Source organism: Pseudomonas sp. AC252, assembly GCF_979258105.1.
This window is the reverse complement of the sequence record NZ_OZ409837.1, coordinates 5593001-5708343: the sequence shown is the minus strand read 5'-3', so window position 1 is coordinate 5708343 and position 115343 is coordinate 5593001. Positions and strand designations below refer to the sequence as shown.

General features: G+C 60.5%; 94 protein-coding genes and 3 pseudogenes (1 of these 97 cut by a window edge). 38 read left to right on the top strand and 59 right to left on the bottom strand.

Translation table 11 applies throughout. The annotated features are described in order from the left end of the window. Both ACZZZ4_RS25875 and xthA read right to left on the bottom strand, forming a co-directional pair. Window positions 1–1025, bottom strand: partial view of a substrate-binding domain-containing protein gene (locus ACZZZ4_RS25875; RefSeq protein WP_463549138.1) — the 5' portion only. 310 nt of this gene lie to the left of the window's left edge; 1025 of the gene's 1335 nt are visible here — the first part of the coding sequence; the start codon lies at window positions 1023–1025; the stop codon falls past the left edge of the window. A 204-nt stretch (window positions 1026–1229) separates the two neighbouring features. Further along, window positions 1230–2042, bottom strand: a complete 813-nt coding sequence (gene xthA, locus ACZZZ4_RS25870; protein ID WP_463549137.1) for an exodeoxyribonuclease III — start codon at window positions 2040–2042, stop codon at window positions 1230–1232. A gap of 324 nt (window positions 2043–2366) precedes the next feature. Between xthA and ACZZZ4_RS25865 the strand changes: the two genes are divergently transcribed. From ACZZZ4_RS25865 to ACZZZ4_RS25855, 3 genes are all read left to right on the top strand, one after another. Beyond that, window positions 2367–3017: a GNAT family N-acetyltransferase gene (locus ACZZZ4_RS25865; RefSeq protein WP_129999574.1), complete on the top strand. Its 651-nt coding sequence runs from the start codon at window positions 2367–2369 to the stop codon at window positions 3015–3017. A gap of 66 nt (window positions 3018–3083) precedes the next feature. Continuing rightward, window positions 3084–4811 carry an autotransporter assembly complex protein TamA gene (locus ACZZZ4_RS25860; protein WP_310406444.1) on the top strand — a complete coding sequence of 576 codons (1728 nt, stop codon included), beginning with the start codon at window positions 3084–3086 and terminating at the stop codon, window positions 4809–4811. Then, on the top strand, window positions 4808–8482 hold the full coding sequence (locus ACZZZ4_RS25855; protein ID WP_463549136.1) for a translocation/assembly module TamB domain-containing protein: 3675 nt from the start codon (window positions 4808–4810) through the stop codon (window positions 8480–8482). The genes ACZZZ4_RS25860 and ACZZZ4_RS25855 overlap by 4 nt, the downstream gene beginning before the upstream one ends. A gap of 166 nt (window positions 8483–8648) precedes the next feature. Here the strand turns inward: ACZZZ4_RS25855 and ACZZZ4_RS25850 are convergent, their stop codons facing one another. The 8 genes from ACZZZ4_RS25850 to ACZZZ4_RS25815 all read right to left on the bottom strand — a co-directional run bounded on the left by ACZZZ4_RS25850 (window position 8649) and on the right by ACZZZ4_RS25815 (window position 21671). Then, a complete protein-coding gene (locus tag ACZZZ4_RS25850) occupies window positions 8649–11144 on the bottom strand; it encodes a fimbria/pilus outer membrane usher protein (protein WP_463549135.1) in 2496 nt (831 codons plus the stop codon). Window positions 11145–11229: 85 nt separating this feature from the next. Further along, the gene (locus tag ACZZZ4_RS25845) at window positions 11230–11976 is read right to left on the bottom strand and encodes a fimbrial biogenesis chaperone (RefSeq protein WP_129999571.1); all 747 of its coding nucleotides are present in this window, start codon (window positions 11974–11976) and stop codon (window positions 11230–11232) included. A gap of 74 nt (window positions 11977–12050) precedes the next feature. Further along, window positions 12051–12635 (bottom strand): fimbrial protein, encoded by a 585-nt coding sequence (locus ACZZZ4_RS25840; RefSeq protein ID WP_129999570.1) that lies wholly within the window; start codon window positions 12633–12635, stop codon window positions 12051–12053. Window positions 12636–12740: 105 nt separating this feature from the next. Further along, on the bottom strand, window positions 12741–13388 hold the full coding sequence (locus ACZZZ4_RS25835; protein ID WP_463549134.1) for a response regulator: 648 nt from the start codon (window positions 13386–13388) through the stop codon (window positions 12741–12743). Window positions 13389–13410: 22 nt separating this feature from the next. Further along, entirely contained in the window at window positions 13411–16572 is a 3162-nt protein-coding gene (locus ACZZZ4_RS25830; RefSeq protein ID WP_463549133.1) for a hybrid sensor histidine kinase/response regulator, read from the bottom strand. 87 nt (window positions 16573–16659) lie between these two features. Beyond that, window positions 16660–17847, bottom strand: a complete 1188-nt coding sequence (pvrR, locus tag ACZZZ4_RS25825) for a response regulator cyclic di-GMP phosphodiesterase PvrR (protein WP_463549132.1) — start codon at window positions 17845–17847, stop codon at window positions 16660–16662. Continuing rightward, the gene (locus ACZZZ4_RS25820; RefSeq protein ID WP_463549131.1) at window positions 17834–20647 is read right to left on the bottom strand and encodes an ATP-binding protein; all 2814 of its coding nucleotides are present in this window, start codon (window positions 20645–20647) and stop codon (window positions 17834–17836) included. Before ACZZZ4_RS25820 ends, pvrR begins: the two co-directional genes overlap by 14 nt. A 55-nt stretch (window positions 20648–20702) precedes the next feature. Further along, window positions 20703–21671: a fimbrial protein gene (locus ACZZZ4_RS25815; RefSeq protein ID WP_332769731.1), complete on the bottom strand. Its 969-nt coding sequence runs from the start codon at window positions 21669–21671 to the stop codon at window positions 20703–20705. 766 nt (window positions 21672–22437) lie between these two features. Here ACZZZ4_RS25815 and ACZZZ4_RS25810 point away from each other — a divergent pair. From ACZZZ4_RS25810 to ACZZZ4_RS25795, 4 genes are all read left to right on the top strand, one after another. Further along, window positions 22438–22920 (top strand): MarR family winged helix-turn-helix transcriptional regulator, encoded by a 483-nt coding sequence (locus ACZZZ4_RS25810; protein WP_415762065.1) that lies wholly within the window; start codon window positions 22438–22440, stop codon window positions 22918–22920. Then, window positions 22910–24379: an efflux transporter outer membrane subunit gene (locus tag ACZZZ4_RS25805; protein ID WP_463549130.1), complete on the top strand. Its 1470-nt coding sequence runs from the start codon at window positions 22910–22912 to the stop codon at window positions 24377–24379. Before ACZZZ4_RS25810 ends, ACZZZ4_RS25805 begins: the two co-directional genes overlap by 11 nt. A gap of 15 nt (window positions 24380–24394) precedes the next feature. Beyond that, window positions 24395–25597 carry an HlyD family secretion protein gene (locus ACZZZ4_RS25800; RefSeq protein WP_463549129.1) on the top strand — a complete coding sequence of 401 codons (1203 nt, stop codon included), beginning with the start codon at window positions 24395–24397 and terminating at the stop codon, window positions 25595–25597. A gap of 166 nt (window positions 25598–25763) precedes the next feature. After that, window positions 25764–27293: a DHA2 family efflux MFS transporter permease subunit gene (locus ACZZZ4_RS25795; RefSeq protein ID WP_039763332.1), complete on the top strand. Its 1530-nt coding sequence runs from the start codon at window positions 25764–25766 to the stop codon at window positions 27291–27293. 120 nt (window positions 27294–27413) lie between these two features. Here the strand turns inward: ACZZZ4_RS25795 and lpxH are convergent, their stop codons facing one another. Both lpxH and ACZZZ4_RS25785 read right to left on the bottom strand, forming a co-directional pair. Continuing rightward, the gene (gene lpxH, locus ACZZZ4_RS25790; protein WP_039763330.1) at window positions 27414–28166 is read right to left on the bottom strand and encodes a UDP-2,3-diacylglucosamine diphosphatase; all 753 of its coding nucleotides are present in this window, start codon (window positions 28164–28166) and stop codon (window positions 27414–27416) included. Beyond that, window positions 28163–28669 carry a peptidylprolyl isomerase gene (locus tag ACZZZ4_RS25785; protein ID WP_076567676.1) on the bottom strand — a complete coding sequence of 169 codons (507 nt, stop codon included), beginning with the start codon at window positions 28667–28669 and terminating at the stop codon, window positions 28163–28165. Before ACZZZ4_RS25785 ends, lpxH begins: the two co-directional genes overlap by 4 nt. Window positions 28670–28920: 251 nt before the next feature. Between ACZZZ4_RS25785 and ACZZZ4_RS25780 the strand changes: the two are divergent. Beyond that, window positions 28921–30619: pseudogene (locus ACZZZ4_RS25780) on the top strand (glutamine--tRNA ligase/YqeY domain fusion protein). 18 nt (window positions 30620–30637) lie between these two features. Further along, entirely contained in the window at window positions 30638–32020 is a 1383-nt protein-coding gene (gene cysS, locus ACZZZ4_RS25775) for a cysteine--tRNA ligase (RefSeq protein WP_463549128.1), read from the top strand. Between the two features lie 122 nt (window positions 32021–32142). Here cysS and ACZZZ4_RS25770 read toward each other — a convergent pair whose 3' ends face one another. Next, the gene (locus tag ACZZZ4_RS25770; protein WP_463549127.1) at window positions 32143–33978 is read right to left on the bottom strand and encodes a sigma-54-dependent Fis family transcriptional regulator; all 1836 of its coding nucleotides are present in this window, start codon (window positions 33976–33978) and stop codon (window positions 32143–32145) included. A gap of 386 nt (window positions 33979–34364) precedes the next feature. Between ACZZZ4_RS25770 and ACZZZ4_RS25765 the strand changes: the two genes are divergently transcribed. Genes ACZZZ4_RS25765 through ACZZZ4_RS25740 form a run of 6 tightly spaced genes read left to right on the top strand, consistent with a single transcriptional unit; the run spans window position 34365 to window position 40317 of the window. Next, a complete protein-coding gene (locus tag ACZZZ4_RS25765) occupies window positions 34365–35459 on the top strand; it encodes an ABC transporter ATP-binding protein (protein ID WP_016775291.1) in 1095 nt (364 codons plus the stop codon). Beyond that, window positions 35459–36571, top strand: coding sequence for an ABC transporter ATP-binding protein (locus ACZZZ4_RS25760; RefSeq protein WP_016775290.1), 1113 nt, complete (start codon window positions 35459–35461; stop codon window positions 36569–36571). Before ACZZZ4_RS25765 ends, ACZZZ4_RS25760 begins: the two co-directional genes overlap by 1 nt. Continuing rightward, a complete protein-coding gene (locus ACZZZ4_RS25755; protein ID WP_007912484.1) occupies window positions 36568–37434 on the top strand; it encodes a carbohydrate ABC transporter permease in 867 nt (288 codons plus the stop codon). The genes ACZZZ4_RS25760 and ACZZZ4_RS25755 overlap by 4 nt, the downstream gene beginning before the upstream one ends. A gap of 9 nt (window positions 37435–37443) precedes the next feature. Beyond that, window positions 37444–38244, top strand: a complete 801-nt coding sequence (locus ACZZZ4_RS25750) for a carbohydrate ABC transporter permease (RefSeq protein WP_003192012.1) — start codon at window positions 37444–37446, stop codon at window positions 38242–38244. 10 nt (window positions 38245–38254) lie between these two features. After that, entirely contained in the window at window positions 38255–38527 is a 273-nt protein-coding gene (locus ACZZZ4_RS25745; RefSeq protein ID WP_038861868.1) for a DUF2160 domain-containing protein, read from the top strand. A gap of 47 nt (window positions 38528–38574) precedes the next feature. Continuing rightward, complete coding sequence (locus ACZZZ4_RS25740; RefSeq protein ID WP_463549126.1) at window positions 38575–40317, top strand: ABC transporter substrate-binding protein; 1743 nt, start codon at window positions 38575–38577, stop codon at window positions 40315–40317. Between the two features lie 202 nt (window positions 40318–40519). Here ACZZZ4_RS25740 and ACZZZ4_RS25735 read toward each other — a convergent pair whose 3' ends face one another. The 24 genes and pseudogenes from ACZZZ4_RS25735 to ACZZZ4_RS25620 form a co-directional block, all read right to left on the bottom strand. Next, entirely contained in the window at window positions 40520–40897 is a 378-nt protein-coding gene (locus ACZZZ4_RS25735; RefSeq protein WP_463549125.1) for a type II toxin-antitoxin system VapC family toxin, read from the bottom strand. Then, the gene (locus ACZZZ4_RS25730; RefSeq protein ID WP_463549124.1) at window positions 40894–41325 is read right to left on the bottom strand and encodes a type II toxin-antitoxin system Phd/YefM family antitoxin; all 432 of its coding nucleotides are present in this window, start codon (window positions 41323–41325) and stop codon (window positions 40894–40896) included. Before ACZZZ4_RS25730 ends, ACZZZ4_RS25735 begins: the two co-directional genes overlap by 4 nt. A gap of 441 nt (window positions 41326–41766) precedes the next feature. Continuing rightward, window positions 41767–43230 (bottom strand): NADH-quinone oxidoreductase subunit NuoN, encoded by a 1464-nt coding sequence (nuoN, locus tag ACZZZ4_RS25725; RefSeq protein ID WP_024013420.1) that lies wholly within the window; start codon window positions 43228–43230, stop codon window positions 41767–41769. A gap of 7 nt (window positions 43231–43237) precedes the next feature. Beyond that, a complete protein-coding gene (nuoM, locus tag ACZZZ4_RS25720; RefSeq protein WP_016775285.1) occupies window positions 43238–44770 on the bottom strand; it encodes an NADH-quinone oxidoreductase subunit M in 1533 nt (510 codons plus the stop codon). A 39-nt stretch (window positions 44771–44809) separates the two neighbouring features. Then, window positions 44810–46663 carry an NADH-quinone oxidoreductase subunit L gene (gene nuoL / locus ACZZZ4_RS25715; protein WP_463549123.1) on the bottom strand — a complete coding sequence of 618 codons (1854 nt, stop codon included), beginning with the start codon at window positions 46661–46663 and terminating at the stop codon, window positions 44810–44812. After that, window positions 46660–46968 carry an NADH-quinone oxidoreductase subunit NuoK gene (gene nuoK / locus ACZZZ4_RS25710; protein WP_003180046.1) on the bottom strand — a complete coding sequence of 103 codons (309 nt, stop codon included), beginning with the start codon at window positions 46966–46968 and terminating at the stop codon, window positions 46660–46662. The genes nuoL and nuoK overlap by 4 nt, the downstream gene beginning before the upstream one ends. Window positions 46969–46971: 3 nt before the next feature. Continuing rightward, window positions 46972–47472 carry an NADH-quinone oxidoreductase subunit J gene (nuoJ, locus tag ACZZZ4_RS25705; protein ID WP_007951462.1) on the bottom strand — a complete coding sequence of 167 codons (501 nt, stop codon included), beginning with the start codon at window positions 47470–47472 and terminating at the stop codon, window positions 46972–46974. 9 nt (window positions 47473–47481) lie between these two features. Beyond that, the gene (gene nuoI, locus ACZZZ4_RS25700; RefSeq protein ID WP_016775283.1) at window positions 47482–48030 is read right to left on the bottom strand and encodes an NADH-quinone oxidoreductase subunit NuoI; all 549 of its coding nucleotides are present in this window, start codon (window positions 48028–48030) and stop codon (window positions 47482–47484) included. Window positions 48031–48041: 11 nt separating this feature from the next. Then, window positions 48042–49049 (bottom strand): NADH-quinone oxidoreductase subunit NuoH, encoded by a 1008-nt coding sequence (gene nuoH, locus ACZZZ4_RS25695; RefSeq protein ID WP_016775282.1) that lies wholly within the window; start codon window positions 49047–49049, stop codon window positions 48042–48044. Further along, window positions 49046–51760: an NADH-quinone oxidoreductase subunit NuoG gene (nuoG, locus tag ACZZZ4_RS25690; RefSeq protein WP_463549122.1), complete on the bottom strand. Its 2715-nt coding sequence runs from the start codon at window positions 51758–51760 to the stop codon at window positions 49046–49048. Before nuoG ends, nuoH begins: the two co-directional genes overlap by 4 nt. Window positions 51761–51896: 136 nt before the next feature. Next, window positions 51897–53252, bottom strand: a complete 1356-nt coding sequence (nuoF, locus tag ACZZZ4_RS25685; protein ID WP_129999551.1) for an NADH-quinone oxidoreductase subunit NuoF — start codon at window positions 53250–53252, stop codon at window positions 51897–51899. Further along, window positions 53249–53746: an NADH-quinone oxidoreductase subunit NuoE gene (nuoE, locus tag ACZZZ4_RS25680; protein WP_003223804.1), complete on the bottom strand. Its 498-nt coding sequence runs from the start codon at window positions 53744–53746 to the stop codon at window positions 53249–53251. Before nuoE ends, nuoF begins: the two co-directional genes overlap by 4 nt. Before the next feature lie 2 nt (window positions 53747–53748). Beyond that, window positions 53749–55533 carry an NADH-quinone oxidoreductase subunit C/D gene (gene nuoC, locus ACZZZ4_RS25675; RefSeq protein ID WP_016775279.1) on the bottom strand — a complete coding sequence of 595 codons (1785 nt, stop codon included), beginning with the start codon at window positions 55531–55533 and terminating at the stop codon, window positions 53749–53751. A 69-nt stretch (window positions 55534–55602) separates the two neighbouring features. After that, complete coding sequence (locus ACZZZ4_RS25670; RefSeq protein ID WP_016775278.1) at window positions 55603–56277, bottom strand: NuoB/complex I 20 kDa subunit family protein; 675 nt, start codon at window positions 56275–56277, stop codon at window positions 55603–55605. A gap of 10 nt (window positions 56278–56287) precedes the next feature. After that, on the bottom strand, window positions 56288–56701 hold the full coding sequence (locus ACZZZ4_RS25665; RefSeq protein WP_003223812.1) for an NADH-quinone oxidoreductase subunit A: 414 nt from the start codon (window positions 56699–56701) through the stop codon (window positions 56288–56290). 644 nt (window positions 56702–57345) lie between these two features. Then, window positions 57346–58671 carry an isocitrate lyase gene (gene aceA / locus ACZZZ4_RS25660; RefSeq protein WP_016775277.1) on the bottom strand — a complete coding sequence of 442 codons (1326 nt, stop codon included), beginning with the start codon at window positions 58669–58671 and terminating at the stop codon, window positions 57346–57348. A 474-nt stretch (window positions 58672–59145) separates the two neighbouring features. Then, entirely contained in the window at window positions 59146–59907 is a 762-nt protein-coding gene (locus ACZZZ4_RS25655; RefSeq protein WP_463549121.1) for a secretin N-terminal domain-containing protein, read from the bottom strand. Window positions 59908–60143: 236 nt separating this feature from the next. After that, on the bottom strand, window positions 60144–60569 hold the full coding sequence (locus ACZZZ4_RS25650) for a GNAT family N-acetyltransferase (RefSeq protein WP_463549120.1): 426 nt from the start codon (window positions 60567–60569) through the stop codon (window positions 60144–60146). Beyond that, the gene (locus tag ACZZZ4_RS25645; protein ID WP_016775274.1) at window positions 60562–61731 is read right to left on the bottom strand and encodes a ribosomal protein uL16 3-hydroxylase; all 1170 of its coding nucleotides are present in this window, start codon (window positions 61729–61731) and stop codon (window positions 60562–60564) included. The genes ACZZZ4_RS25650 and ACZZZ4_RS25645 overlap by 8 nt, the downstream gene beginning before the upstream one ends. Window positions 61732–61816: 85 nt before the next feature. After that, window positions 61817–63187 carry an adenylosuccinate lyase gene (gene purB / locus ACZZZ4_RS25640; protein ID WP_016987412.1) on the bottom strand — a complete coding sequence of 457 codons (1371 nt, stop codon included), beginning with the start codon at window positions 63185–63187 and terminating at the stop codon, window positions 61817–61819. A 126-nt stretch (window positions 63188–63313) separates the two neighbouring features. Continuing rightward, a complete protein-coding gene (gene hflD / locus ACZZZ4_RS25635) occupies window positions 63314–63937 on the bottom strand; it encodes a high frequency lysogenization protein HflD (RefSeq protein ID WP_039763308.1) in 624 nt (207 codons plus the stop codon). Further along, window positions 63934–65057: pseudogene (gene mnmA, locus ACZZZ4_RS25630) on the bottom strand (tRNA 2-thiouridine(34) synthase MnmA). Before mnmA ends, hflD begins: the two are co-directional and overlap by 4 nt. A gap of 59 nt (window positions 65058–65116) precedes the next feature. Beyond that, complete coding sequence (locus tag ACZZZ4_RS25625; RefSeq protein WP_039763306.1) at window positions 65117–65563, bottom strand: NUDIX hydrolase; 447 nt, start codon at window positions 65561–65563, stop codon at window positions 65117–65119. A gap of 203 nt (window positions 65564–65766) precedes the next feature. After that, window positions 65767–67992: an NADP-dependent isocitrate dehydrogenase gene (locus ACZZZ4_RS25620; protein WP_071172899.1), complete on the bottom strand. Its 2226-nt coding sequence runs from the start codon at window positions 67990–67992 to the stop codon at window positions 65767–65769. A 481-nt stretch (window positions 67993–68473) separates the two neighbouring features. Between ACZZZ4_RS25620 and icd the strand changes: the two genes are divergently transcribed. Continuing rightward, complete coding sequence (gene icd, locus ACZZZ4_RS25615) at window positions 68474–69730, top strand: NADP-dependent isocitrate dehydrogenase (RefSeq protein WP_039763304.1); 1257 nt, start codon at window positions 68474–68476, stop codon at window positions 69728–69730. Between the two features lie 74 nt (window positions 69731–69804). Here the strand turns inward: icd and cspD are convergent, their stop codons facing one another. After that, window positions 69805–70092 (bottom strand): cold shock domain-containing protein CspD, encoded by a 288-nt coding sequence (gene cspD, locus ACZZZ4_RS25610; protein ID WP_080769441.1) that lies wholly within the window; start codon window positions 70090–70092, stop codon window positions 69805–69807. A gap of 224 nt (window positions 70093–70316) precedes the next feature. Here cspD and clpS point away from each other — a divergent pair, with 224 nt between their 5' ends. Together clpS and clpA are read left to right on the top strand one after the other, a co-directional pair. After that, window positions 70317–70700 carry an ATP-dependent Clp protease adapter ClpS gene (gene clpS, locus ACZZZ4_RS25605; protein WP_011334948.1) on the top strand — a complete coding sequence of 128 codons (384 nt, stop codon included), beginning with the start codon at window positions 70317–70319 and terminating at the stop codon, window positions 70698–70700. A 30-nt stretch (window positions 70701–70730) separates the two neighbouring features. Then, window positions 70731–73001 (top strand): ATP-dependent Clp protease ATP-binding subunit ClpA, encoded by a 2271-nt coding sequence (gene clpA / locus ACZZZ4_RS25600; protein ID WP_039763303.1) that lies wholly within the window; start codon window positions 70731–70733, stop codon window positions 72999–73001. A gap of 632 nt (window positions 73002–73633) precedes the next feature. Here the strand turns inward: clpA and infA are convergent. The 3 genes from infA to aat all read right to left on the bottom strand — a co-directional run bounded on the left by infA (window position 73634) and on the right by aat (window position 75411). After that, window positions 73634–73852, bottom strand: coding sequence for a translation initiation factor IF-1 (infA, locus tag ACZZZ4_RS25595; protein WP_002553999.1), 219 nt, complete (start codon window positions 73850–73852; stop codon window positions 73634–73636). A gap of 112 nt (window positions 73853–73964) precedes the next feature. Further along, window positions 73965–74672 (bottom strand): arginyltransferase, encoded by a 708-nt coding sequence (locus ACZZZ4_RS25590; RefSeq protein ID WP_039763302.1) that lies wholly within the window; start codon window positions 74670–74672, stop codon window positions 73965–73967. A 58-nt stretch (window positions 74673–74730) separates the two neighbouring features. Then, entirely contained in the window at window positions 74731–75411 is a 681-nt protein-coding gene (gene aat, locus ACZZZ4_RS25585; RefSeq protein ID WP_463549119.1) for a leucyl/phenylalanyl-tRNA--protein transferase, read from the bottom strand. Between the two features lie 522 nt (window positions 75412–75933). Here aat and ftsK point away from each other — a divergent pair. The 6 genes and pseudogenes from ftsK to cysG all read left to right on the top strand — a co-directional run bounded on the left by ftsK (window position 75934) and on the right by cysG (window position 83595). Beyond that, complete coding sequence (ftsK, locus tag ACZZZ4_RS25580) at window positions 75934–78342, top strand: DNA translocase FtsK (protein WP_463549118.1); 2409 nt, start codon at window positions 75934–75936, stop codon at window positions 78340–78342. A 65-nt stretch (window positions 78343–78407) separates the two neighbouring features. After that, the gene (gene lolA / locus ACZZZ4_RS25575) at window positions 78408–79028 is read left to right on the top strand and encodes an outer membrane lipoprotein periplasmic chaperone LolA (protein WP_042609224.1); all 621 of its coding nucleotides are present in this window, start codon (window positions 78408–78410) and stop codon (window positions 79026–79028) included. Between the two features lie 181 nt (window positions 79029–79209). Then, window positions 79210–80532, top strand: a complete 1323-nt coding sequence (locus tag ACZZZ4_RS25570; protein ID WP_039763297.1) for a replication-associated recombination protein A — start codon at window positions 79210–79212, stop codon at window positions 80530–80532. Then, window positions 80532–80906, top strand: coding sequence for a fluoride efflux transporter CrcB (crcB, locus tag ACZZZ4_RS25565; RefSeq protein WP_016775261.1), 375 nt, complete (start codon window positions 80532–80534; stop codon window positions 80904–80906). The genes ACZZZ4_RS25570 and crcB overlap by 1 nt, the downstream gene beginning before the upstream one ends. Before the next feature lie 15 nt (window positions 80907–80921). Continuing rightward, on the top strand, window positions 80922–82202 hold the full coding sequence (gene serS / locus ACZZZ4_RS25560) for a serine--tRNA ligase (protein WP_039763296.1): 1281 nt from the start codon (window positions 80922–80924) through the stop codon (window positions 82200–82202). After that, a pseudogene (gene cysG, locus ACZZZ4_RS25555) lies at window positions 82203–83595 on the top strand (siroheme synthase CysG). A gap of 43 nt (window positions 83596–83638) precedes the next feature. Here cysG and ACZZZ4_RS25550 read toward each other — a convergent pair. Next, window positions 83639–83833 (bottom strand): hypothetical protein, encoded by a 195-nt coding sequence (locus tag ACZZZ4_RS25550; RefSeq protein WP_192553272.1) that lies wholly within the window; start codon window positions 83831–83833, stop codon window positions 83639–83641. A gap of 108 nt (window positions 83834–83941) precedes the next feature. On the opposite strand from ACZZZ4_RS25550, the gene thpR reads away from it, so the two are divergent. After that, on the top strand, window positions 83942–84481 hold the full coding sequence (gene thpR, locus ACZZZ4_RS25545) for an RNA 2',3'-cyclic phosphodiesterase (RefSeq protein WP_415762087.1): 540 nt from the start codon (window positions 83942–83944) through the stop codon (window positions 84479–84481). A gap of 277 nt (window positions 84482–84758) precedes the next feature. Here thpR and ACZZZ4_RS25540 read toward each other — a convergent pair whose 3' ends face one another. The 5 genes from ACZZZ4_RS25540 to ACZZZ4_RS25520 all read right to left on the bottom strand — a co-directional run bounded on the left by ACZZZ4_RS25540 (window position 84759) and on the right by ACZZZ4_RS25520 (window position 90101). Beyond that, window positions 84759–85856, bottom strand: a complete 1098-nt coding sequence (locus ACZZZ4_RS25540) for a polyamine ABC transporter substrate-binding protein (RefSeq protein ID WP_024013335.1) — start codon at window positions 85854–85856, stop codon at window positions 84759–84761. Between the two features lie 195 nt (window positions 85857–86051). Continuing rightward, on the bottom strand, window positions 86052–86924 hold the full coding sequence (locus ACZZZ4_RS25535) for an ABC transporter permease subunit (protein WP_071172836.1): 873 nt from the start codon (window positions 86922–86924) through the stop codon (window positions 86052–86054). Next, window positions 86921–87835 carry an ABC transporter permease subunit gene (locus ACZZZ4_RS25530; RefSeq protein WP_039763290.1) on the bottom strand — a complete coding sequence of 305 codons (915 nt, stop codon included), beginning with the start codon at window positions 87833–87835 and terminating at the stop codon, window positions 86921–86923. Before ACZZZ4_RS25530 ends, ACZZZ4_RS25535 begins: the two co-directional genes overlap by 4 nt. Then, complete coding sequence (gene potA, locus ACZZZ4_RS25525; RefSeq protein ID WP_463549117.1) at window positions 87832–88974, bottom strand: polyamine ABC transporter ATP-binding protein; 1143 nt, start codon at window positions 88972–88974, stop codon at window positions 87832–87834. Before potA ends, ACZZZ4_RS25530 begins: the two co-directional genes overlap by 4 nt. A gap of 365 nt (window positions 88975–89339) precedes the next feature. After that, window positions 89340–90101, bottom strand: a complete 762-nt coding sequence (locus ACZZZ4_RS25520; RefSeq protein WP_463549116.1) for a gamma-glutamyl-gamma-aminobutyrate hydrolase family protein — start codon at window positions 90099–90101, stop codon at window positions 89340–89342. Between the two features lie 282 nt (window positions 90102–90383). Between ACZZZ4_RS25520 and ACZZZ4_RS25515 the strand changes: the two genes are divergently transcribed. The 6 genes from ACZZZ4_RS25515 (at window position 90384) to ACZZZ4_RS25490 (ending at window position 96622) form a co-directional block, all read left to right on the top strand. Continuing rightward, the gene (locus ACZZZ4_RS25515; protein ID WP_007918694.1) at window positions 90384–91760 is read left to right on the top strand and encodes a glutamine synthetase family protein; all 1377 of its coding nucleotides are present in this window, start codon (window positions 90384–90386) and stop codon (window positions 91758–91760) included. A 186-nt stretch (window positions 91761–91946) separates the two neighbouring features. Further along, a complete protein-coding gene (locus tag ACZZZ4_RS25510; RefSeq protein WP_463549115.1) occupies window positions 91947–93437 on the top strand; it encodes an aldehyde dehydrogenase in 1491 nt (496 codons plus the stop codon). Between the two features lie 49 nt (window positions 93438–93486). Then, window positions 93487–94770: an NAD(P)/FAD-dependent oxidoreductase gene (locus ACZZZ4_RS25505; RefSeq protein WP_463538413.1), complete on the top strand. Its 1284-nt coding sequence runs from the start codon at window positions 93487–93489 to the stop codon at window positions 94768–94770. A 343-nt stretch (window positions 94771–95113) separates the two neighbouring features. After that, window positions 95114–95662 carry a cupin domain-containing protein gene (locus tag ACZZZ4_RS25500; protein ID WP_011333561.1) on the top strand — a complete coding sequence of 183 codons (549 nt, stop codon included), beginning with the start codon at window positions 95114–95116 and terminating at the stop codon, window positions 95660–95662. Window positions 95663–95858: 196 nt separating this feature from the next. Continuing rightward, window positions 95859–96143, top strand: coding sequence for a hypothetical protein (locus tag ACZZZ4_RS25495; RefSeq protein WP_463549114.1), 285 nt, complete (start codon window positions 95859–95861; stop codon window positions 96141–96143). Between the two features lie 194 nt (window positions 96144–96337). Then, entirely contained in the window at window positions 96338–96622 is a 285-nt protein-coding gene (locus tag ACZZZ4_RS25490; RefSeq protein ID WP_463549113.1) for a hypothetical protein, read from the top strand. A gap of 70 nt (window positions 96623–96692) precedes the next feature. Here the strand turns inward: ACZZZ4_RS25490 and ACZZZ4_RS25485 are convergent, their stop codons facing one another. Then, window positions 96693–97124: a hypothetical protein gene (locus ACZZZ4_RS25485; protein ID WP_039763280.1), complete on the bottom strand. Its 432-nt coding sequence runs from the start codon at window positions 97122–97124 to the stop codon at window positions 96693–96695. A 165-nt stretch (window positions 97125–97289) separates the two neighbouring features. Between ACZZZ4_RS25485 and ACZZZ4_RS25480 the strand changes: the two genes are divergently transcribed. The 3 genes from ACZZZ4_RS25480 (at window position 97290) to ACZZZ4_RS25470 (ending at window position 99329) form a co-directional block, all read left to right on the top strand. Next, window positions 97290–97679, top strand: coding sequence for a hypothetical protein (locus tag ACZZZ4_RS25480; protein WP_039763279.1), 390 nt, complete (start codon window positions 97290–97292; stop codon window positions 97677–97679). A gap of 16 nt (window positions 97680–97695) precedes the next feature. Beyond that, window positions 97696–98118, top strand: a complete 423-nt coding sequence (locus ACZZZ4_RS25475) for an HD domain-containing protein (RefSeq protein ID WP_463549112.1) — start codon at window positions 97696–97698, stop codon at window positions 98116–98118. Between the two features lie 146 nt (window positions 98119–98264). Next, complete coding sequence (locus ACZZZ4_RS25470) at window positions 98265–99329, top strand: AbrB family transcriptional regulator (RefSeq protein WP_463549111.1); 1065 nt, start codon at window positions 98265–98267, stop codon at window positions 99327–99329. On the opposite strand, the gene ACZZZ4_RS25465 is transcribed toward ACZZZ4_RS25470, so the two are convergent. Then, window positions 99321–100097: an NAD(P)H-dependent oxidoreductase gene (locus tag ACZZZ4_RS25465; RefSeq protein WP_039763274.1), complete on the bottom strand. Its 777-nt coding sequence runs from the start codon at window positions 100095–100097 to the stop codon at window positions 99321–99323. The genes ACZZZ4_RS25470 and ACZZZ4_RS25465 overlap by 9 nt on opposite strands. Before the next feature lie 85 nt (window positions 100098–100182). Between ACZZZ4_RS25465 and ACZZZ4_RS25460 the strand changes: the two genes are divergently transcribed. Next, complete coding sequence (locus ACZZZ4_RS25460; protein WP_463549110.1) at window positions 100183–101076, top strand: LysR family transcriptional regulator; 894 nt, start codon at window positions 100183–100185, stop codon at window positions 101074–101076. 7 nt (window positions 101077–101083) lie between these two features. On the opposite strand, the gene ACZZZ4_RS25455 is transcribed toward ACZZZ4_RS25460, so the two are convergent. Further along, window positions 101084–101248: a hypothetical protein gene (locus tag ACZZZ4_RS25455; RefSeq protein WP_165368427.1), complete on the bottom strand. Its 165-nt coding sequence runs from the start codon at window positions 101246–101248 to the stop codon at window positions 101084–101086. An 83-nt stretch (window positions 101249–101331) separates the two neighbouring features. Here ACZZZ4_RS25455 and ACZZZ4_RS25450 point away from each other — a divergent pair, with 83 nt between their 5' ends. Then, window positions 101332–102117, top strand: coding sequence for a DeoR/GlpR family DNA-binding transcription regulator (locus ACZZZ4_RS25450; protein WP_310406383.1), 786 nt, complete (start codon window positions 101332–101334; stop codon window positions 102115–102117). A gap of 128 nt (window positions 102118–102245) precedes the next feature. Here the strand turns inward: ACZZZ4_RS25450 and ACZZZ4_RS25445 are convergent, their stop codons facing one another. The 5 genes from ACZZZ4_RS25445 to ACZZZ4_RS25425 form a co-directional block, all read right to left on the bottom strand. Beyond that, window positions 102246–103529 (bottom strand): NAD(P)/FAD-dependent oxidoreductase, encoded by a 1284-nt coding sequence (locus ACZZZ4_RS25445; RefSeq protein WP_463549109.1) that lies wholly within the window; start codon window positions 103527–103529, stop codon window positions 102246–102248. A gap of 148 nt (window positions 103530–103677) precedes the next feature. Then, window positions 103678–105042: a glutamine synthetase family protein gene (locus ACZZZ4_RS25440; RefSeq protein ID WP_463549108.1), complete on the bottom strand. Its 1365-nt coding sequence runs from the start codon at window positions 105040–105042 to the stop codon at window positions 103678–103680. Window positions 105043–105639: 597 nt separating this feature from the next. Further along, the gene (locus tag ACZZZ4_RS25435) at window positions 105640–106539 is read right to left on the bottom strand and encodes a bestrophin family protein (RefSeq protein WP_129999528.1); all 900 of its coding nucleotides are present in this window, start codon (window positions 106537–106539) and stop codon (window positions 105640–105642) included. A 25-nt stretch (window positions 106540–106564) separates the two neighbouring features. Continuing rightward, window positions 106565–107563, bottom strand: coding sequence for a GTP 3',8-cyclase MoaA (gene moaA / locus ACZZZ4_RS25430; RefSeq protein ID WP_039763267.1), 999 nt, complete (start codon window positions 107561–107563; stop codon window positions 106565–106567). A 119-nt stretch (window positions 107564–107682) separates the two neighbouring features. Continuing rightward, a complete protein-coding gene (locus ACZZZ4_RS25425) occupies window positions 107683–108534 on the bottom strand; it encodes a CAP domain-containing protein (protein ID WP_463549107.1) in 852 nt (283 codons plus the stop codon). Window positions 108535–108731: 197 nt separating this feature from the next. Here ACZZZ4_RS25425 and ACZZZ4_RS25420 point away from each other — a divergent pair, with 197 nt between their 5' ends. Beyond that, window positions 108732–109352, top strand: a complete 621-nt coding sequence (locus ACZZZ4_RS25420; RefSeq protein ID WP_463549106.1) for a cell wall hydrolase — start codon at window positions 108732–108734, stop codon at window positions 109350–109352. Here the strand turns inward: ACZZZ4_RS25420 and ACZZZ4_RS25415 are convergent. Continuing rightward, on the bottom strand, window positions 109349–110062 hold the full coding sequence (locus tag ACZZZ4_RS25415) for a murein L,D-transpeptidase catalytic domain family protein (protein ID WP_415762103.1): 714 nt from the start codon (window positions 110060–110062) through the stop codon (window positions 109349–109351). The genes ACZZZ4_RS25420 and ACZZZ4_RS25415 overlap by 4 nt on opposite strands. Before the next feature lie 152 nt (window positions 110063–110214). On the opposite strand from ACZZZ4_RS25415, the gene ACZZZ4_RS25410 reads away from it, so the two are divergent. After that, window positions 110215–111831, top strand: a complete 1617-nt coding sequence (locus ACZZZ4_RS25410) for a L,D-transpeptidase family protein (protein ID WP_463549105.1) — start codon at window positions 110215–110217, stop codon at window positions 111829–111831. An 813-nt stretch (window positions 111832–112644) separates the two neighbouring features. Here ACZZZ4_RS25410 and ACZZZ4_RS25405 read toward each other — a convergent pair. The 3 genes from ACZZZ4_RS25405 to ACZZZ4_RS25395 all read right to left on the bottom strand — a co-directional run bounded on the left by ACZZZ4_RS25405 (window position 112645) and on the right by ACZZZ4_RS25395 (window position 115304). Continuing rightward, the gene (locus tag ACZZZ4_RS25405; protein ID WP_130000218.1) at window positions 112645–113127 is read right to left on the bottom strand and encodes an REP-associated tyrosine transposase; all 483 of its coding nucleotides are present in this window, start codon (window positions 113125–113127) and stop codon (window positions 112645–112647) included. A gap of 419 nt (window positions 113128–113546) precedes the next feature. Then, the gene (locus ACZZZ4_RS25400; protein WP_463549104.1) at window positions 113547–114164 is read right to left on the bottom strand and encodes a DNA-3-methyladenine glycosylase family protein; all 618 of its coding nucleotides are present in this window, start codon (window positions 114162–114164) and stop codon (window positions 113547–113549) included. A 21-nt stretch (window positions 114165–114185) separates the two neighbouring features. Then, complete coding sequence (locus tag ACZZZ4_RS25395; RefSeq protein WP_463549103.1) at window positions 114186–115304, bottom strand: bifunctional transcriptional activator/DNA repair enzyme AdaA; 1119 nt, start codon at window positions 115302–115304, stop codon at window positions 114186–114188. Window positions 115305–115343: the final 39 nt, after the last annotated feature.

Genomic DNA, 115343 nt, shown 5'->3' with positions numbered 1-115343 from the left:
CGGAAATTCACTGTCAGACGCTGGGCATGCCGGCTGAGGGATTGGTAACCCTCGGGCATCAGCGCATTCGGCGCCACGCTCATGGCTTGCACGGTCTGGCTGACAAAGCCGCTGGCCGCAACGATCGCCTGACCCTGGGGGCTCTGCGCGAACGCGGCTAACGCCTGCACCCACGGATTGCGGCTGTCCGGCGGCAGATAAAAGAACAAACGCCGCGACAGCGGATAGTCTTCGGTGGCGATCAGACTGTTCAGCGGCAGCATCGCTTGCGAGGCGCCATCGGCAATCGCCACGGCTTTGGCCTGACGCACGTAAGGCAAGCCGATAAAACCGATACCTTGCGGATCCGCGCTGACCGCGTCGGACAATTGCTCGCTGGATTCGAAACGTTTCGCTGTGTTGCTGAGACTTTTCCCACGCCGGCTCAGGACGAGCTCCTTGAACGTGTCGTACGTCCCGGACTGATCATCCCGCGCATATAAATGGATGGCGCCGCCACGGCTACCGAGCTCTTCCCAGGTTTTCACTTCGCCGGCAAAAATCCGCGCCAATTGCTCGGTGTCCAGCTGCTGCAATGGATTGGCCGGGTTGAGGATGATCGCCAGGCCGTCGATGGCAATGACTTGCTCGGCCGCTGGGCTTTTCAGATCCCCGAGGGCTTGCAGGGCAAGCAGTTCGCTGTCCTTGATCTCGCGGGAAGAGGCGGCCAGATCGGCGCTGGCGTTTTTCAACGCGGCGAAACCGGTGCTGGAACCGTGGGCGGCGACTTCGATGATTACCCGTTGCCCTTGCGCGGTCTGGCCGACGAGGCGTTGTTCGTTGGCGGTATCCGGGGTTTCGCGGTGGATTTTCAGCAGGCCTTGTTCCTGCAACAGGCCTTCCACCAGCGCCGGGCCGAGTTCGGCGCCGATGGTGTTGGAGCCCTGAATGCGTAATGCCGGGCCGTTTTCGGGGATCGGCAGGGCGGCGGCGGACACCGACAGCCAGCCACTCAACAGGAAAACGCAGAGAACACGCAGGGTCATGCCGGCACCGAATCAAGCCAAGGGGATTGCCGGGGAGATTAAGTCAGGCGCGTGACCGAAATATGACAGGGATTGAAGGGTGTAAATATCAATTGTGGGAGTGAGCTTGCTCGCGAAGGCGGCGTATCAGCGACATATCTGATTACTGACACTCCGCCTTCGCGAGCAAGCTCGCTCCCACAGGGATCTCAGGCAACTCGCGGATCAGGCCAATTCAAGCCAGATCGGCGCATGGTCCGAGGGCTTTTCCATGCCGCGCAGTTCGTAGTCCACCCCGGCATCCTTGACCCGTGGCAGCAGGCCATGGGAGGCCAGAATCACATCGATGCGCAGGCCACGCTTGGGCTCATCTTCGAAACCACGGCTGCGGTAGTCGAACCAGCTGAACATGTCGGTCACCTCGGGGTTGAGGTGCCGATAGCTGTCGGTCAGGCCCCAGTTCTTCAGGCGCGCCATCCACTCGCGTTCTTCCGGCAGGAAGCTGCATTTGCCGGTTTTCAGCCAGCGCTTCATGTTGTCCGGGCCGATGCCGATGTCGCAGTCTTCCGGGGAAATGTTCACATCACCCATCACCACCAGTGGCTGTTCATTGTGGAACTGGCTTTCCAGCAGCGCTTGCAGATCGCTGTAGAAACGCTGCTTGGCGGGGAATTTGGTCGGGTGGTCGCGGCTTTCACCCTGTGGGAAATAGCCGTTCATGATCGTCACCGGCACGCCATTGGCATCAGCGAAAGTGCCCCAGATAAAGCGCCGCTGCGCGTCTTCTTCATCCGTGGCGAAGCCTTTATGGATCGCGATCGGTTCGTTGCGCGAGAGCAGGGCGACACCGTAATGGCCCTTCTGGCCATGGAAGTGCACGTGGTAGCCGAGGGCGCGGATGTCTTCGAGGGGGAACTGGTCGTCGTGAACCTTGGTTTCCTGCAGGCCGATCACGTCGGGCTGATGTTTTTCGATCAGCGCTGCCAGCTGATGCGGACGGGCACGCAGTCCGTTGATGTTGAAGGAAACAATCTTCATGGTCGGCAGTCCTGGCAAAAGGGCGATGCTAGCTGACATGGGGGAGATGGGCCAGTGTGGGACAAATCATTTTGGCCTGTGGGATTTGTAGCGCTTGTCCCGGCCCCATCGCTGGCAAGCCAGCTCCCACAGGTTTCTGTGGTGTATGTAAATGTTGTGAACGACGCAGACACTGTGGGAGCTGGCTTGCCAGCGATGAGGCCCGCCCCAGTCGATGAAGATCCGAGGCTGGTCTAACCTGTCAGGTGAACCACCACATCCGCCCAAGGTTCGTACCAACAAGCGCGCCTGCCACCGAGCGCGCCCCCGGGGAGAATCACTGCAATGCCTGAAACCCAGTTCGCCGTCGCCGACATCCACATGCTCGACCGCGGCTATTCCCGCGAAGCCCGCTCGTTGCTGTATCAGGCCTATCGCCACGAGCCGACCTTCGGCTACCTGTTCGAAGCCGAACGCCCGGGCTATGAACAACGCGTGCGCGCGACGGTGCGCGAGCTGGTCAAACAGCATTTCCTTCAGGACCTGCCGGCGATCGGCCTGCTGGTCAACGATCGCTTGATCGGCATCGCCCTGATCGCACCTCCGCAACGGCGCCTGGGCGTTACCGAAAGCTGGGCTTGGCGCTTGCGCATGGTGCTCAGCACCGGGTTTCGCTGCACCCGGCGTTATCTGGAATATCACGCTGCCGTCGCCGCGTGCGTGCCCGGTGATTCGGTGCACATGCTGCCGTTACTCGGTGTCCACCCGCAGTTTCAGGGCAAGCACTACGGCGAACAGTTGCTCACTGCCGTGCACAACTGGTGCGCCGTCGATGAAACCTCGCAAGGGGTGGTGCTCGACACCGGCAACCCGCGCTACCTGGAATTCTATAAAAGGCAGGGTTATCAGGAGATCGGCGAGGTTGCCGTCGGGCCGGTGCGCGAACACGTATTTTTCCACGCCAATCCGCAGGTGTTACAAACAGCAACGGGATAATGATCGAACTTCTTCACAAATTACCTGTTCTATCAGGCTCCCGAGCCCGTGATAGCATCCGCGCCTATGAAGTTTCCACGAAGATTTACCAGCGGCGTGCTGATGCTGTTATCCAGCTGCGCGGCGCTGGCGCAAAGTGAATTGGATGTACGGATCAAGCCGTCCAACGATGAACTCAAGGCCAATATAGAAGGCTATATCGGCAGCCTCGGCGATCGCGACGAAGAAGCCTTGCTGCGCTTCAGTCGCGGTGCCGAAGAGCAGGCGCGCAAAGCGGCCCAGGCGCTGGGCTACTACCAGCCGCAGATCGACAGCGACGTCAAGGGCGGGGAAAAACCGCGTCTGGTGCTCAACATCGATCCCGGCGAGCCGATCCGCCTGCGCAACGTCACCGTACGTGTCGATGGCCCGGCGGCCTCGCTGAAATCCTTCCGCGTACCGAAAGGCGACCTGCTCAAGTCCGGCGCCGTGCTTAACCATGGTCGTTACGAAGACGCCAAACGGGTGATCCAGAACCAAGCCTCGCGCTTCGGTTACTTCAGCGGCCATTTCACCAGCCAGAAACTCATGGTCGATCCCCGCGCGGGCGTGGCCGACATCGAATTGATCTACGACAGCGGCCCGCGCTATGCGTTGGGCAATGTCAGTTTCGAGGGCGACACGCCATTCGACGAAGACCTGCTGCAACGCATGGTGCCGTTCAAGGCAGGCGAACCCTACGATTCAGAACTGATCGCCGAACTCAATCGCGACCTGCAATCGAGCGGCTATTTCGAAGGCGTGCGCGTCGACGCGGCGCCGACGGCGGCAAAAAATGACGTCATTCCAGTCGAGGTCAAACTCGACACGCGCAAGCCGCGCACCATGGGTCTGGGCCTTGGCTACTCGACCGACGTCGGCCCGCGCATCAAAGCCAACTGGACGCGTCACTGGGTCAATCCGCAGGGCGACAGTTACGGCTGGGAAGCTGAACTCTCGGCGCCCCGGCAGAACGTCGGGCTGTTCTATGACATCCCGCTCGACCCGCCACTGACCGACAAACTGCGCTGGGCCGGCGGCTATCAGTTCGAAGACATCGAAGGCTCCGACACCCTCAGCAAACTGCTGACCTTCGGCCCGGAATGGCACAGCAAGTTGCCCAGCGGCTGGCAGCGGGTGATCTCGCTGAAATGGCAACGTGAAGAATACGAACTCGGCGACGACTCCGGCCTGAGCACGTTGCTGATGCCCGGCATCAGTTATTCGTACCTCAAAAGCGACAACCGCATCGATCCGCGCAACGGCTATCGTTTGAGCTTCGAAAGCAAAGTGGCCAAGGAAGGTCTCGGCTCCGACAACAACCTTTTATATGGCACCGCGCTGGTCAAGGGCCTGACCACGGTGTTCGACAAGCACCGCTTGCTCGGCCGCGTGCAGGTTGGCGGCAGCGCCACCAACGGCTACAACTCGATTCCGCCGTCTCTGCGCTTTTTCGCCGGTGGCGATCAGAGCGTGCGCGGTTACGACTACCAGAGCCTGTCGCCAAAAAACTCCGACGGCGACCGCATCGGTGGCCGTTACATGATTGCCGGCAGCGTCGAATATCAATATTCGATTGCCGAGAAATGGCGTGTGGCGACCTTCGTCGACCAAGGCAACTCTTTCAACAAACTCGAACTGCCCGACCTCAAGACCGGGGTCGGTGTGGGTGTGCGCTGGGTCTCGCCGGTCGGGCCGATCCGCCTCGACCTCGCTCGGGCGCTGGACGATGACGGCGGCTTTCGCTTGCACTTTTCCATGGGGCCTGAGCTGTGAAGCGTGGTTCGAAAATAACAGCGCTGACTTTGTTGGCGCTGGTCTTGTTGATCGTCTTGAGCCTGGCCGCACTGCTTGGCACGCAGGCCGGCAGTCGTTGGGCGTTGGGCCTGGTGCCGGGCCTGAGCGTGGAGAATTTCCATGGTCGCCTCGCTGGGCAGTGGAGCGCCGATCACCTGGTGTGGCAGCAGGACACCAGCCGTGTCGAGCTGAACAAGGCGATCTTCGCCTGGTCGCCACTGTGCCTGACGCGCATGGCCTTGTGCATCGATCAGCTCAAGGCCGAGCAGGTGATCCTGCAATTCCCGCCGAGCGAAGCAACCACCGACAGCGGCCCGATCAAACTGCCGGACCTGCAATTGCCTGTGGCCATCGAACTGGGCGATGTTGAGGTCGGCAGCCTGTTGTTCAACGGCAGCGAACAGCTCAAGGGCTTGCAACTGGCGGCGCACTGGACCGCTCAGGGCCTGCAGATCGACAGCGTGAAATTGCAGCGCGACGAACTCAGCCTGAACCTGTCCGGCCTGCTGCAACCGAGCGGCAACTGGCCGCTGAAAATTCAAGGTGATCTGACCTTGCCCGCGCCCGGCAGCGAGCCGTGGACCCTGGCGCTGAAAGTCGACGGCGATCTGTTGAAAACCCTCAACCTGCACGCCGACAGCCGTGGCTACCTCGATGGCCAGTTGAACGGCGAGTTGCAAGCGCTGGCGGAAAACCTGCCAGCAAAGGTGCGTATCACCAGCGACGCGTTCAAGCCGAGCGCCGATCTGCCGGACACTCTGCAATTCAATCAGCTGGTGCTCACGGGCGAAGGCGACCTGAAAAACGGTTATCAACTGCTCGGCAACGCAACGTTGCCCGCCGAAAAATCGCCGGTGGCGCTGTTGCTCAAAGGCAACGTCGACGCCACTGGCGCGCAGATCGCCGGGCTCGACCTCAACGCCAACGACAAGCAAAGCCTCAAGCTCACCGGCAACGTCGACTGGAGCAAGGGCCTCAGCGCTCAGGCCAACATCAACTGGCAAGACTTCCCGTGGCATCGGCTCTATCCGGAAATCGACGAGCCGCAAGTCGCGTTGCGTACTTTCACTGGCGAAGTGTCCTACACCGACGGCCAGTACCTCGGTAATTTCGACGCTGCGCTGGATGGCCCGGCCGGCGCGTTCACCTTGAGCAGTCCGTTCAGCGGCAGCCTCGAACAGATCGCCTTGCCGCAACTGGTCATGCAGGCCGGGCAGGGCAAGGCCGAAGGGCACGTGAATGTGCGCTTCGCCGACGGCATCGCCTGGGATACCGCGCTGGACCTGTCGGCGCTCAACCCGGCGTACTGGGTCGCGGAACTGCCGGGCACTCTGGCCGGGCCGTTGAAGAGCAAAGGCGAGATGAAGAATGATCAGCTCAGCCTCAACGCCGACCTCGATCTCAAAGGCAAGCTGCGCGGCCAACCGGCAATCCTGCAGGCCAAGGCGGACGGCGCGGGCGAGCGTTGGAACCTCAACGCCCTGCAGATCCGTCTCGGCGACAACAGCATCAACGGCAAGGGCAGCCTGCAGGACAAACTCGGCGGCCAGATCGACATCAAACTACCGCGTCTGGCCCAACTCTGGCCGCAATTGCGCGGGCAGGTCAACGGTCAGGTCAGCGTCGCCGGCACGCTGAAGGCACCGCAAGGCAAGCTCGATCTGCAGGGCTCGCAACTGGCCTTTCAGGACAACCGCCTGCAAAGCCTCAACCTCGACGCCACGCTCGACAGCGCGCAGCGGGCGAAGATCAATCTCAAAGGCAGCGGCATTCAGACTGGCGATACCTCGTTGGGCACTCTGACCGCCAGTGCTCAGGGCGATATCAAAAGCCAGAAACTCAACCTCGACCTGATCGGACCGAAGCTGAAACTGGCGCTGGGTCTGGACGGTAATCTCGACAAAGGAAACTGGCGCGGTCGCTTGGCCAGTGGTGACATTCAAGCCGGTGGCCAGGACTGGAGGCTGCAAAGCCCGGCCAAGCTGGAACGTCTTGCGGACGGCCAGATCAATTTCGGCGCGCATTGCTGGCTGTCCGGCAACGCCAGCCTGTGTGGCGAGGACCAGCGCCTGATGCCCGAGCCGAAGCTGCGTTATCACCTCAAGCAATTCCCGATCGAAAGCCTTGCGCAATGGCTGCCCAAAGACTTCGCCTGGCAGGGTCGGCTCAATGCCGATCTGCAACTGGACCTGCCCGCGAGCGGCCCGAACGGCGTGGTCAGTGTCGATGCCAGCGGCGGCACCCTGCGCGTGCGTGACAAGGATCGCTGGCTGGATTTCCCCTACCAGACGCTCAAGCTCAGCAGCAAGCTCACGCCCAAGCGCGTCGACACCGAGCTCAATTTTGTCGGCGGCAAACTCGGCGAATTGATGGTGCAGGCGCAGCTCAATCCGCTGCCGAAAAACAAACCGCTGAGCGGCTCGTTCCGCCTCTCCGGCCTCGATCTGTCGGTGGCGCGGCCGTTTGTACCGATGGTTGAGAAACTCACTGGCCGCCTCAACGGCAGTGGCACGATCTCCGGTGGTTTGCTGGCACCGTTGGTCAACGGTACCGTGCAGCTCAGCGACGGCGAAGTGTCCGGCGCCGAACTGCCGATGGAGCTGCAGAACCTGCAACTGACCGCGGCGATCGCCGGCGAGTCAGTGCGCCTGGACGGTGGCTGGAACAGCGGCAAGACTGGCAAGGGCAGCCTCAACGGCAACGTCGCCTGGGGGCAGGCGCTGGTGGTTGATCTGGCGCTCAAGGGCACGCAATTGCCCGTCAGCGTCGAGCCCTATGCCAAACTGGAAATGGCTCCGGACCTGAAAATTTCCATGGCCGGCGATGAGCTGAAAGTTGCGGGCAAGGTGCTGGTGCCCAAAGGCGAAATCACCGTGCGCGAGCTGCCACCATCAACGGTGAAAGTCTCCGACGACACCATCATCGTTGGCGCGCAGACCGAAGAGGGCAAACCACCGATTGCGATGAAAATGGACATCGACGTGATCGTCGGCCAGGACAAGTTGAGCTTCGCCGGTTTCGGCCTGACCGCCAATCTGCAAGGCCAGGTGCACATCGGCGACAACATGGACACCCGTGGCGAACTCTGGCTCAACGACGGCCGCTATCGCGCCTACGGCCAGCGCCTGACAGTGCGGCGTGCGCGCCTGTTGTTTGCCGGCCCCATCGACCAGCCGTATCTGGACATCGAAGCGATCCGCCAGACCGACGACGTCATCGCCGGTATTCGCCTGAGCGGCAGCGCCGAACAACCGACCACGCAGATATTCTCCGAACCGGCGATGAGCCAGGAACAGGCGCTGTCGTACCTGGTACTGGGTCGTCCGCTGAGCACCAATGGCGAAGACAACAACATGCTCGCTCAGGCCGCACTGGGCCTGGGGTTAATGGGCAGCGCCGGAGTCACCAGTGGCCTGGCCAAGGATCTGGGCATCGAAGATTTCCAGCTCGACACCCAGGGCAGCGGCAACGACACCAGCGTCGTCGCCAGCGGCAACATCTCAGAGAAACTCAGCCTGCGCTACGGCGTCGGCGTCTTCGAACCGGCCAGCACCATCGCCCTGCGCTACAAGCTGAGCAAGAAGGTGTATGTCGAAGCGGCGAGTGGCGTGGCGAGCTCGCTGGATATTTTCTATAAGCGGGATTTCTAGGGCGAATTTCTGTCCTCGAACCGAGTTGCTCCAATCGCTGGCAAGCCAGCTCCCACAGGGTCTGCGTCGTGCACACTATCCATGTACGCCTCAGAACCTGTGGGAGCTGGCTTGCCAGCGATGGCGTCATTTCAGACAACATCGATGATGCGACTGACGCCCAAGCTCATTCCTGCATTTGCGCCGGGCGGCACACCAGTGAGGCGCGTTCGTAGTTCAGCGCCTTGTCACGCTCGGGCAGTGCATACGGCGCTTCACAGCGCTGGCCTTGCCACTTGATGGTCAAAGTGCCGGCGTCGTCCTCGACCAGGGCCAGGGCCTTGCCGCTCGGGTCGGAGATTGCCAGTTGCTTGCCGGCGGCGTCTTCCAGCGCGGCGCCGAACGGAATCGGCTGGTGCTGTGCGTCGAACAGGGAAAACTGCACCCGGCGCCCGGTCTTGCTCGCATAGCGCGCCAGCACCACCGCACCACGGCGCGGCACCACTTGCTGGGTAGCGTTTTCAATTTCGAAATCGCCGCCCAGATCGCGGGTGTCGAGGCTGATCCAGTTGACCCGATACGGTTGTGCGTTGGAGACCACCGCATACCCATTGCCAGCGGTTTTCGCCCCGGAAAAGCTGGCGATCTTCACGCCTTCAACACCCTCGACCTGGGCCAGCGCGAACGTCTCCCCAACGGTCTGCCCGAGGTTGATGCCACCAGCATGGCCGACGATCGAACCAGCGACATTGAGATTCTGTGAGTTATAGCCACGGCCCTGGCTGTAACCGGCACTGATGTCCATCAATGAGGTTCGCGTGCTGAGGTTGGCCGAACCCGTACTGCCGCCAATGCGACTGTTGCCGCCCTGTACCGAGTAATAGGTGTCGCTGTCTTCGGACAGATAGCCATTGATGCCGACCCGGGTGCTGCTGTCGTCTTTCTGCGTGCTGGCCGAAACGAACGCTCGCGGCGCGCGGGGCTTGGAGCCCAGCGGAAACGACACTGAGAGGTTGAACAGCGTGTCGTTGTTCGCCGGGCCGTAGTTGCCGACATCCTTGGTGTAAGTGGCACTGAGGTTGTAGCTGACATCACCCCAATAGTTGCTGTAGCCGGCTGACAGGCTCTGCGAACCGCCGCGCCCCCAATAACGCTGATCACTGGCGTTAAGGTAGATGCTGCCGAACTGCTGATTGCGCCCCAGGCTCTGGTTGACGGTCAGATCGGTGCGGGTTTTTGAGTTACCGGTGCGCTGCTCGCCCTCGCGGCTCAGCTCCTCGACGTGTTCGCTCAAGGTGCGATAGCCCTCGGTCGAATAGCGATAGGCGGCGAGGGTGAAGTTGGTGTCAGTCCCAGTGAAGGTCTTGGCGTACAACGCGCGCAAGCTGTTGCCCTTGACGGTGCGGCCAAAGGTGCGGCTGTTGGAGTGGGTCAGGTCGAGCGAGATTGCGCCGATCGCCGTATTGCGCCCGGCGCCGATCGACAGTGCCTGGAAATTCTCGGTGGCCTGGGTACCGACAATTGCCGACAGGTTACTGCTGACGCCATAAGCCACGGTGCTGCTGACAAACTCCGGCGTCTGCTGGTCATCGCTGTTGCTGTTGTAGCGGCCCGCCGAGACGCTGTATTTCAGTTGCCCTTCGCGCACCATGATCGGCAGGCTGGAAAACGCCTGCACCGTCACCCGGCGCCGGCCATCGGCTTCGATCACGGTGATCTCCAGATCGCCATTGGAGCCGCTGGGGTAGATATCGCTGATCTCGAACGGCCCGGGCGGCACGTTGGCCGTGTACAGAATGTAGTTGTTCTGGCGAATCTCGACGGTGGCACTCGATCGCGCGATGCCGCGAATCACCGGCGCATAGCCGCGCTCGCTGTCGGCGCGCATGCCATCGTCGGAGGCCAGTTTCAGGCCGCGATAGCGCACGCTGTCGAACAGGTCGGCGTCGGAGAAAATGTCGCCGGCACTGAACTGGCCTTTCAACGCGGTGACGTCATGTTGCAGATAACTGCGGTTACTCTTGAACGTGCTGGGCCGGCCGGTGCTGCTGTTGAAGTTGGACTCGTTGCGCAAGCGCCAGCCGCCGAGGTTGATGCCGTTGCGCAGGCCGACGTTATTGGCAATCGTAGTATTGGCGTCGCTGCTGTTGCGGTTGCTGCTCACCTGATAATTGATGAACGCCGCCGGTACACCTTCGTCCCACAGCGCGGGGTCGACATAACCACGGCGGCCGCGCTCCATCGCGCTCTGCGGCACGCTGACCAGCAAGCGCAGGCGCGGCACGTCGTAGCGCACGGTGGCGTGGTCGATCAGCGCGGGCAGGTCGAGGCAGGCATCCGCATCGGCGACGTCGAGCTTGCCGCTGGCCTGCAACTTGCCAATATCCACGCCCAGTTGCTTGAGCATGTCCAGGGTCAGACAGGCTTCGACCTTGTGACTGTCGGGGAGACGGCGAAAGTCGATATCGCGCCGGCCCACCAGCATATCGTTGCCATACAGATCGACCCGATAAGTGCCGGGCAGAACGCGGCTGCCGGCGAGCAGCGATTGCAGGTCGATGGCGGACGTCGCGCCTTGCAGAAACGAGGTATTGAATTGTTCTTCGGCGTCAGCCAGACAGGTTGTGCTGAAGACCAGAGCGACCGAAAACGGCGCCAGGCCATCGCGCTTGAGTAAAAACATGCAGGAACCCTATATCACCTCCGATACGAACTAACGGAGCGAAGAGAAATACAGTGAAAGTGCGGCTGTAAAAGCGGCACGCGAGTTATGGCGATTCTTTATCCGGGCTGGCGCTCACTTCGGCGCTGCTGGAAAGTTGCGCGACATAACGATCGCGGGCGCCATAGTCGTTGATGCTGCTGAATGACAGGCGCAGGGAGCTGGCCGCGTGACGATGTTTGAGAGCGAACTCTTTTTCTTCACCGGGGGCGATCATCATCGAGTCGAATGGATGCTCGCTGGTAGTGCCGGATTGCAGGGTGATGTCGGCAATCGACACGTGGTACAGGCCGGGATTTTTTACTACCAGCACGCTCTTGCCGGCGCGCTCGGTCAGTCGCCAGGTCACTTCGGCCGGTGCCTGATAGGCATTGTTTTTCAGCCCGGCAGGGCGGAAGAACAGCTTGATCCGTTGGCGCACCGCCAGTTGCAGAGTGTTCGCGGTCTTCGCTGACTGCGGGATCTCTTGCACGTTCAGCCACACCACTGACTCGCGGTCTTTGGGCATGCCGGTGCCTTCGTAGATGACCCGCAGAATCTGCTGCTCGCCGTCGCTGACGCGCACCAGCGGCGGAGTGACGGCGAAGGGCACAGAGGCCTCGTCGCTGTCGGTATCGACCCACGACTGAATCAACACGTCGGCACCGCTGTTACGCACGGTGATGCCAGCTTCTTTGTGCTTGCCGTCGAATATCAGCCGGGTGCTGCTCAGGGAAATGCCGGCCATGGCCTGATTGACGGCGAACAGGCTCAGAAGGCCGACGCAAAGGAACAGGGAAGGACGTATGAACATGAACGATTACCGCGCAGAGTGAAAGAAAGTGCGGGACCGTCCGGCCCCGCACAGTGCTCGATGAAGCTCGCGGTTTATTCGTATTGCAGGGTGAACGGCAGGGTCGCGTCGCCACGGCCGGCAACGGCCAGTTTCGGATCGACAGTGGTCACGTAGGCTGCCGAGAATTTCAGCGTGGTGTTGCTGTCCTGCAGGGTGTTTTCGATGCGTGCGGTGGTCGGGGAGGTCAAATCGATTACCTCGCCGTTGGCATCCAGCAATGCGATACCGATACCTTTGGCAGCACCTAAACCTTCGATCAGTTTCAGGACTTTGGTACCCGCTTCAATGCCCGACCCGCCCTTGGTTGGTTCAAAAATCATGGCAACCTTGGTGCCGGCGTTGCAGTTGATCTTCATGTCGAAGTTCTCGACGCTCAGGGTGCCGTTGCCTTTCGGCGCGGTAGCGGTGCCCATGTCCTTGATCGACACTTCACCCATGTTTACCGAAATGGTTTTTTCCTTGCCGGCGCCTTCGATCGAGCAGGCATCGTTGTTGATATTGCCGGTGAAGTTGATGGTGCCGCTGCCAGCCTTGGTAGGCACAACCGGATCGGCCGCGAGAACATTACCGGCAGCGAAAATCGACAGGGCGAGAAGCGTGCGAGACAGCTTTTTCATGTTGCTTTTCCATTGGTGGGTAAAGACAACACGATAAAATCCGCTCGGGTCCTGCAACATCAGACGATCCCTAGAAGCCGCCAGGTTGCAAGGGGTAACGGTCAGTCAATTGAACAAGTTGCGCTCGATGCAATATGCCAGCAACTCCTGATCACTGCTGACATCCAGTTTGCGCATGGCCGAAATCTTCTGGGTGCTGATGGTTTTTGCACTTCGATTCAGACCTCGGGCAATTTCATTGACGCCTTGCCCCTGAACAAACAAACGCAGGATTTCATGTTCCTTGGGCGACAGTCGGGAAAAGCGTTCATCGAGATCGGCGCCATCGTCCAGTACCGAAGTCGGCGTCGGTTGATGGCCGCGTACCCGTTTGCCCTTGGCGATGGCTTTGAGCGCCACTTCTATTTCAATGTGCAACTGGCTTTTCTGGATGACTGCGAGTACGCCGAGCTCTTGCAGGCGGGTGAGGATCAAAGGATTGGAAATCATGGTCAGCACCAGCACGCGCACTGCGGGAAAGTGGCGGGTCACGTACTCCACCAGTTTCAGGCCGTCACCGTAGGGCGAGTCACCGGGCATGTTGAAATCGGTGATCAACAGGTCTACCGGTTGTGATTTCAGCAGCTCGATCAAACCATCGGAACACACCGCTTCGCCGACCACGCTGAAGCGCCGGTCGCGCTCGACCAGTTCCCGCACCCCCAGCAAAACGATGGGATGATCATCGGCGATGACAACGTTGAAGGTTTCCATGAGTGCTTTATCCAGAGTGAAATTATTCAAGGGCGTCGAGCAGGTCAGTCAGCCGCGCCAGTTGGTGGCGCACTTCCACGGCCAGCGGCGGGGTCATGGCCATGCCGGTCAGGCGGCATTCGAGTTCAACGAACGCGTTGGCCAGCGCCTCGACCTGCACCGCGCCCAGCGCCCCGGCCATGCTGTGCAATTGCTGCGCGACACGGTTGGCGTCGGCTGCATCCAGCGCGCCGAGCGTGGTTTGAATGTCTTTGCGCAGCGTCGAGACAAACAACTCGCGCATCTTCGGCGACAACGTCGGCAAGGGGTCTGCGAGCGGCGCGATGACGGTCTGGCAGTGGTTTTGCAAATGCGCGCGCAGTGTCGCCAGGTTCAGCGGTTTGACCAGCCACGCATTCATGCCCACGGCGGCGCAGCGTTCGCCTTCTTCGCGCAGGGCGTTGGCGGTGACGCCGATGATTGGCAGCATCGCACCCTGTTCGCGCAGCGCTGAAGTCAATTGGTAGCCGTTCATGACCGGCATGTTGACGTCGGTCAGCAGCAGATCGAAGCGCCCCGGTGCCCATTGCGCCAGGGCCTGTTCGCCATTGGCGGCGACGATCACCGAGCAGCCCAGCGCCTCCAGTTGTTCCTTGATGACCGCTGCGTTGATCATGTTGTCCTCGGCCACCAGCACGCGCAGATTCAGCGCTCGGGTCTTTTCCAGAGGCGAGGGAGCGCGGCGCTGATGGGCGTCGTGTCGGGCCAGCGCAATCGCCCAGCCAATCGCGCGGACATCGTCGGCATCGACCTTCCAGTCGCTGCCGATGATTTGCGCCGGGTTGGGGCCGCCCGGTATTGCGGCGATTTGCGGGCCATCGAAAACCGTGGCGTTGGCCAGCGGCGCAAGGTCCACCAGCAGCGCCGAGGACGGCGGCAACTCATGCGTCACCAGACGGCAATCCAGACCGAAGCGGTGCAGCCAGCCGAGCAGATGCTGCGCCAGTTCGGCGACCGGGGCGCGCACATAAACGGCGGCACTGCCGGCCTCGAACGATGGGCAATCGGCGAGGCTGCCCGGCGCGCGATCCAGCGCCAATTGCAAGTTGAAGCGGCTACCGAGCCCAGGTTCGCTGACCACGTTGAGGTCGCCATGCATCAACTCGCACAGCCACTTGCAAATGGCCAGACCGAGACCCGCCCCAGCATGACTGTCGGCCTCGTTGACCTGATAGAAAGGGTCGAACAATTGCTCTTGCTGCGCCTGGGAAATGCCCGCGCCGGAATCGCTGACCTGCCACTGCACCTCGGCGCGGTCATCAGCGTTTTGCAGCACCTGAACGCGTACGACCACACGGCCGTTATCGGTGAACTTGATCGCGTTGCTCAGCAGATTATTGAGGATCTGGCGGATGCGCTGCGCATCGCCAAACAGTTGGTCCGGCAACGTCGCATCGATGCAGGCATACAATTGCAAGCCTTTGCCACGGGCAAACGCGCCGTAGCTGCGCACCACATCTTCGGTCAGCTCCAGCGGGCAGAACGGCCGGCGCTCGAGGTTCATCTGCCCGGCCTCGATCTTCGACACATCCAGCACGTCGCTGATCAGTTTGAACAGGCTGGCCGACGAGCGCTGAATGGTTTCAAGATAGGCCTGCTGACGCGGCGCGAGATCGGTCAGGCCGAGCAGTTCCAGGGTGCCGAGTACGCCATACAACGGCGTGCGGATTTCATGGCTCATGGTCGCCAGAAAGCGGCTCTTGGCCTGATTGGCCGAATCGGCGGCCTGACGGGCGATTTCCAGTGCCGCTGCATCTTCGACATGGCGGGTGACATCGTGCAGCGCACACAGCCACGCGTCCTGGCCCTGATAGCGGGTGGCGATGAAGGCCAGGTGCAAATGCCGATGGTCGATCTCAAGTTCCGCGTGGCCATGGCCAGTCGTGCCTTGTTGTTCGAGCAGGCTGATCAATTCCTCGGTGTCGTGCCATTGCTGGGCGCGCTGGTTTTCCAGCAAGACCTGATGATCACGACGGCTGATCACGCATAGACCGGTGGGTGCGGTATCGATGAGCGCACGGCTGAACGCTTCACTTTCGGCGATGCTGGCGTGGGCAATCCGGGCGGGCAGAATTACCCGTTGCGCGTACCAGCGATTCAGCGCGCGGCCGCAGGCGAGCAGTGCCAGAACCAGGCCCAACAGGCACAGCAATGGCCATAGCGCGTAATCGAGAAAGCTCTGCACACTGATCACATAGATCGCCGTCCAGTGCTGTTCGCCGGGGCTGCTCAGCTTGAACACCAGACCGTCGCGGGTCAGGTTCGCGCCTTCATCGAGCACCTGATCAGGCTTGAGCTCGCCGATCAACACCGTGCCGCTGGGCGTGATCAGGGTGAAGTCGTCATAGATCGACCACTCCATCAAACGCTCGATGTTGTTGACCTGTGACAGCTTCAGCAGCGAACCGAGCACTATCCAGGAATTCGCCCCTTCGATGGCCAGCGTCGGTTTGCTCAGGTTGATCCGCACATAAGCGAGCAGGCTCGGGGTAACGTTGTCGACCGCAGCGAACGGGTAGGGCACCCAGTGCACTTGCGCCGAAGTCTGCGCGCGCCGTTGCAGATTCTTTTGGGTCATGATCTCGACGAAGGTGCTGATCTGCGTCTGCCCGGCACCGCGCAAGCGGCCGGCAGCGGGCACGGCGATATCGAAATTGTCCGGCCCATTGAGCAGGATCACCTGCGGCGACTGGTAATGCGAGGCCGCCCAGAAAGCGCTGTAATACGCCGCCAGATAGCTGCCGAGGGCAAACACTTTGGGGTATTGGCTGGGGGCGATTCGCTCGGGATCGATCTTGACGCTGAACGGCAGCGAGAACGGCAGGCCACGGCCCTCATAGATGTTCGGCCCTTCCTCGGGCAAACGCTTTTGCATCACCGGCGGCGCCACGGTTTCCGGAAAGTACTCGCCCTTGTCGCTGGCCCGTGAGATATCGCCGAGAAACGCTTCCTGCTCGCGAATGTTTTCCATCAGCCGGGCGAAGTGGAACTGCATCGTATCGCGCTGTTCCTCGACCATGCGCTGGACGCCGAGATAGCTGATGCCCAGCAACAGCAAAACCAGCGCGCCGAGGATCAGCAAACCCTTGTTCAGGCGCAGCGAGCTGCTGGCGAGTTTTTCCAGCAAGGCATTGGGATGCGGCATCAACACGCCCGGTCAGTGAAAGTGATTACGCGAGTGAACATGGATGGCCTCGATGGCAAGTGGTGATCGTCCACTGCGTTGTGCGGGTCACCAGACATTTGCCGGGCCGTCGTGGCTGAGCAACTGCTGGAACTGCTCCGAAGACACCGCGTGGGAAATCAGGAAACCCTGAACCTGAGTGCAGTCGATCTTACGCAACAGAGCAAGTTCTTGCGCGGTTTCCACGCCTTCGGCCACTACCGTCAGGCCCAGTTGTCGACCCAGCGTGACAATACTGGTCAGCGCTTGCGCCAGTTCGGCGTTGCTGTTGCAACCCTGAACCAGTGCGCGGTCGATTTTCAGTTCGGTAAAAGGCGCCGACACCAGGTTCATGTAAGAGCTGTAGCCTTTGCCGAAATCATCCTGGGACAAGCCGAAGCCCTTGATCCGCAAGCGGCAGGCCCCGGCGTAGAAATTGCTGATGTCATCGGGCACCGAGCACTCCATCAGCTCGAAACAGATCCGCGCTGGCAACCCGTCGTGTTGCAGGACAAACGCGAGGATGCGATCGGGCAGGTCGTGGCTGTTGAGCAAGTGCGTGGGCAGGTTGATCGACACCGGAATGTCATAGCCTTGCTGGCGCCATATGGCTTGGGCGTTGATGGACTGTTCGAGCATGCGCCAGAGCAGATGCTCTTCAAGGTCGTGGGCGATCAGCGCCGGTAGAAACAGCCCCGGCAACAGCGTGCCATGGTCGGGGTGAACCCAGCGCACCAGTGCTTCGGCGGCGACGATGCGGCCATTGTCCAGTGCCTTTTTGGGTTGAAACCATGCTTGCAGCTCAGCGTTGCCCAGTGCACGCAAAAGACTTTTCCGATCGATACCGGCATGCATGGCAACAGGCGCATCCTGACGCAATGCCCGCAACTGTTCGATCAGGCAGCGCAATGCCGCGCTGTTGACCGGTTTGGAAATCAGCCCGATGACTTTCACTTGCAGGTTGCTCGCCACCAGGCTCGCGCCCATCAGCATGCGCCGCGAGGCGGCGCTCATGATCGCCAGGGCCGGGCGCGATTTCTGCGTGGCGAGGCCCTGAATGAACTGCACGCCGTCCATGCCCGGCATCAGCAGATCGGTGAGCACCAGATCGAACTCGCGGTTCTTCAGACGGCACAAGGCTTCTTCGCCGTCCCGGGCAAATTCCAGATCGAACACACCCAGTTCGTTGAACAGGTTCTGCAAGTACAGATGCTGGAACGGGTGATCTTCGACTATCAGCAGGCTAGAGGACTTCATCGGCGACTCGTTGGTAGGGAGCCAGTAAGGTCGACAAGGCTCGCAACGTGAAAGGTTTGATCAGGCAATGATTCATCCCGGCGGCCAGGCACAACGCCTCTTCGCCGCGCAGGGCGTTGGCGGTGGCGCCGATGATCGGCGTGGTGCAGCCCAGGCGCCGCAAGGCCTTGGCCAGCTCATAACCGTTGAGGCGCGGCATGTTCACGTCAGTCAGCACGACATCGAAGCTGTCGTCCTGCCACAGCGACAGGGCTTCTTCACCATCGCTGGCGAGCGCCACGGTGCAGCCCAGTTCCTGCAATTGGTCGCGCAGGATCAGTTGGTTGATCGCATTGTCTTCGGCAACGAGGATGTGCAGGTGTAACGGCGCCAGCGCCTGGGGTCGCGCGGGGCACTGATGGTCGATGACGGTGCCGCCCTGCGCCTGACACACGGCCTGGCGGATCGCGGCCAGATCGTTCAGGTTGACGAGCCAGCCGTCGCCTTTGCTCAGCGACTCCCACGCGCCATCGCCGCTCGCCAGAATCCGCGGCCCTGACCAGTGCAGTTCGCTGCGTTGTTCCATCGGCGCAGGCCACAACTCAAGCAACACGCCATCGTCGCCACCGTCGTGGCTGGCCGGTGCGCCGATATGCGGCAGAGCGCCCCAGCGACGCAGCCAGCCAGCGAGGCTCTCGGCCAGCTCGCGCACCGGCGACACCACGTAAACGGTATCGGCCGCGAGCTTCGGCTTGCCTTCAGGCTGCGCATTACCCGAGCGCTGTTCCAGCGGCAAGGTCAGGGAAAAACTGCTGCCCAGCCCCGGCTCGCTGACCATGCGCAGGGTGCCATTCATCAGATGGGTCAGGCGCAGGCAAATCGGCAGGCCCAGGCCGGTGCCCGGCACCTCATGGCTGTTGCCTTGGGTCTGGTAGAACGGTTCGAAGATACAGGCTTGATCCGCGTGGGCGATCCCGCGCCCGGTGTCCGAGACCTGCCATTGCAGGCAAACGCGTTCGCCTTCGCGTGTCAGCACTTTGACTCGCAATACCACGCGCCCGGAATCGGTGAATTTGACCGCGTTGCTCAACAGGTTATTAAGAATCTGCCGTAGACGACTGACATCGCCGATCAAGCTGTCGGGCAGTTGCGGGTCAAAGCAGGCGTACAGCTGCAAGCCCTTGCTCTGTGCCGCTGCCGCGTAGCCCTGAACGGCTTCTTGCGCGAGCGCTACGACGGAAAAATCACTGAGTTCCAGCGCCAGTTGCCCGGCCTCGATTTTCGACACATCGAGCACGTCGCAGATCAATTGCAGCAGGGTCGCCGATGAGCCTTCGATCGCTCGCAAGTAACCTTTCTGCTGGGCGTCGAGCCGGGTGCGAGCGAGCAACTCCAAAGTGCCGAGCACGCCATACAGCGGCGTGCGAATTTCGTGGCTCATGGTCGCCAGAAACAGGGTTTTCGCTTCGTTGGCGGCATCGGCCGACTGGCGCGCCTGCTCCAGCGCCGCTTCGATCTGGCGACGCGCGCTGATGTCGCTGAAAGCGCAAAGCAATACGTCCTCGCCCTTGTAACGGGTCGGCGCGCAGCTCAGGTACAGGTGGCGGCCGTCGGCGGTTTCGAAATAGTCGGTCAGGCACGGCGCGTTTTCTGCAAATGCTGCGCGGATCCAGCCGGGGCCGAGTTGTTCGCTGCAGGCGCCCAGCCATTGCTGCGCCAGCGTGTTTTCCAGCACCACTCGAGCGTCGCTGCGGCGTAACACGCAGAGCGCCACTGGCGCGGTCTGAATCACGTCGCGGCTGAACAGCTCGCTTTCGACCAAGGCTTGAATCCGTTGCAGGGTCGGCATGATGAAGCGATGCTCCAGGCGCCGAATCAACAGCCACACCAGGCTGATACTGGCCACGCAGAACACCAGCGCGCCAAGCATCTGTGGCCACAATGCCCACAGCACGGCCAGCAAGTCGATGGAGTAGGTCAACTGCCAGTCCGACGATTTCAGCTGTTTGCGCAACACCAATTGCTCGGGCAGCCAGCCGTCGCCGACGAAGCCGAAGAAATCCTGCTGGCGCAGCAGCGGCAGATCCTGCCCGGGCGGCGGCTTGTGGCTGTTGCTGAAGAGCGGCATGCCTTGCGAGTTGAACATGGTGAACTCGCCAGCGCTGTGGTCGCTCAATGCGTTGGAGACTTCACGGTCGTCCATCTCCAAACCGAGCCAGCCGGAATCGAGGTCGCGATCATCCAGACGAATAAAGATGTACAGCTGCGAGTGCCCTTGCGCGTTGTGGGTCAGCCAGATTTCCTTGAGGGCGCTAGTGTTGTCACGCTTGAGGGTTTCCAGGCGCTCGAGCATCGCGCCGGGGAAGTCGCCGGCCATCGGCGTTGTGTTGTACAGGCGCCAGACCTGCGCCTCGGCGCCGCTACTGACGTAGAGCAGGTTCAGTTTGCGTGCTTGCAGATAGTCGCGCATGCGCTCGGTCAGCCAGATACTCCATTGCTTGCCCGAGGGCTGTCCGAGCAACAGGCGAATTTCCTCTTCAGACAGCGGCGCGCTTAACGCGGTCTGCCGGGTCGCCGACAAACTCAGGCTTTCCAGCAGCGCCTCGCGGGTGGTGAAAAAGGTGTGCGCCTCGGCAATGGCGCTGCTCATGTAGCTGCGCCGCTGAGAAATCTCGTTATTGAAGGTGAACAGCAGGAAGCTGTACACGCCGCCGAGGATGCCCACCAGCAATACCCACGCGAAAATGCGCAACAAGCGTCGCGCAGCGTGAGGCGTGGACAGCACCGGGCTGATCTGATGGAGGTAGTTCTTCAATCGCATGCCGGCACAGTAGGGGTGCCCGGGCAGGACGAAAATCAGACGATTCTTAAAGACTTCACAAGTAATTGACGATGAAGGTCACTTCGGTATTGGCGCTGCCGGCGCTGAGCTCTTCATTGCCCAGGCGGTAATACGCGGCTGACAACGGGATCTTGAAATTGAGCCCGGTGGTGGTGAAAGCATCGAACGGGTAGATCGTGTCGAAAGCGATTGGCTGGCCCGCTTCATTCATCACTTGCAGGCCGATGCCTTTGGCGGTGGAGCCGGCATTCAGTGCGACTATGCCCTTGGTCGCATCGATCACCTGTGTGTTGGCCTTGAGCGAATAGGTGACTTTCTTGATGCCGGTCTGGCATTGGTTCAGGGCAATATCGAAGCGCACCGTGCGCGGCTTGGCGCCGGCTTCGCGAAATTCATGAAGTTGATAATCGTCGCCCATCGCCACCGGCACGGAAGGTGTCTCGCAGGAGGCGGCGTTCAGTACGATGGGGTTCATCAGGTTGAGTTTTTTCAGGATCAGATCATCGTCCTGCAGGCTGCCCAGATACCCTGCATCGATGTTGACTTTCGGTGCCAGCGCGCCGGTCTTGACGATTTCCAGGCGCACCGAATTTGCACCGAAACCATAGCTGGTGTTGGGTGCAATGGCCTGCGGCGCTGATTGGTAGCGGTCCAGTGCAGTGAACCAGATGCGGTAGGACAAGCCGCTTTTGCCTAACGGAAAAAGAGTTTCCGTACCGCTGGCGGTGCCCAGTTTCGGATTCATCAGAAAGCCGAACATGGACGTCTTCGAGCAGCTCCAGATGTGCCCGACCGACTGCACGGTGTCCTGATAAACCACGGTGCCATTGGGTGTGTCGGCAGCAATGTTCAGAGTCGAACTGGCCAGGCTGGCGCCAAAGTTGAGGGTGTCGAGTTTCGAATCGACTGCCACGCAGCTGCCAGCCATGGCATTCGAAGCGCAGGCAAGCAGGGTGACTGCGGTACAGAACAGGAGCGAGCGCTGGATTTGGAAACGCTTCATGAAGAGGGCTTTTCGTGTCGGCGGATGAGCGGCGTACGTTAGCCACGGCACTCAAGCCTGAATATCAGGCGATTCCTAGAAGACGCAGACGCTCCCCACTTGCAATGCGTGCCCTGTGGGAGCGAGCCTGCTCGCGATGAGGCCATCAGCCGCACCATTGGTGGTAATGAGACGACGCCTTCGCGAGCAAGCCCGCTCCCACAATGCCTGTGTTTTCCCTGCGCAAATGCGTGCCCTGTGGGAGCGAGCCTGCTCGCGATGAGGCCATCAGCCGCACCATTGGTGGTGAATGAGACGACGCCTTCGCGAGCAAGCCCGCTCCCACAATGCCTGTGTTTTCCCTGCGCAAATGCGTTCCCTGTAGGAGTGAGCCTGCTCGCGATGAGGCCGTCAGCCGCACCATCGATGGTGAATGAAAGGGCGCCTTCGCGAGCAAGCCCGCTCCCACACTGCATGTGTTTTTCCTGAACCAATGCGTTTCCTGTAGGAGTGAGCCTGCTCGCGATGAGGCCGTCAGCCGCACCATCGATGGTGAATGAGACGACGCCTTCGCGAGCAAGCCCGCTCCCACACTGCATGTGTTTTCGCTGCACCAATGCGTTCCCTGTGGGAGCGAGCCTGCTCGCGAATGCGGTCGCCCGTGCAATAAAACCCAGCCCACTGGTCAACTAATTACCAAGCCCCCTAACTATTGCGTTGACATTCGCTGCCTAAGCAGTAACATCTCGACATACATTCACTGCCTAGGCAGTTATCAGGTCGAACCATGAAGCATTTCACCCCGGAAGAATTCAAACATTGCCACCTAGGCTTGTTGCTCGGTCGTGCCGCGCTGCTCAAGGACCGGATCATCGATACCCACATGGAACCCCACGGCATCACCGCCGCGCAGTTCAAGGTGTTGATCATCATGGCCCAGTTCGGCGTCGACACCCCGGCCGAGCTGTGCCGGCATCTGTCGCTCGATAGCGGGTCGATGACGCGCATGCTCGATCGTCTCGAGCAGAAGGCTTTTCTGATTCGCCAACGCAGCGAAGACGACCGCCGGCAGGTGCAACTGAAACTGACCGAACAGGGCCAGCAACTGACCGATCGCCTGCCGCAGATCGGTGCCGATGCGATGAATGAGCTGGCCGGCGCGATCTCCCGCGAGGAGTTGAAGAACCTGGAATACATCCTCAAGAAAATCCTGCTGGCTGCCGGTGACCCGATCACCCTCCAGCGCTTAGGTGACCACAATGAGCGCTAAGACCTTGCGCAGCAGCCTGACGCTGCTGCTGTCGGCGATGATCCTCGCCGGTTGCGCCAATTACAGCGGCCTCGACACTGAAGGCCAGCGCCTCGACGCGGCGCAACTGCAGACAGCGCAGTCTCTCGACGGCGTCACGCTGTCACCGGCGGCGTGGCCGAAAAGCGATTGGTGGAGCAGCCTCGGCGATCCGCAGCTCGACGGCCTAATCCGTGAAGCCCTGCACGACAGCCCGGACATGCAGATCGCCGAAGCCCGCGCCCACCAGGCCAGTGCGGCAGCGTATGCCGCCGATGCCGAGCGTTATCCGACCCTCGACGCCAGCGCCGGCATCAGCCGTTCGCGTCTGGCACGCGACCAGGATCCGCGCGGGCAGGGCGGTGCCTATGCGACGGTGCGCAATGTCAGCGCCGGCTTCAATTACAACTTCGACTTGTGGGGCGGCCAGCGCGATGCCTGGGAAGCTGCACTCGGCGAGGCCCGTGCTGCTGAAGTCGACCGTCAGGCCGCGCAGCTGACACTCGCCGCTGACGTCGCTCGCGCCTACAGCGATCTCGGTCAGGCGCACATCGTTTATGACCTCGCCAGCGAAGACCTCAAGCGCACCCGGCAAATGCTTGATCTCAGCCAGCGCCGCTTGAGTTCGGGGATCGACAGCCAGTACCAGTTCCAGCAAACCCAGAGTCTTGAGGCCAGTTCTCAGGCCAGCCTGATCGACGCGGAAAAACGCTTGAACAGCGCGAAAATCGCCTTGGCGGTATTGCTCGGCAAAGGCCCGGATCGCGGCAACGAGATCGCCCGACCGAAAGTCCTGCAGGCCAGCGCCGTGGCAGTGCCGTCGGTATTGCCGGCGGAACTGCTCGGGCGCCGCCCGGATCTGGTCGCGGCGCGCTGGCGCGTCGAAGCGGCGAGCAAAGACATCGATGCGGCGAAAACCCGCTTCTATCCCAACCTCAACCTGTCGGCTTCGGCCGGCGCCGAGTCGTTGTTGGGTGATGCGATGTTCGGCTCGGCCAGTCGCTTCTTCAACATTGCCCCGACCATTTCCGTGCCGATCTTCGATGGCGGCCGCCTGCGCGCCAACCTCGATGCCCGCGACGCCGATTACGATCTGGCGGTGGCGCAGTACAACAAGAGTCTGGTCAAAGCCCTCGGCGATGTCGGCGACACCATCAATCAGCTGCGCGATATCGGCCGGCAGATCGGTGCGCAGCAACACGCCACCGACATCGCTCAGGATTCTTACAACACCGTCGTCCAGCGTTACGGTTCCGGCATCGGCAACTACCTGGACGTGCTCAGCATCGAGCAGCAATTGCTCCAGGCCCAGCGTCAGCTGGCGACCCTCAATGCCGAGCAGATCGACCTGTCGATTCAACTGATGCAAGCGCTGGGCGGCGGCTTTCAGGGTGAAAACCTGAACGCAGCCAACGCCAGCCCCGCCTCGTCGCACCCATAATTCAAGGTATTTGTCATGGCCACTGCCGAAAACACCCAAGCTCAAGACAACACCCCGGACACCGGCAACCCGCGCAAACGCAAGGTGATGCTGCTGGCCCTCGCGGTGGTCGTCCTGCTCGCCATAGCCGGCGTGTGGGCCTATCACGAATTTATCGGGCGCTTTAATGAAAGCACTGACGATGCCTACGTCAACGGCAACGTCGTGGAGATCACGCCGCTGGTCACCGGCACCGTGGTCAGCATCGGTGCCGACGACGGTGATCTGGTCCACGAAGGCCAGGTGCTGGTCAACTTCGATCCCAACGACGCCGAAGTCGGCCTGCAAAGTGCCAAAGCGAAACTGGCGCGCACCGTGCGTCAGGTGCGCGGTTTGTATAGCAACGTCGACGGCATGAAAGCCCAGGTCAATGCGCAACAGGCCGAGGTGCAGAAGGCGCAAGACAACTACAACCGACGCAAGAATCTCGCGCAGGGCGGGGCGATTTCCCAGGAAGAACTGTCCCACGCCCGCGACGACCTGACCTCGGCGCAGAACGCTCTGGCCAACGCCAGACAGCAACTGAAAACCACCAGCGCACTGGTCGACGACACTGTGGTCTCGTCGCATCCGGATGTGATGTCGGCGGCTGCCGATCTGCGTCAGGCGTACCTGACCAATGCGCGCAGCACCTTGATCGCGCCGGTCACCGGTTACGTCGCCAAGCGCACCGTGCAACTCGGCCAGCGTGTGCAGCCGGGCACCGCGTTGATGGCGGTGATTCCGCTGGATCAGTTGTGGATCGACGCCAACTTCAAGGAAACCCAACTGCGTGACATGCGCATCGGTCAGCCAGTGGATATCGAGGCCGACATTTACGGCAGCGACGTGAAATACAGCGGCACCGTCGACAGCCTCGGCGCCGGTACCGGTAGCGCGTTTGCTCTGCTGCCGGCGCAGAACGCCACCGGTAACTGGATCAAGATCGTTCAGCGCGTGCCGGTGCGTATCCACATCAATGCCGAAGAGCTGGCCAGGCACCCGCTGCGTGTCGGTCTGTCGACCAATGTCGAGGTCAATCTGCACGACCAAAGCGGCCCGGTGCTGGCCCAGCAACCGCCACAAAAGGCCTCGTTCAGCACCAATGTGTATGACCGCCAACTGGCCGAAGCGGACGCGATGATTGCCCAGTTGATTCACGACAACAGCGCCGCTGCGGGCAAGACCGCGCAGCGCTGATCCGAGATTTTGACACTTCCTCTTGTGGGAGCGAGCTTGCTCGCGAAAGCGGAGTGTCAATCACAGTTGATTTGTCTGTTACACCGCCTTCGCGAGCAAGCTCGCTCCCACAGGGGTTGCGGTGTTCATCGGTACGCAGCGCCAACCCGGTTTCATAGGATCCACCATGAGCAATAACGCTTCTTTCACGCCGCCCAGCCTGTTGCTCAGCACTATCGGCCTGTCGCTGGCGACGTTCATGCAAGTGCTCGACACGACCATCGCCAACGTGGCGCTGCCGACGATTTCCGGCAACCTCGGGGTGAGTTCGGAGCAGGGCACCTGGGTGATCACTTCGTTCGCCGTGAGCAACGCGATTGCGCTGCCGCTGACCGGTTGGCTGAGCCGCCGCTTCGGCGAGGTGAAGCTGTTTCTGTGGGCAACGATGCTATTTGTGCTGGCGTCGTTTCTCTGCGGTATCTCGACGTCGATGCCTGAGCTGATCGGCTTTCGTGTGCTGCAAGGTCTGGTCGCCGGGCCGCTGTATCCGATGACGCAGACCCTGCTGATCGCGGTCTATCCGCCGGCGAAACGCGGGATGGCCCTGGCGCTGCTGGCGATGGTCACGGTGGTCGCGCCCATCGCCGGGCCGATTCTCGGCGGCTGGATCACCGACAGTTACAGCTGGCCGTGGATCTTCTTTATCAACGTGCCGATCGGCATTTTTGCGGTGATGGTGGTCCGTTCGCAACTGGCGAAACGGCCGGTGGTCACCAGTCGCCAGCCGATGGATTACGTCGGTCTGATAACGTTGATCATCGGTGTCGGCGCGTTGCAGGTGATCCTCGACAAGGGCAATGACCTGGACTGGTTCGAATCGAACTTCATCATTGTCGGCGCCGCGATATCCGTGGTCGCGCTGGCGGTATTCGTGATCTGGGAAATGACTGACCGCCATCCGGTGGTCAACCTGCGCCTGTTTGCCTATCGCAACTTCCGCATCGGCACGCTGGTGCTGGTCTTGGGTTACGCCGGCTTCTTCGGCATCAACCTGATCCTGCCGCAGTGGTTGCAGACGCAAATGGGCTACACCGCGACCTGGGCGGGACTTGCCGTGGCGCCGATCGGGATTCTGCCGGTGCTGCTGTCGCCATTTGTCGGCAAGTATGCGCACAAGTTCGATCTGCGACTGCTCGCCGGCATTGCGTTTCTGGCGATCGGCCTGAGCTGCTTCATGCGTGCCGAGTTCACCAATGAGGTCGACTTCCAGCACATCGCGCTGGTGCAGTTGTTCATGGGCATCGGCGTGGCGCTGTTCTTCATGCCGACCCTGAGCATTCTGATGTCGGACTTGCCGCCAAGCCAGATTGCCGACGGCGCCGGTCTGGCGACTTTCCTGCGGACACTGGGCGGCAGCTTCGCGGCCTCGCTGACCACGTGGATCTGGATTCGCCGGGCCGATCAGCATCATGCGTATATGAGCGAAAGCATCAGCACGTTTGAGCCTGCCACCCGCGAGACCTTGAATCAGTTGGGTGGGGCGAGTCAGTCGGCGTATGCGCAGATGGATCAGATTCTGACCAGCCAGGCGTACATGCTCTCCACCGTGGATTACTTCACGTTGCTGGGCTGGGGGTTCATGGGGTTGATTCTGATTGTGTGGCTGGCTAAGCCGCCGTTTGCCGCGAAGGCCGGGCCAGCCGCGTCCGGACATTGAGGCAACACATAACCTGTGGGAGCGGGCTTGCCCGCGATGGCGGATTTTCAGTCAACAGAGATGTTGAATGTGATGGCCTCATCGCGGGCAAGCCCGCTCCCACAGGGATAGCAGTGATCCTTAGGCGCTCGGGGCGGGCAGGGCGGGTGGCGGGGCGAAGTCGAACGGGGCCAAGGCATACCCGCTCTCATCGACCTGCAACGCCCAACCCTGGCGATCCCAATCCCCGAGCACAATCCGCTTCGCCGCCTGCTCACCCAGCTGCAACTTGTGAATCGCCGGGCGATGAGTGTGGCCGTGGATCAGGGTTTTCACGGCGAATTCCTGCATCACCCGCGGAATCTCTTCCGGGGTGACATCAACGATGTCATTGGCCTTCATCCGCGTTTGCGCACGGCTTTCGCTGCGAAGCTTGCGCGCCAGTTTGTGGCGGCTGCTCAGCGGCAGGTGACGGAGGATGAACAGGGTGACCGGGTTGCGCAGATAGCGGCGCAGCTTCATGTAGCCAACGTCGCGGGTGCACAGGCTGTCGCCGTGCATCAGCAGCACCGGCTCGCCATAGAACTGCACGACACTCGGATCCTTCAGCAAGGTGCAGCCGGCCTGTTTGCAGAAAGCCTTGCCGAGCATGAAGTCGCGATTGCCGTGCATTAGAAAGATGGCCGTACCGCTGTCGCTCAAATCGCGCAGGGCCTGGCAGATGGAACGCTGAAAGGGCGTCATGGCGTCGTCGCCAATCCACGCCTCGAAGAAGTCGCCGAGGATGTACAACGCACTCGCCGAGCGGGCGCGTCCGGCGAGCAAATCCAGAAACGCCCGGGTAATGTCCGGGCGCTCCTCTTCCAGATGCAAGTCTGAAATCAGCAATATCACGCTGCGATGATCTCGGCTTTCTCGATGATCACGTCGTCAGCGGGTACGTCCTGGTGGCCGGCCTTGGAAGTGGTCGACACGCCTTTGATCTTGTCGACAACGTCGGTACCGGCGGTCACTTTACCGAATACCGCGTAGCCCCAACCCTGCACGTTCTTGCCGCTGTGGTTGAGGAAGGTGTTGTCGGCGACGTTGATGAAGAACTGTGCCGAAGCCGAATGCGGCTCCATGGTGCGGGCCATGGCGACGGTGTATTTGTCGTTGGAAAGACCGTTGTCCGCTTCGTTCTGGATGCTTGGACGCTTGTCTTTCTTTTCTTTCATGCCAGGCTCGAAACCGCCGCCCTGGATCATGAAGTTGCCGATGACGCGGTGGAACACGGTGTTGGTGTAGTGACCGGCGTTGACGTATTCGATGAAGTTGGCAACAGTGATCGGCGCCTTTTCAGCGTTCAGTTCGATGACGATGTCGCCATGGTTGGTGGTCAGTTTGACTTGAGTCATGGTCATTACTCTTCATAGGGAATTCGTGGTTCTGGGACATTGAGCACCACAACCGGTTCAGCCTGCTTCGGCCAAGGTGCGCAGTTTAGCGTGACAGGCGCGAATTTCGAGGCGGTTTTTCAAATCCCTGCGATTAAATGCATGCCTTTATCGGGGCTGCTCTGTCAGGCCCTTGACAGCATCGGCTATGATAGCGGCTTTGTTTTGTCTGGCCCCTCTTCGCGGCCGCGCACCTGTACGTCAAGGATCCTATGAGCAAGCCCACTGTCGACCCTACCTCGAATGCCAAGTCCGGCCCTGCCGTGCCGGTCAACTTCCTGCGGCCGATCATCCAGTGCAGACCTGGACTCGGGCAAGCACACCCAGATCGTGACTCGCTTCCCGCCGGAGCCAAACGGCTACCTGCACATCGGCCATGCCAAGTCGATCTGCGTCAACTTCGGTCTGGCCCAGGAGTTCGGCGGCGTTACGCACCTGCGTTTCGACGACACCAACCCGGCCAAGGAAGATCAGGAATACATCGACGCCATCGAAAGCGACGTCAAATGGCTGGGCTTCCAATGGTCCGGTGAAGTGCGCTACGCCTCGCAGTATTTCGACCAGTTGCACGACTGGGCGGTCGAGCTGATCAAGGCCGGCAAGGCCTACGTTGACGACCTGACCCCGGAGCAGGCCAAGGAATACCGTGGCAGCCTCACCGAGCCGGGCAAGAACAGCCCGTTCCGTGACCGTTCGGTTGAGGAAAACCTCGACCTGTTCGCGCGCATGAAAGCCGGTGAATTCCCCGACGGCGCGCGCGTGCTGCGGGCGAAGATCGACATGGCCTCGCCGAACATGAACCTGCGCGACCCGATCATGTATCGCATCCGCCACGCTCATCACCACCAGACCGGCGACAAGTGGTGCATCTACCCGAACTACGACTTCACCCACGGTCAGTCGGATGCCATCGAAGGCATCACCCATTCGATCTGCACCCTCGAGTTCGAAAGCCATCGTCCACTGTACGAGTGGTTCCCGGAGAACCTGCCGGTGCCGGCGAACCCGCGCCAGTACGAGTTCAGCCGCCTGAACCTGAACTACACGATCACCAGCAAGCGCAAGCTCAAGCAACTGGTTGACGAGAAGCACGTCAACGGCTGGGACGATCCGCGCATGTCCACGCTGTCGGGCTTCCGCCGCCGTGGCTACACGCCGAAATCGATTCGCAACTTCTGCGAAATGATCGGCACCAACCGTTCCGACGGCGTGGTCGACTTCGGCATGCTCGAATTCAGCATCCGTGACGACCTCGACCACAGCGCCCCACGCGCCATGTGCGTGCTGCGTCCGCTGAAAGTGGTCATTACCAACTACCCGGAAGGCCAGGTCGAAAACCTCGAACTGCCACGCCACCCGAAAGAAGACATGGGCGTGCGCGCGCTGCCGTTTGCCCGGGAAATCTACATCGACCGTGAAGACTTCATGGAAGAGCCGCCGAAGGGCTACAAGCGCCTGGAACCGGCCGGTGAAGTGCGTCTGCGCGGCAGCTACGTGATCCGTGCCGACGAAGCGATCAAGGACGCCGACGGCAATATCGTCGAACTGCGTTGCTCGTACGACCCGGACACCCTCGGCAAGAACCCGGAAGGGCGCAAGGTCAAAGGCGTGATCCACTGGGTGCCGGCCGCCGCCAGCGTCGAGTGCGAAGTGCGTCTGTACGATCGCCTGTTCCGTTCGCCGAACCCGGAGAAGGCCGAAGACAGCGCCAGTTTCCTCGACAACATCAACCCTGACTCACTGCAAGTGCTGACCGGTTGTCGCGCCGAGCCATCGCTCGGCAATGCACAGCCGGAAGACCGTTTCCAGTTCGAACGCGAAGGCTACTTCGTCGCGGATCTGAAGGACTCGAAACCCGGTCAGCCGGTATTCAACCGTACCGTGACCCTGCGTGATTCGTGGGGCCAGTGAGTGAGTCAAGGAACTAACGTGCTAACGATCTACAACACGCTCACCAAGAGCAAAGAAGTCTTCAAGCCGCTGGATGGCAACAAGGTGCGCATGTACGTCTGCGGGATGACCGTGTACGACTACTGCCACCTCGGCCACGGCCGCAGCATGGTCGCGTTCGACCTGGTGACGCGCTGGTTGCGCTTCAGCGGTTACGACCTGACCTACGTGCGTAACATCACCGACATCGACGACAAGATCATCAATCGTGCGCGCGAGAACGGTGAATCGTTCGAAGCGCTGACCGAGCGCATGATCGCCGCGATGCACGAAGACGAAGCGCGCCTGAACATCCAGAAGCCGGACATGGAACCGCGCGCCACCGATCATATCGCCGGCATGCACGCGATGATCCAGACCCTGATCGACAAGGGTTACGCCTACGCGCCGGGCAATGGCGACGTGTACTACCGCGTCGCCAAATTCATGGGCTACGGCAAGCTGTCGCGCAAGAAGATCGAAGACCTGCGCATCGGCGCACGTATCGAAGTTGACGAGTCGAAAGAAGACCCGCTCGACTTCGTCCTGTGGAAAGCCGCCAAGCCGGGCGAGCCGAGCTGGGAATCGCCATGGGGCGCCGGGCGTCCGGGCTGGCACATCGAGTGCTCGGTGATGTCGACCTGCTGCCTCGGCGAGACCTTCGACATTCATGGCGGCGGCAGCGACCTGGAGTTCCCGCACCACGAAAACGAAATCGCCCAGAGCGAAGCGGCCACCGGCAAGACCTACGCCAACGCGTGGATGCATTGCGGGATGATTCGCATCAATGGCGAGAAGATGTCCAAGTCCCTGAACAACTTCTTCACCATCCGTGACGTGCTCGATAAGTACCACCCGGAAGTCGTGCGTTACTTGCTGGTATCGAGCCACTACCGCAGCGCGATCAACTACTCGGAGGACAACCTCAAGGACGCCAAGGGCGCACTGGAGCGTTTCTACCACGCGTTGAAAGGCCTGCCGAGCGTGGCGCCGGCGGGCGGCGAAGCGTTCGTCGAGCGTTTCACCACGGTGATGAACGACGACTTCGGCACCCCTGAAGCCTGCGCCGTGCTGTTCGAGATGGTGCGTGAGATCAACCGCCTGCGCGAGAGCGATCTTGCTGCAGCGGCCGGTCTGGCGGCGCGCCTGAAAGAACTGGCGAGCGTGCTGGGTGTGTTGCAGTTGGAAGCGGATGACTTCCTGCAGGCCGGCGCTGAAGGGCGGGTCGATGCGGCTGAGGTTGATGCGCTGATTGCCGCGCGGCTGGCGGCGCGGGCTGCGAAGGACTGGGCCGAGTCGGACCGGATTCGTGATCAGCTGACGGCGATGGGTGTCGTGCTGGAAGATGGCAAGGGTGGGACTACCTGGCGTCTGGCTGACTGAGGCCCAAAGCCCCTACGATGATCGTTCCCACGCAGAGCGTGGGAACGATCGATTTTCAATGCACGACACAAATGCCCTGTGGGAGCGGGCTTGCTCGCGAAGAGGCCCGTCCAGACAACTTGTCATTCAGCCTGCCGCAACCTCTTGTAAAGCGTATTCCGGCTCACCCCCAACCGCCGCGCCAGGTGCGAAATATTCCCCCCGGCCGCCTTCAACTCGCGATTCAACGCATCAACATCATTCAAATCCAGCCCCAGCGGCGCAGCTGTCTCCACCGGTTCCATCTCCAGATCGACAAAAAAATCATCCGGCAAATGCTCTGGCCGCACCGGTTGCTCCTCGGCCATGGCCAACGCCACCTGCATCACGCTGCTGACCTGACGCAAATTCCCCGGCCACGGGTGCTTTTCAAACAGCTCCAATACCTCCGGGCTCAGCCCCGCCCATTGCGTCGGCTCGCGATGTTGCTCCCACAACCGTTTGAACAGCGCCTGCTTGTCACTGCGCTCGCGTAACGGCGGCAGCTCCAGCGTCAGGCCACCAATGCGGTAATACAAATCCTCCCTAAACCGGCCCAATTGCACTTGCTCGCGCAACGAACGGTTGGTCGCCGAGATAATGCGCAGATCAACCGGGAACAACTCGCTGCTGCCTACCGGCTGCACGCAGCGCTCCTGCAACACCCGCAACAAGCGCGCCTGAGTCGGCAAAGGCATATCGCCGATCTCATCGAGAAACAGCGTGCCTTTGTCGGCCTTGCGGATCAGGCCGATGCTGCCTTTCTGGTTGGCCCCAGTGAACGCGCCTTTCTCGTAACCGAACAACTCCGACTCGACCAGTTCAGCGGGGATCGCCGCGCAGTTCACTGCGATGAATGCCTGTTTTTGTCGAGAGCTGGCCTGGTGCAAGGCTTTGACGAAGACTTCTTTGCCGACTCCAGTTTCACCGTGGATCAGCAGCGGAATGTCTTTTTCAAGCAGGCGTTCGGCTTGGCGCACGGCTTTTTCCACGCGGCTGTCGCCGAAATGCAGGCTGTTCAGGCTGATCGCGCTGGATGGCGTGGGCTTTTCTTCCGTGACAAACACCCGGGCTTTAACCGGCGCCTGTTTCGGCCGTTTCAACAGACATTGGAAGCGGTTGCGCCCGGAGGTCTGCAAGGCGAATGGCAAACCGTCCGGCTGATTGATCAGCTCCAGCAGAGAGACCTTGAACAGGCTTTCAACACTGACCCGCGACAAGCGCACACCCAGCAAATTGTCCGCGCGACGATTGGCCGACAGCACCTGACCGCTCTCATCGAAGATCAACAACCCGGCCCACTGACTGTCGAGGTTGTTCAACCCGGTGTTGAAGGTCAGTTGAAAGTGCTGACCGTGGAACAGATTGAGGATCAGCCGGTTCTCCACGGTCTGGCTCATCATTTTGACCATGCCCAGGGTGTGCGAGGGCGGCAGGTAACTGTCGCTGGACACGTCGAGCACGGCGATGACTTTGCGTTCGGCGTCGAAAATCGGCGCGGCGGAACCGGTCATGAAGCGGTTGGCCTTGAGAAAGTGCTCATCGTGCTCAATGTGCACTGCCTGTTCGCAGGCCAGCGCGGTGCCGATCGCATTGGTGCCGCTGCAGCGCTCCATCCAGCTCGCCCCGGCCTGAAAGCCGCGCGCCAGGTTCGGCTCGATAAAGCGCTGCGTGCCCCACGAGGTCAGCACCTGGCCCTGATTGTCGGCGAGCATGATCAGGCAGTTGGAATTGCTGAGGATGTTTTCGTAGTAGGGCAGGACTTCCTGATGCGTGGTCTGCACCAGCGAATGGTGGCTGTCGAGCAATCGCGCGATGCCGGCGGCGGGCAATTGATCGAAGGCAGGCGTGCTCTGGTGGTCGAGGCCGAACGCGCGGCAACGTTGCCAGGAGGTCTGGACGATCGCATCGTGGGACAGCGGCGAAGCAGGTGCGGCCATGGCAGGTCAGCCTCTGATGCAGCGATTTTTATTGTTGTTATGAACCCAAATCCTGAACACAACCCAGATCAACTGTGGGAGCGGGCTTGCTCGCGAATGCGGTGTGTCATTCAACTGATTCGGTGACTGATACTGCGCATTCGCGAGCAAGCCCGCTCCCACATTGGATCTTCGGCATTGATGAGATCGGGCAAAAAGCGTTCATAGAGTGTTGTTCACTATTGTTCATTGTCAATCACCCCGACTGTTCAAAAGTGTTCAGCTGTGAACGCCGCTTGCCCCCGTAAACACTGCTTCTCAAGACAAATCAACCACTTGCCATTTCTGGCACGAATGTCGCTCTGTTGCTCCGGTCGCTTGACTCCAAAAATAACAAAGGCCGAGCCATGTCACTCACCCTGGAGCACGTCAGCCGTACCGTCGAGGGCCAGATCTGGATCGACGATGCGTGCCTGAAATTCGAACCCGGATCCTTCAACGTTCTGCTCGGGCGCACCCTGTCCGGCAAGACCAGTCTCATGCGCCTGATGGCCGGCCTCGACAAGCCCGACAGCGGCCGCGTGCTGATGAACGGCGTCGACGTTACCCAGCGCCCGGTGCGGCTGCGCAACGTGTCGATGGTCTATCAGCAGTTCATCAATTACCCGACCATGACCGTGTTCGAGAACATCGCCTCGCCACTGCGTCAGGCCGGCATCTCGAAAGAGATCATTCACAGCAAGGTGCAGGAAACCGCACGCATGCTGCGCATCGAGAAGTTCTTGCAGCGCTATCCGCTGGAGCTCTCCGGTGGACAGCAGCAGCGCACGGCCATGGCCCGCGCGCTGGTCAAGGATGCTGAACTGATCCTCTTCGACGAGCCGCTGGTCAACCTCGACTACAAACTGCGTGAAGAGCTGCGTCAGGAAATGCGCGAGCTGTTCAAGGCCCGCCACACCATCGCCATCTACGCCACCACCGAACCCAACGAAGCGCTGGCCCTCGGCGGCACCACCACCATCCTGCATGAAGGCCGGGTGATCCAGAGCGGGCCGTCGACCGAGGTCTATCACCAGCCGCAATCGGTGCTCGCCGCTGAATTGTTCTCTGAACCGCCGATCAACCTGATGCCGGGACGCATCGCCGGCAACGAAGTCAGCTTCGCCAATTTCGTCCACTTCCCGCTGAACGTCGATCTGCGCCCGGTAGGCGAGGGCGAGTTCCGCTTCGGCGTGCGCCCCAGCCATATCTCGCTGGTGCCGAGCAACGATGATGATCTCGAACTGGCGGTGACCGTCGAGGTCGCCGAGATCAGCGGTTCGGAAACCTTCCTGCATGTACGCAACGAGCACTTTCTGTTGGTGCTGCACTTGCCCGGGGTTCATGAGTACGACGTCGATGCGCCGATCCGCATCTATATCCCGACCCACAAACTGTTCGTTTTCGATGCGCAGGGCCGTCTGGTGCAGGCACCGGGCCGGCGTGTCGCGAGGGTTGCCTGATGGCCGAAATCCGTTTGCAACACCTCGCCCACAGCTACAGCAAAACCCCGAGCGGCGCGGAGGATTATGCGATCCGCGAGATGGATCACGTCTGGGAGCAGGGTGGCGCCTATGCTTTGCTCGGCCCGTCCGGTTGCGGCAAGTCGACCTTGCTCAACATCATTTCCGGCCTGCTCAGCCCGTCCCAGGGCCATGTGTTGTTTGACGGCAAAGCGGTCAACGACCTGACCCCGGAGAAGCGCAACATCGCTCAGGTTTTCCAGTTCCCGGTGGTCTACGACACCATGACCGTGTTCGACAACCTCGCTTTCCCGCTGCGCAATCAGGGCATGGCCGAGGCGAAAGTGCACAGCAAGGTGCAGGAAATTGCCGAAGTGCTCGACCTGCAGAATCTGCTGAGCAAGAAAGCGCGCAATCTCACCGCCGACGAAAAGCAGAAAGTCTCCATGGGCCGTGGGCTGGTGCGCGACGACGTCTCGGCAATCCTCTTCGACGAGCCGCTGACGGTGATCGACCCGCACCTGAAGTGGAAACTGCGGCGCAAGCTCAAGCAGATCCATGAGCAGTTCAACATCACCATGGTCTACGTTACCCACGATCAGCTCGAAGCCTCGACCTTCGCCGACAAGATTGCGGTGATGTACGGCGGCCAGATCGTCCAGTTCGGCACACCACGGGAATTGTTCGAGCGGCCGAGCCACACCTTTGTCGGCTATTTCATCGGCAGCCCGGGGATGAATCTGATCGAGGTGCAGCCGCAGCCCGGTGGCGTCGGTTTCGCTTCGACACACTTGCCGTTGTCCGACGCCTTGCAGCGCCATATCGAGCACGGCCAGTGGAAAAATCTCAAGGTCGGCATCCGCCCGGAGTTCATTCATGTGTGGGACGAGCCGTTTGACGACGCCATGCAGGCCAAAGTCGTACACGTCGAAGACCTCGGCACCTACAAGATCATGACCCTCAACCTCGACGGCGCGCCGTTGAAGGTGCGTCTGGCCGAAGACAAACCGGTGCCCCAGGGCACGGCATACATCAGTTTTCCGGCGCAGTGGCTGATGGTCTATGCCGATGAATTTCTCCTGGAAGTCAGCGACGAGGAGGCGCAGCCATGAACAAAGTGCAGAACAACAAGGCCTGGTGGCTGGTGTTGCCGGTGTTTCTGCTGGTGGCGTTCAGTGCGGTGATCCCGATGATGACCGTGGTCAACTATTCGGTGCAGGACATCTTCGACCAGTCCAGCCGCTACTTCGTCGGTGCCGACTGGTACAAGCAAGTGCTGCTCGATCCGCGTCTGCACGACTCGCTGCTGCGCCAGTTCATCTATTCGGCTTGCGTGCTGCTGATTGAAATACCGCTGGGCATCGCCGTCGCGCTGACCATGCCGACCAAGGGCCGCTGGTCCTCGGTGGTGCTGATCATTCTGGCGATTCCGCTGCTGATTCCGTGGAACGTGGTCGGCACCATCTGGCAGATTTTCGGCCGCGCCGACATCGGCCTGCTCGGTTCCAGCCTCAACGCGATGGGCATCAGCTACAACTACGCGGCCAACACCATGGACGCCTGGGTGACGGTGCTGGTGATGGACGTCTGGCATTGGACTTCTCTGGTCGCGCTGTTGTGTTTCTCCGGCCTGCGGGCGATTCCCGACGTGTATTACCAGGCCGCGCGCATTGATCGCGCCTCGGCGTGGGCGGTGTTCCGCCACATTCAATTGCCCAAGCTGAAAAGCGTGCTGCTGATCGCGGTGATGCTGCGTTTCATGGACAGTTTCATGATCTACACCGAGCCGTTCGTGCTCACCGGCGGCGGGCCGGGCAATGCCACGACCTTCTTGAGTCAGACGTTGACGCAGATGGCTGTAGGGCAATTCGACCTCGGTCCGGCAGCGGCGTTTTCGCTGGTGTACTTCCTGATCATCCTGTTGGTGTCCTGGCTGTTCTATACCGCCATGACGCACTCCGATGCCAACCGTTGAGGCCCGGCCATGAGCAAAAGAAAGCTGATTCCGTTGCTGGTCTACATCCTGTTCCTGCTGGTGCCGATCTACTGGCTGCTGAACATGTCGTTCAAGAGCAACACCGAAATCCTCGGCGGCCTGACGCTTTTCCCACAGGACTTCACGCTGGCGAACTACAAGGTGATCTTCACTGATCCGAGCTGGTACACCGGCTATCTCAACTCGCTGTATTACGTCAGCCTCAACACGGTGATTTCCCTGAGTGTGGCGCTGCCAGCGGCTTACGCGTTTTCACGCTATCGTTTCCTCGGCGACAAGCATTTGTTCTTCTGGCTGCTGACCAATCGCATGGCGCCGCCGGCGGTGTTCTTGCTGCCGTTCTTTCAGTTGTATTCATCGATCGGCCTGTTCGACACGCACATCGCCGTGGCCTTGGCCCACTGCCTGTTCAACGTGCCGCTGGCGGTGTGGATTCTCGAAGGTTTCATGTCTGGCGTGCCCAAGGAAATCGACGAAACGGCCTACATTGACGGCTACAGTTTCCCCAAGTTCTTCGTGAAGATTTTCATCCCGTTGATCGGCTCCGGCATCGGCGTCACGGCGTTTTTCTGCTTCATGTTTTCCTGGGTCGAGCTGCTGCTGGCGCGCACGCTGACCTCGGTGAACGCCAAGCCGATTGCGGCAGTAATGACCCGAACGGTGTCGGCGTCGGGGATCGATTGGGGCGTGCTGGCGGCGGCGGGGGTGTTGACCATCCTGCCGGGCATGCTGGTGATCTGGTTTGTACGCAACCACGTGGCCAAGGGCTTTGCCCTCGGTCGAGTCTGAGGAGCTGATGATGGAATGGATGAGCTGGACGACACCGACCGCCGCGTTCTTCATCGGCATCGGTCTGATTCTGGTGGGCATGACCACCTGGGAATTGCGCTCGCCGAGCATTCTGCGGCGCGGGTTTCTGCCGATTGCCACCACCCGTGGCGATCGCTTGTTTATCGGTCTTCTCGGCAGCGCCTACCTGCATTTGCTGGTAATCGGCGTCACCGACTGGAGCATCTGGGTGGCGTCCGCGTTGTCCCTGGTGTGGCTGTTGGCTGTGATGCGTTGGGGCTAGTCGAATCGTTCGGCAACGCGGCTCCACAACTTAAACAGGAGGTCTCTATGTTCGATAAAAACAATAAGCTGCGACATAGCATTTCATTGGCAGCCATGCTGGCACTCAGCGGTTTGAGCGCATCTGCCTGGGCCGACGCCTACGAAGATGCTGCAAAAAAATGGATTGGCAGCGAGTTCAAGCCCTCGACCCTGACGGCCGAACAGCAGCTGGAAGAACTGAAATGGTTCATCAAGGCCGCCGAGCCCTTTCGCGGCATGGACATCAAGGTCGTTTCCGAGACCCTGACCACCCACGAATACGAGTCGAAGGTGCTGGCCAAGGCCTTCCGCGAAATCACCGGGATCAAACTCACCCACGACTTGCTGCAGGAAGGCGACGTGGTCGAGAAAATGCAGACGGTGATGCAGTCGGACAAGAATATCTATGACGGCTGGGTCAACGACTCCGACCTGATCGGCACGCACTTCCGCTACGGCAAGACCGAATCGATCACCGACCTGATGGCCAACGAAGGCAAGAACTTCACTTCGCCGACCCTCGACATCAAGGACTTCATCGGCATCTCCTTCACCACCGCGCCGGACGGCAAGATCTATCAGCTGCCCGACCAGCAATTCGCCAACCTGTACTGGTTCCGTGCCGATTGGTTCGAACGCGCCGATCTGAAAGCCAAGTTCAAGGAAAAGTACGGTTACGAGCTGGGCGTGCCGGTGAACTGGTCGGCCTATGAAGACATCGCCAAATTCTTCAGCGAAGACGTCAAGGAAATCGACGGCAAACGCGTCTACGGCCACATGGACTATGGCAAGAAGGACCCGTCGCTGGGCTGGCGCTTCACCGATGCCTGGTTCTCCATGGCCGGTGGCGGCGACAAGGGCATTCCCAACGGTTTGCCGGTCGACGAGTGGGGCATTCGCGTCGAGGACTGCCATCCGGTCGGCTCCAGCGTGACCCGTGGCGGCGACACAAATGGCCCGGCGGCGGTGTTTGCCACCACCAAATACGTCGACTGGCTAAAAAAATACGCGCCACCGGAAGCGGCCGGCATGACCTTCTCCGAGTCCGGCCCGGTACCGTCGCAGGGCAACATCGCCCAGCAAATTTTCTGGTACACCGCGTTCACCGCCGACATGACCAAACCGGGCCTGCCAGTAGTCAACGCCGACGGCACGCCGAAATGGCGCATGGCACCATCGCCGCGCGGGCCATATTGGGAGGAGGGCATGAAGCTCGGCTATCAGGACGTGGGTTCGTGGACGTTCATGAAGTCCACGCCTGAGAAGCAGAAACTGGCGGCATGGCTGTACGCACAGTTCGTTACTTCGAAAACCGTATCGCTGAAGAAAACCATCGTCGGCCTGACGCCGATTCGCGAGTCGGACATCAACTCGCAGGCAATGACCGATATGGCGCCGAAGCTCGGCGGTCTGGTCGAGTTCTACCGCAGCCCGGCCCGCGTGCAATGGACCCCGACCGGGACCAACGTGCCGGACTATCCGCGTCTGGCGCAACTGTGGTGGAGCCACATCGCCGAAGCGGCCAGCGGCGAGAAGACTCCGCAACAGGCGCTGGATGGTTTGGCCAAGGATCAGGACGCGATCATGACCCGCCTCGAACGCTCCAAGGCCCAGGCCGTGTGCGCACCGAAAATGAACCCGGAGCGCGATGCGCAATACTGGTTCGATCAACCGGGCGCACCGAAGCCGAAACTGGCCAACGAGAAGCCGAAGGGCGAGACCGTGAGCTACAGCGAACTGCTGAAATCGTGGGCGGATGCGCGCAAGTGATGTTGGAAATGTAAGAAGCGAACGGCACCGGAAGGTGCCGTTTTTTTGCTGCCTGATCTGCCGCTTTCGCGAGCAGGCTCGCTCTCACAGGACCTAAGGTGTCATCGGATGTTTTGAGCAGACCTATCCATTGTGGGAGCGAGCCTGCTCGCGAAAGCGATGTGTGAAACACAATGATGTCGACTGACTTGCCACCGCCGGGTCAGACCAGAACGGCCAGATCGGTGTACTGAGCCACCAAAGGATCAGCCGTGAGCAGCTTCATCGGCTCGGTCATTGCTGTGGCCACAATAATGCGGTCAAACGGATCCCGGTGATGGTGTTCAAGATCTTTCACCGCAATCGCGTGTTCTGCGCTCACTGGCAATTCGATAAACCCGCCATCAATGCAATATTGACGGATTTCTTCCAGGTCGACATTCAGCTTTCCAAGTCCGACCTTGATCGCCATTTCCCAGAATGTTGCCGCGCTGACGTAGATATCGGCTGCATTTTCAATGATTTTTCTGGCTTTGGTGGTCAGTCTGGCATCATCACTTAGCGTCCAGAGCAGAATATGCGTGTCAAGCAGAAGCCTCATGCCTGCGTGCCTTCAAATGCATCCAATATTTCGTCGGAAAGAGGTGAGTCGAAATCCTGGGGCAGTACGAGTTTGCCCTTCATCGCGCCAATGCGCTGTGCGCTGGATCTCCCTATCGGAACAAGACGAGCCATCGCCCGGCCATGCTTGGCAATCGTGATGACTTGGCCAGCAGCGGCATCATCGACGAGTTTCGATAAATTGTTTTTGGCCTCAGCCAGCGGAACGATGATCATCAGCTCACCTCTGTATTCTGGATAAATATAGCCAGAATATTTCAGCGCTGCAAAGTCGCGCCAATGCTCCGTGCAGCCAAGCGTCCTATCCGTCGACCTGCGCTGATAGGGCAGTTGCGCAACATTGCATTGTCGCTGGGCAGCCAAAGCATCGACACCCTCCATCAACTCACAAAAGATATCTCGTTTCATTACCCGCCTCGATTCAATATCCACCTGCCAGGGCACCTACCTTAGAACTGTTCTCCGGGGTTGGCTGTAGGACGAAACGGAGGTTAAGGAGAGAGCTTTCGGAGTTTGTATGAGGATGCGAGTGGGCCGGTAAAATATCGTACAAAACGCTTTCATGCTGTATCCAGAACCCAAGCAGTACACGAGACTGCAGGAGCGAGCCTGCTCGCGAAAGCGGTGGGTCGGTTAGCATATCCATCGACTTGTAGGACGCCATCGCGAGCAGGCTCACTCCTGCAGGGTGTGCGATGCACCCGGATGCTATGAGCGACACACACACCTGTGGGAGCGGGCTTGCCCGCGATGACGCTTACACAAACGCCGGCGATATCGACTTCTGCTACAAACAAAAAACGGCACCCGAAGGTGCCGTTTCCATTTCCAGCCAGATCAGCCGAGCAATCAGCCCGCCAGACCCGCCTGCTGTACCAGCACCAGCAATGGCTGCGGGTACACGCCCAGGAAGAATGCGACCAGGGCGATGGCCAGCAGCATGACGCCGCCTGCCTTCTGTTCCCAGTGCAGTTGGGCGTCGTGGCGACGCAGGTTAGGCTCGATCAGGTACAGGGTGACCATCACGCGCAGGTAGTAGAAGACGCCGATGGCGCTGCCCAGTACCAGTGCGCCGACCAGCCACCACTGACGCGTTTCGACGCCGCTGGCGATGATGTAGAACTTGCCGATGAAGCCGGCGGTCAGCGGGATGCCCGCCAGCGACAGCATCATCACGGTCAGCACCGCGGTCAGGTACGGACGGCGCCAGAACAGGCCGCGGTACTCGTACAGGGCGTCGGCGTCGCGGCCGTTGTACGGCGAGGACATCAGGGTGATCACGCCGAACGCGCCGAGGCTGGTGATCACGTAGGTGACCAGGTACACGCCAATGGCTTCCACCGCCAGACCCTTGCTCGCCACCAGTGCGATCAGCAGATAGCCGAAGTGCGCGATGGACGAGTAACCGAGCAGACGCTTGAGGTTGCTCTGGGTCAGGGCCAGCAGGTTACCGAACAGGATCGAGGCGACCGCGATGACGCTCAGCACGTCGCTCAGCACACCGCTGCTGGCGGCGGGGGAGAGCTGGAACAGACGCACCATCACCGCAAACACTGCAACCTTCGAAGCGGTGGCGAGGAACGCCGCCACCGGTGCCGGTGCACCTTCGTAGACGTCCGGCGTCCACAGGTGGAACGGTACCAGCGACAGCTTGAACGCCAGACCGATCAGCATCATGCCCAGGCCCAGTTGCGCCAGCGGGCTTGGCAGGCCGGTCGCGGCCAGGGCCTGACCGATGCCGACGAAGCTCAGCGAACCGGCGTCTGCGTAGAGCAGCGCCATACCGAACAGCAGGAACGCGGAACCCGCGGCCGACAGCACCATGTACTTGATGCCGGCTTCCAGCGAACGCTTGTTGAAGAACGCGTAAGCCACCAGACCGTAGACCGGTACCGAGAGCAATTCCAGACCGATGAACAAACCCGCCAGGTGCTGCGCGCTGACCAGTACCAGACCACCGGCGGCGGCCATCAGGATCAGCAGGTACAGTTCTTCGCGATTGCCCGGGTAGCCCGAACCGCCATCACCCAGATAAGCGTGGGCGAGGGTGACGCAGGCGAGGGTGGCAACCAGAATCATCGCCATGTACAGGCAGGCGAAGGCATCGATCTGCAGCAATGGGGTCACGGCCAGAGGCGCGACTTTCAGAGCCGGCAGGATCGACAGCAGGGCCAGGTTCAGACCCGCCACCGAAATCAGGAAGGTCTGCGAGTGGTTGCGGCGCCAGGCGATTGCCAGCATCACCACGATAATGGTGAGGCTGGTGATCAACAGTGGCGCAAGCGCAATAAAGTGTTGAATCGTGAATTCCATAGCGCTCTTACCGGGCCGAAGCGAGTTGAGAGAAGGCGGTGCCGAGCCACTGCTGCACGCCATGCATGGTGGCGGCAGAGGTGTCGAGGAACGGTTGCGGATAGACGCCGAGGTAAATCAGCAACACCGCCAGACCGAGCACCATGATCAGTTCGCGCGCGTCCATGCCGTGCAGCACCGCGTCGGATTTCGACGGGCCGAAGTAGGCACGGTGGATCATGATCAGCGAGTAGACCGAACCGAACACCAGACCGGAAGTGGCAATCGCCGTGACCCATGGAGCGCTGGCGAAGGAACCGATCAGGATCAGGAACTCGCCGACAAAGTTACCGGTGCCCGGCAAGCCCAGCGACGCTGCCGCGAAGAACAGGCTGATCGCCGGCAGATACGCGATACGCGACCACAGACCGCCCATCTCACGCATGTCACGAGTGTGCAGGCGCTCGTACAACTGACCGCTGAGGATAAACAGTGCCGCTGCCGACAGACCGTGCGCGAGCATCTGGATTACGGCGCCTTGCAGCGCCAGTTGGCTGCCGGAGTAGATGCCGATCAACACGAAACCCATGTGGGAGACGGAAGAGAAGGCAATCAGACGCTTGATGTCGGTTTGGGCGAACGCCAGGAACGCGCCGTAGAAAATCCCGATCAGACCGAGGGTCATGGCGATCGGCGCAAACTCGGCCGAAGCGTTCGGGAACAGCGGCAGGGCGAAACGCAGCAGACCGTAGGCCGCAGTTTTCAGCAGGATACCGGCGAGGTCGACGGAACCGGCAGTCGGTGCCTGGGCGTGAGCATCAGGCAGCCAGGAGTGGAACGGAACCACTGGCAGCTTGACCGCGAAGGCGATGAAGAAGCCGAGCATCAGAATGTACTCGGTGGTCATCGACATCTTGGTTTTCAACAGGTCGGCGTAGTTGAAGGTGATCACGCCGGTGTTGTTGAAGTTGACCAGCACCAGGCCGAGGATCGCCACCAGCATGATCAGGCCGGACGCCTGAGTGAAGATGAAGAATTTGGTCGCTGCGTAGATCCGGGTTTTCTTGCCGTCCGAAGAACTGTGACCCCAGAGCGCGATGAGGAAGTACATCGGCACCAGCATCATTTCCCAGAAGAAGAAGAACATGAACAGGTCGAGGGCGAGGAACACGCCAACGACGCCGCCCAGGATCCACATCAGGTTCAGGTGGAAGAAGCCAACGTGACGTTGAATCTCTTTCCACGAGCAAAGTACCGAGAGGATACCCAGCAGGCCGGTCAGCAGGATCATCAACAGCGACAGGCCGTCGAGGGCCAGGTGCACGTTGATGCCGAAACGCTGGATCCAGACATGCTTGAACTCAAGCGCCCAGGTCGGATCGGCGCCCGGCGCCGGTGCGAATGAATAGTCACCGTGGGCCCACAGCCAGAGGCCGAGTGCGAGTTCCAGGGTCATGGTCAACAGCGCAATCCAGCGCGGGAGGGTAGCGCCGAAGCGCTCACCCATCCAGCACAGCAGGCCGCCGATGAAGGGGATCAGGATTAGCCAAGGCAGAATCATGACGGGCTCGTTTCCTTTCGCAAATTCGCAAGGTTCATATCAGACCGCTACCAGCACGATGGCGCCGATCACCAGCACGGCACCAGCAGCCATCGAGGCGGCGTACCAACGCAGTTGACCGGTCTCGGTGCGGCTCAGGGCAGTGTGACCACCCTTGGCCATACGCGGGATCAGACCGATGGTCTGGTCGAGCGGGTCTTTGCGCAGTACATGGCTGATCGCAAGGTACGGCTTGACGAACAGTTTGTCGTAGATCCAGTCGAAGCCCCAGGCAGCGAACCACCAGGCCGAAAGGAAACGGCCGATGCCGCTGTTGGCGATTGCCGTGACGAAGCGACGCTTGCCGAGGAACAGCAGCGCTGCCAGCAGGATACCGGCCAGGGCGATGGCGCCCGAGGCGATTTCCAGACTGTGCTTGGCTTCACCACCGGCATGCCCGACGCTTTCTGGCAGTACGCCATGCAGCGGCGGCACGATCATCGCGCCGACGAAAGTCGACAGCACGATCAACACCGACAGTGGCAGCCAATGGGCAATGCCGTGGCCGGCGTGGGCTTCGGTCTTGGCTTCACCGTGGAACGCGATGAAGATCAGGCGGAAGGTGTACAGCGAAGTCATGAACGCACCGACCAGACCTGCGTAAAGCAGACCCTGGTTGCCGCTGGCGAACGCTTCCCAGAGGATTTCGTCCTTGGAGTAGAAGCCAGCGGTAACCAGTGGCAGAGCGGCCAGCGCAGCACCACCGACGATGAAGCTGGCGTAGGCCAGTGGCAGTTTCTTCCACAGACCGCCCATCTTGAAGATGTTCTGCTCGTGGTGGCAGGCAACGATCACCGCACCGGAAGCAAGGAACAACAGAGCCTTGAAGAAGGCGTGGGTCATCAGGTGGAAGATCGCGCCTTCCCACGCGCCCACGCCGAGTGCCAGGAACATGTAGCCGATCTGGCTCATGGTCGAGTAGGCGAGGATACGTTTGATGTCGGTCTGCACCAGCGCGGCGAAACCGGCCAGTACCAGCGTTACACCACCGACGATGCCGACGAGATGCAGGATGTCCGGCGCCAGCGCAAACAGACCGTGGGTACGGGCAATCAGGTAGACACCGGCGGTGACCATGGTCGCGGCGTGGATCAGTGCCGAAACCGGGGTAGGGCCGGCCATCGCATCCGCGAGCCAGGTTTGCAGCGGCAGTTGCGCCGATTTGCCGACAGCACCGCCGAGCAGCATCAATGTTGCCAGGACGATCCAGAAGTCGCCGACCTTGAAGTGCTCCGGCGCACGTACCAGCAGTTCCTGGACGTTCAGCGTGCCCAATTGCTGGAACAGGATGAACAGGCCGATGGCCATGAACACGTCGCCGATGCGGGTAACGATGAAGGCCTTGAGTGCGGCGTTACCGTTGTTGCGGTTGCTGTAGTAGAAACCGATCAACAGGTACGAGCACAGGCCCACGCCTTCCCAGCCGAAGTAGATGAACAGCAGGTTATCGCCGAGGATCAGGAACAGCATGCTGGCGATGAACAGGTTGGTGTACGAGAAGAAGCGCGAGTAACCGTCTTCACCACGCATGTACCAGGACGCGAACAGGTGGATCAGGAAGCCGACGCCGACGACCACACCGAGCATGGTCACCGACAGGCCATCCAGGTACAGCGCGAAGTTCGGCTGGAAACCTTCCACCGACATCCAGCGCCACAGCACCTGGGTGTACACGCCACCCTCCGGCGGTGCGACGTTGAATTGCCAGATCACGTAAGCGGTGACGATGGCCGACAGGCCGATCGAGCCGACACCGATCAGTGCCGAGAGGTTTTCCGAGAAGCGGCCGCGCGAGAACGACAGCAACAGGAACCCGATCAGAGGGAATACGAAAGTCAGAAAGAGTAGGTTCATCCGCGCATCTCACTGGCAGCGTCGATATCGAGCGTGTGGAAGCGGCGATACAGTTGCAGCAGGATCGCCAGGCCAATACTGGCCTCGGCTGCGGCAAGGCTGATCACCAGGATGAACATGATCTGTCCATCCGGCTGCGCCCAGCGGGCGCCCGCGACGATGAAGGCCAGGGCAGAGGCGTTCATCATCACTTCCAGACTCATCAACACGAACAAAATGTTGCGGCGGACCATCAGGCCGACCAGACCAAGGCAGAACAGGATGCCGGCGACGGCCAGTCCATGTTCGAGAGGGATAGCAGGCATGTCTTACTCCTTCGCCTCGTTACGGCCCAAATGGAACGCCGTGACGGCTGCGGCGAGCAGCAGCATCGAGGCGAGTTCGACCACCAGCAGGTACGGGCCGAACAGGCTGATGCCCACGGCTTTCGCGTCTACGGTGGTGTGGCCGATGGCCTGGCCGCTCTGGTGAGCGAACAGCACATACAGCAGTTCGGCCAGCAGCAGCGCGGCAAGAATCACCGGTCCTGCCCAGATGCCGGGCTTGAGCCAGGTGCGTTCCTGTTGCACCGAGGCGGGACCGAGGTTGAGCATCATCACCACGAACACAAACAGCACCATGATGGCGCCGGCGTAGGCGATCACTTCCAGCACACCGGCAAACGGTGCGCCGAGGGCGAAGAAGGTCATGGCCACGGCGATCAACGAGATGATCAGGTAGAGCAGGGCGTGCACAGGGTTGGTGTTGGTGACCACACGCAGCGTGGACACCACAGCAATACCCGATGCGAAATAGAAAGCGAATTCCATCGTTCTTCCTTAAGGCAGCAAGCTCTTCACGTTGATCGGTTCGGCTTCGTTCTGCGCAGCGCCTTTAGGCTTGCCAGCGATTGCCATACCTGCAACACGATAGAAGTTGTAATCAGGGTTTTTGCCGGGGCCAGAGATCAAAAGATCTTCTTTCTCGTACACCAGGTCCTGACGTTTGAACTCGGCCATCTCGAAATCCGGGGTCAGCTGGATCGCGGTGGTCGGGCAGGCTTCCTCGCAGAGACCGCAGAAAATGCAGCGCGAGAAGTTGATCCGGAAGAAGTCCGGGTACCAGCGACCGTCTTCGGTTTCAGCTTTCTGCAGCGAGATGCAACCCACCGGGCAGGCCACGGCGCACAGGTTGCAGGCTACGCAGCGTTCTTCGCCATCGGGGTCGCGGGTCAGGACGATGCGGCCACGGTAACGCGGCGGCAGGTAGACCTGCTCCTCTGGGTATTGCAGGGTGTCGCGCTTGCGAAAGCCATGGCCGAAGACCATGACCAGGCTGCGCAACTGGGTACCGGTACCCTTAACGATGTCGCCAATATATTTGAACATGGGTCAAATCCTCACTGAACCGCAACCGCAGGCGTGTTCATCAACACAACCGCAGCGGTCACCAGCAAATTGATCAGGGTCAGTGGCAGGCAGAATTTCCAGCTGAAATCCATCACCTGGTCATAACGCGGACGCGGGATGGAAGCGCGCAGCAGGATGAACAGCATGATGAAGAACGCGGTCTTCAGTGCGAACCAGACGAAGGACAGTTGCGGCAGGATGCCGAACGGACCGTGCCAGCCACCGAAGAACAGGGTGACCAGCAGCGCCGAGATCAGGATGATGCCGATGTATTCACCGACGAAGAACATGCCCCATTTCATACCGGCGTATTCAATGTGGTAACCGTCGGCCAGTTCCTGTTCCGCTTCCGGCTGGTCGAACGGGTGACGGTGAGTCACGGCGACGCCAGCGATGAAGAAGGTACAGAAGCCGAAGAACTGCGGAATGATGAACCACAGGTTCTGTGCCTGGTATTCGACGATGTCGCGCATGTTGAACGAGCCGACCTGCACCACGATGCCCATCAGGGCCAGGCCCATGAACACTTCGTAGGACACGGTCTGCGCCGAGGCACGCAAGCTGCCGAGCAGGGCGAACTTGTTGTTGCTCGACCAGCCGGCGAACAGCACCGCGTACACCGACAGACCGGCCATGGCGAAGAAGAACAGCAGACCGATGTTCAGATCCGCCACGCCCCAGGTCGGGGTGATCGGGATGATCGCAAAGGCAATCAGCAGGGCGGACATGGCCACCACCGGCGCCAGGGTGAAGATCACCTTGTCGGCAAACGGCGGGGTCCAGTCTTCCTTGAAGAACATCTTCAGCATGTCGGCGGCGATCTGGAACATGCCGAACGGGCCAACGCGGTTCGGACCGTAACGGTCCTGCCACCAGCCCAGCAGGCGACGTTCGACAAAGCTCAGCAAGGCGCCCGCGACCACTACGGCCAGCAGAATCACGATGGCTTTGATGACCGTCAGGATCACATCGATCACTTCAGGGGTGAACCAGGTCATTGCGCTGCCTCCTGCAGACCGTCGACGGATACGCCGGCGAATGCCGGTGGAATGCCGGCGATGCCCGCAGGCAATGCCACCAGACCGGCGCCCAGTTCTTCATTGATGCGCAGCGGCAGACGCAGGGTCTGGCCGGCGACATTCAGGCTCAGCAGGGCACCGTCATTGACGCCCAGACGATCCGCTTCCGACTTGGCCAGAGCAACGTACGGAGCCGGAATGCGCTCTTGCACCGGTGCGGCTTTCGAAGAGTTCTCTTCGCTGCCAAACAGGTGGAAGAACGGCACGGCTTGCCAGGTACCCGGCGCCGGGTTGAACGCACGCGGCGCAGCAGCGAACCAGCTCAGCGAATCGCCAGTGCTTTCGATCAGGCGGGTGCCCGGATCGCCAGCGCGCAGGTGACCACCGACTTCGTCCTGGAACTTGTTCCACGCTTGTGGCGAGTTCCAGCCCGGCGACCATGCGAATGGCACCTGCTGACGCGGTTCGGCGGAGCCCGAGTAACCTTCCATGGAGAAGGCGAAGGCGGTGTCCTGGTCTTGCGGGGTGCGTGGTTCGTGAACGCTGATATCGGCGCGCATTGCGGTGCGCCCGGAATAACGCAGCGGCTCACGGGCCAGTTTCAGACCCTTGATGCGGAAAGCAGCCGACGGTGCAGCATCGACGATACGTGCCAGTTGCGCGGTGCTCGAAGCCACGGCAGCGGTGACGTGGTCGAGTTGCGTCCAGTCGATCGCCTGGTTCAGCAGGGTCGCGCGCAGGGCGTGCAGCCAGCGCCAGCCTTCGTGCACCAGAATGCTCGCGTCCAGGTATTGCGGATCGAAAACCTGGAAGAAGCGCTGGGCGCGGCCTTCCTGGCTGACCAGCGTACCGTCGCCCTCGGCGAAACTCGCCGCAGGCAGCACCAGGTGCGCGCGATCGGTGGTGGCGGTTTTCTGATGGTCGGCAACAATCACCACTTTCGCGGCGTTCAGCGCAGCATCGACCTTGGCTTTGGCAGTGCGGGTGTACAGATCGTTTTCCAGCACGACGATCGCGTCGGCCTGGCCATCGATGACCGCTTGCAGCGCGGCGTCGACCGATTCGCCACCGAGCATGGCCAGACCGAGGCTGTTGGCTTCCGGCACGATCAGGCTGATCGAACCGTTCTTCTCGCGCAGCTTCAGGGCTTTGGCGATGTTCGCGGCAGCTTCGATCAAGGCTTTGGAGCCCAGCGAAGTACCGGCGATGATCAGCGGACGCTTGGCGGCGAGCAGGGCATCGGCGATGCGCTGCGCCAGTTCCAGGGCTTCGGCGTCCAGACCTTCGACGGCCGGAGCGCTGGCATCCAGCGCGTGAGCCACGGCGAAACCGATGCGTGCCAGGTCATCTGGAGCGGCGTGTACGCACTCTTCGGCAACGTCGTCGAGCTTGGTTTCGGCGAGGCTGGCGATAAACAGTGGGTTCAGCGCGTGCTGACCGATGTTCTTCACCGCCGCGTCGAGCCAAGGCTGAACGCGCATGGCTTCGGCCATGTCTTCAGCCTTGCCCTTGACCGACTGACGCAGGGCCAGCGCCATACGCGCGGCGGTCTGGGTCAGGTCTTCGCCGAGGACGAAAATCGCGTCATGATCTTCGATGTCGCGCATGTTCGGCACTGGCAGCGGGCTGTCGTTCAGCACCTGCAGGACCAGACGGATGCGCTCCAGCTCGGAGGCTTCGATACCCGAATAGAAGTGCTCGGCACCGACCAGTTCGCGCAACGCGTAGTTGCTTTCAAGACTGGCGCGCGGCGAACCGATGCCGACGATGTTGCGTCCGCGCAGCAGGTCGGCGGCTTTGTCCAGCGCAGCGTCGAGGCTGAGCTTGGTGCCATCGGCCAGCAGCGGCTGACGTGGGCGGTCGGTGCGGTTGACGTAGCCATAACCGAAGCGGCCACGGTCGCAGAGGAAGTACTGGTTCACCGAACCGTTGAAACGGTTTTCGATGCGACGCAGCTCACCGTAACGCTCGCCCGGGGAGATGTTGCAACCGCTCGAGCAGCCATGGCAGATGCTCGGCGCGAACTGCATGTCCCACTTGCGGTTGTAGCGCTCGGAGTGAGTCTTGTCGGTGAACACACCGGTCGGGCAGACCTCGGTGAGGTTGCCGGAGAATTCGCTTTCGAGGGTGCCGTCCTCAACGCGACCGAAGTACACGTTGTCGTGGGCGCCGAACACACCGAGGTCAGTGCCGCCGGCGTAGTCTTTATAGAAACGCACGCAGCGGTAGCAAGCGATGCAGCGGTTCATTTCGTGGGAAATGAACGGCCCAAGTTGCTGGTTCTGGTGGGTGCGTTTGCTGAAGCGATAACGGCGCTCGTTGTGGCCGGTCATCACCGTCATGTCTTGCAGGTGGCAGTGACCGCCTTCCTCGCATACCGGGCAGTCGTGCGGGTGGTTGGTCATCAGCCATTCGACAACGCTGGCGCGGAACGCCTTGGATTCTTCATCGTCGATGGAGATCCAGGTGTTGTCGGTGGCCGGGGTCATGCAGGACATGACGATGCGACCACGGGTGTCGTTCTCGTCGGTGTACTGCTTGACCGCGCACTGGCGGCAGGCTCCAACGCTACCAAGCGCGGGGTGCCAGCAGAAATATGGAATGTCGAGGCCCAGCGACAGACATGCCTGTAACAGGTTGTCTGCCCCGTCGACTTCGAGCGCTTTGCCGTCTACGTGGATAGTGGCCATGGTTCAAAGGTCTTCGTTGGCCCGGTGTCAGCGGGCGTGGCTAATGGAATCTTGTTATGCGTCCGAATCCAAACAGCCCCGAAGGGCGTCATCGGACGAAAGGCGAAGGGCACGGACCCTTCGCCTTTTTAAGCGTTTACGCGCCGATTACGATCGGCCTTGCCAGAGGCGGGACGGCGGCGCTGACAGGCGCGATACCGGCTTCGAACTCTGGACGGAAGTATTTGATCGCGCTGCCCAATGGCTCCACGGCTCCCGGTGCGTGAGCACAGAAGGTCTTGCCCGGGCCGAGGAAACCGACCAGGCCCAGCAGCGTCTCGATGTCGCCTGGCTGGCCCTTGCCCTGTTCGATGGCCATCAGCAGCTTGACGCTCCATGGCAGACCATCGCGGCACGGGGTGCAGAAACCGCAGGATTCGCGAGCGAAGAACTGCTCCATGTTGCGCAGCAGCGAGACCATGTTGACGCTGTCGTCCACCGCCATCGCCAGACCGGTACCCATACGGGTGCCCACTTTGGCGATGCCGCCGGCATACATTTGTGCGTCGAGGTGCTCGGGCAGGAGGAAACCGGTACCGGCACCGCCTGGCTGCCAGGCCTTGAGCTTGAAGCCGTCGCGCATGCCGCCGGCATAGTCTTCGAACAGTTCGCGACCTGTGATGCCGAATGGCAGTTCCCACAGGCCCGGGTTCTTGACCTTGCCGGAGAAGCCCATGAGCTTGGTGCCCATGTCTTCGGAACCTTCGCGGGCCAACGATTTGTACCAGTCAACGCCGTCAGCGATGATCGCCGGCACGTTGCACAGGGTTTCGACGTTGTTCACGCAGGTCGGCTTGCCCCACACGCCGACGGCGGCAGGGAAGGGCGGCTTGGAGCGCGGGTTGGCGCGGCGGCCTTCGAGGGAGTTGATCAGTGCGGTTTCTTCACCGCAGATGTAACGCCCGGCGCCGGTGTGGACGAACAGCTCGAAATCGAAACCGCTGCCCAGAATGTTCTTGCCCAGCAGGCCGGCCGCCTTGGCTTCTTCCACTGCACGGTTGAGGTGCTTGGCGGCGGTGGTGTATTCGCCGCGCAGGAAGATGTAGCCACGGTAGGTTTTCAGCGCGCGGGCACTGATGAGCATGCCTTCGATCAGCAGATGGGGCAGTTGCTCCATCAGCATGCGGTCTTTCCAGGTGTTCGGCTCCATTTCATCCGCGTTGCACAGCAGGTAGCGGATGTTGATGGATTCGTCCTTGGGCATCAGGCCCCACTTCACACCAGTGGGGAAGCCTGCACCGCCGCGACCCTTGAGGCCGGCGTCTTTCACGGTCTGGACGATGGCGTCCTGATCCATGTCGGCGAAGGCTTTACGCGCAGCGGCGTAGCCGTTCTTGGCCTGATACTCGTCGAGCCACACGGCTTCGCCGTCATCGCGCAGACGCCAGGTCAGCGGGTGAGTCTCGGCCGAACGCTGAATGCGGTTGGCTGGACCAAAAGATGTCAGGGTCATACGTAGCCCTCGAGCAGTTTGGCCACGCCAGCAGGCTGCACGTCGCCAAAGGTGTCGTCGTCGATCATCAGCGCCGGCGCCTTGTCGCAGTTGCCGAGGCAGCAGACAGGCAGCAGGGTGAAACGACCGTCGGCGGTGGTCTGACCCAGGCCGATGCCCAGATTGTTCTGGATTTCGCTGACCACCGACTCGTGGCCACCGATGTAGCAGACCATGCTGTCGCAGACGCGAATGATGTGGCGGCCGACCGGCTGACGGAAGATCTGGCTGTAAAACGTCGCCACGCCTTCAACGTCGCTGGCCGGGATGCCGAGGATCTCGCCGATCGCGTAGAGGGCGCCATCCGGCACCCAGCCGCGTTCTTTCTGGACGATCTTCAGGGCTTCGATCGACGCCGCGCGCGGGTCTTCGTAGTGATGCAGCTCATGCTCGATGGCCGAGCGCTCGGTTTCGCTCAAGGTGAAACGGTCTGTCTGGATAAGCGTGCTGTTCATGCTTAGCGGTCCACGTCGGCCATAACGAAGTCGATACTACCCAGGTACGCAATCAAGTCCGCGACCATGCTGCCTTTGATCACCGAAGGGATCTGCTGCAGATGCGGGAAGCTCGGAGTACGGATCCGGGTACGGTAGCTCATGGTGCCGCCGTCGCTCGTCAGGTAATAACTGTTGATGCCCTTGGTCGCTTCGATCATCTGGAAGGATTCGTTGGCTGGCATGACCGGGCCCCACGAAACCTGCAGGAAGTGCGTGATCAGGGTTTCGATGTGCTGCAGCGTGCGCTCTTTGGGCGGCGGCGTGGTTAGCGGGTGATCCGCCTTGTACGGGCCTTCCGGCATGTTGCGCATGCATTGATCGATGATCTTGATGCTCTGGCGCATCTCTTCGACGCGAACCATGCAGCGGTCGTAGGCATCGCCGTTGACGGCCAGCGGCACTTCGAATTCGAAGTTCTCGTAGCCCGAGTACGGACGCGCCTTGCGCAGGTCGAAATCGCAACCGGTCGAACGCAGGCCGGCACCGGTGACGCCCCATTCCAGGGCCTCTTTGGTGTTGTAGGCGGCAACGCCGATGGTACGACCCTTGAGGATGCTGTTCTGCAGGGCAGCCTTGGTGTATTCATCCAGACGCTTGGGCATCCACTCGACGAAGTCCTTGACCAGTTTTTCCCAGCCGCGCGGCAGGTCGTGGGCGACGCCGCCGATGCGATACCAGGCCGGGTGCAGACGGAAACCGGTAATCGCCTCGATCACCGTGTACGCCTTCTGGCGGTCGGTGAAGGTGAAGAACACCGGGGTCATGGCGCCGACGTCCTGGATGTAGGTACCCAGGAACAGCAGGTGACTGGTGATCCGGAAGAACTCGGCCATCATGATGCGGATGACGTCGACTTTCTGCGGCACCTTGATGCCGGCCAGCTTCTCGACCGAGAGCACGTACGGCAGGTTGTTCATCACGCCGCCGAGGTAGTCGATGCGGTCGGTGTACGGGATGTAGCTGTGCCAGGACTGACGCTCGCCCATCTTCTCGGCGCCACGGTGGTGGTAACCGATGTCCGGGACGCAATCGACGATCTCTTCGCCGTCCAGCTGCAGGATGATGCGGAACGCACCGTGCGCCGAAGGGTGGTTCGGGCCTAGGTTGAGGAACATGTAGTCCTCGTTGGCACCGGAACGCTTCATGCCCCAATCTTCCGGACGGAAACGCGCGGCTTCCTCTTCCAGCTGCTGCTTGGCGAGGTTGAGGCTGTATGGGTCGAATTCGGTGGCGCGCGCCGGGAAGTCCTTGCGCAGCGGGTGACCTTCCCACGTCGGCGGCATCATGATGCGCGACAGGTGCGGGTGGCCTTTGAAGTCGATGCCGAACATGTCCCAGACTTCGCGCTCGTACCAGTTGGCGTTCGGCCAGATGCTGGTGACGGACGGCATGCTGAGGTCGCCTTCGGACAAGGCGACCTTGATCATCACGTCACTATTACGCTCCAGCGACATGAGGTGATAGAACACGGTGAAATCGGCGCCGGTCGGCAGCCCTTGACGCTTGGTGCGCAGACGCTCGTCCACGCCGTGCAGGTCATAGAGCATGACGTACGGCTTGGGCAGGTTGCGCAGGAAAGTCAGGACTTCAACCAGTCTGGCGCGGGCCACCCACAGCACCGGCATGCCGGTGCGGGTTGCCTGCGCGGTGAACGCTTCGGCGCCAAAACGGTTGTTCAGTTCGACGACCACATCCTGGTCGTCTGCCTTGTAAGGCGGGATGTACAGAGCACTGCCTGTAGTCATGGTTATTTTTTCGCTTTCGGTCAACGTAAAGAATGAAGCCAGCTTCTCGTTACTTGGAACAGAACTGGATCAGACTTCGTCAGGGCTGCGCAGATTGGTGACTGCGATTCGCTGTTCGCGGCGCTGTTCCTTCTGCGATGGCATGTCGGCGCGATAGACGCCTTGATCACCAACGACCCAGGAAAGCGGACGACGCTCCTGTCCAATCGATTCCTGCAACAGCATCAAGCCTTGCAGAAATGCTTCCGGACGGGGCGGGCAGCCAGGTACGTAGACGTCCACGGGCAAGAACTTGTCCACCCCTTGAACCACGGAGTAGATGTCGTACATGCCGCCGGAGTTGGCGCACGAACCCATGGAAATAACCCATTTCGGTTCGAGCATTTGCTCGTAGAGACGCTGAATGATCGGCGCCATCTTGATGAAGCAGGTACCGGCGATAACCATGAAGTCGGCCTGACGCGGCGAGGCCCGGATCACTTCGGCGCCAAAGCGCGCGATGTCGTGGGGCGCCGTGAAGGCGGTGGTCATTTCCACGTAGCAGCACGACAGACCGAAGTTGTATGGCCACAGGGAGTTCTTACGTCCCCAGTTGACCGCGCCACTCAGCACGTCTTCCAGCTTGCCCATGAAAATGTTTTTGTGGACTTGATCTTCTAACGGATCGGCAACGGTTTCCCGCTGGCCAATCGGATACTGCTCGTTAGGAGCATCGGGGTCGATCCTGGTGAGATTGTATTGCATTGCCAAAGCCTCATTGTTTCAGCTTCGCCTGCCGCTTGCGACGAGCTTCCGGAGCCCAGTCAAGGGCGCCCACTCGGAACAGGTAGACAAGACCTGCCAACAGAATTGCTATGAAAACGAGAGCTTCGACGAATCCGGTCCAGCCGCTTTCGCGGACGGACACAGACCATGCAAAGAGAAAGAGGGCTTCGATATCGAAGATCACGAAGAGCATCGCGACCAGATAGAATTTGGCTGAGAGCCGCAAGCGGGCGCCACCGGTAGGTAGCATGCCCGACTCGAACGGTTCGTTTTTGCTGCGACCCCAGGCTTTTGACCCGAGGAGGCTGGAGACGCCAAGCATGAAGGCACACAGGCCGACGACACCCAGAAGGAAAATGGCAAAGCCCCAGTTGTGGGCCATGAGTCCTGTCGCTTCGGGCATGCTGGTAATCCTTAACAGAGAGCAAAGGTCTCTGAGCTTGATAAAGAAATAAGGCAGTGACGATATGTCGCAGCAATCAATCGGGCTGATTTTATGGCTAAACACCCGGCAAGTAAAATTCCAAAGGCGAAATTATTTACCGGATTAAGGACATAGCGCTTGTCCGCAGCCCTGCGGCCCATGCGTTGCGGGCATTAGCCGGGTTTCCATCAATTATGTTTTGTAGGGTTTGTAACGAACATAGTTGCCGCTAAATGATAATTGATATCGTTTGGAGTGGTTTTGTAACTGTTTAACGAGTGAGTGGCCGGGAAGTTGTCTTACTTGCGCGTTACTGCAAGTAGCGAGGCCTACCGTTTTAGCGGAAATTTCTGACGGATGTACCGCTCTGGATCAACGTATTGATTCGCGATCACCCCCGACCCTGTGGGAGCGAGCTTGCTCGCGAATGCGGTTCATCATTCGACAGGGATAGTGACTGATATGACGCCTTCGCGAGCAAGCTCGCTCCCACAGGGGGTTGTGGCGTTTGGGAGATTGTCTCAGGCAAAAAAACGCCCCGATCCAGTCGGGGCGTCAGTGTTGCGGCTCTGCGGTTAGCTTTTTATTCGATCCGCAAAGGCCGTTTGCTCAGCGAAGCTTTATCAGTGGAACTGTTCTTCTTCGGTCGAACCGGTCAGCGCGGTCACCGAGGACGAGCCGCCCTGGATCACGGTGGTCATGTCGTCGAAGTAGCCAGTGCCCACTTCCTGCTGGTGCGCAACGAAGGTGTAACCCTTGGCGGCGTCAGCGAATTCCTGCTCTTGCAGCTTCACGTAGGCAGTCATGTCGTTGCGGGCGTAGTCGTGCGCCAGGTTGAACATGCTGTGCCACATGTTGTGAATGCCGGCCAGGGTGATGAACTGGTGCTTGTAGCCCATGGCGGACAGTTCGCGCTGGAACTTGGCGATGGTCGCGTCGTCCAGGTTCTTCTTCCAGTTGAAGGAAGGCGAGCAGTTGTACGACAGCAGCTGGTCCGGGTATTCCTTTTTGATCGCTTCAGCGAAGCGACGGGCTTCTTCCAGATCCGGCTTGGCGGTTTCGCACCAGATCAGGTCGGCGTACGGCGCGTAAGCCAGGCCACGGGCGATCGCTTGATCCAGACCGGCACGTACCTTGTAGAAACCTTCCTGAGTGCGCTCGCCGGTCACGAACGGCTGATCGTACGGGTCGCAGTCGGAAGTCAGCAGGTCAGCCGCGTTGGCGTCGGTGCGGGCCAGAATGATGGTCGGCGTACCGGCAACGTCAGCGGCCAGACGGGCAGCCGTCAGCTTCTGTACAGCTTCCTGGGTCGGCACCAGAACCTTGCCGCCCATGTGGCCGCATTTCTTCACCGAAGCCAGTTGGTCTTCGAAGTGAACGCCAGCGGCGCCGGCTTCGATCATGCTTTTCATCAGCTCGTAGGCGTTGAGTACACCGCCGAAACCGGCTTCAGCGTCGGCCACGATTGGTGCGAAGTAGTCGATGTAGCCATCGTCGCCCGGGTTCTTGCCAGCTTTCCACTGGATCTGGTCGGCACGACGGAACGAGTTGTTGATGCGCTTGACCACGGTTGGTACGGAGTCCACCGGGTACAGCGACTGGTCCGGGTACATGGATTCTGCGGAGTTGTTGTCCGCAGCCACCTGCCAGCCGGACAGGTAGATCGCCTGGATACCGGCCTTGACCTGCTGAACAGCCTGGCCCCCAGTCAGGGCGCCCATGCAGTTGACGAAATCTTTCTCTGGACGGAAGGACGGCTTGGCACCCTGGGTGACCAGGTTCCACAGCTTCTCGGCGCCCATCTTCGCGAAGGTGTGCTCTGGCTGAACCGAGCCACGCAGGCGGACCACGTCGGCAGCGGAGTAAGTGCGAGTCACGCCTTTCCAGCGCGGGTTCTCGGCCCAGTCTTTTTCGAGGGCTGCAATTTGCTGTTCGCGTGTCAGTGCCATGGAGATAAACCTCGTCGCGTCTTTTATGAAAAGTTGTTCTGCGGTGGAAAATTCCTGCGCTCGCTGACCAGAAGCTTAGGTGGTCAAGTCGGATTCGGCGGGGTAGGCGACGGGATGAACGATGGGCTCGAGGGGAAAGTGAGCAGGTAGTGGCGGACTGCGGGGCGCATGCGGGCGTCGTGGGCCTTTATACGGACAACAGCGTGAAGCCGGGTTACCTAAATACGCTTCCGTCCCTCGGGACAACTTCGTTCCAGTCGGCAACCTCGTCAAACACGCCTTGTGGGCGGTACAGACACGAAGCGGTTCGCGGGGTAGGTGCGAACGGCGCTTCGAAGGCCCTTGCCAAGGCCTCTGATTAGCGGGAGCGAGGCCATCATGCCTTCGCTTTTTTTCGCGTCAAACGTTTTGTAGTGCTTTTTTCAAGCACTACATCTTTCGTCTAATACGACTAATCAGTCAGTTTTCGGTGCTTTAGTCCAGCGTGTCGACTTTCACCCGCAAGGTCATGTCATCGCGGCCCTGAGTCGAGTAGCTGCGGGTCAGGCCCTGTTTGTCGGCCTGAGTCTGGCTATTAACGCCCGCCAGAGTGATCCACTCACCGAGGCGCCCGGTGACGGTTGTGTCGGTGCTTTGCACGTTCACTACATCGGGACGTTCCTGGCTCATGCGGTCACGGTTGGTACTGATTGCCAGGTGGACGGTCTCGCCGGTGACGCTGGCGGTGACGTAGAAACCCTGGGTGACGTTGCGGTATTGGGTCTCGCTGCTGTAGCCACCGTAGGAGTCGCTTTGGGTGTTGGTGATCGGCACGCTCTGGCCAACCTGAATCAGCGCAGGAGTGCCTTCGCTGGTCTGCACTTGCTGAACGCCACCGTTGCGACTGGTGGTGCTGCGGCTGATGATCCGGGTCTGGTTCGGCTGAGCGCCGTTGACTGAATAGCCTTCGTCGCCACGGCCATTGTTTTCGTTGGTGTCGACGGTGATCAGCAAGCGCTTCGGAGCGGTATCGAGTTGCGCCAGCAGATTTTTCAGTTCCTGTATCTTGCCCGGCTCGGCTTTGACGATCAGTTGGTTGCCGTAAGCGCTGACCTGGCCGTCCTGGCCGATGAAGTCCTGCGCCACCGGCAGCATGTCAGCGCTGGTGTGGTATTTGAGGGGGACGATTTCTGTGGCTGCCAGCACCGAAAAACTGCAGCCGAGCAGCAGGGTGGTGAGCAGGGTGCGTAGGGACATGTCCGTTATCTCCGCGTTCGAAAGGCTTGATATTGCCAGTTTGTCGGCCCGGGGTGGGGCAAGTTGAATCGTAGACAGCAAAACGCCCCGGCATCCGAAAATGGCGGGGCGTTTTGTGGTGTGCTGGCGGGCCTCTTCGCGAGCAGGCTCGCTGAGATCTCCAGCGGACACAAATTGTGTGTCAGGCACAGATCCCCTGTGGGAGCGAGCCTGCTCGCGAAGGCCGCGCCGCGGTCTTAAGCCGAATGCCGAACCATGTCGACATGCGGAATCCCGGCCTCAAGAAACTCTTCGCTGACCAGGCTGAAACCCAGGCGCTCATAGAACGCCGTGGCCTGTACCTGAGCGCTGAGCTTTTGCTGTTTCAGGCCACGCGCCTCGGCTTCGGCAATCACCGCTTGCATCAGCGCATCACCGACCTTCATGCCACGCCAGTCTTTCAGCACCGAAACCCGGCCGATGTGCCCATCAGGCAGCAAGCGCGCAGTGCCGATCGGAAAGTCGCCTTCGAACGCCAGGAAATGCACGGCAGTCGCGTCATCGGCGTCCCACTCAAGCTCGGGTGGCACCGATTGTTCGGCGATGAACACCGTTTCACGAATGCGCCGGATCTCGGCGATATCCTTCAGCCAGTCAGCGACACGAACGCGAATTTTATTCATCAGCGAACCCCAGGCTCCCTTGCTTGACCAGCTCGCAGAGCAGGCTGCGGCCGTCTTCATCGCTCAGCCACTCGCCGAGGTTGTCGGCGTGCAGGGCGTCAGCGGCGCAGATCAGCTTCAGCAGTTCGCGCAGCTTGCCCGGCAGGTAACGGCTCTGGCCGCTGGCGAACAGCAGCAGATCGTCGTCGACTTCCGACCAGGCCAGACGTGCGCTCGGGTTGCGAATCAGTACGGCGCCGTCCTGCAGGGCGGCGAGGAAGTCTTCTTCTTCGACGTCTTCCGGGCCGACTACCAGTTCCGGGTAGCGCGGCTCGGTCATGTACTGGCCGAACCAGGTCAGCAGCAGGCGCTCGTCGCTCATGTGCTCGGCGAGCAGGCTTTTCAGGCGATCCAGTGCATCGTGTTGAATCTGGTGCGGATCGACCGCCGGCTTGGCGTCGGCATCGGTGTAGCGCTCTTCGTCGGTCAGGAACTGGCTGAGGAAGTCGGTGAAGTGGGTCAGCACTTCAGCGGCGCTTGGCGCGCGGAAACCGACCGAGTAAGTCATGCAGTTGTCGACCGCGACACCGCAATGGGCCAGGCGCGGCGGCAGATAGAGCATGTCGCCCGGCTCCAGCACCCATTCTTCGGTCTCGTGGAATTCGGCAAGGATGCGCAGGTCGGCATGTTGCAGCAGCGGGCTCTCGGAATCGCACATCTGGCCGATTTTCCAGTTGCGCTTGCCGTGGCCCTGCAGCAGGAACACGTCGTAGTTGTCGAAGTGCGGACCGACGCTGCCACCCGGGGCGGCGAAGCTGATCATCACGTCGTCGACGCGCCAGCTCGGCAGGAAGCGGAAGTTTTCCAGCAGTTCGCTGACTTCCGGCACGAACTGATCAACCGCCTGCACCAGCAGGGTCCACTCTTTCTCTGGCAGTTTGCTGAACTCGTCTTCGGCGAACGGGCCGCGACGCAGTTCCCACGGACGCTCGCCGTGTTCGATGACCAGGCGCGATTCGACTTCTTCTTCCAGGGCCAGGCCGGCCAGTTCGTCGGCGTCGATCGGGCTTTCGAAGTCAGGAATCGCCTGACGGATCAGCAGCGGTTTTTTCTGCCAGTAATCACGCAGGAACTCGCGTGCAGTGAGGCCGCCCAGAAGTTGAAGAGGAATATCGGAATTCATATGTAACCTATTGAAAAAAGCACTTTTTAGACGGGAATAAAAACGCCCGGCGCGGCCGGGCGTCTCAAACGGGGCAAACGGTCGATCAGATGCGTTTGGCTTGTGCCACAGCGTTGCCGATGTAGTTGGCCGGGGTCAGTTGCTTGAGCTCGGCTTTGGCTTGCGCTGGCATGTCCAGGCCATCGATGAAAGTCTGCAGTGCTTCAGGGCTGATGCCCTTGCCACGGGTCAGTTCTTTCAGCTTTTCGTACGGGTTTTCGATGTTGTAGCGACGCATCACGGTCTGGATCGGCTCGGCCAGGACTTCCCAGCAAGCGTCGAGGTCAGCGGCAATCTTCTGCTCGTTGAGCTCGAGTTTGCTAATGCCTTTGAGGCTGGCTTCGTAAGCGATCACGCTGTGGGCGAAGCCGACACCGAGGTTGCGCAGTACGGTGGAGTCGGTCAGGTCGCGCTGCCAGCGGGAAATCGGCAGTTTGCTCGCCAGGTGCTGGAACAGTGCGTTGGCGATACCCAAGTTGCCTTCGGAGTTTTCGAAGTCGATCGGGTTGACCTTGTGCGGCATGGTCGACGAACCGATTTCGCCTGCGATGGTGCGCTGCTTGAAATAACCCAGGGAGATATAGCCCCAGATGTCGCGGTCGAAGTCGATCAGGATGGTGTTGAAGCGTGCGATCGCGTCGAACAGTTCGGCGATGTAGTCGTGCGGTTCGATCTGCGTGGTGTACGGGTTGAAGCCCAGGCCCAGCTCGTCTTCGATGAAGGCGCGGGCGTTGGCTTCCCAGTCGATCTGCGGGTAGGCCGACAGATGCGCGTTGTAGTTGCCGACGGCGCCGTTGATCTTGCCCAGCAGCGGCACGGCAGCGACCTGAGCGATCTGGCGCTCGAGACGGTAAACCACGTTGGCCAGTTCTTTACCCAGAGTGGTCGGCGAAGCCGGCTGGCCGTGGGTGCGCGACAGCATCGGCACGTCGGCGAAACGGATGGCCAGTTCGCGGATGGCGTTGGCGGTCTGACGCATCAGCGGCAGCATCACGTCGTCACGGCCTTCACGCAGCATCAAGGCGTGGGACAGGTTGTTGATGTCTTCGCTGGTGCAGGCAAAGTGGATGAATTCGCTGACCTTGGCCAGCTCCGGCAGCTTGGCCGCCTGCTCCTTGAGCAGGTATTCGATCGCTTTCACGTCGTGGTTGGTGGTGCGCTCGATTTCTTTGACGCGCTCGGCGTGCTCCAGCGAGAAGTTTTCAGCCAGTTCGTTGAGAACGGCGTTGGCCTCGGCGGAGAAGGCCGGTACTTCAGGGATACCAGCGTGGGCGGCCAGGCGCTGGAGCCAGCGCACTTCAACCAGAACGCGGGCACGGATCAGGCCGTACTCGCTGAAAATCGGGCGCAGGGCCTGGGTTTTGCCGGCGTAGCGGCCGTCAACAGGGGAAACCGCAGTGAGCGAAGAGAGCTGCATGGGGTGTTCTCGGACAGTCGGGCAACGAAATGGGGCGCGTATCATACATGAAAAAATCCGCCGGTCCGTCGCCAACTGACCGGCGTATTACGCGTGACAGACTACAAAGCCTTCATGACGCGGCGTTTACTCGCTGCGCATCAACGGATAGAGCTCTTTGAGCAACTTGCGGCGGCTGATCACCAGCTGCCAGCGATGACCCCCGAGCTGACGCCACAGGCGCGCCGAGCGGATACCCGCGAGCAGCAGCGCGCGGATCTTCGAGGCGTTGCTCGGCTGCTGCAGGTTGCGCATGTCGCCGTGCACCTGAATGCGTTGGCGCAGGGTGCTCAACGTGTCCTGATACAACGCACCGCAAGCGGCGACGACGTTTTCATGAGCCGGGCCAAAATGCTCCACCTGTGACTGAATCTGCGGCAGGCGTTTGGCAATCGTCTCGAGCATGTCGTCACGCTTCGCCAATTGCCGCTCCAGACCGAGCATCGACAGCGCGTAGCGCAATGGTTCGCGCTGCAGAGTGCTTGGGTCGCGCTCCAGTGCGCCAATCAGCGCGCGATAACCCTCGCGCAAATTGATGTCATCGCCACCGTACACGTCCAGCGTATCTTTCGGATCCCGCACCAGCAGGCTGCCGAGCATGCAGCTCAGGCCGGCCTCGTTGGTCTGGCCGGTCTTGGCGATGCGATCCACCAGCACGGCGGCGAGAAACACACCACCCAGCGCTGTCAGTTGCTCCTGAGTCGGGCTCATGCCTGACTGCTCCACGGCTCGGCTACTTCGATCACGCCGCCGCCGAGGCAGATTTCGCCGTCATAGAAAACGACCGACTGGCCCGGCGTCACCGCGCGTTGCGGTTCGTCGAACACGGCGCGATAACCGCTGGCGGTTTTTCCAGGGTGCAGGCCTGATCGCTCTGGCGGTAACGCACTTTTGCCGTCAGGCGCAGCGGCTGGCTCAGGTCGATCGGGTTGACCCAGTAGATTTCCGACGCGAGCAGGGCGCTGGAGAACAGCCACGGATGGTTGTTGCCTTGGCCGACGATCAGCTCGTTGGTCTGCAGATCCTTGCGCAGCACGTACCACGGCTCATCGCCGGCATCTTTCAAACCGCCGATGCCGAGGCCCTGGCGCTGGCCGATGGTGTGGTACATCAAGCCGTGGTGACGGCCGATGACTTCGCCTTCGGTGGTCTTGATCTCACCCGGTTGTGCCGGCAGGTATTGCTTGAGGAAATCGCTGAAGCGGCGCTCGCCGATGAAGCAGATCCCGGTGGAATCCTTCTTCTTGGCGGTGGCCAGTTCGTACTTCTCGGCAATCGCGCGGACTTCAGGCTTTTCCAGCTCGCCGACCGGGAACAGGGTCTTGGCGATCTGTTCGCCGCCGACGGCGTGCAGGAAGTAGCTCTGATCCTTGTTCGGATCGAGGCCCTTGAGCAGTTCGGTGCGGCCACCGATGTCGCGGCGGCGCACGTAGTGGCCGGTGGCGATCAGGTCAGCGCCGAGCATCATCGCGTAGTCGAGGAACGCTTTGAACTTGATCTCGCGGTTACACAGGATGTCCGGGTTTGGTGTGCGTCCGGCCTTGTATTCGGCGAGGAAGTGCTCGAACACATTGTCCCAGTACTCGGCCGCGAAGTTGGCGGTGTGCAGCTTGATGCCAATCTTGTCGCAGACAGCCTGAGCATCCGCCAGGTCGTCCATGGCGGTGCAGTATTCCGTTCCGTCGTCTTCTTCCCAGTTCTTCATGAACAGGCCTTCCACTTCGTAACCCTGCTCGATCAGCAGAAGGGCAGAAACGGAAGAGTCCACGCCGCCGGACATGCCGACAATGACGCGCTTCTTGGATGTGTCAGAAGGGGCTGGATCACGCATAGGGATTCAATGAGTGTCTTGGAAAAGGGCGCGATTCTATCAGGCTCGCGGCCGCAAGGCTAAAGAGAAGGGCGGATCAGTTCGAGGCTGAAGTGATGACCGGCCAGATAATCGTCGATGCAACGGATGATCAGCTCGCTGCGCCAGTTGTCGCGCTGGGCGACTAATTCGTCGCGGGTCAGCCACTTGGCGCCGACGATGCCGTCGTCGAGTTGGTAATCCGGGTGATGCTGCACGGCTTTGGCGCTGAAGCATATGCGCTGGTAAGTCACGCCGTTGCTCGGCGCGGTATACAGATAAATGCCGATCACGCCGGTGGGTTCGACGTCCCAACCGGTTTCTTCGAGGGTTTCGCGAATCGCCGCGTCGATCAGGGTTTCATCCGGATCGAGATGGCCGGCGGGCTGGTTGAGCACATTGCGCCCGCCCTTGTGCTCTTCAACCATCAGAAAACGGCCGTTGTCCTCGACGATGGTGGCGACGGTGATGTGGGGGAGCCATTCCATGAAACCTTCCTCAATCTGTTGGTTAAACCCCAATCCCTGTGGGAGCTGGCTTGCCAGCGATAGCGGTGGTTCAGTCACCATCCATGCTGGATGATAAACTGCCATCGCTGGCAAGCCAGCTCCCACAAAGTTTTGTGGTGATCACAAAACCCGGAAACACAAACCCCGGCACAAGGCCGGGGTCTGTTTACCGCATTACAACCTTAAACCAGCGCAGCGATCGCCGCGTTGAAGGTTGCGCTTGGGCGCATGGCCTTGCTGATCAGCTCGGCGTCGGCGTGGTAGTAACCACCGATGTCGACTGGCTTGCCCTGAACGGCGTTGAGTTCGGCAACGATGGTTGCTTCGTTCTCGGTCAGGGTTTTCGCCAGCGTCGCGAACTGCGCTTGCAGTGCCGCGTCTTCAGTCTGGGCCGCCAGGGCCTGAGCCCAGTACATCGCCAGGTAGAAGTGGCTGCCGCGGTTGTCGATATTGCCGACTTTACGCGATGGCGACTTGTTGTTGTCGAGGAACTGGCCGGTGGCCTGGTCCAGGGTTTTCGACAGCACCAGCGCTTTCGGGTTGTTGTAGTTCACGCCCAGATGCTCAAGGGAAGCGGCGAGGGCGAGGAATTCACCCAGCGAATCCCAGCGCAGGAAGTTCTCTTCAACCAGTTGCTGCACGTGCTTCGGCGCCGAACCGCCAGCGCCGGTTTCGAACAGACCACCGCCGTTCATCAGCGGCACGATCGACAGCATCTTGGCGCTGGTGCCCAGTTCCATGATCGGGAACAGGTCGGTCAGGTAGTCGCGCAGTACGTTGCCGGTCACCGAAATGGTGTCCTTGCCTTCGCGGGTGCGCTGCAGGGTGTACTTCATCGCATCGACCGGCGCCATGATCTGGATGTCCAGACCGCTGGTGTCGTGATCCTTCAGGTACGCCTGAACCTTCTCGATCACTACGCCATCGTGGGCGCGCATCGGGTCGAGCCAGAAGATCGCCGGCGTGCTGCTCGCGCGAGCACGGTTGACGGCCAGTTTGACCCAGTCCTGGATCGGCGCGTCTTTGGTCTGGCACATGCGGAAGATATCGCCGGCTTCGACAGCCTGCTCCATCAGCAGCTTGCCTTTGCTGTCGGTGACGCGAACAACGCCGTCTGCCTTGATCTGGAAAGTCTTGTCGTGGGAACCGTACTCTTCGGCTTTCTTCGCCATCAGACCGACGTTCGGCACGCTGCCCATGGTGGTCGGGTCGAAAGCGCCGTTGGCTTTGCAATCTTCGATCACGGCCTGGTAGATGGTCGCGTAGCAGCGATCCGGGATCACCGCCTTGGTGTCGTGCAGCTGGCCGTCGGTGCCCCACATCTTGCCGGAGTCACGGATCATCGCTGGCATCGAGGCGTCGACGATGACGTCGCTCGGCACGTGCAGGTTGGTGATGCCCTTGTCGGAGTTGACCATCGCCAGCGACGGACGAACGGCGTAGACCGCGGCGATATCGGCTTCGATCTGCGCTTGCTGCTCGGCCGGGAGGGCCTTGATGCGCGCGTACAGATCGCCGATGCCGTTGTTCAGGTTGAAGCCGATCTGGTTCAGCACGTCAGCGTGCTTGGTCAGTGCGTCTTTATAGAACTCGGCAACGATCTGGCCGAACATGATCGGGTCGGAGACCTTCATCATGGTCGCTTTCAAGTGCACCGAGAGCAGCACGCCCTGGGCCTTGGCACTTTCGATTTCGGCAGCGATGAACGCACGCAGGGCGTTTTTGCTCATCACGGCGCAGTCGAGGATCTCGCCAGCCTGAACGGTGGTTTTTTCTTTCAGAACGGTGGCAGCACCGTCTTTGGCGATCAGTTCGATCTTCACAGCGTCAGCGGCGTCGATCAGGACAGCTTTTTCGCTGCCGTAGAAATCGCCGGTGCTCATGTGCGCAACGTGGGACTTGGAGTCTTTGGCCCAGGCGCCCATTTTGTGCGGGTGCTTGCGTGCGTAGTTCTTCACCGACAGCGGAGCGCGGCGGTCGGAGTTGCCTTCACGCAGAACCGGGTTCACGGCGCTGCCCTTGACCTTGTCGTAACGCGCCTTGGCGTCTTTGTCGGCGTCGCTGGTCACGGTTTCCGGGTAGTCCGGCAGGTTGTAGCCCTGCGCCTGCAGCTCTTTGATCGCGGCTTGCAGTTGCGGCACCGAAGCACTGATGTTCGGCAGCTTGATGATGTTGGCTTCAGGCGTAACGGCCAGGTCGCCCAGTTCGGCGAGGTGGTCGGCTACGGCTTTGTCGCCCAGTTGCTCGGGGAAGCTTGCCAGGATGCGCGCTGCAAGAGAGATATCGCGGGTTTCCACGGCGATATCGGCCGAGGCGGTGTAAGCCTCGATGATCGGCAGCAGGGAATAGGTGGCGAGGGCAGGAGCTTCGTCGGTGAAGGTATAGATGATCTTCGAGCGGGTGGGCATATTCGGATTAACTCTCTCTTCTTTGCTAAAGCGTGCGCAGAAACTCGAGGGGCGCCGGGTAAGCGCGTTCGTTCAAAGTCATCCATGAACCGAATGTCGAGATTCTTCGCGGTGATGTTGGGTGCATCAGTAGAGCGTCAAGCAGTCAGGCTGCGGTAACAACCCGACCAATCAGGCGGAAAGTCTCGTGCTAGAGAGGCCAGCCGTCGTGACCCTGTGGTCAGCGGGCGGCATTATACATAGGTAGCTGGCAATCTGCCGATGGTTCATATGCAACGATTCTCGTCCATTGGTCTAAAGGTCGCAGGGCGGCATCGGGCAAGGACTCGTTACGAATACTGGAGTTTGGCGCTTTTCCCTTTGCTTTCAGGCTTGTACGAAACGAGATGTGCGCGGCGGCGGAACATAGGGTTTGCGTGTTGATACAACTGGGTTACGCTCGAAGCAAGCCAGGTGTTCAATCCAAACAATGGAGTTCAGCATGGGTTACAAGAAGATTCAGGTTCCAGCCGTCGGTGACAAAATCACTGTCAATGCAGACCATTCTCTCAATGTTCCTGATAACCCGATCATCCCCTTCATCGAAGGTGACGGTATTGGTGTCGACATCAGTCCGGTGATGATCAAGGTTGTCGATGCTGCTGTTGAAAAGGCCTACGGCGGCAAGCGCAAGATTTCCTGGATGGAAGTCTACGCCGGCGAAAAAGCCACTCAGGTTTATGACCAGGACACCTGGCTGCCGCAGGAAACCCTCGACGCAGTCAAGGATTACGTGGTTTCCATCAAAGGCCCGCTGACCACCCCGGTCGGTGGCGGCATCCGCTCGCTGAACGTGGCCCTGCGTCAGCAGCTCGACCTGTACGTCTGCCTGCGCCCGGTGCGCTGGTTCGAAGGCGTGCCGAGCCCGGTGAAAAAACCCGGCGACGTCGACATGACCATTTTCCGCGAGAACTCCGAAGACATCTACGCCGGTATCGAGTGGAAGGCCGGTTCGCCGGAAGCCACCAAGGTCATCAAATTCCTTAAAGAAGAAATGGGCGTCACCAAGATCCGTTTCGACGAAAACTGCGGCATCGGCGTCAAGCCGGTATCGCGCGAAGGGACCAAGCGTCTGGCGCGTAAAGCCCTGCAATACGTGGTCGACAATGATCGCGACTCGCTGACCATCGTGCACAAAGGCAACATCATGAAGTTCACCGAGGGTGCCTTCAAGGAATGGGCCTATGAAGTGGCGGCCGAAGAATTCGGCGCGACCCTGCTCGACGGCGGTCCGTGGATGCAGTTCAAAAACCCGAAAACCGGCAAGAACGTTGTGGTCAAGGACGCTATCGCCGACGCCATGCTCCAGCAGATCCTGCTGCGTCCGGCCGAATACGATGTGATCGCTACGCTCAACCTCAACGGTGACTATCTGTCCGATGCCCTGGCGGCAGAAGTCGGTGGTATCGGTATTGCGCCGGGCGCCAACCTCTCCGATACCGTGGCGATGTTCGAAGCGACCCACGGTACCGCGCCAAAATATGCCGGCAAGGACCAGGTCAACCCGGGCTCGCTGATTCTCTCGGCAGAGATGATGTTGCGTCATATGGGCTGGACCGAAGCGGCGGACCTGATCATCAAGGGCACCAACGGTGCGATCAGCGCGAAGACTGTTACTTATGATTTCGAGCGTTTGATGGATGGGGCCAAGCTGGTTTCGTCTTCGGGGTTCGGCGATGCGTTGATTTCGCATATGTAAAACGCGGACAACCAAAAAAAACCGCCTGAATTTTCAGGCGGTTTTTTTGTGGCTGATGTTCAGGTGGAAATGAGTCAGCTCATCGCTTTGGCCGTGGCAGCGGCGGCCGCAGCAGCGGCGCCGACTGCACCGCCGACAGCCGGGTCGGGCGCTGCAATGACGACGTTGTGAATTTCGATTGCATGCAGGCCCTTTGGCCCTTGGATGATGTCAAATTTCACGGCTTGCCCGGCCTTAAGGGTCTTATATCCATCCATCTTGATCGCCGTGTAATGCGCAAACAGGTCTTCCGACTTGCCATCCTCAATGATGAAGCCGTACCCCTTGGCATTGTTGAACCATTTCACCTTGCCGACAGCCATGCTCAAATCCCTCTGCAACAGACTCCATCGCTGGAGTATCATCCACGACATCCGCAATCGAATTCGATAAAAGAATTGACTCCGCGGATCTTTTTTACCCACTGTGGGCTCTATTGGTTGTAACACCGTTTTCCCGATAGTCAAGGTGACCGGGCAGTCGTAGTTGAAAACGTGTGCAACCGCCCCCACCACTGTATTCGCACAACTGACGAACCTTTTTTTCCATGCATGCAATCAGCCAGATTCGACTAACATTCAATCAGGATCGCCCGCTTCTCCAAAAGGATCTTCCACAGGAGCACGACGACGATTCGGCAGGCGTTGCTGTTCAGGAAGCAAAGCCCGCGTTACAGGCGCCGCCGATGTACAAGGTGGTTTTGTTCAACGATGACTACACACCGATGGATTTCGTCGTCGAAGTGCTCGAGGTGTTTTTTAACCTGAATCGCGAGCTGGCGACCAAGGTCATGCTGGCCGTCCATACAGAAGGCCGGGCAGTATGTGGAGTGTTTACCCGCGACATCGCCGAGACAAAGGCCATGCAGGTCAACCAGTACGCCAGGGAAAGCCAGCATCCGCTACTCTGTGAAATCGAGAAGGACGGTTAATCGCCGACCACTTGGGTATGAGGTGAAGCTATGTTAAACCGCGAGCTCGAAGTCACCCTCAATCTAGCCTTCAAGGAGGCTCGTTCGAAGCGTCATGAATTCATGACCGTCGAACATCTCCTGCTGGCCCTATTGGATAATGAGGCTGCCGCCACCGTTTTGCGTGCCTGCGGCGCAAACCTCGACAAACTCAAGCATGATCTGCAGGAGTTCATCGACTCCACCACGCCATTGATCCCCGTGCATGACGAGGATCGCGAAACCCAGCCAACCCTGGGCTTCCAGCGTGTCCTGCAGCGTGCTGTTTTCCACGTACAGAGCTCGGGCAAGCGCGAAGTGACCGGCGCCAACGTGCTGGTCGCCATCTTCAGTGAGCAAGAGAGTCAGGCCGTGTTCCTGCTGAAACAGCAGAGCGTGGCGCGCATTGATGTCGTCAACTACATCGCCCACGGCATTTCGAAAGTGCCGGGGCATGGCGATCACTCTGAAGGTGAACAAGATATGCAGGACGACGAGGGCGGTGAGTCTTCTTCTTCAGGCAATCCTCTGGATGCTTATGCCAGCAACCTCAACGAACTTGCGCGCCAGGGTCGCATCGATCCGCTGGTCGGCCGTGAATCGGAAGTCGAGCGTGTCGCGCAGATTCTCGCGCGCCGGCGTAAGAACAATCCGCTGCTGGTCGGTGAAGCAGGCGTGGGTAAAACCGCGATTGCCGAAGGCCTGGCCAAGCGCATCGTCGACAATCAGGTGCCGGATCTGCTGGCCAATGCGGTTGTTTATTCGCTCGATCTTGGCGCTCTGCTCGCGGGCACCAAGTATCGCGGTGATTTCGAGAAGCGCTTCAAGGCACTGCTCAATGAACTGAAAAAACGTCCGCAGGCGATCCTGTTCATCGACGAGATCCACACCATCATCGGTGCGGGCGCTGCGTCGGGTGGCGTGATGGACGCGTCCAACCTGCTCAAGCCGCTGCTGTCGTCTGGCGACATTCGCTGCATCGGTTCGACCACGTTCCAGGAATTCCGCGGCATCTTCGAGAAGGACCGCGCCTTGGCCCGTCGTTTCCAGAAGGTCGATGTCGTAGAGCCGTCGGTGGAAGACACCATCGGTATCCTGCGTGGCCTGAAAGGGCGCTTCGAGCAGCATCACAGCATCGAGTACAGCGATGAGTCATTGCGTGCCGCCGCCGAACTGGCGTCGCGCTATATCAATGATCGGCACATGCCGGACAAGGCTATCGACGTGATCGACGAGGCGGGCGCCTACCAGCGTCTGCAGCCGGTGGAGATGCGCGTCAAGCGTATCGATGTGCCACAGGTCGAAGACATCGTCGCGAAAATCGCGCGGATTCCGCCGAAGCACGTCACCAGTTCCGACAAGGAGCTGCTGCGTAACCTGGAGCGTGACCTGAAACTGACGGTATTTGGTCAGGACGCGGCAATCGATTCGCTGTCGACCGCGATCAAGCTGTCCCGTGCCGGGCTCAAGTCGCCGGACAAGCCGGTCGGTTCGTTCCTGTTCGCAGGGCCTACCGGTGTCGGTAAAACCGAGGCTGCGCGTCAGTTGGCCAAAGCGCTGGGTATTGAACTGGTGCGTTTCGACATGTCCGAGTACATGGAGCGTCATACCGTATCGCGTCTGATCGGTGCGCCTCCGGGTTATGTCGGTTTCGACCAGGGCGGCCTGTTGACCGAAGCGATCACCAAGCAGCCGCATTGCGTATTGCTGCTCGATGAGATCGAGAAGGCGCATCCGGAAGTCTTCAACCTGCTGCTGCAGGTCATGGACCACGGTACGCTGACCGATAACAATGGGCGCAAGGCGGACTTCCGCAACGTGATCGTGATCATGACCACCAACGCCGGTGCCGAAACGGCCGCGCGGGCTTCGATCGGTTTCACCCATCAGGATCACTCGTCTGATGCGATGGAAGTGATCAAGAAGAGTTTCACGCCGGAATTCCGCAACCGTCTGGACACCATTATCCAGTTTGGTCGCCTCAGCCATGAGGTCATCAAAAGCGTGGTGGACAAGTTCCTCACCGAGCTTCAGGCGCAGCTGGAAGACAAGCGCGTGTTGCTCGAAGTTACCGATGCGGCGCGCAGCTGGCTGGCGGCCGGGGGTTACGATTCGGCGATGGGCGCACGTCCGATGGCGCGTCTGATCCAGGACAAGATCAAGCGTCCGTTGGCGGAGGAGATTCTGTTTGGCGAACTGGCCGAGCATGGCGGTGTGGTGCACATCGACATCAAGGACGGGGAGTTGACGTTTGACTTCGAAACTACGGCAGAGATGGCCTGACGGCTGTGGATCAAGAGGGCGCCTTCGGGCGCCTTTTTGTTGCTCGTTGTTTAGTGGTTTTAGGTGCATATCCGTTGCTGCGGTTACGGCTGCTTAGGGTTTCGCCCTTACGGCGACTCACTTTTTTACAAACGCCTAAAAAAGTAAGCAAAAAACGCTTGCTCCTGCGTTCGGCCCTCGCAGGCTCGGGTTCCTTCGCTCCGGGACTGATCCGGGCGCAGCGGCTACGGTTTGCTTCGCTGCACCTCCTTCCGCTGTGTCTGGCTGCGCCAGACGGTCGCTGCGCTCCCACGCCCGGATAAGTCCCTCCGCTCAGCCTCCCGACGTCACCCGTGGATCAAGATCAAAAGCACTCGAGCTAACGCTCATTGTGTAGGAGCTGCCGAAGGCTCGGGCCGCGATCGGACGATCTTTTGACTTTGCTTTCGCTTTTCTGTGGGAGCGAGCCTGCTCGCGAAGGCGGCCTGCTGGTCAACCCGTTTCTATCGAATTCAAGCTATCCAAGCGTAGGAGCTGCCGAAGGCTGCGATCTTTTGATTTGCATGCTGTAAGTGCGAAACCGCCAGCCCCAAAACCTCAAAACCCAGACACAAAAACGCCCGGCATAACCCGGGCGTTCTGTATTGACTTGATTAACGAGCGCGGTAAGTGATCCGCCCTTTGCTCAAATCATAGGGCGTCAGCTCGACGCGCACTTTGTCACCGGTAAGAATACGAATGTAGTTCTTGCGCATCTTGCCGGAAATATGCGCGGTTACGACGTGCCCATTTTCCAACTCCACACGAAACATGGTGTTGGGCAGGGTGTCGACGACAGTGCCTTCCATTTCGAAGCTGTCTTCTTTCGACATGCAGTAAAGCCCTCGGTATCCAATGAATGGCCCGGTGCAACTGCGCCAGGCAAAAGCGGCGTGCATTGTGCCCGAAAAATGGTGTTTACGCCAAGGGGTTTAGGCCGCAGGTTCAGTTCAGGACGACCCAGCGCTGATTGATCAGCAATTCGATGGGCCGATATTGCGTCTTGTAGTTCATCTTTTTGCAGTTCTTGATCCAGTAACCCAGATACACCGCCTCAAGGCCCAGACGCTGGCTCTCGGCGATTTGCCAGAGGATCGCGTAACGACCGAGGCTGCGGCGTTCTTCGTTTGGTTCGTAGAACGTATACACCGCAGACAGGCCGTTGGGCAGCAGATCGGTGACCGCCACCGCGAGCAACCGTCCGTCGAGTCGAAACTCGTAGAAGCGCGAGAAGGGCAGGTCACGCACCAGGAACGTCGAGAACTGGTCACGGCTCGGCGGGTACATGTCGCCGTCGGCGTGCCGCTGTTCGATGTAGCGCTGGTACAGGTCGAAATATTCTTCGCTGAATTGCGGCTTGACCGGCTGCACCTGCAGATCGGCGTTGCGCTTGAAGATACGCTTCTGCTGACGGTTGGCGATGAACTGAGCGGAAGGAATGCGCGCAGGCACGCACGCATTGCAATTCTGGCAATGCGGCCGGTACAGGTGATCGCCGCTGCGACGAAAGCCCATTTCCGACAGATCTGCGTAGACGTGCACATCCATGGGCTGACTCGGGTCGAGAAACAGCGTCGTGGCCTGCTCCTCGGGCAGATAACTGCAAGAGTGGGGCTGAGTGGCATAGAACTTCAATCGCGCCAACTCGGTCATGAATCAACCCTCGGGATAAGCTGGTGGATTAAGTGTAAGCCACCTGCGCAAAAGTCGCTCAGCAAACCCAGGTCGCCGAATTCGGTTGATCGAGATGGCGCTGCAGATAGGCGGCGAATTCGCCGCGCGGAATCGACCGCGCACCGAGGCTGTGCAGGTGATCCGTCGGCATCTGGCAATCGATCAACACAAAACCGGCTGCTTTCAAATGCTGCACCAGCGTGGCGAAGCCGTATTTGGAAGCGTTGTCGGCGCGGCTGAACATCGACTCGCCGAAAAACAATTGGCCCATCGCCAGGCCGTACAGGCCGCCCACCAGTTGTCCATCGTTCCAGACCTCAACCGAATGAGCGAAGCCGCGTCGATGCAGTTCTACGTAAGCATCCTGCATGGCCTCGGTGATCCAGGTGCCGTCGGCGTAATCACGCGGTGCAGCGCAGGCGCGGATGACGGCGTCGAAATCCTGATCGAATGTCACTTGATAGCGTTGCTTGCGCAGCAATTTGGCAAGACTGCGCGAGACGTGCAGTTCGTCGGGGAAAAGCACGGTGCGAGGGTCTGGCGACCACCAGAGAATGGGTTGGCCTTCGGAGAACCAGGGAAAGCAGCCATGGCGATAGGCCTGAATCAGACGGTCGGCGGACAGATCGCCGCCGGCAGCGAGCAATCCGTTCGGCTCGCGCATGGCTTTTTCCAGGGGCGGAAAGGTCAGGGAATTACGTTGTAACCAAGTCAGCATGGCATCCGGGCTTGCAGAAGGGGAGGGCGGTCAGGGGAGCGTAAAGACCCCGTGGAAGAGTTTGCCGCGAAACGCCGCCGATGTCCTGCACCTATGTTGGATGGAGTGAGCATTGAGCTGCAACTTGATGTGTCGTCCGTGGTCGTAAGCGTCACCGTATCGATGCCTGTCCATATTCCGTCCAGCGGATTCGGCCGGCCTCGCTACGTTCATCAAATACACGTCATAAGCCTTTGTCACAAAAGACAATGCATGCTCCAATTGCAACGCAATTCGCATCCGTTTGGCTATGCTCAAGGCTCTGCTCTCAAGCATGGCATCGGGCGCACAAACCCGTACAATGCCGGGTTGTGACGGGCTTTTCGCTGTGCACAGTGTTTATGGCTGTGTTTATAAAACCAGTGGCACAGTGTTAAAAGTAGTCTCAGTTGAGCTTTTCACCTTTTTTACCTGCCTGGATTGGGCAGTTTTTTATCGTCATTCAATAGATGGACGCGCCTCGGGCGCAGGAAAAGAAGCGTTTTGAAGAAGACCACCGAAGCACCCAAAACAGTCGTTCCGCTCTGGCGCCAGCAACTGCACTACCGGCTCAAGGAAGGTGCATTGATCGCCATTGGCGCCTTGTGCCTGTTCCTGATGATGGCTTTGCTGACCTACGGCAAGGACGATCCGGGCTGGAGCCATAACAGCAAGATCGATGATGTGCAGAATTTTGGCGGTCCGGCCGGCTCGTACAGCGCCGATATCCTGTTCATGGTGCTCGGTTACTTCGCCTATATCTTTCCGTTGCTGCTGGCGGTCAAGGCGTACCAGATTTTCCGTCAACGCCATGAACCGTGGCAGTGGAGCGGCTGGCTTTTCTCCTGGCGCCTGATCGGTCTGGTGTTTTTGGTGCTTTCCGGTGCTGCGCTGGCGCACATTCATTTCCATGCCGCGACCGGCCTGCCTGCCGGCGCTGGCGGTGCCCTGGGCGAAAGCCTTGGCGATCTGGCAAAGAATGCGCTGAACATTCAGGGCAGCACGCTGCTGTTCATCGCGCTGTTCCTGTTCGGCCTCACCGTATTTACCGACTTGTCGTGGTTCAAGGTGATGGACGTCACCGGCAAGATCACCCTCGATCTGTTCGAACTGTTCCAGGGCGCGCTCAATCGCTGGTGGTCGGCGCGCACCGAGCGCAAGCAACTGGTGGCGCAACTGCGTGAAGTCGATGACCGCGTCCACGATGTGGTCGCACCGACTGTCACTGACAAGCGTGAACAGGCCAAGGTCAAGGAACGCCTGATCGAGCGCGAGCAAGCGCTGAGCAAGCACATGTCCGACCGCGAGAAGCAGGTGCCACCGGTGATCGCGCCGGCACCGGCGAAGGCGCAGGAGCCGAGCAAGCGCGTACAGAAAGAGAAGCAGGCGCCGTTGTTCGTCGACAGCGCGGTCGAAGGCACCTTGCCGCCGATTTCGATTCTTGATCCTGCGGAAAAGAAACAGCTCAACTATTCGCCTGAATCCTTGGCAGCGGTCGGCCACTTGCTGGAAATCAAGCTCAAGGAATTCGGCGTCGAAGTCACCGTGGATTCGATCCACCCTGGCCCGGTGATTACCCGTTACGAAATTCAGCCGGCTGCCGGCGTGAAGGTCAGCCGCATCGCCAACCTGGCCAAAGACCTGGCGCGTTCGCTGGCAGTGACCAGTGTGCGGGTGGTCGAGGTGATTCCGGGCAAGACCACTGTCGGTATCGAAATTCCCAACGAAGACCGCCAGATCGTGCGCTTCTCCGAGGTGCTGTCGACGCCCGAGTACGACAACTTCAAATCGCCGGTCACCCTGGCGCTCGGTCACGATATCGGCGGCAAGCCGGTCATCACGGACTTGGCGAAGATGCCGCACCTCCTGGTGGCCGGTACTACCGGTTCCGGTAAATCGGTGGGCGTGAACGCGATGATCCTGTCGATCCTGTTCAAGTCCGGCCCGGACGACGCCAAGCTGATCATGATCGACCCGAAAATGCTCGAACTGTCGATCTACGAGGGTATCCCGCACCTGCTCTGCCCGGTTGTGACCGACATGAAGGACGCGGCCAACGCCTTGCGCTGGAGCGTTGCCGAGATGGAGCGTCGCTACAAGCTGATGGCCAAGATGGGCGTGCGTAACCTGTCCGGCTTCAACGCCAAGGTCAAGGAAGCCCAGGAGGCCGGCGAGCCGTTGAGCGATCCGCTGTACAAGCGCGAAAGCATTCACGACGAAGCGCCATTGCTGCAGAAACTGCCGACCATCGTCGTGGTGGTCGACGAATTCGCCGACATGATGATGATCGTCGGTAAGAAGGTTGAAGAACTGATCGCCCGTATCGCCCAGAAGGCGCGTGCGGCGGGGATTCACTTGATCCTCGCGACCCAGCGCCCTTCGGTGGACGTGATCACCGGTCTGATCAAGGCCAACATCCCGACTCGGATGGCGTTCGAGGTGTCGAGCAAGATCGACTCGCGGACGATCATCGATCAGGGTGGCGCCGAGCAACTGCTCGGTCACGGTGACATGCTTTACATGCCGCCGGGCACCAGTCTGCCGATCCGCGTGCACGGCGCATTCGTCTCCGACGATGAGGTTCACCGCGTGGTCGAAGCGTGGAAGCTGCGCGGCGCGCCGGAATACAACGACGACATCCTCAACGGTGTCGAAGAGGCGGGCAGCGGCTTTGAAGGCAGCAGTGGTGGTGGCGACGGTGATGATCCGGAAGCCGACGCGCTGTATGACGAAGCGGTGCAGTTCGTCCTCGAAAGCCGTCGCGCGTCAATTTCCGCTGTTCAGCGCAAGCTGAAGATCGGTTACAACCGCGCTGCGCGGATGATCGAGGCGATGGAGATGGCCGGCGTCGTCACCTCAATGAACACCAACGGTTCGCGTGAAGTCCTGGCCCCGGGCCCGGTACGCGACTGATTCACAAGCAAGAGGCGGGACAATGACGTTCCGCCACTCTCCCACGAGTATTCAAGAGGACTCTCATGCGCCTTATCCGCATGCTGTTGCCAGTACTGGCGCTGACCACACTCACGGCCCACGCCGATGAAAAGGATGTGGCGCGTCTGACCCAATTGCTCGAAACATCGAAAACCCTGTCGGCCAACTTCTCGCAGTTGACCCTCGACGGCGGCGGCACCCAGTTGCAGGAAACCACCGGCAACATGACTCTGCAGCGTCCGGGCCTGTTCTACTGGCACACCAACGCGCCAGCCGAGCAGACCATGGTCTCTGATGGCAAGAAAGTCACCCTTTGGGACCCGGACCTGGAGCAGGCCACCATCAAGAAGCTCGACGAGCGTCTGACCCAAACCCCTGCGCTGCTGCTGTCCGGCGATGTCTCGAAGATCAGCCAGAGCTTCGATATCAGCGCGAAAGAGGCGGGCGGCGTGATCGACTTCACCCTCAAGCCAAAAACCAAGGACACCCTGTTCGACAACCTGCGCCTGTCGTTCCGCAACGGCCTGCTCAATGACATGCAACTGATTGACAGCGTCGGCCAGCGTACGAATATCCTGTTTACCGGGGTCAAGGCCAACGAAGCGGTGCCGGCGTCGAAATTCAAGTTCGACATTCCAAAGGGTGCCGACGTCATCCAGGAATAAACACCGGCCCTTTGTGGTGAGGGCCTGCTATTGAGGGGCTATTGTGGCGAGGGGATTTATCCCCGTCCGGCTGCCGAGCAGTCGTCGCTTTTGGGGCCGCTTCGCAGCCCAACGGGGATAAATCCCCTCACCACAGGTTCTTCAGCAGATTTCAGAAAATCAGAGGTTTCAACGCTACGTGATGGATCTGTTTCGCAGTGCACCGATTGCCCAACCCTTGGCCGCGCGTCTGCGGGCGGCCAATCTGGATGAGTACGTCGGTCAGGAGCACGTGCTCGCTCGCGGCAAGCCTCTGCGCGAGGCGCTGGAGCAGGGCGCGCTGCATTCGATGATCTTCTGGGGGCCGCCGGGCGTGGGCAAGACCACTCTGGCGCGCTTGCTCGCGGAAGTCTCTGATGCGCACTTCGAAACGGTCTCGGCGGTGCTCGCCGGCGTCAAGGAAATCCGCCAGGCCGTCGAGATTGCCAAGCAGCAGGCCGGCCAGTACGGCAAACGCACGATCCTGTTTGTCGACGAAGTACACCGCTTCAACAAGTCGCAGCAGGACGCCTTTCTGCCATACGTTGAAGACGGCACGCTGATCTTCATCGGCGCCACCACCGAAAACCCATCTTTCGAACTCAACAACGCCTTGTTGTCACGTGCCCGTGTGTACGTGTTGAAAAGCCTCGACGAAGCGGCGCTGCGTAAACTGGTGCACCGCGCACTCACCGAAGAGCGCGGCCTGGGCAAGCGTAACCTGACCCTGAGCGATGAGGGTTTCCAGATGCTGCTGTCCGCCGCTGATGGCGATGGCCGGCGTCTGCTCAATCTGCTGGAGAACGCCTCCGATCTGGCTGAAGACAACAGCGAAATCGGCACCGAGCTGCTGCAAAGCCTGCTCGGCGATACCCGGCGACGTTTCGACAAGGGCGGCGAGGCGTTCTACGACCAGATCTCGGCGCTGCACAAATCGGTGCGCGGCTCCAACCCCGACGGCGCGCTGTACTGGTTTGCGCGGATGATCGACGGCGGCTGTGATCCGCTGTATCTGGCGCGGCGCGTGGTGCGCATGGCCAGCGAAGACATCGGCAACGCCGACCCGCGTGCGCTGAGCCTGTGCCTGGCGGCGTGGGAAGTGCAGGAGCGTCTCGGCAGCCCCGAGGGCGAATTGGCGGTCGCCCAGGCCATCACTTATCTGGCCTGTGCACCGAAAAGCAACGCGGTGTACATGGGCTTCAAAACCGCACTGCGCGCCGCTGCCGAAAACGGTTCGCTGGAAGTGCCGCTGCACCTGCGCAATGCTCCGACCAAGCTGATGAAACAATTGGGTTATGGCGACGAGTACCGCTACGCCCATGACGAGCCCGACGCCTATGCCGCCGGTGAAGACTATTTTCCGGAAGAACTCGAGCCGATTGCGTTCTATCAGCCAGTGCCCCGTGGCCTGGAGTTGAAGATCGGCGAGAAGCTCAATCACCTCGCACAACTCGATCGTCTGAGCCCTCGGCAGCGGAGAAAATAGTGGTCCCATTGATCCTTGCAGTGTCGGTCGGCGGTGTTGCCGGCACGTTGTTGCGCTTCGCCACGGGTAATTGGGTCAGCGCCAATTGGCCGCGGCACTTCTATACCGCGACGCTGGCCGTTAATATCGTGGGCTGCCTGTTGATCGGCGTGTTGTACGGCCTGTTTTTGATACGCCCGGAGGTGCCGATCGAGGTGCGTGCCGGGTTGATGGTCGGCTTCCTCGGGGGGCTGACGACTTTTTCATCCTTTTCACTGGATACGGTGCGCCTGCTGGAAAGCGGGCAAGTGCTGCTGGCCCTTGGCTATGCGGCACTCAGCGTATTCGGCGGGCTGCTCGCCACGTGGGCCGGCCTGTCCCTGACCAAACTTTGATAACGAGAAACCGACATGCTCGATTCCAAACTGTTACGTAGCAACCTTCAGGACGTAGCGGACCGCTTGGCTTCCCGTGGCTTTGCCCTGGACACCGCGCGCATCGAAGCGCTGGAAGAACAGCGCAAGACCGTCCAGACCCGCACCGAAGCACTGCAGGCTGAGCGTAACGCGCGTTCCAAATCCATCGGCCAGGCCAAGCAGCGTGGCGAAGACATCGCGCCGTTGATGGCAGATGTCGAGCGCATGGCGGGCGAACTGAGCGCTGGCAAGGTCGAGCTGGACGCGATCCAGACCGAACTGGATTCGATCCTGCTCGGTATTCCCAACCTGCCGCATGAGTCGGTCCCGGTCGGCAAGGACGAAGACGACAACGTCGAGGTGCGTCGTTGGGGCACGCCGACCCAGTTCGATTTCGAGGTCAAAGACCACGTCGCCCTCGGCGAGAAGTTCGGCTGGCTGGATTTCGAAACTGCCGCCAAGCTGTCCGGTGCACGCTTCGCCTTGCTGCGGGGTCCGATCGCCCGCCTGCACCGCGCGCTGGCGCAGTTCATGATCAACCTGCACGTCAACGAGCATGGCTACGAAGAGGCTTACACGCCTTACCTGGTCCAGGCCCCGGCGCTGCAAGGCACTGGCCAGCTGCCGAAATTCGAGGAAGACCTGTTCAAGATCGCCCGCGAAGGTGAAGCCGATCTGTACCTGATCCCGACGGCCGAAGTGTCACTGACCAACATTGTTGCCGGCGAAATCGTCGATTCGAAACTGCTGCCGATCAAGTTCGTCGCCCACACCCCGTGCTTCCGCAGCGAAGCCGGTGCGTCGGGCCGGGATACGCGCGGCATGATTCGTCAGCACCAGTTCGACAAAGTCGAAATGGTCCAGATCGTCGAGCCGTCGCAATCGATGCAAGCGCTGGAAGGCCTGACCGCCAACGCCGAAAAAGTCCTGCAACTGCTCGGCCTGCCTTACCGCACCCTGGCACTGTGCACCGGTGACATGGGCTTCAGCGCGGTCAAGACCTACGACCTAGAAGTGTGGATTCCGAGCCAGGACAAGTACCGCGAAATTTCCTCGTGCTCCAACTGCGGCGACTTCCAGGCCCGTCGCATGCAGGCGCGTTTCCGCAACCCGGAAACCGGCAAGCCCGAGCTGGTGCACACCTTGAACGGTTCCGGCCTGGCGGTCGGTCGTACTCTGGTGGCAGTGCTGGAAAACTACCAGCAGGCCGACGGTTCGATTCGCGTGCCGGACGTGCTCAAGCCGTACATGGGTGGCCTTGAGGTCATCGGCTAAATGAAATATCTGCCGCTGTTTCACAACCTGCGCGGCAGTCGTGTGTTGGTTGTCGGTGGGGGAAATTGCCTTGCGCAAATCCCGCCTGCTGGCCGATGCCGGTGCGCTGCTGCGGGTGGTCGCACCTGAAATTGAAACGCAACTGGCTGAACTGGTCGCTGCCAGCGGCGGTGAATGCCTGTTGCGCGGTTACGCCGAAACGGATCTGGACGGTTGCGGGCTGATCATTGCCGCGACCGACGACGAAACGCTCAACGCGCAAGTCTCCACCGACGCCCACCGCCGTTGTGTGCCGGTCAATGTGGTGGATGCGCCGGCCTTGTGCAGCGTGATCTTCCCGGCAATTGTCGACCGCTCGCCGTTGATCATTGCAGTCTCCAGCGGTGGCGATGCGCCGGTATTGGCGCGCTTGATTCGCGCCAAGATTGAAACCTGGATTCCCTCGACTTACGGTCAGCTCGCCGGCCTCGCGGCGCGCTTCCGCCATCAGGTGAAAAACCTGTTTCCGGATGTGCAGCAGCGTCGCGGTTTCTGGGAAGACGTTTTTCAGGGTCCGATCGCTGATCGCCAACTGGCCGGGCAAGGCGCGGAAGCCGAGCGCCTGTTGCAGGCCAAGGTCGATGGCGAGCCCATGGTCACCACGGGCGAGGTTTATCTGGTCGGTGCCGGTCCGGGTGATCCGGATCTGTTGACCTTCCGTGCGCTGCGGCTGATGCAGCAAGCCGATGTGGTGCTCTACGACCGCTTGGTAGCGCCGGCGATTCTCGAGTTGTGCCGTCGCGACGCCGAGCGGGTGTATGTCGGCAAGCGTCGCTCCGAACACGCCGTGCCGCAGGATCAGATCAACCAGCAACTGGTCGATCTGGCCAAGGCCGGCAAGCGCGTGGTGCGGTTGAAGGGCGGCGATCCGTTCATCTTCGGCCGCGGTGGCGAAGAGATCGAAGAACTGGCAGCCCACGGCATTCCATTCCAGGTCGTGCCAGGCATCACGGCGGCCAGCGGTTGCGCGGCGTATGCCGGGATTCCGCTGACCCATCGTGACCACGCGCAATCCGTGCGGTTTGTCACTGGCCACTTGAAGGACGGTTCTACCGATCTGCCATGGGCCGACCTTGTCGCCCCGGCGCAGACGCTGGTGTTCTACATGGGCCTGGTCGGCCTGCCGATCATCTGCGAGCAGTTGATCAAGCATGGTCGTGCGGCGGATACCCCGGCGGCACTGATTCAGCAGGGCACCACGGTCAACCAGCGGGTCTTTACCGGCACTCTGGCCGACCTGCCGCGACTGGTGGCGGAGCATGAAGTGCATGCGCCAACACTGGTGATCGTTGGCGAGGTGGTGCAGCTGCGCGAAAAACTGGCGTGGTTCGAAGGGGCTCAGGCGCAGGTCTGAAACCGGGTCGCCTGCTTTGCGGGCAGGCGACCTCGGGTTTGCGTCACTCGGCAGACGGCGTGATGCGACAGCCCTTGCGGTTGCGGATCTGTTCGTCGGTTGGCCGTTCGCGGACGAATTCGAAGCGGGGTTCGCCTTCGTTGTAATGCACCAGCCAGCCCCATTCCAGTTCGCTTTCGTCCTGTCCAGGATTTGGTGGCCGGGCCCACCAGGGTTCTTTGCTGAGGATCTCGCGCATGGCAGCCTCCGGTTGTTGGCAATCCTTGAACTATAGCTTCCTGTCACGAGTCGTCAGAACAGGCTGTGTTGAATCGGCTCGATGATGACGAAAAAGGGGGGCAGGGCAATGATTGATGGGGTGCGCAAGGATGAACCGTCGAAACGGCTGTTTTTCGCTTTGGATTGCCCGCCGGCGCAGCGCAAAGCCATCGCCCAGTGGCGTTCGGAACTGGGCTTGCGCAGCGGTAAACCGGTGCCGGCGGATAACTTTCATCTGACTTTGCTGTTTCTTGGGGCGGTGCCGCTGGCGCAGATCCACGGCGTTTGTGAAGCCGCAGGCAGTGTGCGTATTCCGGGCGAAGCGTTGCAGCTTGCGCTGGATCGATTGCAGGTCTGGCATCGCGCCGGTGTGTTGTCGCTGGCGCCCGAGCAGGCACCGCCGGCGTTGTTGCGCCTAGTCTACGCGCTGGAGCAGGCAATGTTGCCGTTCGGTTTTGACGAGCCCACTCATGAGTTTCGCCCGCACCTGACCTTGGCACGCGAATACCGCGCGCCAGAGCCAGAAGCGAGCACCCCGCCGGAGTTTTTTCTGCGCGCTGAACGCTTCGCCCTGTTCGAATCGCACAAGGGCCGCTATCGGGTTGTGCAGGACTGGCCGCTGGTCTGAACGGACAAAAAAGGCGCCCGAAGGCGCCTGCAAATTCACCCGAGCCGAGGGAGCCGGGTGAGGCCGTTCAGAGCAGGGGGCAGCGGTGGTAAGGCGCTGCGTGAACGGAAAGGGTTGCGCAGATCGTTCCCACGCTCTGCGTGGGAATGCGTCAATGGACGCTCTGCGTCTGCCGTCGAATGGGACGCGGAGCGTCCGGGCTGCATTCCCACGCGGAGCGTGGGAACGATCAATCTTGCTGCCATAACACCGGACCACTGTAGGATTGTTGGTGGGCTCACTTGCCGAGTTTCACCCGGGTCCAGCCACGGGTCATGATCCGCTGCGTCGCGATCGGCTGGTCCGGCACCGCATACAAGGTTGCCATCACCGCTTGCGACGGATACGAGCCCGGTTCGTTACGAATCGCTTCGTCCACCAATGGCGTGGCCGCTGCGTTGGCGTTGCTATAGCCGATGCTGTTGGTGACTTCGGCGATGATGTCCGGGCGCATCAGGAAGTCCATGAACAGGTAGGCGTTGTCGACGTTCGCCGCATCACGGGGGATGGCGACCATGTCGTAGAAACTGCCGGCGCCTTCCTTGGGAATGCTGTAGTCGATCACCACGTTGTTGCCCGACTCCACTGCGCGGGCCTTGGCCTGCAGGACGTCGCCGGAGTAACCGACCGCCACGCAGATGTTGCCGTTGGCCAGATCGGAGATGTACTTCGAGGAATGGAAATACGCCACGTACGGGCGGATTTTCATGAACAGCGCTTCGGCCTCGGCAATGTGCGCCTTGTCCTTGTCGTTCACCGGATAGCCCAGGTAGTGCAGGGCGGCCGGGAGCATCTCGGTCGGCGAATCGAGAAAACTGATGCCGCAGGCTTTGAGCTTTTCTGCGTTCTCCGGCTTGAACAGCAAGTCCCAGGAGTTGGTCGGGGCGTTGGCGCCGAGTACTTCCTTGACCTTGGCTGGATTGAAACCGATGCCGATCGAGCCCCACATGTACGGGAACGCGTGAGCGTTGTCGGGATCACTGGCAGAGGCGTTTTTCAGCAGCACCGGGTTGAGATTCTTCCAGTTCGGCAGCTTCGATTTGTCCAGCGGCTGATAGACGCCGGCCTTGATCTGTTTGGCCAGAAAACTGTTCGACGGCACGACAATGTCGTAACCGGATTTGCCGGCGAGCAGGCGCGCTTCCAGGGTTTCGTTACTGTCGAAGACGTCGTAGGTCACGCGAATGCCGGTTTCATCTTCGAATTTTTTCACGGTGTCCGGCGCGATGTAATCGGACCAGTTGTAAACACGCAGCACCTTGTCGTTGGCCTGGGCGCCCATGACCATTGCGCCCATTAAGGACAGTGTCAGCAGAGTCCTGCCAAACATTTTCATCGGTACAACTCCCTTCTTCTTATTCAACAAAACAAAAGCTCGGTGCACTTGAACCTTGTGGCGAGGGGATTTATCCCCGCTCGGCTGCGAAGCAGTCGCAAAACCTGAATACGGAGTCTTCAGGTAGAACTGCAGGGACCGCTTCGCAGCCCAACGGGGATAAATCCCCTCGCCACAGTTGTTCATCGGTGTTGCTCAGGCAGTCGCCGCTGCTGGCTGTTGCCACGACTCGTTTGCGGTCTGATCCATCGCTTCCTGAATCGCCCGCTTGCGGTTGGCTTCCGCCTTGCGGCCGAAATACCAGACCAGGAAAGTCACCAGCGACACTGCCAGCAGAATCAGACTGGCCACGGCGTTGATCTCGGGTTTTACACCCAGGCGCACCGCCGAGAATACTTCCATCGGCAGGGTGGTGGAGCCCGGGCCGGAAACGAAGCTCGCCAGCACCAGATCATCCAGCGACAAGGCAAACGACATCATCCCACCCGCCGCCAGCGACGGCGCGATCATCGGAATGGTGATCAGGAAAAACACCTTGAACGGCTTCGCGCCCAGATCCATTGCCGCTTCTTCAATCGACAGATCCAGTTCCCGCAGGCGCGCGGAGACTACCACCGCGACATAAGCGGCACAAAAGGTGGTGTGGGCGATCCAGATGGTGACGATGCCGCGCTCCTGCGGCCAGCCGATCAGTTGCGCCATCGCCACAAACAGCAGCAACAGCGACAGACCGGTGATCACCTCAGGCATCACCAGCGGCGCGGTGACCAGGCCGCCAAACAGCGTGCGGCCCTTGAAGCGCGTCACCCGCGTCAGGACGAAGGCGGCGAGGGTGCCCAGTGCCACAGCGGCAATCGCGGTGTAGCAGGCGATTTCCAGCGAGCGCACCACCGAGCCCATCAGTTGCGTGTTGTCGAGCAGGCCGACATACCACTTGATCGACCAGCCGCCCCACACCGTCACCAGTTTCGAGGCGTTGAACGAGTAGATCACCAGGATCAGCATCGGCAGATAAATGAACATCAAGCCAAAGATCAGCATGAATTTGGAAAAGTTGAAGCGTTTCATCCCCGTGCCTCCATCTCTTTGGCCTGGCTGCGGTTGAACAGCAGAATCGGCACAATCAGGATCAACAGCATGACCACTGCCAGCGCGGACGCTACCGGCCAGTCGCGGTTATTGAAGAACTCTTGCCACAGCACGCGGCCGATCATCAGCGTCTCCGGGCCACCCAGCAGTTCCGGAATCACGAACTCGCCGACCACCGGAATGAACACCAGCATGCAGCCGGCAATGATGCCGTTCTTGGCCAGTGGCACGGTGATCTTCCAGAAGTTGTTGAAGTTGCTTGAGCCCAGATCCTGCGCGGCTTCCAGCAGGCTGTTGTCATGCTTGACCAGGTTGGCGTAGAGCGGCAGCACCATGAACGGCAGATACGCGTAAACCACACCGATATAGACGGCAGTGTTGGTGTTGAGGATCTCGATCGGATGATCGGTGAGCCCGGTCCACATCAGGAACGCGTTGAGCAAACCGTTGTTGCTGAGGATGCCCATCCACGCATACACGCGGATCAGGATCGCCGTCCAGGTTGGCATCATGATCAACAGCAGCAGGACGTTTTGGGTTTCCTTGCCGGTCTTGGTGATCGCGTAGGCCATGGGGAAACCGATCACCAGGCACATCAGCGTGCTCAGTGCCGCGACCTTCAGCGAGCCAAGGTATGCGGACAGATACAGCTCGTCTTCACCGAGCAGCGTGTAGTTGCCGATGTTCAGCAGCAGCTGGAATTTCTGTTCGGCGAAGGTGTAGATCTCCGAGTACGGCGGGATCGACAGCGCGGCTTCCGAGAAGCTGATCTTCATCACCAGAAAGAACGGCAGCATGAAGAACAGGAACAGCCAGATGAACGGAATGCCGATCACCAGTTTTCGTCCGCTGGGCACCAGGCGCAAGAATTGCTGATTGAAAGTTCTCATGAGCGCAGCACCACGCCGCTGTCGTCTTCCCACCAGACGTAGACCTTGTCGTCCCAGGTCGGCCGCGCGCCACGGCGTTCGGCGTTGGCCATGAACGACTGGACGATCTTGCCGCCGGGCAGCTCGACGTAGAACACCGAGTGGCCGCCGAGGTAGGCGATGTCGTGGACCTTGCCTTCGGACCAGTTGTAGCGGAATTCCGGTTGGGTGGTGCTGACGAGCGTTTTTTCCGGGCGGATGGCGTAGGTGATCGACTTGTCCTGCACCGACGTGCTGACGCCGTGACCGACATAGATCTTCTGCTGCAAGTCGGGGCTGTGAATGATCGCGTGGCCTTCCAGGTCTTCCACCACGGTGCCGTCAAAGGCGTTCACGTTGCCGATGAATTCGCAGACCATGCGGCTGACCGGCGCCTCATAAATGTCCACCGGGCTGCCGATCTGCGCGATCCAGCCCAGGTGCATGATCGCGATGCGCTGGGCCATGGTCATGGCTTCTTCCTGATCGTGGGTCACCATCACGCAGGTCACGCCGACGCGCTCGATGATCTCCACCAACTCCAGCTGCATCTGCGAACGCAGTTTTTTATCCAGCGCACCCATCGGCTCGTCGAGTAGCAACAGCTTTGGCCGTTTGGCCAACGAGCGGGCGAGGGCGACGCGCTGTCGCTGGCCGCCGGACAACTGGTGCGGGCGGCGCTTGGCGTATTGGGTCATGTGCACCAGACGCAGCATTTCTTCGACGCGGGCATCGATTTCGCTGGCGGGCAAACGGTCCTGCTTGAGGCCGAAGGCGATGTTCTGCGCCACGGTCATGTGCGGGAACAGCGCGTAGGACTGGAACATCATGTTGATCGGCCGCTCATAGGGCGGCATGTCGGTGATGTCCACGCCATCGAGCAGAATCCGCCCCTCGGTCGGCCGCTCGAAACCGGCGAGCATACGCAGCAGCGTCGATTTGCCCGACCCGGAACCGCCCAGCAGCGCGAAAATCTCGCCCTGATGGATCTCCAGGGACACATCGTCCACGGCCACGGTTTCGTCGAACTTCTTGGTGACACGATCGACTTTCACCAGCACCTTTTTCGGTTGCTGATGACCTTCGAGTGCCTTGCGGTAAGTGCTGGAGGCGTTTGCCATGTGAAACTCCCAACAGGTTTCGTGTGCCTGGCCAACGTGGCCGGGCTTAAGTGGATTGCAAGCCTGCAGGTGCATTCCCAGTCGGATCACATCCCCTGTGGGAGCGAGCTTGCTCGCGAAGACGTCGTGTCAGCCGACATCGTTGTTACCTGACACACCGCTTTCGCGAGCAAGCTCGCTCCCACAGGGTTTTGCATTGATCTGAAGGTCTTGCTCCTGCCGTCCGGCTTGTTCGGCGCCGCCGTCCTGGCTGCCTGGGTCGTACTTGTTGTTATCACGGGTGTTGCGGTTCACGACTGACGGATGTGCAAACGCACACCCGCCAGCCGTGGGGGCAGTAAATCGTTATTTATTTGGCGATTGCGTCAGCGCTGACTGCGCTTCGCCGCCCGTTGCCGGCAAGCCTCGCCGAACGCCTGGAAAATCTTCAGGTAGTTCGGGTTGTCCAGCACCTGCCATTCCGGGTGCCATTGCACGCCGAGGGCGAGGGTCGGACTGTGCTCGACCGAGATCGCTTCGATCAGGCCATCCGGCGCCACGGCTTCAGCGCGCAGGCCGGGAGCGAGGCGGTCGATGCCTTGGCTGTGAATCGAATTGACCTGAAATTCGTCGGGCAGCTCCAGCGCTTCGAACACGCCGCCAGCGATCACGCTGACCGCATGGGCCGGTGCGTATTGCACGGCTACATCCGGGCTGTCGGCCTCGCGGTGATCGAGCATGCCGGGCAGCTCGTGCACCTTTTGATGCAGGCTGCCGCCGAAGGCCACGTTCATTTCCTGGAAGCCACGGCAGATGCCTAGCACCGGAACGCCGGCAGCGATGGCTGCACGCAATAAAGGAAGGGTGGTGGCGTCGCGGGCTGGATCATGATCCGTGCCGGGCGCACTGGCCGGGCCTTGATAGTGGAAGGGCTCCACGTTAGACGGCGAGCCGGTCAGCAACAGACCGTCAAGTTGACCGAGCAGGTCATCGATTTCAGTCAGATTGCCGAGGGAAGGAATGACCACTGGCAACCCTTGGGCGCCAATGCTGACAGCACGTACGTACTTGTCGCCGCTGATGTGATAGGGGTGCAGGCCAATCTGTTTGACGCACGCAGTAACGCCGATCAATGGCTTGAATGCCATTTTTATTCACCTCGAAGTCTGTCACTTGAACGAGCTTTTCCGGAGCTTAGCCTCGTTGATTTTAATTAACAACTGCCATGTAAAAAATTCTAAACGCCGTTCATCAAATCGCTCGGGTTTACCGGGGTCTAGCGACGGATATGGCACGAGAGCGTTAATAAAAGCCCTAAAAATAAAGGCTACAGGGCAGGGTGTTCGCTATTGACTTCACTTTGCCTTTCGGATTGACTGGCTGCGCAACACGGTGGTGAACATAATAATTAACAGCTAAATAGGTGCATCATGTCGGTCCCTCTGCGTACCGTTCAACTCAACGAAGCCAACGCATTCCTTAAGAAATATCCTGAGGTTTTGTACGTCGACCTTCTGATTGCGGATATGAACGGTGTGGTGCGCGGTAAGCGCATCGAACGCACCAGTCTTCATAAGGTGTACGAAAAAGGCATCAACCTGCCGGCGTCGCTATTCGCGCTGGACATCAACGGCTCGACGGTGGAAAGCACCGGTCTGGGCCTGGATATTGGCGATGCCGATCGCATCTGCTACCCGATTCCCGGCACCCTGAGCATCGAGCCGTGGCAAAAACGCCCGACCGCTCAACTACTGATGACCATGCACGAGATCGAAGGTCAGCCGTTCTTCGCCGACCCGCGTGAAGTGCTCGCCAACGTGGTGCGCAAGTTCGACGATCTCGGCCTGACCATCTGCGCGGCGTTCGAACTTGAGTTCTATCTGATCGACCAGGACAACGTGAATGGTCGTCCGCAGTCGCCGCGTTCACCGGTATCCGGCAAGCGTCCGGTGTCGACTCAGGTCTACCTGATCGACGATCTCGACGAATACGTCGACTGCCTGCAGGACATCCTCGAAGGCGCGAAAGAGCAGGGCATCCCTGCTGATGCGATCGTCAAGGAAAGCGCCCCGGCGCAGTTCGAAGTCAACCTGCATCACGTCTCCGACCCGATCAAGGCCTGCGATTACGCGGTGCTGCTCAAGCGTCTGGTGAAGAACATCGCCTACGACCACGAGATGGACACGACTTTCATGGCCAAGCCTTATCCGGGCCAGGCCGGCAACGGTTTGCACGTGCACATTTCGATTCTGGACAAAGAAGGCAACAACATCTTCGCCAGCGAGGATCCCGAGCAGAACGCCGCGCTGCGTCACGCGATCGGCGGTGTGCTCGAGACCCTGCCGGCGCAAATGGCGTTCCTCTGCCCGAACGTCAACTCGTATCGCCGCTTCGGCGCGCAGTTCTATGTGCCGAACTCGCCAAGCTGGGGTATCGACAACCGCACCGTGGCCGTGCGCGTGCCGACGGGTTCAGCGGACGCCGTGCGCATCGAACACCGCGTTGCCGGTGCCGATGCCAACCCGTACCTGCTAATGGCGTCGGTGCTGGCCGGCATTCACCACGGTCTTACCAATCAGATCGAGCCCGGTGCCCCGGTTGAAGGCAACAGCTACGAGCAGAACGAGCAGAGCCTGCCGAACAACCTGCGCGACGCCTTGCGCGAGCTCGACGACAGCGAAGTCATGGCGCGCTACATCGACCCGATGTACATCGACGTGTTTGTCGCGTGCAAGGAAAGCGAGCTGGCCGAGTTCGAGAACTCGATTTCTGATCTTGAGTACAACTGGTATCTGCATACGGTGTGATCACAGACACCACCGATCCAATGTGGGAGCGAGCCTGCTCGCGAATGCGGTATGTCATTCAGAATATTGTTGCCTGACACGACGCTTTCGCGAGCAGGCTCGCTCCCACAGGGAGCGGGTTATCAATTTTTGATGCGTGGGTGATCGCCCGCCGTCGCCCAATCTGCCCTTGTCGAGCTCAAAACAATGACCACCACCCGCAACGACTGGGAACAACGCTTCCAGTCTCTGTCCATCGAATCCCGCGCTTTCATCAACGGTGAGTACCGCCCGGCGATCAGCGGCGACACTTTCGAATGCCTGAGCCCGGTCGATGGCCGCTTTCTTGCCGCCGTCGCCAGCACCGATGAAGCCGACGCCAACCTCGCCGTCGAAGCCGCGCGCCAGTCCTTCAACTCTGGTATCTGGGCGCAAAAAGCCCCCGCCGAGCGCAAGCGCGTGCTGATCCGCTTCGCCGATCTGATCCTGCAACACCAGGAAGAACTGGCGCTGCTGGAGACCCTCGACATGGGCAAGCCGATCAGCGACTCGATGAGCATCGATATCCCGGCGGCCGCCAACGCGATCCGCTGGAGCGCCGAGGCCATCGACAAGATCTACGACGAAGTCGCTGCCACCCCGCACGATCAACTTGGTCTCGTCACCCGCGAGCCGTCCGGTGTGGTCGCGGCGATCGTGCCGTGGAATTTCCCGTTGATCATGGCCAGCTGGAAGTTCGCCCCGGCGCTGGCGGCGGGTAACTCGTTCATCCTCAAACCTTCGGAAAAATCACCGCTGACCGCCATCCGCATCGCGCAACTGGCGCTGGAGGCGGGGATTCCGAAAGGCGTGTTCAACGTGCTGCCGGGCTACGGCCACACCGTCGGCAAGGCACTGGCGTTGCACATGGACGTCGATGTACTGGCGTTCACCGGCTCCACGGCGATCGCCAAGCAGCTGATGATCTATGCCGGGCAGAGCAACATGAAGCGCGTCTGGCTCGAGGCCGGCGGCAAGAGCCCGAACGTGGTGTTCGCCGATGCACCGGACTTGCGCGCCGCAGCTCAGGCAGCAGCCAGTGCCATCGCCTTCAATCAGGGCGAAGTCTGCACTGCCGGTTCGCGCCTGCTGGTCGAGCGTTCGATTCGCGAGCAGTTCATCCCGCTGCTGGTGGAAGCGCTGCAAGCGTGGAAACCGGGGCACGCACTGGATCCGGCGACCACTGTCGGCGCCGTGGTCGACCAGCGTCAACTGGACAACGTGCTGCGCTATATCAGCATCGGCCGCGAGCAGGGCGCCGAGTTGATTGCCGGCGGCCAACGCACCCTCGAAGAAACCGGCGGCCTCTACGTGCAGCCAGCGATTTTCGACGGCGTGACCAACGCGATGACCATTGCCGGGGAAGAAATCTTCGGCCCGGTGCTGTCGCTGATCAACTTTGACACTGCCGAAGAAGCCCTGCAGATCGCCAACGACAGCATCTTCGGCCTCGCCGCCGGGGTGTGGACCAGCAACCTCAGCAAGGCGCACACCTTCGCCCGCGGCCTGCGCGCCGGCAGTGTCTGGGTCAACCAGTACGATGGCGGCGACATGACTGCGCCATTCGGTGGCTTCAAGCAATCGGGCAACGGCCGCGACAAATCGCTGCACGCGTTCGACAAGTACACCGAACTGAAAGCGACCTGGATCAAGCTCTGATTCTTTTACAGCGGCGGCCGCCCCTGGTTGGCGGCCCTCGGAGAAACCTATGAAACAGCAACACGTAAACAGCTACTACGCGGCCACGCGCAACGAAGTCATCGACTTCCCGGTTCTCGAAGAAGCACTGGACTGCGACGTCTGCATCATCGGCGCCGGCTACACCGGTCTATCCTCGGCGCTCTTCCTCAGCGAAGCCGGCTACAAAGTCACCGTACTGGAAGCGGCGAAAGTCGGCTACGGCGCCAGCGGTCGCAATGGCGGTCAACTGGTCAATTCTTATAGCCGCGACGTTGATGTCATCGAAGAGCGCTACGGCGACAAGACTGCAGAAATCCTCGGCAGCATGATCTTCGAAGGCGCCGATATCATTCGTTCGCGCATCAAGGATTACGACATCAAATGCGACTACCGCCCGGGCGGCATCTTCGCAGCGATGAACAAGAAACAACTCAATGGTCTGGCCGAGCAGAAGCGCAACTGGGAACGCTACGGCAACCGCAATCTGAAAATGCTCGATGCAGCGGACATTCGTCGTGAAGTCGGCTCCGACGCCTACGTTGGCGGTTTGCTGGACATGCAGGGCGGCCACGTTCATCCGCTGAATCTGGCGCTAGGGGAGGCCGCTGCCATCGTGCGCTTGGGCGGCAAGATCTACGAGCAATCGGCGGCGGTGGACATCACCTACGGCGAGCCGATCACCGTGCGCACCGCTAAAGGTCTGGTCCGTGCCAAATACCTGTTGATCGCTGGCAACGCTTATCTGCCACAAGGTCTCGACAACCGTGTCACCGCGAAAAGCATGCCGTGCGGCTCGCAGATCGTCGTCACCGAACCGCTGACCGAACAGCAGGCACGCAGCCTGATCCCGAATAATTACTGCGTCGAGGACTGCAACTATTTGCTGGATTACTACCGCCTCACTGCCGACAACCGCCTGCTTTACGGCGGCGGTGTGGTCTACGGCGCGCGGGAGCCGGACGATATCGAACAACTGATCCGGCCGAAGATCCTCAAGACCTTTCCGCAGCTCAAGGACGTGAAGATCGACTACCGCTGGACCGGCAATTTCCTGCTGACCATGTCGCGCATGCCGCAGTTTGGCCGTATCGAAAAGAACGCCTACTACATGCAGGGCTACAGCGGCCACGGCGTCACTTGCTCGCACCTGGCCGGCAAACTGATCTCGGAAATGATCCGTGGCGACGCCGAACGCTTCAACGCCTTCGCCTCGCTGCCGCACATGCCGATGCTCGGCGGCCGCACGTTCTCGGCGCCGCTCACCGCTCTGGGCGCCGTCTACTACTCACTGCGCGACCGTTTCGGCGTCTGATTGACCTCACCGGCGGCGATCCAAAAGACCCCGCCGGTTTTTCCCTAAACAGCACACAAAACCTGTGGGAGCTGGCTTGCCAGCGATTGCGGTCTTTCAGCAAAAGGGATGTTGAATGTGCCATCCAATCGCTGGCAAGCCAGCTCCCACAAGTTTTTTATTTATCCGCAATAATCGCCAGCCAGCTCATTTCGATCACCATCCATCGAACCTGCTGAGCAACACCGGCAAACGTGATTTAATAGCCGCCTTTCACGGTTCCGGGACACGGGAGCAACGTGATCCGCGCAACCTGCGCGTCACCCGCCACCCACCCCCATCGCCCCTTTTACATAAGGCAGTCATGGATACGGGTTCTCGACTCAAACTAGTACGCGAAAGCTACAAACTCTCCCAGCGCGAGCTCGCCCGGCGTAGCGGCGTGACCAACGCAACCATCTCGCTGATCGAACAGAACCGCGTCAGCCCCTCCGTCAGTTCGCTGAAAAAGCTGCTCGAAGGCATACCGATGTCCCTGGCCGACTTCTTCACCTTCGACCAGCCCCCGCGTGAACATCAATACGTATTCCGCGCCAACGAACAACCCGACCTCGGCCGCCACGGCCTGCGCCTGCTGCTCATCGGCGCCTCCGTCCCCAGCCGCCAGATGCGCCTGCTGCGCGAGCAATACGCCCCTGGCGCCAGCTCCGGCGAAGAGCCGATCGTGCATGCCGAAGGCGAAGAGTGCGGCTTGGTCACGCGTGGCACGGTGGAATTGACCGTGGACGGGCAGGTGAGTGTGTTGAGTGCGGGGGACGGGTATTACTTTCCGACGACGCTGCCGCATAAATTCCGGAATATTGGCGCGGATGAGGCTGAGATCATCAGTGCGAATACGCCGGCGAATTTTTGAAGGGCACGCGTTTCGCCTGGTTTGAATGAGGTGGATTTTTTAGCAGAACGCAGGCCGCACAGGTGTTTTCCTGCGAAGTATTCAGATCTTGAAATTTCGCGATGTCTGCGGCTGATAACCACTCGTCCGACGCATCGCACGTTCGCCGCGCACCTGCTTCCAATGCTGTAACTCCACACGCAACGGAAGAGCCACCATGCTGAACCATAAAATTGCGGTGATTACCCTAGCGGCGTTGCTGTTCGGCAGCGCGCCGTATGCGCTAGCGGCTGGCGACACGTCGACCCCGAAGGCGAGCGACGGCACCAGCCAGACTCGTGAACCGGCGTCTCCAGCCACCAATGCCGACCCGGATGCCGATTCGCTGCCCCAAGGGGGTGATGGTGGCAAAACCGACAATGGGCCGGTGCCTTCTGCTTCCAAACCCACCCCCGCGGGTCAACCGTCCGGTAGCAGTAGTGGGGGCAGCGGCGGTGGTTGATGGGTACGTCGTATTGGAGAGCCCGGTCTTTCAAACCGGGCTTTTTTCTGCGTATCAGAAATTGTTTTTCGATGACCCGATGTCTCTTCCGAGGTGTCGGGTCAGTTTATTTTTGCCGTTCGTCAGCCCCTCCGCATTTTCGCCGCACACCTGATTCCAATGCATACCTTACCCCCCGCAAAGGAGCCGCCAACATGCGCCCAGTCAACCTCGCAGCACTGACGCTAGCCACTTTGGTATCCGCCACCTCGCTATACGCAGCAGCCGCCAGCGACACCCCTGCACCCACCGCGAACGACGGCAACAGCCAGACCAACCCGAGTGCGCCGGAGGACATTCATTCCAATGGCGCCACCGTGCCCAAAGGCACACAGGGCAACACCACCAATAATGACGGCTCTACACCTTCGGGTTCCAAGCCCAGTGGTTCGAAGCAATCGAACGACAGCGGCACCAGCAGCGGTGCTGGTGAAGGCTGAGGCTGTTTGCACATGCAGCAAGCCCGGCAACAAGCCGGGCTCTCTATCAGGCAATGCTCGATAAACGAGGCTATTTAGCCTTCCAGTTCCCGCCGCTGTTTTCACAATCAATCTTCGCCTGTGCCAGATGCTCGCCGTCGTAGTAATACGTCGTGACTTTGGCATTGTCAGGCATGTTCAGCGGTTTGGCGCTTTTGTCTTTGCTGGTCGAGTGCGGGTTGGCCAGGGATTCCTGGGTGAGGCGGGCGGTGCAGGTGGCCTGGTAGTGGTCGTCGCAGCGTTCGACTTTCTTCTTGGTGGCGTTGAGGGTGTCCTTGGTTTCGTTGCTGCATGACCAGTTGATGGAATCCACGGGCATGCCTTCGTATTCGTAGCAGCTGTGGGTTTCCACCGCCGGCACCGAGGCGCTGGAGGAGCGGGTCTGCACGTCGCAGCCTTCAGCCATGACGCAGGTGGGGATGATGGCGAACGTGGCGATCAGGAGCAGCAGTCGGGTTTTCATCGGCAATTCCTCTCCAATGGCGCCGCGTCTGATCGGTGATTTGGCGCTTGTCTGGTTTCGAGGCGGCGAGGGCGGGCAAGGTTCAATCGGCTTTGCGCTGCGCGATCTTCGCGTACACTGCGCAACAATCAGAAACATTCAGCGCCCAAGGATTGGACCGTCGCCATGATTGAAATCGGCCGCCGCAACATAGCCCCCGCTTCACAGCATCCGTTTCACGACATCTATCTTTTTCATATCGATCCGAGCAAACCGGATACGCCGTTCTGCTTTGAGCAGTCCATGGGCGGCGGGCATATGGAGCATGGCGGCGCGCGGTTTTTGGCTCGGGATGAGCTGGACGGTTGGTGTGGTGACTGGCGCGCGCACTTGCGCAAGGCCGATTGCGCGTGGGTCGCCGAGTTGATCGATGCAAATCCGCAGGCGGATCAGGCGACGCTGGTGTCGATGATTCTTCAGCACCATGCTCATCCGGCGAAACCTGTAGGGCGTCTGCGAGCGATCGGCAACTGGCTCAAACGCAACATTCACGTTGGCGGCCGCTATGGCCTTTGACACCACGGAGACTCCCATGGCCCAAACCCTCGAACGCGCCATCGCCATTGCCGCCACAGCCCACAGCGGGCAGGTGGACAAGGGCGGGGCGCCGTACATTTTGCATCCGCTGAAAGTCATGTTGCGCATGCACACGCTGGAAACGCGCATCGTCGCCGTGCTGCACGATGTGGTCGAGGATTGCGGGGTGAGTCTGGATGATTTGCGTGGCGAAGGTTTTAGCGAAGAGGTGCTGGCGGCGATTGCGGCGGTGACCAAAGCGCCGGGCGAGTCCTACGAGGATTTTGTCGACCGCGCCGCGCAAAACCCGATCGGGCGAGTGGTGAAGCTGGCGGATCTGGAAGAGAACAGCGATATCTCGCGGATTGCCTCGCCGAGTTGGGAGGATCTGGAGCGTATCGAAAAATACCGGCGGGCGATTGCACGCTTGCGTATGTAAGACGTATTAGATTCTTGTAGGAGCGAGCCTGCTCGCGAAGGCGATAGATCAGTTATTCATCTGTGACTGGCAGGACGCTTTCGCGAGCAGGCTCGCTCCCACAGGGGAATGGTGGTGTGTCAGTTGGATAGCCAGGAAGGCGAACGATGAAATCCGTTGTGTGCTTGTTGATTGCCGCCGCTTTCGGCGCGTTATTGCAGTTTGAAGGCGTGCCTCACGGCTTGCTGCTGGGTTCGATTGCGGTTACTGCATTGTTTGCCGGCAAAACCGGCATCGCCCCGGCAACCCCTTACGGGTTGGGCTACATCCAGGTCACGCTGGGCATCGCCACTGGCCTTATGTTCGAAGCATGGGACAGCGAAACAGCCTCGACAATGTTGCCCAGCCTTGGCGTGTTGCTGATCTGCCTGGCCATACAAATCGCACTCGCCGGCTGGTGGCTGACACGCGGCGCCGGCTGGAATCGCACCGACGCACTGCTGGCGGTGTATCCCGGCGCACTGGCCGCAGTGTTCGATTTGCTTGAATCGGAAAAGGCTTCGAGCAAAGTCATCATCGTGCACCTGATGCGGCTGCTGTTGATCACCGTGCTGGTGAGTTTGCTGATTCCCGGGCAAGCACCTGTGGCTGAAGTCGTCAGCGATTCGTTGACCACAGGCATGGCGCTGACCGCACTCGCTGCCATCGCGCTGAGCGTGTTGCTCGGGCGTTTGCTGCTGCTGATCGGCGTCCCTGCGCCGTTCATGCTTACCGCGATCATCATAACTGCGGTGTTCGTGAAGGCCGGATGGCTGCATGGCTTTCACCTGCCGGAGTGGAGTTTGAACCTCGCCGCACTGATTCTCGGCGTACGCATCGGCTCGCGATTTCAGGGCCTCGGCATCGCAGAGCTGGCGCGACATGGCCGCACCGCTTTGGTTTCCGTCGGGCTGATGATCGTCGTCGCGGCGGTGTTTGCTGAAGGGGCTGCGCGCTGGCTGGGCAGTGATCCGCTGTCGCTGTGGCTGGCATATATGCCGGGCGCGATCGAGACGATTGCCATTGTTGCGTTTGGTGGCGGGCTGAATGTGGTGTTTATCCTGACGCATCATTTGAGCCGGATGGTGCTGCTGCATTTTGCCCCGGCGTTGTTGGTGCAGGTCAGGCGGGTGCGCGAGGGGCTTGACCGTGCGCAGCTCCCTCGCCAGACAAGTGGGCTGGGCTCAGCGTAAGTGCGCCGAAAAGCCCTCCAGGCCCGGAGCAATCTCATCCTTCAACGTCAACGCCGGAATCTCGTACTCCCCACCATTCTGCTGCCGAAACCCGATCGGCCGGGCACTCCACAGCTCATCCAGGCGCAACCCCAGTTCAGCGGTGGTCTCGGCATACCGCGGCTCATCCATCCGACTGGTGCGATACACCACAAACGGCGGCACTACATCAAAGCCTGGGTAATACAGAATCCCGTGCTGAATCGGAAACAGCAAATCGTCCATCGGCCCGTTGATGCCGCGTGGGCTGTAGTGCGATTCCCAGCCGCCGGTTGTCACCACCAGCATCGCCCGTTTGCCCTTCATCTTGCCTTCGCCGTAGCGTTCGCCCCAGCGGCTGTCGGAGTGTTCGCCGACGCCATAGGCAAAGCCGTAGGCGTAGACGCGGTCGAACCAGCCTTTGAGGATCGCCGGCATGCTGAACCACCACATCGGGAATTGCAGGATCAGCGCGTCGGCCCAGAGCAGTTTCTCTTGCTCGCGGGCGATGTCGGCGGCCTGGGTGCCCTCGGCGTAGGCGCGTTTCGAGTCGAGCGAGGCGTGGAAGGGTTGCGATGGGTCGCGCTGCGGTGCGTCGTCGGCGTCGAGCACGGCTTTCCAGTTCATCGCGTAGAGGTCAGAGACCTGCACGGTGTGGCCGGCGGCCTGCAGGCGCTGGACGGTGAAGTCGCGCAGCGAGCCGTTCAGCGAGGTCGATTCGGGGTGGGCGTAAACCAGCAATACATTCATGTCGCGTGCTCCTTGAGTGGATGACTGCAGGATCGGCGCTGGCCCGGTATATTGGAAATGAATGTCCGATATGTCTGGTATAGCCATGAATAATTTGAGACGCCTGGATATCAACCTGCTGCTGACCCTGGACGTGTTACTCGCCGAGCACAATGTCACCCGCGCGGCGCAGCGCCTGCATCTGTCGCAGCCCTCGGTGAGTGTGCACTTGGCCAGACTGCGCGAAATCTTCAACGATCCGCTGTTGCTGCCCGGCCCGCGAGGCATGCGCCCGACCGCTCGCGCCGATGCACTGCGCGAGCCGTTGCGTGAAGCGCTGGAGGCGTTGGAAAGGGCGGTGGCGCCAGCGGATGTGTTCGACCCGGCGCAGGCAACGCACAGTTGGAAAATCGCCGCGACCGATTACGGCGAATCCACCGTCGTGCTGCCAGCGCTCAGCCATTTGCGCGAACTGGCACCGGGCACGCGGCTGGCGATCGTCGACCTGACGCCGGCGCAAATGGTCAAGCAAGCCGAGCAGGGCGTGTTCGATCTGGCTTTGCACATCAGCGAAGACGCGCCGCCGGAGTTACATCGACGACCATTGTTCACTGAGCGTTATGTGCTGGCCGGGCGCGTCGGCCACCCGCGGTTGACCCAGGCGCCCAACCGCGAGCAGTTCTGCGCGCTGGAACATGTGCTGGTGTCGCGGGAGGGCGGAGGCTTTTTTGGCGCGACTGACAAGGCGCTGGCAGAAGTCGGATTGGCGCGGAAAGTGGTGTTGTCAGTGCCGCACTTTCTTATGGCGATGTCGGTGCTGGCGAGCACCGATCTGGTGGCGATGCTGCCGTCACGCCTGGTGCGCGGCAATCCGGCGCTGCAAGTGGTCGATGCACCGCTGCAGGTGCCAGGCTATGAAATGGCGATGTTCTGGGCCGAGCGGGTGCACCGGGATCCAGCGCACAAATGGCTGCGCGAGCAATTGCTGGCCTCGGTTTGATGCATGTTCAGGCGTGGCCCAAGGCAATCGCGAACGACACGACGATCATGCAGGCGAAGGCGAAATTGAGATTCATGGGCGGTTCTTCCTGAGCTTTTGAGAGTGGGGCCATTGTGAACAGGCGCAGCGCAAAGAAAAAATTCGCCGTGTTGATTCCAATGATCGAAAGCATTGATAGCCGCTGCGTTTGTATTTGCCCGAGACTTTCGCTAGTGTCGGCGAAACCTGCAACTACAAGCACAAACAGGCATAACCATGCACGACCACTCCATCGCCGAATTGCCGTCCCTGCGTCGGCAGAAAATCCTTTTGCTGCTCGAACGTGACGGCAAGGTCATGGCCTCCGAGCTGAGCCAGCATTTCGCGGTATCCGAGGACACTATCCGCCGCGACCTCGCCGAACTGGACAGCGCCGGCCTGGTGCAGCGGGTGCATGGCGGCGCGCTGCCGCGACCGAAGGACTCCGGCAAGGATTACTTCACCCGCCTGGATGAGACCGACGAGATCAAGGTGCGCTTGGCGCAATTGGCGGCGCAGCACATCGAGGACGGGCAGATTGTGCTGTTCGATTCCGGCTCGACCACGTTGCAGGTGGCGCGCGCATTACCCGCCGACATCCGCATTACCGCCGTGACCGCGTCACCGCTGACCGCGATTGCCTTGTCCGAGTACAAAGGCGTGAAAGTGATTCTGGCGGGTGGCCAATTGAATCCGCATTCGATGTCGGCGAGCGGTCAGGAAGCGTTGCGGCTGCTGGCGGGGATCAAGGCGGACTTGGCGATTACCGGGGTGTGCGCGATTCATCCCGAGGTCGGCATCACCTCGCTGCATTTCGATGAAGTGCCGATCAAACAGGCGATGCTCGACAGTGCGACGCAGGTGATTGCAGTGACTACGGCGGACAAGCTGGGCGCGGTGGAGCCGTTTGTGGTGGCGCCGTGTACGCGCCTGCACAGGTTGATTACCGAGCGGCATCCGGGGTCGGGGAGTGTGGAGGATTATCGGCGGTTGGGGATTGTGGTGGAGCAGTTGCCGGATTGAAATTTTGTGGTGGGACTGATGGCCTCATCGCTGGCAAGCCAGCTCCCACAGTTTTTGCGGTGTACATGAATTTTGGGTACGCCACGGACACTGTGGGAGCTGGCTTGCCAGCGATAGGGCCAGTAAATTCAGCGCAACCGCTCAAGCATCTGGTAATACCACATCCCCGCCGCCAGCAACGGGTTGCCGAGCAGGTCGCCCATTGGCACGCGAATGTGCTGGCACGCGGCGAAGGTGTCGAACTGTTCCATTTGCCCAGTGATCGCCCGGCTCATGATTTCGCCCATGATGTGGGTGGTGGCGATGCCGTGCCCCGAGTAGCCCTGGCAGTACCAGACGTTGTCCGAGAGCTTGCCCAGTTGGGGAATGCGATTGATGACGATGCCCATCGCGCAACTCCACTGGTAATCGATCGGCACGCCTTTGAGCGCCGGGAACGTGCGCTCGATACACGGGCGCAGTTCCGCCGCGATGTCGCGCGAATCCTTGCCGCTGTAGTTGGCACCGCCGCCGAACAGCAAACGGCCGTCGGCGGTGAGCCGGTAGTAATCGAGGACGAAGCGGCAGTCGTACACGGCGAGGTCTTCGGGGTTGATCTGTTTCGCCAGATCGCCCAGCGGCGCGGTGGTGACGATGCCGCCCATGGCCGGGAATATCTTGCCCTTGAGCTGACCCGGTTCGAGCTTGTGATAGACATCGCCGGCGAGCATCACCTGACTGGCGTCGATCTGGCCGTGAGCGGTGCGCACGCCGGGGTTGTCGCCGTGAATGATCTCCAGCACTTCGCTGTTTTCGAAGATCAGCGTGCCCAGGCTTTCGGCTGCGCGTGCTTCGCCAATGCACAGGTTGAGCGGGTGCAGGTGCATGTTACGGGTGTTCTTGATGGCGCCGTGGTAAAGCTCGCTTTGCAGCAGATCGCGGACCTGGCTGCGGTCGAGCAGGCTCACCTCATCGCCCAATCCGCGACGCACGGCTTCGTCATAGTCCTTGCGCAGATCGGTCATGTGGCTCGGCTTGTATGCCGCGTGCAAATGGCCGTGTTTGAGGTCGCACTGGATCGCATATTTTTCGACGCGCTGGCGGATGATTTCATGTCCGCGCCAGCGCAGGTGCCAGATGAAATCGTCCACGTCATCGCCCAGTTTCGCGCGCATCTGTTTGCGCATCGCACCGTCGCCGGAGAGGCTGCCCGTGACCTGCCCGCCATTGCGCCCGGTGGCGCCCCAACCGATCTTGTGGCTTTCGACGATGGCGACTTTCAGGCCTTTTTCCGCCAGCTCGACGGCAGTGGCGACGCCAGTGAAACCGCCGCCGATGATCACCACATCGACCTTGTGCCGGCCTTGCAGGGTCGGATAGTCGGTGTCGTGGTTGAGGGTGGCGGTGTAGTAGGAATTGCAGCGAATGGTCATGTCAGGGTCCACAAAAAATTCCAGGTTCGAAGTGCATTCCCTGTGGGAGCGAGCCTGCTCGCGAAAGCGGTGTGTCAGTCACCCAAAATGTTGAATGTGATGACGCCTTCGCGAGCAGGCTCGCTCCCACAGGTTCGGTGTCGGATCGTTAAGCCTCGGTCAGATACCACCGCCAATCCTGCTCACCCACTTGCGCCATGAACTGCCGATACTCGGCACGCTTTACCGCCAGATACACCCCAAGGAATTCCTGCCCTAAAGCCTCCCGTGCCCACTGGGAGTTTTCCAGCGCCTGTAACGACGTCAGCCAATCGGTCGGCAGCAATTCTTTCGCCTGGGCATAACCATTGCCCTCGACCGGCGCACCCGGATCCAGCTCTTCGCGGATTCCGCGATGAATCCCGGCGAGGATCGCTGCCGCTGCCAGATAGGGGTTGGCGTCGGCGCCGCAGATGCGGTGTTCGATGTGTCGTGTCGGCGCCGGGCCGCCGGGTACGCGCAGGCTGACCGTGCGGTTGTCGACGCCCCAGGTCGGCGCCAGTGGTGCGTAGCTGTTGGCCTGGAAACGCCGGTAGGAGTTGGCGTTGGGGCAGAACAGCAGCAGCGAATCAAGCAGGGACGCGAGCATGCCGCCGATCGCCGTGCGCAACAGCGGCGTGCCGGCCGGGTCTTCAGAAGCGAACAAGTTACGCCCCTCGGCGTCGGCGAGGCTGACGTGCATGTGCATGCCGGTGCCGGCCAGATCATCGAACGGCTTGGCCATGAACGTCGCCTGCATGCCGTGCTTTTGCGCTACGCCTTTGACCAGACGTTTGTAGCGCACCGCCTGATCCATCGCCTCCAGCGCATCGCCGTGTTCAAGGGTGATTTCCACTTGCCCCGGGGCGTATTCGGAAATCGCCGTGCGCGCCGGAATCCCGTGCAGTTTGCACGCGCTGTAGAGGTCGGCGAGAAAGGGTTCGATCTGCTCCAGCTCGCGTAAACCGTAGACTTGCGTGTGTCGCGGTCGCCCGCCGTCGGCGTCCAGCGCCGGTTGCGGGCGGCCGTTGTGATCGCGTTTGGCGTCGAGCAGATAGAACTCCAGCTCGCAGGCCATGATCGGGTGATAACCCTCGGCCTTGAGCCCGTCGATCACCTTGATCAGCAGGTGCCGAGGGTCAGCGATGCTCGCCGGCATGCCCTCGGTCGGGTGCATGCTGACCTGCACCGCCGCCGTCGGAATCTGCCGCCACGGCAGGCGCACCAGACTGCCTTGCAGCGGATAGGCGCGGCAGTCGATGTCGCCGACGTCCCACACCAGCCCGGAGTTCTCGACGTCCTCGCCTTGTACGGTCAGGCCGAGGATGGTGCTCGGCAATGGCCGGCCGCTTTCGTACACGGCGAGCAGTTCTTCACGGTGCAACAGCTTGCCGCGCGACACGCCGTTGGCGTCGAGGATGAACAACTCGATCATGTCGATATCAGGGTTCTGTTCGAGGAACAGGCGGGCGTCTTCGATGGCTGCGAATTTCATGGCAAATCACTCACGATGGCGCCGCACAGGCGCGCAGATTCGGCCGGACACGACGCGACAAAAAGGCGTAAGTGTCCCGGCAGGGATATCAGGGAAAAGGAAAATTGACTGTCGCGGGTATCAAGCTCGCGATCAGGCAGGAGCGGCGATATCCGGCGGGCGTGCGGAGTGACGCAGCTTGGAACGGCGCAGGGCCATGGGCAGATTGACGATGCGGTTCATACGCGGCCCCTGTCGCAGTGGGCGCGTACAGCAGAGACGTGCAACCTTTGCGGTTGTTGTGGTGACGTACTCATAACGCGTGTTTCCGTTGGCGGAAAGCGTCGGCAGCAGGGCGAACCCGGCGACCGGTGTGCCCGGATAGTAAGGGGGAATTTGCGCGCGTGTAAACGGAAGATTAGTCGGTGGCGCTTTCCGGCGTTTGGGCTGATTGCCCGAGTTGCCTTTTCCGCGAGCAGGCTCGCTCCCACAGGAGAATGCATTTCAACTGTTTCCGCGAGCAGGCTCGCTCCCACAACGGAATGCATTTCAACTGTGGGAGCGAGCCTGCTCGCGAATGGCCGCACCTGGGTTCGGAGCGAACACGCCGGGCCCGCTTCAGCGCAGTACGTAATCGTCCGGTTCCGCTGCGGGCGGCAATGGCGAGACGCCCAGTTCGTACAGCACGTCGCGCTCCAGGGTGCGCACGAGTGCATCGGTCGGCAGATCGTTTTCATCGCGGCCGAACGGGTCTTCGAGTTCATCGGCAATCGCGTCGAGGCCGAAAAACGTGTAGCTGACAATCGCCGTGAACAGCGGTGTCAGCCAGCCGAGGGATTCGGCCATGGCGAACGGCAGCAGAATGCAGAACAGGTAAATCGTGCGGTGCAACAGCAAGGTGTACGGGAAGGGCAGCGGCGTGGTCTTGATGCGGTCGCAGACGGCCTGCGCCTGGGTCAGGCTGGTCAGGTGACTGGCCAGCAATTGATAGCGCCACGCCGAGATCACACCGCTCGCTTCCAGTTCCGAACACTGGCGCCCGACTTGATGCAGAACCTGTCCGCAGTGGTCCGGAGCCCCCGTGTCGATGGGCGGGCTTAGCCAGTCGGCGCTGGCGCGCGCTTCGTTTTCGCCACGTAGCCGTGCGTTCAACGCGTGGGCGAAACCGCAGAGATTGCGCAACAGCGGCGCACGCAGGCTGATCTCAGCGATGCCCTGGGTTTCGCGCATCACCGAACGCACCCGCACCAGTACTTCGCCCCAGGCCTTGCGCGCCTCGTACCAGCGGTCATAACAGGCATTGTTGCGAAAGCTCATGAAGATCGACAGCGACAGGCCGAGCAGGGTGAACGGTGTGGCGTTGACCTTGGCAAAGTAACTCGGCTCGAGGATTTCGATCAACACGATCACTGCAGCCAGCAGCGTGACCATCAAGGTGCGCAGAGCGATGCGTTTGGCGATCGAGCCTTTGAGGGTGAACAGCACGGCGAACTGATTGGGTTTCGGTCTGACGATCATCTCGCGGTCCGCGTCTGGGGGCTGGTCAGCCGCCGGTCATGTTCATGAAACGCACCACTTGCACGTCGTCGTTGACTTCGAAGTTGTGTCGATACGGTTTGAGTTTCATCGCCTCGATGATCGCGTTCTCCAGACGTTCCGGGTGGCCCGGATGGGCGCGCAATACCGCTTTGAGGTCCATCGAATGCTCGTTGCCCAGGCACAGCAGCAAGCGACCTTCGACGGTCAGGCGCACGCGATTGCAGGTGCCGCAGAAGTTGTGGCTGTGCGGTGAAATGAAGCCCAGGCGAATGTTCGGCGCTTCGGCTACGCGCCAGTAGCGCGACGGCCCTTGGGTGGATTCGGTGGAGTCGATCAGGGTAAAACGTTCGGCGATGCGTTCACGCACTTGCGCGCTGGAATAGAATGATTCGGCGCGGCTGTGTTCGGCGATCGCGCCCAGTGGCATCTCTTCGATGAAGGAAATATCCAGATCACGCTCGATGGCGAAACTGACCAGATCGTTGATCTCGTGGTCGTTGCGCCCTTGCATCACCACGCAATTGAGTTTGGTGCGGGTGAACCCGGCGGCGCGAGCGGCATCGATGCCCTCGATGACCTGCGCCAGATCGCCGGTGCGGGTCAGCTCTTTGAAGCGCTGCGGATCGAGGCTGTCGAGGCTGATGTTGAGGCGCTTGACCCCGGCGTCGAACAGCGGCTTGGCCAGCCGGCCCAATTGCGAGCCATTGGTGGTCAGGCACAGTTCGCGCAGGCCGGGCAGGGCGGCTATCTGCTCGCAGAGTTGCACGACACCGGGGCGGATCAGCGGCTCGCCACCGGTCAGGCGGATCTTGCGCGTGCCGAGGGCGACGAAGCTTTGCGCCACTTGGAACAGCTCTTCGAGGGTAAGGATCTGCTGGCGCGGCAGGAACTGCATGTCCTCGGCCATGCAATACACGCAGCGGAAATCGCAGCGGTCGGTAACCGACAGGCGCAGATAATCCACGCGGCGGTTGTGACCATCGATCAATTCACGCTGTGTCATGGGCTCGCCTCGTGGATGTGGAACGCCGTCAGCGGGCGCAGATCGCGCAGGGTAGGCTGCGCTCGCCATGCCGTCCAATCACTCTGGCTGACCGAGTGATTGACGGCGTCGATGATGCCTTACGGTGCGCCAAACATTGCCGTCCAGTAAATACCGGCGTTGCTTTTCGGATCGGTCGCATAGGCGGCGCCCAGTTCCTGGTATTGCGGGTTCATCAGATTGGCGCAATGCCCGGGGCTGGCGAGCCAGCCGTCAACGACCTTGCCGACGGTGTCTTGCCCGGCAGCGATGTTTTCACCGACCACCTGCCCGCTGTAGCCGGACAGCTCGGCACGGTCGCCGGGTGTGCGGCCGTCGCGGTCCTTGTGGTCGAGATAATTGTTGTTGGCCATGTCGCGGCTGTGATCCTGCGCGACAGTGCCCAGCGTGGCGTTCCAGGCCAGCGGGGCTGCCGCCGCGAAGGACTGGCCGTCGCACTGACGGGCCTGACTGCGGGCGGTATTGAGTTGCGCCAGCAGCTTTTGCCCTTCGCTTTGCGCATCGCCGAGTTTCGCCGTCAGCAACGGCCGCGCGAGGACGATGCGCCAGTCGCGGTCAACGCGGTTGACGCCGATATCGACAAACTGCGGGTCGAGCACCACCTGACAGAAGCTTTCCTGAATCGCCTTCATTGCTGACGCCGCATCGCGCGGGCCGTTGAGGGTAATCGCCTGCACGTTGACCATCGGGTAGTGGGCGCTGGTCATGGCCTGCTGCAAATCGACCGCGCCGCTGGCAGGCAGTCGCAGCCGTGGATCGGCCGACAGCGGTGGCAACTCGTTCGACGCCTGTGTGCCGCAACGCTGCGGCTGGCTGCGATAGCTGTTGATCGACTCGATCAATTGCAGTTCATCGCCGGCCAGCGCCGAGGTGGCGAACACCACACCCAGCGACAATGCGGCACAACGCAAAACGGACGGCATGAAGCGCATGGAAATCTCCCTTGAGCTGAATGCGCCCATGATGCGCGAAAGGCCTGCGATGAGTGAATGCCTTTTTCTTTCCAGAGGATTTTTTCTGCGCTGGTACGCCCGCGCATTTGCTCGCTACACTCTGCGAAGACCCCGCAAACCGGGCGTCTCCCCGACGTAACACTCTGCCCTTCGCGGGCGCTGACGGAAGAACCGACATGGGATCGAAAGGCTTGGCGGGCGGTTTGTTGTGGATCTTTTTGACCGGCGCGGCATGGGCCGGGACGCAGGCGCCGATCGAGGCCAAAGCTGAACAGAAAGCCGAGGTACTCGAGGAGAAAGCGGCGGATAAAGTCAGCGCTGCGCCGGCGCCGAAATCCGAAGCCATCACTCCCACCGAAGCGCAAGCGGTGGACCCGGCAGGCGCCGCGCCGCTGGACGATCCGCTGACCTGTCTGGCGCGCAGTATCTATTGGGAAGCCAAGGGCAAGGACACCCCGGAAATGGAAGCCGTCGCCAGCGTGGTGATGAATCGCCTCGGCCACGATGGCTTTCCCGATACGGTTTGTGCGGTGGTCAAGCAAGGCTCGGAAACCGGCAACTGCCAGTTTTCCTGGTGGTGCGACGGCAAGCCCGATCAGGTCAAGGAGGATGCCGAATACGCGCTGGCCAAGGAAATCGCTGGCAAGGCGTTGAACCGTCAACTCAAGGATCGCACGCGCGGCGCCCTGTATTTTCACGATCGCGGCGTGCGCCCGAGCTGGGCCAAGGCCTATCGCAACACCGCGCAGACCGGCAGGTTCCTGTTCTACAAACCCGCCGGCGGCGATGCGCGTTAACTGGCGTGGGTGTTGAGAATGCTCGCCACCTGCTGCGGCTGGCAGTTCAGGTACGGTGACTTTTGCAGCCAGCGCTGATCCGGGTACCAGGAAAACATGAACTGGCCGTTCTTCAGGCGATCGATCACCTGTTTGGCAATCTGCGGCCGCACGGCGGGGCAACCCTGACTGCGGCCGATACGGCCCTGACGCTTGCTCCACAGCGGGTTCACGTAACTGGCGGCATGAATCACGATCGCGCGATCACGGGCCAGATCATTGAAACCCGGTTCCAGCCCATCCATGCGCAGTGAATAGCCGTGGGTGCCTTCGTAGCTTTCCTGGGTGCGGAACAGGCCGAGACTTGACTGATAACTGCCTTCGCGATTGGAAAACTGCGTGGCAAAGTTCTCCCCGGAGTTGGAGCCGTGGGCGACCAGATCGCGCAGCACCAGCTTCTTTTTATTCAAGTCGAAGATCCACAGGCGGCGCTCGGTGGACGGTTGCGAATAATCGATGATCGCCAGATGCCGCGAGGGTTTCGCGCCGTTGTTGACCGCGCATTGCATGGCGTTCAATGCACCTTTGAGCGCCTGGGGATTGAGTTCCGGCGCGGCGTGGGCGAGGCTGTTGTAGAGAACCGGCGATGGCTTGCCGGCGGCAAATACGGGGCTGGTCACGGCGACAACGGTCGCGGTGCTCAACAGAAGTCGGCGCAAAAACGTCAACATTTTATAAAGTGTCCTCAACTTGCTACATAAACGGCACTTTGGCTCCTGACTCCCAGTCAATACCCGCAGGCTCGCGGTTCGAGCCTGACTGTTCAGCGCACCTGATGTAAGGTTGGCCGTCATCTGGACGGCCATGGATTGGAGTAAAGCAGTTGTTCAAAAAGTACGCATGCTACTTGAGCATTTGTTTGCTCGCTGCGCCGTTTGTCGCTTGCGCCGATGAGCCGCTGCCCCCGCTCGAAACCCTGCCGACACCGGCGACGCAATTGCCGGTGGAACCGCGCAGCCCGTTGCAAGCGGTGTTGATCAGTCTCGCGCAGTCGTGCCCGGCGATTGCCGCGCGCCTCAACGCCCCGGCCTTGAGCCAATTGCAGGCGTTCTATGAACAGCAGGACTGGATGCCGGTATGGGCAGGGGAGCCGGCACGCTTGCCGGCGTTGCGTGCGCAATTGCAGCTGTTGGCCGACGATGGCTTGAATCCCAATCGCTACGCCGTCGCAACAACGCCGCCGCAGGATGGTGAGCTGTGCGCCGACATCGACATCAGCCGCAACTATCTGCAGGCCTTGCAGGATCTGCATTACGGTCGTCTGTTGCAATCGCATTTCGAACCGCTGTGGCATGTCGACGGTCCGCAGACCGACCGTCAGGCGCAATTGCTCAGCATTGCCGTGCCGGGCATGAACGACATTCCTGCGGCGTTCGATCTGGCGCGTCCGCATCTGCCGCAGTATCAAAGTCTGCGCCAGTTGTATGCCTCGCAACGCTTGCTAGCCTTGCCGCAATGGCAGCCGGTGGGCAGCGGCCCGTTGCTGCGTCCGGCGATGGAAGACCCGCGCGTGCCGGAACTGGCCCGACGACTGTACAACGAAGGCTATCTGGCACACGCGCTGGTGCCGCCGGAAAATGCCTACGATGACGTGTTGGTGGAGGCAGTGAAGCATTTTCAGGCCACTCATTCGTTACAGGCTGACGGTGTGGTCGGGCCGGGCACCATTGCCGAACTGAACATCAGTCCGCTGACCCGCCGCGATCAGTTGCGCGTCAATCTCGAACGTTTCCGCTGGATGGCCCAGGACATGGAGCCCAGCGGGCTGGTGGTGAATGTCGCGGCCGCTGAGCTGACGCTGTATCAGGGCGGCCAACCGGTGTGGCAGACCCGCACCCAGGTCGGCCGCGCCGAACGCCAGACCCCACTGCTCAAATCCCGCGTCACCCGCCTGACACTGAACCCGACCTGGACCGTGCCGCCGACCATCTGGAAAGAAGACAAGCTGCCGGAAATCCGCAAGGACCAGACCTTCCTCAGCCGCCAGAACCTGCAAGTGCTCGACGCCAACGGCCAGCCTCTGGCGGCTGCGGACATCGACTGGGACAACCCGGGCAATATCCTCCTGCGCCAGGACGCCGGCCCACGCAATCCGCTGGGGCAGATGGTCATTCGATTCCCCAACCCGTTCTCGGTGTACCTGCACGACACGCCGAGCAAAGCGCTGTTCGACAAGGGGCCGCGAGCGTTCAGCTCCGGTTGCGTGCGCGTCGAGCATCCGCTGCAACTGCGCGACCTGCTGCTGTCCCCCGCGGAAAAGACCCGCACCGATACGTTGCTGGCAAGCGGTACGACTCATGAATTTCGCTTGTCGGCGCCGGTGCCGATCCTGATGACCTACTGGACGGCGCAAGTCGACAGCACCGGCCATGTACGCTACGCGCCAGACATCTACAGTCGCGACAGCGCATTGCTGGTGGGGCTGGACCGGGCGCATTGACGTTGTATGGAGCGATACATCAGCAATGATGTTGCCGACCTGACGCCTTCGCGAGCAAGCCCGCTCCCACAGGGGGATTGATGGTGTTGGAAGATTTTGCGCCTGTCGCCAGTCGAATGTGGGAGTGGGCTTGCTCACGAAGGCGGCGGTACGGTCAGCAGTGATGCTGCCTGACCTGACGCTTTCGCGAGCAAGCCCGCTCCCACAGGGGGATTGATGGTGTTGGAAGATTTTGCGCCTGTCGCCAGTCGAATGTGGGAGTGGGCTTGCTCACGAAGGCGGCGGTACGGTCAGCAGTGATGCTGCCTGACCTGACGCTTTCGCGAGCAAGCCCGCTCCCACAGGGGGATTGATGGTGTTGGAAGATTTTGCGCCTGTCGCCAGTCGAATGTGGGAGTGGGCTTGCTCACGAAGGCGGCGGTACGGTCAGCAGTGATGCTGCCTGACCTGACGCTTTCGCGAGCAAGCCCGCTCCCACAGGGGGATTGATGGTGTTGGAAGATTTTGCGCCTGTCGCCAGTCGAATGTGGGAGTGGGCTTGCTCACGAAGGCGGCGGTACGGTCAGCAGTGATGCTGCCTGACCTGACGCTTTCGCGAGCAAGCCCGCTCCCACAGGGGGATTGATGGTGGTGGAAGATTTTGCGCCTGTCGCCAGTTGAATGTGGGAGTGGGCTTGCTCACGAAGGCGGCGGTAGGGTCAGCAGTGATGTTGCCTGACCTGACGCTTTCGCGAGCAAGCCCGCTCCCACAGGGGATTGATGGTGTGGGAAGATTTTGCGTCTGGCGCCAGTTGAATGTGGGAGTGGGCTTGCTCACGAAGGCGGCGGTAGGGTTCGGCTGACCCAAATTGCATCCCAGAGTGAGTAATCATCAAGCTTTTGCACCAGACCCGCGCGTAGCGGGTTGGCCACTACATATCTGGCCATTTGCACCAGACTCTCTTCTTGCCGTAGCGCACGATCATGAAAACCCTGTTGCCACAGGCTACCTGTTCGACCGCTCGCCACATTGATGGCTCTGGTGCTCAGGGACTTCGTCTGGCACATCAGTTGTCCCAGTGTTCCATTTTGCAACTGGACCAACCAGTGGAAATGATCCGGCATGACCACCCAGGCCAACGTATCGGCCAAACCTTCTGTTTGCGCTCGCTGGAACTGGTTAGCTACTAATCTGCCGAGATCGTGATTCTTGAAAACCGGCTCGCGATGCAAGGTGTTGGCCGTGAGCAGGTAAATGCGGTTCTGTTCGCAAAAGCGGCCGATTCTGAGACGGTGAGACGAATATCGTTCGGGCATTCCTTTGCCTTGTTCATGATTGATTGGAGTGAAAGGCTAGCCGAGCTGGAAGAGCCGGATGTGATGATTGTTGGCAGGATGTGTCTGCGTATCAGACTCCTGCTGAGGGGATTAAGCAGCGATGTTGTCTGACCCGACGCTTTCGCGAGCAAGCCCGCTCCCACAGGGGGATTGATGGTGTTGGAAGATTTTGCGCTTGTCGCCAGTCGAATGTGGGAGTGGGCTTGCTCACGAAGGCGGCGGTACGGTCAGCAGCGATGTTGCCCGACCTGACACATTCGCGAGCAAGCCCGCTCCCACAGGGGGATTGATGGTGTTGGAAGATTTTGCGCCTGTCGCCAGTTGAATGTGGGAGTGGGCTTGCTCACGAATAGGGCAGCAAATTCAGAGCAGATGGTTGAGTTGACTCCGTTTGATGCCTAGCCCTTGCCCACCCGCCACAAATACCACGCCGCCACCGTGCGATACGGGCTCCAGGCTCGGCCGATTTCGATCATTTCTTTGCGTGTCGGCTGGATTTCCAGGCCTTTCAAACGTCGATAACCCTCGCGCACGCCAAAGTCATCGGCGGGGAGGATGTCCATGCGTTCGAGGCTGTAGATCAGCAGCATTTCCACTGTCCAGCGACCGACGCCGCGCAGACTGGTGAGGCGTTCGATCAGCGTTTCATCGTCCATCGCCCGCGCAGTCGGGTAATCCGGCACCACGCCATCCAGCGTCGCCTGGGCAATCCCCTGAATCGTGGCGATCTTGCTCGCTGAAAACCCGCAAGCACGCAGGCGCTCGACATCAGTAGCCAAAATCTGCTCCGGACGCGGAAACGCCTGTCCGGGAAACAAACCCACCAAACGCCCGAGAATCGCATCGCCAGCCTTGGCGTGCAGTTGCTGATAGGCAATCGCGCGGACCAGCGACTCATAGGGATCGCGCGCCGGATGTGGCTGATGCAGACACGGGCCAACCGCGCGGATATGGCGCTGCCAGTCAGCGTCTGTAGCGGCCAGAAAAGCGCTGGCCAGGTCATATCCGTCAGCCATGCTGCCGTGAACCGGTCGTACTCATCCAGATCCCTTTTTGCCTGATGGATTGCATGCTTCAAAAGCCAATTGTTGAGTCATTTGCAGTGCGGCGTTCTCCAGCCTGAGCAGAAACGCCTTGCGCGGTTGTCCGCCACCATAGCCGGTCAGCGAGCCGTCCGCGCCAATCACCCGGTGGCACGGCACCACGATCGAAAGACGATTGTGCCCATTGGCCAGGCCGACCGCACGGCTGGCGCCGGGTTTGCCCAGCCCGGCGGCGATAGCGCCGTACGTGCTGGTGTGGCCATAGGGGATTTGCAGCAGCGCCGCCCAGACCTCGCGGGCGAACGCGCTGCCGGGCAGATGCAGTGCCACGCTGAATTGTGTGAGTTTGCCGGCGAAGTAATCCGCCAGCTCCACTTCGATCTGCTGCAAATGCGCGTTGTGCCCCGGCGCGACGGCGTAGCCATAACGGTTCTGCAGGGCTTCGACCTCGCGGGTCAGCGCCGGGCGATCGAGAAACTCCAGCAGCACCAGTCCGCGACGTTCGGCCATGGCGATCATCGGCCCCAGCGGCGTGGTCAGGCGGGTGAACAGCAACGGCTCACTGTTGGCGGCGCGGCCAGGGGTGATGTGGAAAGATTTCTGAAACGCGTCGCGAAAACCGCTCAGCGATTCATAGCCGGAATCGAACGCGGCGTGATCGATCGACGTGCCTTGTCTGATTCCGCCCAAGGCCATGCCGAGGCGACGGGTGCGCAGCCAGGCGTGGAAGGTCATGCCGAAATGCTGTTTGAACCAGCGCCGCAGCTTCAGCGGTTCGATGCCTTCAGCAAGCAATTGCGCATCGCTCCAGCGCCGTTCCGGATCGGCGCCCACTGCGTTGAGCAGGCGCTGCACCCAATCCGGTGCGATGGCCGCCGCGTCCAGCGGTTTGCAGCGCAGGCAGGCGCGATAACCGGCGCACAGGCATTCGTCGGCGTGGGCGAAGAATTCGACGTTTTCCGGTTTCGGCTTGCGCGCCGTGCAACTGGGGCGGCAAAAGATCCCGGTGGTTTTAACGGCCGTGAAGAACACGCCTTCATAGGCAGTGTCGCGCTCGAGCATGGCGCGAACCATTTCGGCGTGGGGCGGCAGGACAGCGGCTGGTATGTTCATGGGCTGAGAGTAAATCCGCTTTGTCGATGGCTCCACCGA

Excerpts from the sequence above, each read along its gene's own strand:
- xthA (WP_463549137.1), bottom strand. The coding sequence starts at position 2,042 with ATGAAGATTGTTTCCTTCAACATCAACGGACTGCGTGCCCGTCCGCAT.
- ACZZZ4_RS25865 (WP_129999574.1), top strand. The coding sequence starts at position 2,367 with ATGCCTGAAACCCAGTTCGCCGTCGCCGACATCCACATGCTCGACCGC.
- ACZZZ4_RS25860 (WP_310406444.1), top strand. The coding sequence starts at position 3,084 with ATGAAGTTTCCACGAAGATTTACCAGCGGCGTGCTGATGCTGTTATCC.
- ACZZZ4_RS25850 (WP_463549135.1), bottom strand. The coding sequence starts at position 11,144 with ATGTTTTTACTCAAGCGCGATGGCCTGGCGCCGTTTTCGGTCGCTCTG.
- ACZZZ4_RS25845 (WP_129999571.1), bottom strand. The coding sequence starts at position 11,976 with ATGTTCATACGTCCTTCCCTGTTCCTTTGCGTCGGCCTTCTGAGCCTG.
- ACZZZ4_RS25840 (WP_129999570.1), bottom strand. The coding sequence starts at position 12,635 with ATGAAAAAGCTGTCTCGCACGCTTCTCGCCCTGTCGATTTTCGCTGCC.
- ACZZZ4_RS25835 (WP_463549134.1), bottom strand. The coding sequence starts at position 13,388 with ATGGAAACCTTCAACGTTGTCATCGCCGATGATCATCCCATCGTTTTG.
- ACZZZ4_RS25830 (WP_463549133.1), bottom strand. The coding sequence starts at position 16,572 with ATGCCGCATCCCAATGCCTTGCTGGAAAAACTCGCCAGCAGCTCGCTG.
- pvrR (WP_463549132.1), bottom strand. The coding sequence starts at position 17,847 with ATGAAGTCCTCTAGCCTGCTGATAGTCGAAGATCACCCGTTCCAGCAT.
- ACZZZ4_RS25820 (WP_463549131.1), bottom strand. The coding sequence starts at position 20,647 with ATGCGATTGAAGAACTACCTCCATCAGATCAGCCCGGTGCTGTCCACG.
- ACZZZ4_RS25815 (WP_332769731.1), bottom strand. The coding sequence starts at position 21,671 with ATGAAGCGTTTCCAAATCCAGCGCTCGCTCCTGTTCTGTACCGCAGTC.
- ACZZZ4_RS25810 (WP_415762065.1), top strand. The coding sequence starts at position 22,438 with ATGAAGCATTTCACCCCGGAAGAATTCAAACATTGCCACCTAGGCTTG.
- ACZZZ4_RS25805 (WP_463549130.1), top strand. The coding sequence starts at position 22,910 with ATGAGCGCTAAGACCTTGCGCAGCAGCCTGACGCTGCTGCTGTCGGCG.
- ACZZZ4_RS25800 (WP_463549129.1), top strand. The coding sequence starts at position 24,395 with ATGGCCACTGCCGAAAACACCCAAGCTCAAGACAACACCCCGGACACC.
- ACZZZ4_RS25795 (WP_039763332.1), top strand. The coding sequence starts at position 25,764 with ATGAGCAATAACGCTTCTTTCACGCCGCCCAGCCTGTTGCTCAGCACT.
- ACZZZ4_RS25785 (WP_076567676.1), bottom strand. The coding sequence starts at position 28,669 with ATGACTCAAGTCAAACTGACCACCAACCATGGCGACATCGTCATCGAA.
- ACZZZ4_RS25770 (WP_463549127.1), bottom strand. The coding sequence starts at position 33,978 with ATGGCCGCACCTGCTTCGCCGCTGTCCCACGATGCGATCGTCCAGACC.
- ACZZZ4_RS25765 (WP_016775291.1), top strand. The coding sequence starts at position 34,365 with ATGTCACTCACCCTGGAGCACGTCAGCCGTACCGTCGAGGGCCAGATC.
- ACZZZ4_RS25760 (WP_016775290.1), top strand. The coding sequence starts at position 35,459 with ATGGCCGAAATCCGTTTGCAACACCTCGCCCACAGCTACAGCAAAACC.
- ACZZZ4_RS25755 (WP_007912484.1), top strand. The coding sequence starts at position 36,568 with ATGAACAAAGTGCAGAACAACAAGGCCTGGTGGCTGGTGTTGCCGGTG.
- ACZZZ4_RS25750 (WP_003192012.1), top strand. The coding sequence starts at position 37,444 with ATGAGCAAAAGAAAGCTGATTCCGTTGCTGGTCTACATCCTGTTCCTG.
- ACZZZ4_RS25745 (WP_038861868.1), top strand. The coding sequence starts at position 38,255 with ATGGAATGGATGAGCTGGACGACACCGACCGCCGCGTTCTTCATCGGC.
- ACZZZ4_RS25740 (WP_463549126.1), top strand. The coding sequence starts at position 38,575 with ATGTTCGATAAAAACAATAAGCTGCGACATAGCATTTCATTGGCAGCC.
- ACZZZ4_RS25735 (WP_463549125.1), bottom strand. The coding sequence starts at position 40,897 with ATGAGGCTTCTGCTTGACACGCATATTCTGCTCTGGACGCTAAGTGAT.
- ACZZZ4_RS25730 (WP_463549124.1), bottom strand. The coding sequence starts at position 41,325 with ATGAAACGAGATATCTTTTGTGAGTTGATGGAGGGTGTCGATGCTTTG.
- nuoN (WP_024013420.1), bottom strand. The coding sequence starts at position 43,230 with ATGGAATTCACGATTCAACACTTTATTGCGCTTGCGCCACTGTTGATC.
- nuoM (WP_016775285.1), bottom strand. The coding sequence starts at position 44,770 with ATGATTCTGCCTTGGCTAATCCTGATCCCCTTCATCGGCGGCCTGCTG.
- nuoL (WP_463549123.1), bottom strand. The coding sequence starts at position 46,663 with ATGAACCTACTCTTTCTGACTTTCGTATTCCCTCTGATCGGGTTCCTG.
- nuoK (WP_003180046.1), bottom strand. The coding sequence starts at position 46,968 with ATGCCTGCTATCCCTCTCGAACATGGACTGGCCGTCGCCGGCATCCTG.
- nuoJ (WP_007951462.1), bottom strand. The coding sequence starts at position 47,472 with ATGGAATTCGCTTTCTATTTCGCATCGGGTATTGCTGTGGTGTCCACG.
- nuoI (WP_016775283.1), bottom strand. The coding sequence starts at position 48,030 with ATGTTCAAATATATTGGCGACATCGTTAAGGGTACCGGTACCCAGTTG.
- nuoH (WP_016775282.1), bottom strand. The coding sequence starts at position 49,049 with ATGACCTGGTTCACCCCTGAAGTGATCGATGTGATCCTGACGGTCATC.
- nuoG (WP_463549122.1), bottom strand. The coding sequence starts at position 51,760 with ATGGCCACTATCCACGTAGACGGCAAAGCGCTCGAAGTCGACGGGGCA.
- nuoF (WP_129999551.1), bottom strand. The coding sequence starts at position 53,252 with ATGACCCTGACATCTTTTGGTCCAGCCAACCGCATTCAGCGTTCGGCC.
- nuoE (WP_003223804.1), bottom strand. The coding sequence starts at position 53,746 with ATGAACAGCACGCTTATCCAGACAGACCGTTTCACCTTGAGCGAAACC.
- nuoC (WP_016775279.1), bottom strand. The coding sequence starts at position 55,533 with ATGACTACAGGCAGTGCTCTGTACATCCCGCCTTACAAGGCAGACGAC.
- ACZZZ4_RS25670 (WP_016775278.1), bottom strand. The coding sequence starts at position 56,277 with ATGCAATACAATCTCACCAGGATCGACCCCGATGCTCCTAACGAGCAG.
- ACZZZ4_RS25665 (WP_003223812.1), bottom strand. The coding sequence starts at position 56,701 with ATGCCCGAAGCGACAGGACTCATGGCCCACAACTGGGGCTTTGCCATT.
- aceA (WP_016775277.1), bottom strand. The coding sequence starts at position 58,671 with ATGGCACTGACACGCGAACAGCAAATTGCAGCCCTCGAAAAAGACTGG.
- ACZZZ4_RS25655 (WP_463549121.1), bottom strand. The coding sequence starts at position 59,907 with ATGTCCCTACGCACCCTGCTCACCACCCTGCTGCTCGGCTGCAGTTTT.
- ACZZZ4_RS25650 (WP_463549120.1), bottom strand. The coding sequence starts at position 60,569 with ATGAATAAAATTCGCGTTCGTGTCGCTGACTGGCTGAAGGATATCGCC.
- ACZZZ4_RS25645 (WP_016775274.1), bottom strand. The coding sequence starts at position 61,731 with ATGAATTCCGATATTCCTCTTCAACTTCTGGGCGGCCTCACTGCACGC.
- purB (WP_016987412.1), bottom strand. The coding sequence starts at position 63,187 with ATGCAGCTCTCTTCGCTCACTGCGGTTTCCCCTGTTGACGGCCGCTAC.
- hflD (WP_039763308.1), bottom strand. The coding sequence starts at position 63,937 with ATGAGCCCGACTCAGGAGCAACTGACAGCGCTGGGTGGTGTGTTTCTC.
- ACZZZ4_RS25625 (WP_039763306.1), bottom strand. The coding sequence starts at position 65,563 with ATGGAATGGCTCCCCCACATCACCGTCGCCACCATCGTCGAGGACAAC.
- ACZZZ4_RS25620 (WP_071172899.1), bottom strand. The coding sequence starts at position 67,992 with ATGCCCACCCGCTCGAAGATCATCTATACCTTCACCGACGAAGCTCCT.
- icd (WP_039763304.1), top strand. The coding sequence starts at position 68,474 with ATGGGTTACAAGAAGATTCAGGTTCCAGCCGTCGGTGACAAAATCACT.
- cspD (WP_080769441.1), bottom strand. The coding sequence starts at position 70,092 with ATGGCTGTCGGCAAGGTGAAATGGTTCAACAATGCCAAGGGGTACGGC.
- clpS (WP_011334948.1), top strand. The coding sequence starts at position 70,317 with ATGCATGCAATCAGCCAGATTCGACTAACATTCAATCAGGATCGCCCG.
- clpA (WP_039763303.1), top strand. The coding sequence starts at position 70,731 with ATGTTAAACCGCGAGCTCGAAGTCACCCTCAATCTAGCCTTCAAGGAG.
- infA (WP_002553999.1), bottom strand. The coding sequence starts at position 73,852 with ATGTCGAAAGAAGACAGCTTCGAAATGGAAGGCACTGTCGTCGACACC.
- ACZZZ4_RS25590 (WP_039763302.1), bottom strand. The coding sequence starts at position 74,672 with ATGACCGAGTTGGCGCGATTGAAGTTCTATGCCACTCAGCCCCACTCT.
- aat (WP_463549119.1), bottom strand. The coding sequence starts at position 75,411 with ATGCTGACTTGGTTACAACGTAATTCCCTGACCTTTCCGCCCCTGGAA.
- lolA (WP_042609224.1), top strand. The coding sequence starts at position 78,408 with ATGCGCCTTATCCGCATGCTGTTGCCAGTACTGGCGCTGACCACACTC.
- ACZZZ4_RS25570 (WP_039763297.1), top strand. The coding sequence starts at position 79,210 with ATGGATCTGTTTCGCAGTGCACCGATTGCCCAACCCTTGGCCGCGCGT.
- serS (WP_039763296.1), top strand. The coding sequence starts at position 80,922 with ATGCTCGATTCCAAACTGTTACGTAGCAACCTTCAGGACGTAGCGGAC.
- ACZZZ4_RS25550 (WP_192553272.1), bottom strand. The coding sequence starts at position 83,833 with ATGCGCGAGATCCTCAGCAAAGAACCCTGGTGGGCCCGGCCACCAAAT.
- thpR (WP_415762087.1), top strand. The coding sequence starts at position 83,942 with ATGATTGATGGGGTGCGCAAGGATGAACCGTCGAAACGGCTGTTTTTC.
- ACZZZ4_RS25540 (WP_024013335.1), bottom strand. The coding sequence starts at position 85,856 with ATGAAAATGTTTGGCAGGACTCTGCTGACACTGTCCTTAATGGGCGCA.
- ACZZZ4_RS25535 (WP_071172836.1), bottom strand. The coding sequence starts at position 86,924 with ATGAAACGCTTCAACTTTTCCAAATTCATGCTGATCTTTGGCTTGATG.
- ACZZZ4_RS25530 (WP_039763290.1), bottom strand. The coding sequence starts at position 87,835 with ATGAGAACTTTCAATCAGCAATTCTTGCGCCTGGTGCCCAGCGGACGA.
- potA (WP_463549117.1), bottom strand. The coding sequence starts at position 88,974 with ATGGCAAACGCCTCCAGCACTTACCGCAAGGCACTCGAAGGTCATCAG.
- ACZZZ4_RS25520 (WP_463549116.1), bottom strand. The coding sequence starts at position 90,101 with ATGGCATTCAAGCCATTGATCGGCGTTACTGCGTGCGTCAAACAGATT.
- ACZZZ4_RS25515 (WP_007918694.1), top strand. The coding sequence starts at position 90,384 with ATGTCGGTCCCTCTGCGTACCGTTCAACTCAACGAAGCCAACGCATTC.
- ACZZZ4_RS25510 (WP_463549115.1), top strand. The coding sequence starts at position 91,947 with ATGACCACCACCCGCAACGACTGGGAACAACGCTTCCAGTCTCTGTCC.
- ACZZZ4_RS25505 (WP_463538413.1), top strand. The coding sequence starts at position 93,487 with ATGAAACAGCAACACGTAAACAGCTACTACGCGGCCACGCGCAACGAA.
- ACZZZ4_RS25500 (WP_011333561.1), top strand. The coding sequence starts at position 95,114 with ATGGATACGGGTTCTCGACTCAAACTAGTACGCGAAAGCTACAAACTC.
- ACZZZ4_RS25495 (WP_463549114.1), top strand. The coding sequence starts at position 95,859 with ATGCTGAACCATAAAATTGCGGTGATTACCCTAGCGGCGTTGCTGTTC.
- ACZZZ4_RS25490 (WP_463549113.1), top strand. The coding sequence starts at position 96,338 with ATGCGCCCAGTCAACCTCGCAGCACTGACGCTAGCCACTTTGGTATCC.
- ACZZZ4_RS25485 (WP_039763280.1), bottom strand. The coding sequence starts at position 97,124 with ATGAAAACCCGACTGCTGCTCCTGATCGCCACGTTCGCCATCATCCCC.
- ACZZZ4_RS25480 (WP_039763279.1), top strand. The coding sequence starts at position 97,290 with ATGATTGAAATCGGCCGCCGCAACATAGCCCCCGCTTCACAGCATCCG.
- ACZZZ4_RS25475 (WP_463549112.1), top strand. The coding sequence starts at position 97,696 with ATGGCCCAAACCCTCGAACGCGCCATCGCCATTGCCGCCACAGCCCAC.
- ACZZZ4_RS25470 (WP_463549111.1), top strand. The coding sequence starts at position 98,265 with ATGAAATCCGTTGTGTGCTTGTTGATTGCCGCCGCTTTCGGCGCGTTA.
- ACZZZ4_RS25465 (WP_039763274.1), bottom strand. The coding sequence starts at position 100,097 with ATGAATGTATTGCTGGTTTACGCCCACCCCGAATCGACCTCGCTGAAC.
- ACZZZ4_RS25460 (WP_463549110.1), top strand. The coding sequence starts at position 100,183 with ATGAATAATTTGAGACGCCTGGATATCAACCTGCTGCTGACCCTGGAC.
- ACZZZ4_RS25455 (WP_165368427.1), bottom strand. The coding sequence starts at position 101,248 with ATGCTTTCGATCATTGGAATCAACACGGCGAATTTTTTCTTTGCGCTG.
- ACZZZ4_RS25450 (WP_310406383.1), top strand. The coding sequence starts at position 101,332 with ATGCACGACCACTCCATCGCCGAATTGCCGTCCCTGCGTCGGCAGAAA.
- ACZZZ4_RS25445 (WP_463549109.1), bottom strand. The coding sequence starts at position 103,529 with ATGACCATTCGCTGCAATTCCTACTACACCGCCACCCTCAACCACGAC.
- ACZZZ4_RS25440 (WP_463549108.1), bottom strand. The coding sequence starts at position 105,042 with ATGAAATTCGCAGCCATCGAAGACGCCCGCCTGTTCCTCGAACAGAAC.
- ACZZZ4_RS25435 (WP_129999528.1), bottom strand. The coding sequence starts at position 106,539 with ATGATCGTCAGACCGAAACCCAATCAGTTCGCCGTGCTGTTCACCCTC.
- moaA (WP_039763267.1), bottom strand. The coding sequence starts at position 107,563 with ATGACACAGCGTGAATTGATCGATGGTCACAACCGCCGCGTGGATTAT.
- ACZZZ4_RS25425 (WP_463549107.1), bottom strand. The coding sequence starts at position 108,534 with ATGCGCTTCATGCCGTCCGTTTTGCGTTGTGCCGCATTGTCGCTGGGT.
- ACZZZ4_RS25420 (WP_463549106.1), top strand. The coding sequence starts at position 108,732 with ATGGGATCGAAAGGCTTGGCGGGCGGTTTGTTGTGGATCTTTTTGACC.
- ACZZZ4_RS25415 (WP_415762103.1), bottom strand. The coding sequence starts at position 110,062 with ATGTTGACGTTTTTGCGCCGACTTCTGTTGAGCACCGCGACCGTTGTC.
- ACZZZ4_RS25405 (WP_130000218.1), bottom strand. The coding sequence starts at position 113,127 with ATGCCCGAACGATATTCGTCTCACCGTCTCAGAATCGGCCGCTTTTGC.
- ACZZZ4_RS25400 (WP_463549104.1), bottom strand. The coding sequence starts at position 114,164 with ATGGCTGACGGATATGACCTGGCCAGCGCTTTTCTGGCCGCTACAGAC.
- ACZZZ4_RS25395 (WP_463549103.1), bottom strand. The coding sequence starts at position 115,304 with ATGAACATACCAGCCGCTGTCCTGCCGCCCCACGCCGAAATGGTTCGC.